Source organism: Actinosynnema sp. NPDC023794 (assembly GCF_040639675.1).
GTDB lineage: Bacteria > Actinomycetota > Actinomycetes > Mycobacteriales > Pseudonocardiaceae > Actinosynnema > Actinosynnema luteola.
In genome coordinates this window covers 171,140-273,414 of sequence record NZ_JBFAFR010000009.1, presented here as the reverse complement: position 1 = coordinate 273,414, position 102,275 = coordinate 171,140, and the positions used below count along the sequence as shown (strand labels likewise).

Genomic DNA, 102,275 nt, shown 5'->3' with positions numbered 1-102,275 from the left:
CCCGCCCGCGCCCCGCCCCCCGCGCGCGGGCGCGGGGGCCCCCCCCACGACGGGCTCGGGCGGCTCGCCCGCACCGCGGAGCGGAGGATGGCGCGGCGAGCACGGGAAGCGGGAACGCGATCCGCCGGTCCGGTCCGGTCCCTTCGGGTGCGGTTCGGCCGGCACTGGTCCGGTCGGCACCGGTCGGGTTCGGTCCGCGGCGGAATTCGGAAGGCCGAATAGCCATTCATCGCGTTCACCGGCTTCGCGACATGGCGCGACCCGAGGCGCGCGGTGGCCTGTTGTAGCAGGTCCGGCTGCCGATCGGCCCGATTGGAGCACTCGACGGCGGCCGACTGCGCGCGCCCGGTTCACACCATGACGGCGAAACGCTAGTGGCTCGCGGCCCGTTCTCGGAAATCGCTTGAGGAAGACTTGATGTAATCCTCTTCACAATGCCCGGAGAGGGCGCGGTCGTACCCGGAGAGAGCGCGGTCGAGGTCGTCCCAGATGTCCTCGACGTCCTCCAGTCCGACGCTCAGGCGCAGGAGGTTGGCCGGCACGCCGGACGCCTCGCGCGCGGTGTCGGGCACCAGTCGGTGGGTCAGCGCGGCGGGGTGCTCGATGAGCGTGTCGACCGAGCCGAGGCTCACGGCCGGTGTGATCAGCTCCAGCCTGCGCACGACCGCGGTCGGGTCTTCACGGGTGGTGAACGCCAGCACCGCGCCCGGACCGCGCAGCTGCGTGCCGATCAGGCCGGCCGGGTCGGCGCCGGGCAGGCTCGGGTGCCGGACCAGGCCCGTGCCGGGGTGTGCGTCGAGCCGTGCGGCCAGGTCGACCGCGCTGCGCTGGGCCGCCTCGACGCGGAGCGGCAGCGTGGCCAGGCCGCGGTGCATGAGGTAGCCGCCCAGCGGGTGCAGCACCGCGCCGGTGATGATCCGGATCTGGCGCAACGGCCCGGCGTGCTCCTCGGCGCACGCCACCACGCCGCCGAGCACGTCGCCGTGCCCGCCGAGGTACTTGGTGCCGGAGTGCAGCACGTAGGTCGCGCCGAGCGCGGCAGGGTTCTGGAGCACGGGCGTGGCGAACGTGTTGTCCACCATCACCGGGACGCCGCCCGCCCCTGCGACGATCGCGGCGATGTCGAGCAGGTCCAGGTTCGGGTTGGCCGGTGTCTCGATGACCACCAGGCCGGTGTCGGGGGTGACCGCGTCGGCGACGCGGTCGGCCGTCGCGTAGGTGGTGCGCACGCCGAGCAGGCCGGACGACAGCAGGTGGTCGGTGCCGCCGTAGATCGGGCGCACGGCGACCACGTGCGGCTTGCCGGTCAGCACGCACGCGGCCTGCACCACGGCGGTCACCGCGGCCATGCCGCTGCCGAACGCCACGGCGGCCGACGTGCCCTCCAGCGCCGCGAGCGCCTGCTCGAACCGGGCCACGGTCGGGTTGTGCAGCCGGGAGTAGACCGGCGAGGCGGCGTGCGCCGCGCCCTCGGCGAGGTGTTGCAGCGCGTGGCCGCCCTCGGCTTGGTCCGGGATCGGGTAGGTGGTGGACAGGTCGATCGGCAGGGCGTGCACGCCCAGGTCGGCGAGATCGTCGCGCCCACCGTGCACCGCCGTCGTTCGCAACCGGGTCATGCGCGAATCTTGGACATATCGTCGGCTGGTGCGGGAGAGTTCCGCAGGTTGTTCGGGCACGGGAGGGTTTTGCTGTGCTGGATTCGGTGGACGCGGCGATCGTGCAGGAGCTCCAGAAGGACGCTCGGCTGCCCAACAAGGACTTGGCGGACCGGGTCAACGTGGCGGCGTCCACGTGCGTGGTCCGGCACCGGTCGCTGCGCGAGCGCGGCGTGATCACCGGCTACCACGCGGAGGTCGACCTGGCCGCCATCGGACGGCCGGTCCAGGCGATCATCGCGGTGCGGGTCCGGCCGCACACGAGGGCGATCGTGGAGCCGTTCATGGATTACGTGCTGACGTTGCCGGAGGTGCTGGCGATGTCGCACGTGGCGGGGCCGGAGGACTTCCTGGTGCACGTCGCGGTGTCGGACACGGCGCACCTGCAGCGCCTCGTGCTGGACCGCTTCACCACCCGCCGGGAGGTCAGCGAGGTGCAGACGAACCTGCTGTTCCAGCACGTCCGGAAGCACACCGTGCCGCCGGCGGGTGGTGATAGGTGATGGGCGGGTTGGTCAGGAGGTGATGCGCACTGAGTGGGATTCGCCCAGGGTGCGCACGTGGTTCACGGTCGAGGTGTCGAAGGCGAAGGTGATGACCGCCGTGGCGATGGCGTCGGAGTTGACGTCGAGGGCCACCGCGTTGACGTTGCCGCGCAGGTCGTAGGCGGCGTCCAGTTGCGCGTACAGCGCGGGGTCGGCGCCGTCGTCGACCGGGGTGAGGCTGTCGCACGGCTGGTGGTAGCACGGGTCGAACGCGGCGTCCGCGACGCCACCGTAGCGGGCCGCCTGAGCTGCGGTCTTGATGCCTTCGGCACCGGTGAACAGGCCGCCGGCCGGGATGCCGACCTGGATGAACGGGCCGTAGTCGGACCGGCCGGAGAACTCCGTGTCCTCCGACGGCACGCCGCGGTCGGCGTAGAACTTCTCGAACACGTCCTCGATCTCCGCCGAGCCGGGCGGGATGAAGCCGGGCGGGGCGGTGCCGCTGGAGTTGTCACCGTCGTAGACGCCGTTGAAGTAGTTCGGCGAGCCGACCATGTCGAAGTTCAGGTACAGCGCGATCCGGTCCAGCTCGGCTCGCGGCAGGGTGGCGACGTAGTGCTCGGAGCCGAGCAGACCTTCCTCCTCGGCGCCCCACCACGCGAACCGGACCAGGTTGTCGGTCTTGACCTTGGCCATCTGGACGGCGGTCTCCAGCAGCGCGGCGGAACCGGTGCCGTTGTCGTTGATCCCGGCGCCGTCCTGCACGCTGTCGAGGTGCGCGCCGGCCATCACCGTGTTGTCGGCCAGACCCTCGCGCGACTCGGCGAACACGTTCCACGCGGCGCGTGGTTCGGAGAAGAAGTCGACCTTCACCCGGACGATCCGGGGACCGTTGGCGGCGAGCGCCTCGCCGACCGCGTAGGTGGCGAAGACGACCGGGATCGCGAGGCCCGGGGTGTCGCCGATCGGCGTGGACAGACCCGTGCGGCCCGGCTGCCCCTCGTTGAACAGGACGACGCCGGACGCCCCCGCGGCCTGGGCGTTCAGCGTCTTCTGGGCGAAGCCGCACGTGCCGCGTTGCAGCAGCGCGATGCCGCCGATCGGGAAGCCGAAGAAGTCGGCGGCCTCGCAGCCGCTGCTGTTGGAGTTCGGCGTCGGGCCGGGCGGGATGACGACGTCCACCGGGAAGGCCGGTGCGGTGGCTTCGCCGACGAAGGTCGGGGTGAAGTTGTTGCGGGTGAAGTCGCGGTCGACGACGTAGGTGGTGGGGGTGGGTGCGAGTTGTTCGAGTTCGGACTTCTCCTCCGTGTAGGGGAAGTCGAACTGCTGCACGGTGGGGGTGTAGCCGGCGGTGGTCAGGGTGTCGACGACGTAGTCGACCGAGGCCCGGTAGCCGGGCCGGCCGGCGGCTCGGTCGCCGTGGGTGTCGGCGATGGCCTGGAACGCGTCGAGGTGGCGCAGCACGCCGTCGAGGGTGACGGCTTTGGTGAGCTTGGCCGGTGAGTTGTTGTTGGGGTCGGCGACCGCGGGGCTGGTCACGAGCAGTGGTGCGGTCAGTGCGAGCGCGGCGATGACCGTGGTCGGCCTGCGGCGGTTACGGAACGTCATGGGTTGCCTCCGGAGTGACAGGTTCCACTGATGGGGTCGCCCGGAGGTGGTGGTGTGTTACTCCGATCAGAGTAAGAGCTCAGGACGAAAGCGCCCTCGCCGGACGCGCGGTTCAGCAGGATGACAGCCGGGTGGGGACGCGCCCGGTCCGTTGTCGGTCCGGGTTTCGGGAAGGGCGTGCCAGTGGACGGGGAGGAGTGGGAGGGGATGGGTGGGTGTTGTCGGCGGGCCGGTGGGGTGGACCTGTGTTAGCAAAGGGGTATGGGGATCACTGCGGGTGGGGTCGGGGCGTTGCGGGAACTGCTCGACGGGCGGTGGGGGGTGTTGCGGCGTGGGTCGTTGGAGTTGCTCGGCGGGGTGAAGCCGGCTGGTGACCTGGGGCGCGAGGACTACCGGGCCTGGGTGTGGGAGCAGATGCAGGTGTTGGCGGCCGGTGGGCACCCGTTGATCGGGTTCCCGGCCGAGTACGGCGGGCAGGGCGATGTCGGCGGGTCGGTGGTGGCGTTCGAGGTCCTCGGGTTCGGCGATCTGTCGTTGATGGTGAAGGCGGGGGTGCAGTGGGGGCTGTTCGGTGGTGCCGTGCAGGCGTTGGGGACGGTGGAGCACCACGATCGGCACCTGCGGGCGATCATGGGGTTGGAGTTGCCCGGTTGCTTCGCGATGACCGAGACCGGGCACGGGTCGGATGTGCAGCACTTGCGCACCACGGCTACGTACGACCCGGACACCGAGGAGTTCGTCGTCGACACGCCGGACCCGTCGGCGCGCAAGGACTACATCGGCAACGCGGCGCGAGACGGGCGGATGGCGGTGGTGTTCGCGCAGTTGGTGACGGGTGGCGTGACGCACGGCGTGCACGCGGTGCTCGTGCCGGTTCGCGATGAGAACGGTGCGCCGATGCCGGGTGTGCGCATCGAGGACTGCGGGCCGAAGGCCGGGCTGAACGGCGTGGACAACGGGCGGTTGTGGTTCGAGCGGGTGCGGGTGCCCCGGGCGAACCTGCTCAACAGGTACGGGGACGTCGCGCCGGACGGCACGTACTCCAGCCCGATCGAGGGTGAGGGCAGGCGGTTCTTCACCATGCTCGGCACGTTGGTCCGCGGGCGGATCAGTGTGGCCGGTGGTGCGGGCAGTGCGACGAAGAAGGCGCTGGCGTTGGCCATCCGGTACGGCGAGGCGCGGCGGCAGTTCACGCGGCCCGACACGGGCGAGGAAGTCGTGGTGCTCGACTACCTCGCGCACCAGCGGCGGTTGTTGCCGGCGTTGGCGACGTCGTACGCGCTGCACTTCGCGCAGGAGGAGCTGGTGTCGGCGCTGCACGACGTGGCCGAGGACCGGCAGCAGCGGGAGTTGGAGTCGCGGGCGGCGGGGTTGAAGGCGGTGGCCACCTGGCACGCCACGGCGACGATCCAGACGTGCCGGGAGGCGTGTGGCGGGGCCGGTTACCTGTCGGAGAACCTGATCGCCGGGTTGAAGGCGGACACCGACGTGTTCACGACGTTCGAGGGCGACAACACGGTGCTGCTGCAGTTGGTCGCGAAGGGGTTGCTGACCAGCTATCGCGATCACGTCGGCGACCTGGACCCGTGGGGCATGGCGCGGTTCGTGGCGGACCAGGCGGTGGGTGTGGTGATCGAGCGGACGGCGGCGCGGGCGATCATCGACCGGTTGGTGTCGGGCAGTTCGGACGCGTTGCTGGACCGGGGGTGGCAGGTGCGGCAGTTCGAGGACCGCGAGAAGCACGTGCTGGAGGGGTTGGCGCGGAGGTTGCGGCGCGCGTCGCGGGACGACGCGTTCGACGTGTTCAACGCCGCGCAGGACCACGTGCTGCACGCCGCGCGCGCCCACGTGGACCGGGTGGTGCTGGAGGCGTTCGTGGCGGCGGTGGACCGGTGCGGGGATGCGGAGGCCACGGCACTGCTGGACCAGGTGTGCGACCTGTACGCGTTGAGCACGATCGAGGCGGACCGGGCGTGGTTCCTGGAGCACGGCCGGCTCACGCCGCAGCGGGCGAAGGCGGTGTCCCAGGCGGTGAACGAGTTGTGCGGCCGGTTGCGGCCCCACGCGCGGATCTTGGTGGACGCGTTCGGCATTCCGGAGACGTGGCTCACGGCCCCGATCGCCGGATGATCGGTCGGGAGCGCGCGGAGAGGTCCAGAATGAGAGGTATGGACGAGAGTGCGCTGATCAGCCTCGGATTGGCCCGGTACGTACGAGCGGTGGCCGAGGAGATCGGCGTGCCACCCGAGGGCACCGAGTTCGAGGTCAGTGACACCGCCACCGCGTACCTCGGCCTGGAAGGGCCGGGGCGCGACCTGATGCTGCTGTGGAACGAGCGGCGTGGCTGGTCGATCGCGGTGGAGACCGATCCGACCGAGAAGCCGGTCGTCGTGGCGCACCTCGGCCTACCGCTCGTGCCGCCGCCGGACGAGGTGGCGCAGTTCGTCGACGACGTGCTGGCCGGCCGGACGAGCGGCGCCGAGCCGGACTTCGGCGCGACCCAGGACCGCCACCGGCTCGCCGGCCGGTTGCGCGAGTACCTCTAGGACACGCCGGCGAACCGCAGGCCCGCGGTCGTCACGGCGGCCAGCACGACCACGACGACGAACGGCGCTTTGCGCCAGGCCGCGACACCGGCGACCAGGACGCCGATCGGCAGGGCGAGGCCAGCGAAGCCCTGGCCCTTGGTCAACGTGGCCGTCGCGACCAGGGCGAACAGCAAGACGGTCGCCGAGGTGGACATCAGCAGCTTGACCCGGTCGGACAGCGTGAGGCGGTCGCGCAGCAGCGGCCCGGCCAGGCGGAACGCGTAGGTGCCGACGGCAAGCACCAGGACCGCGGTCAGCGTCACGGCTTGATCTCCTGTCGTGCGGTGATCAGCAGGCCGCCCAGCGCGAACAGCACCGGGACGCCGGCGGGCAGGAACGGCGTGGCGGCCAGGGCGAGGGCCGCGCCGAGCAGGGCGGCGTGCCGGGTGGCCTTGTCCTTGAGCGCGGGCAGCAGGAGCGCGAGCAGGGCCGCGGGGAACGCCGCGTCCAGCCCGAACGCGGCCGGGTCGCCGATGTTCTGGCCGACCAGCGCGCCCGCGACCACGGCGACGTTCCAGGCGATGAACAGCGCGACGCCGCACGACCAGTAGGCGGCCTTGGCCCTGCGCGGGTCGCTCTGGGCCAGCGCGAACGCGGTCGTCTCGTCGATCAGCAGGTGACTGCCGACGAGCCGGTGCAGCAGGCCCTTGCCCAGCACGTCGCCGACCGCCAAGCCGAACGGCAGGTGGCGGACGTTGAGCAGGAGCCCGGCCAGCACCGCGGCGGCCGGGCTGCCGCCCGCGGCGACCACACCGACCGCCATGAACTGCGAGCCGCCCGCGAAGACCAGCAGCGACATCACCACGGGCAGCCACCACGGCAGGCCCGCGCCGGTGGAGATCGCGCCGAACGAGGCGCCGCTGACCGCGGCGCCGGCGGCTACCGCGGCGACGTCACGCAGCAGCTCGGCATCAAGAGTTCGCCATGTCGAACGCATCGTCTTTTACGATGAACAGTGACAAGGCGTTCGTCAAGCCGAACGATTGGACTGTCATGTCGAACACAGGGGCGCCGCTCGACGTCATCGCCGCCTCGCTGCGCCGTGAGCGCGAGCGCGTCGGGCTGTCGTTGAGCGAGCTGGCCAAGCGGGCGGGTATCGCGAAGTCCACGTTGTCCCAGCTGGAGTCGGCGAGCGGGAACCCCAGCGTGGAGACCCTCTGGGCGCTCGGCGTCGCGCTCGGCGTGCCGTTCTCGCGCCTGGTCGACCCGCCGACGCCGCGCATCCGGGTGATCCGCGCGGGCGAGGGTCCGGCGATCTACTCGGAACGCGCCCACTACACCGCGACCTTGCTCGCGTCGTGCCCACCGGGCGCCCGGCGTGACATCTACATGCTCCAACTGGAGCCGGGTCCGGCCCGCGAGTCCGAGCCGCACATGCCGGGTACCGTGGAGCACGTGATCGTCAGCACGGGCCGCATGCTCGCCGGCCCGCAGACCGAGCCGGTCGAACTGGGTCCGGGCGACTACGTGCTCTACCCGGGCGACGTCCCGCACACGGCCCAGGCACTCGAACAGGGGACCACCGCCCTGCTGGTCTCGGAGCACGTCTAGAACGCACGTTCGAGCGATCCAGGCGGGCGGCCGCTCGGCCGATCGATCTTGCATGCGGACTGCCTCGGCGCGGAGGCGCTGAGGGTGCTGCGCGGCATGGCCCGACGAGGGGAGGTCCCCGAGGTCGAGGCGAGCCGCCACCTCGAGCACATCGCCACGGCCCCGGTGACCCGCGTCAGCGTTCGGGTGTCGACGAGGCGGGCTTGGACGGTGCGGAATGCCGTGTCGGCCTACGACGCCCTCTACGTCGCACTCGCCGAGGAACTCGACATACCGCTCATCACCTGCGACAAGAAGCTGGCCGGCGCCAGCGGTCACCAGGCGCGGATCGAGGTCTACCCGGTCTCCTGGCACGACGAACGGCCCGCCGGGAGTCCGGCGGGCCGTCGGGTCACGTCAGGCTCACCAGCCGCGCTCGGCCAGGCGGTGGGGCTCCGGGATCTCGTCCACGTTGATGCCGACCATGGCCTCACCGAGGCCGCGCGACACCTTCGCGATCACGTCCGGGTCGTCGTAGAACGTCGTCGCCTTGACGATCGCCTCCGCGCGCTGCGCCGGGTTGCCGGACTTGAAGATGCCCGAACCGACGAACACGCCCTCCGCACCGAGCTGCATCATCATCGCCGCGTCGGCCGGGGTGGCGATGCCACCCGCGGTGAACAGGACGACCGGCAGCTTGCCCGCCTCGGCGACCTCGCGGACCAGCTCGTACGGCGCCTGGAGCTCCTTCGCCGCGACGTACAGCTCGTCGGCGGGCAGGTTCTGCAGCCGCAGGAGCTCCGCGCGGATCTTGCGCATGTGCGTGGTGGCGTTGGAGACGTCACCGGTGCCGGCCTCGCCCTTGGAGCGGATCATCGCCGCGCCCTCGGTGATGCGGCGCAGCGCCTCGCCCAGGTTCGTCGCACCGCACACGAACGGCACGGTGAACTGCCACTTGTCGATGTGGTTGGCGTAGTCGGCCGGGGTCAGCACCTCGGACTCGTCGATGTAGTCCACGCCGAGGGCCTGGAGCACCTGCGCCTCGACGAAGTGGCCGATGCGGGCCTTGGCCATGACCGGGATCGACACCGCGGAGATGATGCCGTCGATCATGTCCGGGTCGCTCATCCGGGACACGCCGCCCTGCGCGCGGATGTCGGCGGGCACCCGCTCCAGCGCCATGACGGCGACGGCGCCGGCGTCCTCGGCGATCTTGGCCTGCTCGGCGTTGACCACGTCCATGATCACGCCGCCCTTGAGCATCTCCGCCATGCCCCGCTTGACGCGGGAAGTGCCGGTGACCTGGGTGCCGGCGTCGGGTGAAGTGGTCACGACCAGCCTTTCTCGAAGTAGGGGGCGAACACCACCCATGGTACGGCCGACGTGGACCGCCGAGGCATGCCAATCAGGCACGTTCTCGGCAGGCCACTTCCACTTCCTTCGCAGGTAGTGGCGTACGCCACCCGCCGACTGGACGGCGGACCCACCGGCGATGCGGCGACGTGCGGCGGAGGTGGACGCGGCCTCCGTCCGGATTCCTCCTGCCGGGTTGGGTGTGACCGCTTGGGGTTGTCCCCCGCGCCCAGCGGGTGTGAGATCGAACACTAAATACTTGTGGAGGGTGGTCCCAATGGGCAGCAAACACTCCGACAACGGCCACTCGGCAGGCGCGGTCGCTGTGGACGACCCGGCCAAGGTCCGCAACGTCGTGCTGGTCGGCCCGTCCGGCTCCGGCAAGACGACGCTCGCCGAGGCCCTGCTCGCCAGCACCGGCGTGCTGACCCGACCAGGATCGGTCACCGAGGGCAACACGGTGTGCGACCACGACCCCGCCGCGGTGCGCCAGCAGCGGTCGGTCGGTCTCGCGGTCGCCCCGATCCAGCACGGCGACATCAAGATCAACCTCATCGACACGCCCGGTTACGCGGACTTCGTCGGCGAGTTGCGCGCCGGCCTGCGGGCGGCCGACGCGGCGCTGTTCGTGGTCAGCGCGGCGGAAGGCGTCGACCCGGCCACGGTCGCGCTCTGGGAGGAGTGCGCGATGGTCGGCATGCCGCGGGCGGTCGTGGTCGCCCGCACCGATCACCAGCGCGCCGACATACCGGGAGAGATCGCCGCGTGCCAGGCGGCGTTCGGCGCGGGCGTCGTGCCGCTGTACCTGCCCGACGGCGACGGGCTGGTCAACCTGCTCACCACCGACGACCCCCGCTTCGAGGAGGAGCGCAACGCGCTCATCGAGGGGATCATCGCGGAGAGCGAGGACGAGACCCTGATGGACCGCTACCTCGGCGGCGAGGAGATCGACCAGGCGACGCTCGTCGCGGACCTGGAGACGGCGGTCGCGCGCGGCTCGTTCCACCCCGTGATGCCGGTGTGCGCGGTGACCGGCCTCGGCCTGCCGGAGGTGCTCGACGGCATCGCCCGCGCGTTCCCCTCTCCCCTGGAGCACCCGCTGCCCGAGGTGACCGGCGTGGACGGCATCCCGCAGCCGCGCCTGGCGGCCGACCCCAACGGCCCGCTGGTGGCCGAGGTCGTGCGCACGGCGGTCGACTCGTACGTGGGCCGGGTGTCGCTGGTGCGCGTGTTCTCCGGGACGCTGCGCCCCGAACGCCCGGTGCACGTGTCGGGCCACGGCATGGCCGACCGCGGTCACGAGGACCACGACGTGGACGAACGGGTGGCGCACGTCTACTCGCCGTTGGGCGCGAACCTGCGCGAGGTGCCGTACTGCGTGGCGGGCGACCTGTGCGCGTTGACCAAGCTCGGCTCCGCCGAGACCGGCGACACGGTGTCCGCGCCGGAGAAGCCGCTGCTCGTGGCCCCGTGGGAGATGCCGGAACCGCTGCTGCCGGTGGCCGTCGTCCCGCGCAGCCGCAGCGACGAGGACAACCTGGCGCGCAACCTGGGCAAGCTGGTCGCGGGCGACCCGACGCTGCGGCTGGAGCGCAACGCCGAGACCCACCAACTGGTGCTGTGGTGCATGGGCGAGGCGCACGCGGACGTCGTGCTGGCGCGGTTGCGCGCGGGTGGCGCCGAGGTCGACACCGAGCCGGTGCGGGTGGCGTTGCGGGAGACGTTCGCGAGCCAGGCCAAGGGCCACGGACGGCACGTGAAGCAGTCCGGCGGGCACGGCCAGTACGCGGTGTGCGACATCGTGGTCGACCCCCTGCCGCGCGGGTCCGGCTTCGAGTTCGTGGACCGGATCGTCGGCGGCGCGGTGCCCAACCAGTTCATCCCGAGCGTGGAGAAGGGCGTGCGGGCCCAGCTCGAACGCGGTCTGTCCGGCGGCCACCCCGTGGTGGACGTCCGCGTCACGCTGGTGGACGGCAAGGCGCACTCGGTCGACTCGTCGGACGCCGCCTTCCAGACCGCCGGCGCGCTGGCGTTGAAGGAGGCCGCCGCCAACGGCAGGACGTGCCTGCTGGAACCCGTCGACGAGGTGACCGTGCGACTGCCCGACGACCACCTCGGCACCGTCCTGGGAGACCTGTCGAGCCGACGCGGCCGAGTGCTCGGGACGGAGGCGGAGAGCCCGGGCTACACGGTGATCCGCGCCGAGGTGCCCGCCACCGAACTACTCCGGTACGCGGTCGAACTCCGCTCCCTCACCTCGGGCACCGGCACCTACACACGCCGATTCAGCCGCTACGACCCCCTCCCCCAGGCCCTGGCAGCACAAGCGAAGTAGCACGAACACCCAATGCCCTCGCACCCCCTGCCAAGCCACTCACCCAGGCCTCAACCCAACAACCCCGCAGCGGACCCGAATCCGACCACCGAGGCCCGATTTGACAGGGGTTCGGGTGCTGTGGGCTGGTCGAAGCCGGCAGGCCCGGCGGGACGCTCTTCCCCGCCGGGCCTGCCGGGTTTGGGCTGCCTGGAGTGCCCGTAAGGGCCCCGTGTCACATCGAGCCGGACCTGAGCGTTGAACTCACGCGTCCTGAACGTAGGACTCTCGCACCGTGAACGTAGGACACGCGCGGTGGTCAGGTGTTCTGCGGGAAGCCGAGGTTCACCCCGCCGTGCGACGGGTCGAGCCAACGGCCGGTGACCACCTTGGTGCGGGTGAAGAAGTGCACGCCCTCGGGCCCGTACGCGTGCGAGTCGCCGAACAGCGAGTCCTTCCACCCGCCGAACGAGTAGTACGCGACCGGCACCGGGATGGGCACGTTCACGCCGACCATGCCGACCTCGACCTCGTTCTGGAAACGCCGCGCCGCGCCGCCGTCGTTGGTGAAGATCGCCGTGCCGTTGCCGTACGGGTTGGCGTTGACCACGTCCAGCGCGTCGTCGTACGTCGCCACCCTCAACACCGACAACACCGGCCCGAAGATCTCGTCCCTGTAGATCGCCATCTCCGTGCCGACGTGGTCGAACAACGTCGGCCCGAGCCAGAACCCCTCCGCGGCCCCGTCGATCGCGTGCGACCGCCCATCCACCACCAACGACGCGCCCTCGGCCTGCCCACCGTCCACGTAGGACAGCACGCGATCGCGGTGCGCACCCGTGACCAACGGCCCCATCTCGCAGCCGGGCCGGCGGCCGTCGCCGACGTGCAGCTTCCCGATCCGGTCCACGACCTTCGACACCAGCTCGTCGCCGACCGGGTCCACCGCGACCACGACCGAGATCGCCATGCACCGCTCGCCCGCCGAGCCGAAGCCCGCCGACACCGCCGCGTCCGCAGCCAGGTCCAGGTCCGCGTCCGGCAGCACGACCATGTGGTTCTTCGCGCCGCCCAGCGCCTGCACCCGCTTGCCGTGCCGGGTGCCGGTCTCGTAGACGTACCGCGCGATCGGCGTCGACCCCACGAACGACACCGCCTTCACGTCCGGGTGCTCCAGGAGCCGGTCCACCGCGACCTTGTCGCCGTGCACGACGTTCAGCACGCCGTCGGGCAACCCGGCCTCGGCGAACAGCTCCGCGATGAAGTTCGCCGCCGAGGGGTCCTTCTCCGACGGCTTGAGCACCACCGCGTTGCCGCACGCGATGGCGTTCGGCACGAACCACAGCGGCACCATGGCCGGGAAGTTGAACGGCGAGATCACGCCGACCACGCCCAGCGGCTGCTGGATCGAGTACACGTCGACCCGGGTGGAGGCGTTCTCGCTGAACCCGCCCTTGAGCAGGTGCGGGATGCCGCACGCGAACTCCACGGCCTCCAGCGCGCGCTGCACCTCCCCCGCCGCGTCGGACAGCACCTTGCCGTGCTCGGCGGTGACGATCGCGGCCAGCTCGCCCTTGCGGGCGTTCAGCAGCTCGCGGAACGCGAACATCACGGTCGACCGCTGCGCCAGCGACGCGTTCCGCCACGACCCGAACGCCTCGCGCGCCGCCGCCACCGCCGCGTCCACAGTGGACTCGTCGGCGAAGTCGACCCGGCTCGCCACCTGTCCGGTCGCGGGGTCGTACACGTCGCCGGAGCGCGCGCTCTCGGCGGTCCGATCGTCGACTCCGCCGACGGTGTCCCACGGCTTGCCGCCGATCCAGTGCGTGATCCTGCCGATGGTGGTGCTCACAGCACGCCCTCCAGGATGCCGAGCGCTTCCTCGACCTCGTCCTCGGTCAAGCTCATCGGCGGCGCGAGGCGGATGACGTTGCCGTACAGCCCGCCCTTGCCCACCAGCAGCCCGCGTTCCCGCGTGCCCTCCAGCACGGCGACCGCCCGCGCCGCGTCCGGCGCGCCATCCGGGCCCACCATCTCGATGCCGATCATCAAGCCCTTGCCGCGCACGTCGCCGACCGCGGGCCGGTCCGCCGCGATGTCGCGCAACCCGTCGATGAGCCGTTCGCCGAGCTTGGCGGCGTTGGCCTGCAGGTCGTGGTCCAGCAGGTAGTTCAGCGTGGCCAGGGCTCCGGTCGTGGCGATCGGGTTGCCGCCGAACGTGGACAGCGAGTTGGCCGTGAGGCAGTCCATCAGGTCGCCGCGCGCGACCACGCCACCGATCGCGAGACCGTTGCCGAGGCCCTTGGCGAACGTCATCGCGTCGGGCGTCACGCCGTGCGACTGGATGCCCCAGAAGTGATCCCCGGTGCGGCCCCAGCCGGTCTGCACCTCGTCGGAGACGAACAGGATGCCGTACTCGTCCAGCACCTCTTTGAACGCGCCGAACAACCCGTCGGGCGGCGAGGAGAACCCGCCGACGCCCTGGATCGGCTCGGCGATCATGCACGCCACGTCGCCCGCGGTGGTCGTCTCGATCACCTCGCGCAGGTCCGCGACGCACGCCTTGACGTAGTCGGCGTCGGAGAGGTCCTTGAACGGGCTGCGGAACCGGTAGCCGCCGTGCACCCAGCTGACCTTCACCGGGCTGAGCGAGGACGCCGACCAGCCGCGGTTGCCGGTGATCGCGACCGTGGCGAACGCCCGGCCGTGGTAGGAGTTGCGCAGCGCGAGGACCTGGTCGCTGCGGCGGAACTGGGTGGCCAGCATGAGCGCCGTCTCGTTGGCCTCGGTGCCGGAGTTGGTGAAGAACACCTTGGCGTCCGGGATGCCGGACAGCTCGGCGATCTTCTCGGCCAGCTCGACCTGCGAGCGGATCAGGTAGAGCGTGGAGCTGTGCAGCACGCCGGTCGCGAGCTGGGACCGGATCGCGTCGGAGATCTCGGCGACGTCGTAGCCGACCGCGTTGGTCAGGATGCCGGCGAAGAAGTCCAGGTAGGTGCGGCCTTCACGGTCGGTGACGCGGCGTCCGCTCGCGCTCGCCAGCTCGATCGGCCGCTCGTAGTAGAGGGCCATCCAGTCGGGCATCACCGCGCGGTGCCGGGCGAGCAACTCCTCGTGTCCCATCGCGTCCTCCGGTCGTAGGTCCCTCCAGTGCAGTGTGGTCGGCGGCGCGGAGGGCCGCCATGGACAACCTGTACCCCTTTCCGGCCCGGCGGATTACGTTGTGTCCATGTACCCCACGGTCGCCGAAGCGCTGGCCCTGCCCGTGGTCCGGCGCGGCGAGCCCGCCGTGGTCGCGGGCGCGGCCGGGATGGGCCGCCGGGTGCGGTGGGTGCACGTCGCCGAGGTGGCCGACATCGCGCACCTGCTGCGCGGCGGCGAGCTGGTGCTCACCACCGGCATCGCGTTGCCCGACGACCCGGACGGGCTGCGCCGCTACGTCGCCGACCTCGCGTCGGTCGGCGCGTCCGGGCTGGTCGTCGAGCTGGTGCGGCGGTGGAGCGACGAGGTGCCGGGCGCGTTGGTCGCCGCCGCCGAGCAGCACGAGCTGCCGCTGGTCACGTTGGCGCGGGAGACCCGGTTCGTGTCGGTGACCGAGGCCGTGGTGTCGCTGATCGTGGACGCGCAGCTGACCGAGCTGCGGGCGGCCGAGCAGGTGCACGAGGCGTTCACCGCGCTGACCGTGGCCGGCGCCGAGCCCGCCGAGGTGCTGCGGGAGGTGGCCCGGACGGCCGGGCTGCCGGTGGTGCTGGAGACGTTGGGGCACGAGGTGCTGGCCTACGACGCGGCCGGTCAGGACCCGACCGCGCTGCTGGCCGACTGGGGCCAGCGGTCACGTGCGGTGGCCGTGTCCGAGCGGACCGCGTACCACGAGCAGGCCGGGTGGCTGGTGACCGTGGTCGGCGCGCGTGGCGCGGACTGGGGCCGACTGGTGCTGCTGACGCCCGAGCAGCCGCCGCACCGGCACGTCGTGGTGGCCGAACGCGCCGCGTCGGCGTTGGCCGTGCACCGGCTGGTGGCGCGGGACCGGGAGTCGTTGGAGCGGCAGACGCACCGGACGCTGCTCACCCAGCTCCTCGGGCAGCCGCCGGCCGACCTGCCGGCGCGGGCGGCGGCGCTCGGCGTGCCGCTGGAGCGGCGGCAGCTCGTCGGGGTCGCGATCCGGCCGGGCACGGCGAGCGTGCCCGCGCAGGCGTTGGCGTCGCAGGAGGTGCTGCGGGACCTGGCCGAGGCGACGGCGTTGGCGGCTCGGCGGGTGACCGTGCCCGCGCTGGTCGGCGTCGTGGACGACACGAGCGTGCGGGCGTTGCTGTCGTTGCCGCCGCAGGCGGGGTTGGACGGGGTGCTGCGGCGGTTGGCCCGGGAGGTGCACCGGCGGGCGGCGGCGACGCAGCACGCGTTGCCCGTGGTGGTGGCCGTCGGCACGACCGTGACCGCGGTGCCGGACGTGCGGCGGTCGTTGGGCGAGGCGGCGCACGTGGCGGGTGCGGCGCTGCGGTCGCCGGGGACCAGGCTCTACCACCGGCTGGACGACGTGCGGCTGCGCGGGTTGCTGCACCTGCTGCGCGAGGACGAGCGGGTGGTCGCGTTCGCGGACCGTGAGCTGGGGACGCTGCTGTCGCGCGACGCCAACCAGGGCACCCGGCTGGTGGAGCTGCTGCGGTGCTTCTGCGAGCACGGCGGCAACAAGTCCGCCGCAGCAGCCGCCGCGCACCTCTCGCGCACTGCGTACTACCAGCAGTTGAGCCGGATCGAGCAGGTGCTCGGGGTGTCCCTGGAGGACCCGGAGTCCGTGCTCTCGCTGTACGTGGCGCTGTTGGTGCAGGAGGTGGGCGAGCGGGATCCTCAGCTACCCCGCCCGCCCACCTCCGCGGCCTAGCCCAGCGGCACCGGCAGCTTGGCGAGCTCGCCGGCCAGGTCGGGCGTTTGGGCCGGGCCCGAGATCGGCGGCTTCACCGGCAGCTCAGGCAGTTCGGGCAGGGCGCGGTCCTGCGGCGTGAGGACGTCGCCCACGAACGGCAGCTCGGGCGCGACGGGCGCCTTCAACGCGGCCGGTGCGGCCACTTTGGGCGCCGTGACGTCCGACGTGCCGCCGGGCAGCGGCGCGGGCAGCTTCACGGCCTGGCCGCTGAGCAGGTCGGTGACGGGCCTGGTCGCGTCGAGACCGACCTCGGGGGCGTTGCCGATCTTGCCGATCGTGCCGTCGACGATCTCGGTGGGTCCCTCCGCCGCGGAGGCGGCGGACGCGAGGAGCGGGGAGGCACCAACGGCGAGCAGGGCGGCGGCACGCAGGAGTCCGCGCGTGCGGTATCCGGACACGATTTTCCTAACCTGGTTGGGGACCTGCAAGTTGACCCCTTCCGCATCGACCGGAAGCACCCCCGCCCTTGACTCCTCGATCAGGTGACTGACGCTCCGTGTCCACACTCACCCGATCGAGGCGCACTGGCTGCGTGGACGAGTTACTCAACGGGGTGGTCGGACCGGTGCACGGTCCGGTCGTGCAACGCGGCGGCGTGCACGTCCACCCCGCACCACCCGCCTGGTTCACCGCCGAGCACGGCAACCTGCCGGCGGCGGTGGACCTCGCCGTCCGCGAGGCTTCACCGGTCACCCGTGGCGGCTGCCGCGGGCCTCGTCGTCGTACTTCGGGCGCAGCGGCAGGTGGCGCGACTGGGAAGCCACCCAGCTCGACGCGTTGGCGGCGGCCCGCGCGTCGGGCGACCGTGGGATCGAGGCGCTGACGCTGTGCGTGCTCGGCCGGGTGTACACGCTCAGCGGGCGGTACCAGGAGGCGGTCGAGGTCCTGGACCGGGCGTTGACGATTCCTGCCGGGGACACCAGGCGGGCGCACGCGCACGAGGCGATCAGCCTGGCGCACGAGCGCCGCGGCGCGATCGAGGACGCGCACGCCCGCGTCCAGCTCGGTCGCGCTCGTTCGGCGTGGGCGAGCTCGACGAAGCGCGCGACCGCTCCCACCAGGTGATCGACATGATGGCCGGCTCCGGCGACCGGATCAGCCACTCGGACGCCACCGAGGGGTTGGGCGCGTCCACCACCGCCTCGGCGACTCGCTCATGGCGCTCGGACGGCACGGCGGCGCCCGTCGCGCCTGGTTCGAGTCGTGGGAGCTGTTCACCCGGATCGGCCGCCCGGAGGCGGGTTCGGTGCGCGGGCGTTGGTGAGCCCCGCGGGTCCGGGGTCGGGGTACCGGAACCGCGGGGCCGCCCGCCCCCGATGGCGGATCGTGGGCCGCGCGGGACCGTGTCGGGGAGACGTTGACGGCGACACGGTCCCGCGGCGGCTTCTCCCCCCGGGCTAGGGGTTCGTGACCCCGAGCGTGTAGCTGCCCGAGCCGCTGTACGCGTGCACGCGGTAGCGGTAGTAGCCGGGTGTGCCGTGGTAGTCGACCGTCTCGCCGGCGGCGGGGCTGTCGCCCTTGGCGACCACCGCCCACGAGCTGCCGTTCCACTTCTGCAGGTAGAGGTCGAAGTCGGCGCCGCTCGGGCCGGCCAGGCAGCCGACGTGCGCGCCCGACGCCGTGGACTGGTAGTAGCTGTTGTTCGGCTGGTAGGCCTGACCGCCCGCGGCCAGGGAGCCGTTGTAGGTGGTCTCCGAGTTCTGGCAGCCCGTCGGCGGGTCGGGGTCGCCGCCGCCGTTGGTGACCAGCGTCAGGCCGTAGACCTGGAGGATCTCGTTGACCGGCTGGAAGTAGGTGGTGCCGCCGGTGCGGCAGTTGCCCGAACCGCCGGACGTGACGCCCTGCGCCTGCGTGCCGGCCAGCAGCGAGCCGCCCGAGTCGCCCGGCTCCGCGCACACGGTGGTCTGGATCAGGCCGGTCACCGTGCCCTGCGGGTAGGTCACCGAGGAGTTGCGGGCCTGGATGGTGCCGCAGTGCCAGCCCGTGGTCGACCCGGAACGGCACACGGTCGAGCCGACCGGCGCGTCCTGCGAGCCCGCCACCGGCACCGTGCCGCCGGAGTAGTTGTTGACCAGGCCGCGCGGGGTGTTGCCCGCCGCGACCTGCACCCACGCGTAGTCGTTGCCGGGGAAGCTCGACCCGCGGAACGTGCCGCTCGGGTTGGACGTCGACGCGCCGGTGGAGCCGCAGTGCCCGGCGGTGACGAACCCGCCGTTGACGGAGAAGCCGACCGAGCAGCGGGTGCCGCTGCCGATGGTGTAGGCGTTGCCGCCGATCACGTCGATCAGCGGGCGCGGGGCTTCGGTGGTGGCGGCGTACCGGACGGCCGACGCGCTGACGCCGGACGACGCGACGAACGCGCGTGCGGCGGCGAGGCCGCCGGGGTGCGACTTGACCACGACGGTGTTGGTGGGCAGGTCGACGTACCAGCCGGGCACGGACTTCGGCACACGCGCCGCGTTCGCGTCCAGCGCGGACTTCACCGCGTCCAGGTCGGCCTCGCTGCGCTGGACGAGCTTCGTCCGCACGCCGCCCTGGTCCGCGTCGGACGCGCGGGTCACGCCGACGGTGAGCGTGCCGGACGAATCGATCCACGCCCCGCCGAACCGGCCGTCCAACCGCTTGCGCAGGCCGCGCGCGGTGTCGGCGGAGCGCTCGTCGGCGGCCAGCCGGGCACGCGCCTGGTCGGCGTCCAGGCCGAGGTCTCGCTGGATGGCGGACAGGACCTCGGCGTCCTGGCCGGCCGGCGCGGCCTGCGCGGCGGCGGGGGTCAGGATCCCCGCCGCGACGAGCGCCGCGGCGAGCGCGATCGGTCTCAACAGTGCTGACATGGGGAATTCTCCTCGAAGGAGGGCAGGGATTCCCCGTGAAAGTAGGTCCGCCGGTCCGCTCGCGGTAATACCACTTAGGTCATAAGACGCAGTGATGGCCGAACGGGGCGAAAACCGCCGGCGCCCGTCGGGACACTTGGAGCATGGGGGCGTTGGACGCGATGGCGGCAAGGGTCGCCGAGGGTGCGACGGTGCGGTTCCGGCCGACCGGGTCGTCCATGGCGCCGCTGGTGCGCAGCCGCGACCTGGTGGTGGTCGCGCCGGTCGACCCGGCGAAGCTGGAGGTCGGCGACATCGTGCTGGTCCGGGTCTCGGGCACGACCTACCTGCACCTGGTCACCGCGCTGCAGGGCGACCGGGTGCAGATCGGCAACAACCGCGGCCGGGTCAACGGCTGGACCGGCCGGCACCGGGTGTTCGGGCTGTGCGTCGAGGTCGAGGGCGTGCGGCGGCCGAACACCGAGGGCAAGCTGCGAGGTCAGACCAACGCCCGGGGCGGCACCGCGCCGTAGTCCGGGTGCCCCGGCAACCAACCCGCGTAGCGCGGGTTGCGCTCGGCGGTCTCCCGGTAGGCCTCGGCGGCGTAGCGGAGCACCTGCGGGCCGAACGCGGCGGCCGGTCCTTCCGGGTCCCAGCCGATCAGGTGCCGCCAGCGCAGCGGCGCGCCCGCCAACGGCATCGCGACCAGGCCGGGCGTGCGGCGGAACGTGGGCTGGCACAGCGCGACGGCGTCGCCGGACGAGGCCAGGTCGATGCAGCTGTTGATGTCGACCTCGTACATGGTGCGCGGGGTGAAGCCGGCCCGGCTGCACGCGGCCACGAAGCAGTCGCCGAAGCACCCGTCGCCCGGCGTCACGGCCCACTGCACGTCCTTCAGCGCGCCCAGCTCCACCTCCTCCACCACGGTGAACGGGTGGTCCTCGGGCATCAGCACGAACACCGGGTCGACCGCGATCACGTGCCAGGTCAGCCCGTGCTCCGACGGCGGCGGCGCGTCGCCGCACACGCCGACCAGCACGTAGTCCAGCCTGCCCGCGGCGACCATGGCGGACAGCTCCCGTCCGGACCACGACACCTGCGTGGAGACGTGGGCGCCGGGGTGCGCCTCGGTGAGCCGGGGCACCAGCCCGCCGAGCATCGGGCCGTTCACCGCGCCGACCCGGTACCGGTCGCCGGGCGTGGTGTCGTCCAGCAGGCGCGTCGCGTCCTCCTGCAACCGGGAGAACGCGGGCAGCAGCACGCGCGCCCGTTCCAGCACGAGTTCGCCGAGCACGGTCGGCCGGGCGCCCTTGTGGTCGCGCTCGAACAGCTTGCCGCCGAGCAGACCTTCGATCCGGTGCAGTTGGGCCGTGAGGGCGGGTTGCGCCAGGCCTAAGAGGGAGGACGCCTTCGACAGGCTGCCCGCGTCCGCGATCGCGCAGACGACCCGCAGGTGCCGCAGTTCGAGCTTCATCCGACGGACGTTAGGACACCGCTCACCCGCCAGTCGAGGGCCGGCCGGGACCACGCGCACCGGCCCGGACCAGCGGCTTGAGTGGCAATGGACAGAGTGTGCCCTGATCATGGGAAGCGTGGACACTTTGCCACTGCCCACGCGCGCGGGCCGACCGGAGGATGCCGGGATGGAAATCGCGCCGAACCGCCCGCACGAAGGGTGTTTCACGAGCGTAACAGGGAAGTGACCGATGGCCCTTGACTCCGCAACCCAGGTCACAGCCGATCCCGACGGCCGCGTCGAGCTGCGTGATCATTCCGCGATCGCGGACAGCCCGCACTACAACTCCGACCTGGCGCCGGTGCCGCTGGAGCGGCGCACCTGGTCCACGTACAACTTCTTCGCGCTGTGGATGGGCATGGCGCACAACATCCCCAGCTACACGCTGGCCGCGTCCCTGGTGGCGTTGGGGATGGACTGGGTGCAGGCGTTCCTGACCATCACCCTGGGCAACCTGATCGTGCTGGTCCCGATGCTGCTCAACAGCCACGCGGGCACGAAGTACGGCATCCCGTTCCCGGTGTTCGCCCGCGCGTTCTACGGCATCCGCGGCGCGAACCTGGTGGCGTTGCTGCGCGCGTTCATCGCGTGCGCGTGGTTCGGCATCCAGACGTGGGTCGGCGGCAAGGCGCTGCACGTGATCGTGGGCCGGTTGGCGGGCGACGGGTGGGTGCACGCGCCGGTCGTGCTGGGCCAGGTGTGGACGCTGTGGCTGTGCTTCCTGGCGTTCTGGGTGCTGCAGATGCTGATCATCTGGCGCGGCATGGAGGCGATCCGCCGGTTCGAGAACTGGACCGCGCCGCTGGTCAGCGTGGGTTTCCTGGTCCTGCTCGGCTACGTGGCGGTGAAGGCGGGCGGGTTCGGCCCGATCCTGTCGGAGCCGTCCAAGCTGGGCTGGGGCGTCGACTTCTGGAAGGTGTTCTTCCCGTCGCTGATGGGCATGATCGCGTTCTGGTCGACGCTGTCGCTGAACATGCCGGACTTCACCCGGTTCGGCGGCAGCCAGCGCAAGCAGGTGCTCGGCCAGGTCCTGGGCCTGCCGACCACGATGTCGTTCATCGCGATCGTGGCCATCCTGACCACGTCGGGCGCGATGGCCCTGTACGGCGAGGCGATCTGGGACCCGGCGGAGCTGGCGAGCCGGCTCGACAGCACGGCGGTGGTGCTGGTGGCCTTGGTGGCGCTGGTGCTGGCGACGGTCTCGGCGAACCTCGCGGCGAACGTGGTGAGCCCGTCCTACGACTTCTCCAACGCGTTCCCGAAGAAGATCACGTTCGCGGTGGGCGGCCTGATCACCGGCGTGATCGGCATCGTGATCCAGCCGTGGCGGCTGATCTCCGACCCGAACATCTACATCTTCACCTGGCTCGGCTTCTACGGCGGCCTGCTCGCGTCGGTGGCGGGCGTGTTCGTGGCCGGCTACTGGGTGCTGGCGAAGACGCGGCTGGAGCTGCCGGACCTGTACCTGGCCGGTCGGGGCGCGTACTGGTTCACGGCGGGCTGGAACTGGCGGGCGGTGGCGGCCACGGTGATCGGCTCGGTGCTGGCGGTCGGCGGCGCGCACGGCGGGCCGTTCCCGGTCGACGGCCTGATCCCGTTCCTCAAACCGCTCTACGACTACAACTGGGTCGTCGGCCTGGTCGGCGGCATGCTCGCCTACCTGGCGCTGGCGCCACGGAGGGAGAACGCGTGAGCAACGTCATCCGAGCAGGTCTGGTGCAGCAGAAGTGGACCGGCGACAAGGAGTCGATGATCGCGAACGCGGTCGAGGCGGTCCGCTCCGCCGCGTCGCAGGGCGCGCAGGTGGTGTGCCTGCAGGAGTTGTTCTACGGGCCGTACTTCTGCCAGGTGCAGGACGCGGACTACTACTCCTACACCGAGGGCATCCCCGACGGCCCGACCACCGACCTGATGTGCGAGCTGGCGGGGCAGCTGGGCGTGGTGCTCGTCGTGCCGATGTACGAGGAGGAGCAGCCGGGGATCTACTACAACACCGCCGCGGTGATCGACGCGGACGGCACGTACCTCGGCAAGCACCGCAAGAACCACATCCCGCAGGTCAAGGGGTTCTGGGAGAAGTTCTACTTCAAGCCGGGCAACCTCGGCTACCCGGTGTTCGACACCGCGGTGGGCAAGGTCGGCGTCTACATCTGCTACGAGCGGCACTTCCCCGAAGGCTGGCGGGCGCTCGGGCTGAACGGCGCGCAGATCGTGTTCAACCCCTCGGCGACCAGCCGCGGCCTGTCCGAGTACCTGTGGCGGCTGGAGCAGACCGCGGCGGCCGTGGCCAACGAGTACTACGTGGGCACGATCAACCGGGTGGGCGTGGAGCCGTTGGGCGACAACGAGTTCTACGGCCAGTCGTACTTCGCCGACCCGCGCGGGCAGCTCGTGGGCGAGGCGGCCTCCGACACCGACGAGGAGGTCGTGGTCCGCGACCTGGACATGGACCTGCTGGCCGAGGTCCGCAACCTGTGGGCGTTCTACCGCGACCGGCGTCCCGACACCTACGAAGGGCTGGTGCGGCCGTGAGCATCCTCATCAAGGGCGGCACGGTGGTGAACGCCACCGGCGCGTTCGAGGCCGACGTGCTGGTGGACGGCGAGAAGATCGCCGCGCTGCTCGCGCCCGGCTTCCCCGCGCAGGCGGACGAGACGATCGACGCCGCGGGCAAGTACGTGATCCCCGGCGGCATCGACGGGCACACCCACATGGAGATGCCGTTCGGCGGCACGTTCTCCGCCGACACGTTCGAGACCGGCACGATCGCGGCGGCGTGGGGCGGCACCACCACGATCATCGACTTCGCCGTGCAGCCCAAGGGCTCCTCGCTGCTGTCCACGCTGGACAAGTGGCACGGCAAGGCGGACGGCCGGTGCGCGGTCGACTACGGGTTCCACATGATCGTCTCCGATGTCACCGACACGTCGTTGAAGGAGATGGAGTCCTGCATCGACGCGGGCGTGAACACGTTCAAGATGTTCATGGCCTACCCCGGCGTCTTCTACGCCACCGACGGCGAGATCCTGCGCGCCATGCAGAAGGCCCGCGAGACCGGCGCGACGATCATGATGCACGCGGAGAACGGCATCGCGATCGACCAGCTGGTCGCGCAAGCGCTCGCGCAGGGCCGCACGGACCCCGTCGAGCACGGTCTGACCCGGCCAGCCGAGCTGGAGGGCGAGGCCACCTCGCGCGCCATCACGCTCGCCAAGGTCACCGGCTCGCCGCTCTACATCGTGCACCTGTCCGCCGCGCAGGCGCTGGACGCGGTGACGAAGGCGCGCGACACCGGGCAGAACGTGTTCGCCGAGACGTGCCCGCAGTACCTGTACCTGTCGCTGGAGGACCTGGCCAAGCCGGACTTCGAGGGCTCGAAGTACGTCGCCTCTCCCCCGCTGCGACCCAAGGAGCACCAGTCGGAGCTGTGGCGCGGCCTGCGCACCAACGACCTGTCGGTGGTGTCGACCGACCACTGCCCGTTCTGCTTCAAGGACCAGAAGGAGCTCGGGCGCGGCGACTTCTCGAAGATCCCCAACGGGATGCCGGGTGTCGAGCACCGGATGGACCTGCTGCACCAGGGCGTGGTGGCGGGCGAGATCAGCCTGGCGCGGTGGGTGGAGATCTGCTCCACCACGCCGGCCCGGATGTTCGGCCTGCACCCGCGCAAGGGTGTCATCGCGCCCGGCGCGGACGCCGACGTCGTGGTGTACGACCCGTCGGCGCGGCAGGTCATCTCGGCGGCCACGCACCACATGAACGTGGACTACTCGGCGTACGAGGGCATGGAGATCACCGGCAAGGTCGACACGGTGCTCTCCCGCGGCCGGGTGGTCGTGGACGCAGGCGGTTTCCACGGCGCGGCCGGGCACGGGAAGTTCCTGTCCCGCGAGCTGAACCAGTACCTGGTGTAGGGGGGCACGTGGACTTCGGGGTAGTGCTCCAGACCGACCCGCCCGCGCGGGACGTGGTGGCCGGCCTGAAGGCCGCCGAGGACAACGGCTTCCAGTACGGCTGGACGTTCGACTCGGTCGTGCTATGGCAGGAGCCGTTCGTCATCTACTCGCAGGTGCTGGCGGCGACGAAGGAGCTGGTCGTCGGCCCGATGGTGACCAACCCGAGCACGCGGGACTGGTCGGTGACGGCGTCGCTGTTCGCGACGTTGAACGACATGTTCGGCAACCGCACGGTGTGCGGCATCGGGCGCGGCGACTCGGCGCGCCGGGTGATCGGGCAGCAGCCCGCGTCGCTGGCCACGCTGGGCCGGGCCATGACCGTGATCAAGGACCTGGCCGAGGGCCGGGAGACCGAGTACCACGGCACGCCGGTGCGCATCCCGTGGGTGCGCGACGGCAAGCTGGAGATGTGGATGGCCGCGTACGGACCCCGCGCGTTGAGGATGGTCGGCGAGCAGGCCGACGGGTTCATCCTGCAGACCGCGGACGTGGACATCGCGCGGTGGACGATCGGGACGGTGCGTGAAGCGGCCGTGGCCGCGGGCCGCGACCCGTCGGCGATCACGATGTGCGTGGCCGCGCCCGCGTACGTCGGCACGGACCTGCCGCACCAGCGCGACCAGCTGCGCTGGTTCGGCGGGATGGTCGGCAACCACGTGGCCGACCTGGTCGCGCGGTACGGCGATTCGGGCGCGGTGCCCACCGCGTTGACCGACTACATCAAGGACCGCGAGGGTTACGACTACGCCCACCACGGCAAGGCGGGCAACCGGTCGACCGACTTCGTGCCGGACTCGATCGTGGACCGGTTCTGCCTGCTCGGTCCGGTGTCGGCGCACGTGGACCGGTTGCAGGAGCTGAGGGAGATCGGCGTGGACAACTTCGCGCTGTACCTGATGCACGACGACAAGGACAAGACGCTCGCGTCCTACGGCGACGGGGTGATCGGCCGGGTGTGACGTGCGGGTGGCGCGGCCGGACCGGGGACGGTGCGGCCCGCCACCCCGATCAGGTGTCGCAGAGCCGGGAACTGTCGGACCGCGTTGCTAGCGTCGCCGCATGATCCTTCCGACCGCTGCCGAAGAGGCCCGTTTCTGGGCGATGCTGGAGAACGCGTGGGCCGCGCTGGGGCCCGGGCCGAACGAGGTGCGGCGCGCGTTGGCCAAGCGCGACGTGTCCGTCGACGCCTTCGAGGAAGCCGCCGAGCTGGAGGAGCACCTCGACCAGGTGCTGGAGGCGTTGACCGGCGCGTGCGCCGGGCTGTCCGCCGAGGAGTTGATCGCGCTGGACCGGGTGGCCGAGCGCAAGCTGCACGACATCGACCGGGCCGACGTGCACGAGGTCACCGATGGCTCGGACGACGGCTTCCTGTACGCGCGCGGCTTCATCGTCGCCATGGGGCAGGAGTTCTACGAGGCCGTGGCCCGCGACCCCCGGGTGGCGATCGGCGACGCCGAGGGTGAGGCGTTCTGCTACTTCTTCGCGCACGCGCACGCGGACCGGTTCGGGGACTACCCCGGGACGGGGTCGGGGATCACCCGGGAATCGTGCTCGAACCCGGCGGGGTGGCCCCGGTAACCGGTACCGTGGAAGCCGTGATCGACTTCGAGAAGCAGTCCGTCTTCAAGCTGGCGCCGTGCCGGCCGGAGGACATCGCGTCGCAGGTGTCGCCGATCCTGATCCAGGGCGAGCAGATCGTGTCGAGCTTCAAGACGGTGCGGGACTTCGTGGTGTTCACCAACAAGCGCGTGATCGCGGTGAACGTCCAGGGCATGACCGGCCGCAAGAAGGACTTCACGTCGCTGCCCTACAGCCGGGTGCAGGCGTTCTCCATCGAGACGGCGGGCACGTTCGACATGGACGCCGAGCTCGACCTGTGGTTCAGCGGCCTGGGTCAGGTGCGGCTGGAGTTCAAGGGCCACGCCGACGTGCGGTTGCTCGGGCAGATGATCGCGACGTTCATCCTCTAGGCGCGCCGGGCCGGGGCCGTCGGCCGCAGGCCGCCGGGCAAGCACAGCCGTCGGCCTGCCGGGCGAACGCCGCGAACCGGTCGTGCTCACAGCCGGCGACGGCGGGCGCCCCGGTGGCCGGGGTCGGCACCGACACGGTCGACCGGTGGGCGTCCGTCAGCGGGATGGAGGCGGGTTCCCACCCGGCAGCCCTGTCCGGCGGTCGGTCCTGGCCCGGCACGCTCTGCCGGCAGGAGCCCTCCGGGTGCGTGGACGCGGTCGACCCGGTGCTGCACCGTGCCGCCGACGGGACGAACGCGACCCCTCGTCCACGGCTTGCGCGGTCACCGCCTCGGCGAGCGGATCAGCCTGTGCGGCAACGGGTTGAGCCCGAGCGGGGCCAGCGCGCACACCAGAACCACGACCGGCCAACGCCTGTGTCCCCCATCCCTCGGCCGGATCACCTCTGCCGACGGGCACGGGGAAGCGATCCGCGTGACGGCCGATCACACCTCGTACATCAACGAGTTCCACCGCTCGACGAAGACCTCGCGGGGTATCGGCTTGACCGGGTCGTCGTGCGGATCGATCGGCTCGTCCGTGAGGCCGCCGTACGCGTCCTCCATCCGCCGCCACGAGTAGCGGTGCATCCCCCCCGCCGACGGTAACTCGATCTGCCGGATCGCGATCAGCTCGCCCTCGTGCTCCACGGTCTCGTAGAGCGCACGCGCGCCTTCGTCCACCCAGCCCTCGACGTCCACGAACTCGAAGTACGCGCGGGGCCGGTCCGACTCCTCCAGGGCGCGGTAGAAGGCGACGACGTCGTCCATCCGGCTCGAGATCCCGATCATCGGACCGAACGGGTCGTGCCGTCCCACCCGACCAGCGCGTCGGGCAGCACCTCGGCCAGCTGCGCCGGGTACACCGTGGCGTCGGTGGACGCCAGTTCCTCCACCGACCACCACCGGTGCCGGCGAATGGTCCGCTGTTCGATCTCGTTGAACCGCGAGGTGTCCACGTCGACCGCCTCCACCTTTCCGACGAAGAACCACTCGACCGCCGCGTAGTTCAAGCCGTCGAAGGCGAACACGGCGTGCCGCTTCCACACCGGACCGACCAGCTCGTCACCGGAGACCTCGATGCCGGTCTCCTCGAACAGCTCCCGCACCGCTGCGGTCCGGACGTCCTCCCCCGGCTCGACCCCACCGCCCACGGTGAACCAGAACAGCTCGTCCGGCCGGTTCGGGTCGAAGCCCTCGAACAACAACACCCGGTCCTCGGCGTCCAGCAGCACGACCCGCGCCGACACGCGCTGGGTCAACGTGGACGCCTCGGCGTCGCCGCCGGGTTCGGCGATCTCGAAGTACGACGGCGTCGGCGCGGTGCCCGCGAGCCGCAACCACCGCACGGACCGACGCCGGCGCAACGCCAACGTGTCGCGCACGGCGTCATTGTGCACCCGCCGGGCCAGCACCACCCGCTGTTCCGCATCGGACAGCTCGGCCGCCAACGCGGGCTCCAGGACCGACCGGTCGAGCGCGTCCAGCAACGCCGAGAGCCGGTTCTCCGCCGCCTCCCGGTCCGGCCGCGCCGACTGCTCGGCCCGGTCCGCCGCCGCGCGCAGCCCGGGCGTGCCGCACACCGCCGCCACCGCTCGCGTCACCACCGCGCGCCGCGCCAGGGCCGCGTCCAGCGCCGCCCAGGCCGCGTCCGTGCGCACGTGCAGCCGGTCGAGCCGGTTGGCCGTGCCGAGGGTCCACGGCCCGACCAGCACGGCCAACGCCAGCAACACCAGGAACGTCGTCGCGACGCCGGAACTGGTCACGCCTCACCCACCCGACGCGGGTCCGCCGCCATGGCGCTCTCGTACACCCGCACCACCTGGTTCGCGACCACCGACCAGTCGAACATCATCACCCGCTGCCGCGCGGCGTCCACGTAGTCCGCCCGCCGTCCGGGGTCGGTCAGCAGCTCCCGCAACGCCCGGGCCAGCGCGGACGGGTCGCCGACCGGGGTCAGCACGCCCGCCTTGCCGTCGTCGAGCACGCGCCGGAACGCGTCGAGGTCGCTGGCCAGCACGGCCGCGCCCGCCGACATCGCCTCGGTGAGGATGACCCCGAAGCTCTCGCCGCCGGTGTTGGGCGCGCAGTAGACGTCCACGCTGCGCAGCGCGCGCGCTTTCGTCTCGTCGTCCACCATGCCGAGGAACACCATCCGCGACGCCAGCTCCGGCCCCGCCTGCTTGCGCAGCTCGTCGGCGTCGCCGCGACCCACCACCAGCAGCCGCACGTCCGGCGCGTCGAGCTCGCGGAACGCCTCCAGCAGCACCGGCATGCCCTTGCGCGGTTCGGTGAACCGGCCGACGAACCCGACCGTGCCTCCGGGCCGCGGGTAGCCGTCCAGGGGCGACGCGTCGGCGAAGAACCCGACGTCGACCCCGTTGGGGATCTCCACCGCGTCACCGCCGAGGTGCTCCACCTGCACGCGGCGGGCCAGCGCGGACACCGCGATCCGGGCGGTGATCTTCTCCAGGAACGGCTGCAGCACCGCCTGGAACGCCGACAGCATCTTCGAGCGGGGCGTCGAGGTGTGGAAGGTGGCCACGATCGGGCCGTCGGCCACCATCAGGGCCAGCATCGACAGCGACGGCGCGGTCGGCTCGTGCAGGTGCAGCACGTCGAAGTCGTGCTCGGCGATCCACCGGCGCACGCGCGTGAACGACACCGGTCCGAACGACAGTCGCGCCACTGAACCGTTGTACGGGATCGCGACCGCCCGACCGGCCGAGGTGACGAATTCCGGCACCGGCGTGTCGTCGTCGGCGGGGGCCAGCACCTCCACCTCGTGCCCGAGGCCGCGCAGCGCGCGCGCCAGGTCGACCACGTGCGCCTGCACTCCTCCTGGCACCTCGAAGGAGTACGGGCAGACTATGCCGACCTTCACGCGGATTCCCCCCGGCGGGCCAGGACCCGGCGCAGCGCCTTCTGCCGGCTCTCCGGCAGGTCGGCCAGCCACAGCTGCTGCATCATGTGCCAGTCGGTGGGGTGCGCGGCGATGTCGGCGGCGAACACGTCGGCCATCTGCTGGGTCGCCGCGGGCACGCCCGCCGTGCCGGAGACCCGGATCGGCGGGTGCAGCCGGATGACCCAACCGTCCTCGGTGAACCAGAGGCCGGCCGGGATCAGCGCCGCGCCGGTGGTCGCGGCCAGGTGCGCGGGACCGGCGGGCATCATGGTGCGCTCGCCGAAGAACGTCACGGGCACGCCGCCCGCGGTGAGGTCGCGGTCGGCGAGCAGGCAGACGACCTGGTTCGCGCGCAGCCGTTCGGCGAGCACGAGCGCCGGGTTGCGGTCGCCGCCGGTCAGCGGCACGACCTCGAAGCCCAGGCTCTCCCGGAACGCGATGAACCGCCGGTACAGCGACTCGGGCTTGAGCCGCTCGGCGACGGTGGTGAACGTGCCGCAGTGCCCGACCAGCCAGACGCCCGCCATGTCCCAGTTGCCGCAGTGCGGCAGCGCGATGACCGCGCCCCGGCCCTCGGCCAGCGCCGCGTCCAGGTTCTCGACGCCGCTCATCGTCCGGTCCAGCTCGGCGTAGAGCTCCTGCTGGTCCAGCGACGGCATCCGGAACGCCTCGCGCCAGTACCGCGCGTAGGAGCGCACCGCGAGCCGCACCAGCTCGTCCAGCTCGGCCTCGCCCGCCCGCGGCACGACCCGGCGCAGGTTGGACCGCAGCTGCCGCACGCCACCGCCGCCGCGCTTGGCGGCCCGGTCGGCGACCGCGTCGGACAGTGCCCGCGCCGCCTTCTCCGGCAGCAGCCGCACCAGGCGCCACCCGGCCGCGTAGCCCAGGTCGACCAGGGCGCCCTTGATGTCGCGAGCGGTCACGTCCCGAGCTCCTTCGCGGCGCGGCTCACGGCCAGGATGCGCTGCACCACGGTGATCGACACCAGCGCGGCCAGCAGGTACAGGGCCACCGGCAGGACGTAGGGCACGCCGAGCCCGTGCAGGCCGACGCCGACCAGCGCCACGATGAACCGCTCGGCGCGTTCGGCCAGCCCGCCGTCCGCGGAGAGCCCGGACGCCTCGGCGCGCGCCTTCACGTACGACGTGACCTGCGCGCCGACCAGCGAGACCAGGGTCGCCGCGGCCAGGCCGTGCTCGCCCGCGCCGAACGCCCACCAGGCGATGGCGGCGAACAGCGCGCCGTCGGCGATCCGGTCGCAGCTCGCGTCCAGCACGGCGCCGAACTTCGTGCCGCCGCCCTGCGCGCGCGCCATCGCGCCGTCGATCAGGTCGAACAGCACGAACACGGTGACCAGCGCCGCGCCCGTGAACAGCTGCCCGCGCGGGATGAACCACAGCGAGACGGCGACGGAGCCGACGGTGCCCAGCACCGTGACGGCGTTCGGGGTGAGGCCGCGACGCAGCAGCCACGCACCGATCGGATCGGTGACGCGCGAAACGGACGCGCGGGCGAAGATGTTCAGCATGGGGTGGCGGGGCACCTACCGACGGGGACGAAGTGGTCAGCGCAGCCTAACCACCCAGCTCAGCCGAGCTTGCGGTGGTCCCTGGAGATCTGCTCCAACAGGTCCTCGAGCGCGTCGCCGCGCACCGCCAGCCGTTCGAGCCTGCCGAACAGGGCCAGGTACTCGCGCACGTCGTGCGGGTCGGTGATGGTCGCGTTGCCGGTCAGCACGCTCAACGTCACCACCCGCTCGTCGTACACCTGGAACCCGTGCAGGGCCACCATGTTCGCGTCCGCCGTCCACGGCACCACGCCGAGCTGCACATTGGGTCTTCGGACGATCTGCACGAGGTGGTCGATCTGATCGCACATCAGGTCCGCCGACCCCATCCGCCAGCGCAGCGCGCTCTCCGCGAGCAGGAACACGAACCGCTTGCCCAGGTCGTCCATCCGGGCACGACGGCTGCGCAGCGTGGCGATCGCGGTGTCCTGCTCGTGCGCCGGTGTCGAGTTCAACACGACCCGGAGGTAGTTCTCGCTCTGCAGCAGCGCGGGCACACCCGCGTTCTGGAAGAAGCGGCTGGTGGTGGCACGGGCCTCGATCCGGGCCACGGTCTGCTGGTGGCGGTGCGCGCCCCGGTGCAGCACCACGCGGCGGGTCTCCGCCTCGGCGTGCAACTGACGGGCCAACTCCACCAGCTCGACCCTGGTCTCCCTGGTCGCGGACAGCTCGGCGACCAGGCGCTCCACGTCGGTCACGGACGGGAGGAGCATGCCGTTCTCGATCTTCGACAGCTTGGACTGGCTCATCCCGGTAGCGCGCGCCGTGGCCGTTCCGGTCATCTTGGCCTCGGTGCGCAGCCTTCGTAACTCGCGCGAGAGCCGTTCTCGGGCCAGCCGCGAACGCTCAGGTGCGGTCATGCAACGCACCGTATCGACGCTCACCCCTCTTGACGATCGGCCAGGAAGGTGTCTGAGGTTGCGCCGGCCGTCGCCCGGGGTGATCTGGGACACGTCGACGGCCGTTTCGACGAGCGCACGTGCATCCAGCCGTGCAGGTGCGCTTGCAGCAGGTCGGGCCCGCGGGTGGTGGTCGGGGCGGCCGGCGGGCCGCCGCGACGAGGGGTCAGAACGAGACGCGGAGCAGGACCAGGTCGTTCTGCACCAATCTGATCTCGACGCCGGTGATGTCGGACCGGGCCAACCGGGTCGTCGCGGTCGGCCGGGTGGTCGAGCCGGGACCGGCCGTCCAGGTCGCGACCAGCACCGGGGTGCCGTCGGCCGCGACCACGTGCAGGGAGTAGGCGAACTCGGGCGTCGGCGGCCCGTCCGGCACGGCGTAGGAGCACAGCACGTCGATCCGGGTGCCCCACGGCTCGTCCACCAGCCGCACGCTGGCCGTCACGGGGCTCGGCACGGTCTGGTGCAGCACGACGCCGGACGTGGGCGTCGGCGCGGTGGTCGAGGTGGCCGGGACGGTGGTCGCGGCCACGGGAGCGGCCGGTCGCAGGGCCGTCGCGACCGCCGCCCCCGTCAACGCCGCCACGACCAGCGCGGCGGCCACCAGGACCCGGGCACGCCAGCGTCGCGACCGCTCCGCCGCCAGCAGGCCGGTGAGCACCGCGGGCGGCGGCTCGTCGGTGGCCGCGTCGGGCTCCAGCAGGTCGAGCGCCCGGTCACGGGGCACCACCGAGAGGATGCCGGGCACGCCCGCGAAGGACGCGACGTCGCCCGAGCACTCCGGGCACCCGGGCAGGTGCCCCTCGAACTCCCGCCGTTCGCCGGGCGACAGCGAACCGAGGACGTACGCGGCACCCCAGTCCCGGTACGGATCGACTGGCGAGCTCAACGTCCGGTGACCCCCTTCTCCTCCAGCGCCACCCTCAGCGCCCGCAGACCGTAGTGCAGCCGGGACTTCACGGTGCCCTCCGGCAGGTCCAGCGCGACGGCCAGCTCGGCGACCGACTGGCCCATGTAGTACGCACGCACGATCACCGCGCGGTGCTCCGGCGTCAACTGGGTGAGCACGTCGGCCACCAACCAGGCGTCCAGCGCGGAGTCGCTGTGGTCGTCGCGCGCCCGTTCGGGCAGCCGCTCCGACCCGATCTCCCAGCGCGCGCGGGCGCTGCGGCGCTCGTCGATCACCACGTTGCGCGCCACCGTGTAGAGCCACGCCCGAGCCGCCGTCGCGCCCTGTTCGAGCACCTTGGGGTTGCGCCACGCCCGCAGCAGCGCTTCCTGCACCACGTCGCGGGACAGCTCGTCGTCCCCGGTCAGCCGGCGCACGTACCGCCACAGGGCGGGCGCGTGCTCGTCGTGGAGGGAGCGCAGCAGGGCGATGTGACTGTCGTTGATCGCGCACCTCCTCGGCTAGTCGTGGAGCAGCGGTTCCCGGGTCGCGCCCACCGGGGTCGGACCCGGGAAGGAGGGCCGGCGCTTGGCGAGGAAGGCCGCCGTGCCCTCGCGCATGTCGTCGGTGGTGAACGCCTCCCGGAACGCCTCGAGTTCGAGCGCCAGCCCGGCGGCGACGGTCGTGCCGTTGGCGGCGTTCACCGCGCCCTTGGCCAGCGACACCGCCGTGGCCGAGTTGCCCGCCACCCGTCCGAGCACCGCGCGTGCGGCGGCCAGCATCTCATGGCGGTCGTCGAACACCGCGTTGACGAGCCCGAGCCGCACCGCCTCCGACGCGTCGACGTGCCTGCCGGTGTAGATCAGCTCGCGGGCGACCGCGGGCCCGACCAGGCGTTGGAGCCGGACGCAGCCGCCGAAGCCCGGGATGAGGCCGAGCACGACCTCCGGCTGGCCGAAGACGGCGCGACGGGTCGCGTAGGCGAAGTCGCACGCCAGCACCATCTCGCACCCGCCGCCGAGCGCGTAGCCGTCCACGCACGCGACGACCGGGCACGGAGCCTCCTCCAGCAGCCGGGTGACGCGTTGGCCGAGCATCCCGAACCGCGCGCCCTCGTCCGGCGTCATCGCGGCCATCTCGCGGATGTCCGCGCCCGCGATGAACGCCGGACCGGGCGCTCCGCTGAGGATGATCCCCCGCGGCGCGGGTCCGGTGAGGACGCCGGACAGGAAGTGGTCGAGTTCGGCCAGGACCTGGCCGGACAGCGCGTTGCGCGCCCGCGGCCGGGACACGGTGACCGTCGTGACGCCGTCCTGTTCTTCGACGATCAAGGTCGAGTAGTCCACGAAGTCTCCTCACGAGTCCCAGATGGCGCCGAACGCGGGCACGCCCCGCGCTTCGAGCTCCTCGACGACGTGCCAGGTGGTCTTCTTGTTCGAGATGCAGATGACGGCCTCGGCGTCGAACTCCCGGTGCGCGCGCAGCGCCAGCTCGACCAGGTCGGGCTTGCCGTCGCGGACGGTGTCCCAGACGAGCGCGTCGGGCTGCACGGCCTCGATCTCGTCGACCAGCTCGTCGCCGTAGGTGTCACGGGGCGTGCGGGTGGACCACACCAGGCGCGACGGCGTCTCCCGCGACAGCAGGTGGGGCAGGCACGGCCCGATGCCGCTGCCGGTGGCCACCCACACCACCCTGGTGAACAGCTTGTCGATGTTGCCGACGCCCGCGGTGGGCACGCCCTTGACCCACAGGTGGGTCGGCAGGTCGTCGATGAGCGAGCCGGTCCAGTCGCCCGCGCGCGAGATGGTGAGCCGGAAACCCGCGCGGCCGGGCGTCGGCACGTTGGCGAACGAGTGCCACTCGAGCAGCGGGTTGCGGCTCACCGCGGTCGAGGAGCCCGCGAACGGCGTCACGCCGTAGTCGAACGACACCAGCGCGACGTGCCGCGACGGGCTGACGATCCGCACCGGCACGCGACGCAGCCGCGTCCACGGCAGCGCGACGCTCGCGACGACCAGCAGGAGCAGCCAGAACTGGGTCGAGCCGACGAATCCGGGCTGCCGGGACGAGTCCACGGCGAACAGGGCGAGCACGGTCCAGCCGGCGAAGCGGTGCACGCGCTCGAACACGTCGTGCCGGCGTGCGCGCAGGGCGGGCAGCGCGAAGACCACCATCGCGACCATCAGGCCGAGGATCGTCCACGTGAGCGGGTCGCGTCGGACCACGGCGAGCGCGGTGAACCACGCGGTGGCGCTGAGGGCGGCGCCGACGTGCAGGCCGCCGAAGTGGTAGACCTTGCCCAACGTCCAGCGGACCCGCAGCGGCCACGTCGTCGGCGCGCTCGTGGCGAGCCGGAACAGCAGGTTGATCACGTGCTGCTGGCGGATCACGACGGCCAGGGCGACGTTGGCGACGACCAGGTCCGCGAGCGCCCGCGCGTCGTCCACGCCGAACGCCGCGATCACGTTGACCAGGACGACGGCGGCGGCGAGCCGGTTGTGGTGGGTGAACGGGCGCCGGCGGAGCCTCAGGGCCAGCGCGGACGGCGTGTCGGTGCGCGTGGTGGTCATGCGACCGTCACCAGCGACGACAGCGCGGCCCGGTCCACTTTGCCGCGTGCGGTCAGCGGCAGGTCGTCCACCGCGACGACCAGGGACGGCACGCAGTAGTAGGGCAGTGAGCCCGCCACCGCGTCGGTGGCCGCTTGAGGATCGACGGAGGCAGGGCTGACGAACCCGACGAGCCTGCCGTCGTGCAGGACCGTGGTCGCGCGGGCGCAGCCGGGCGTCGTCTCCAGGGCGGAGGTGACCGCGTCCAGCTCGACCCGGAAGCCCCGGACCTTGACCTGGTCGTCGGTGCGGCCGTGGTGCTCCAGCTCGCCGTCCGGCGTCCACCGGCCCAGGTCGCGGGTGCGGAACATCAGGTGGTCGCCGCCGAGGAACGGGTCGGGGCGGTAGCGCTGGGCGGTCAGCACGTCGTTGCCGAGGTAGCCCGCCGTGACGCAGGCGCCGCCCGCCCACATCTCGCCGACCTCGCCGATCCGGCACGGCCGCAGGTCCTGGTCGAGCACGTAGACCGTGCTGTTGGGGACGGGGCGGCCGATGGTCAGGCGGCCCTTCGCCGGGTCGTAGCGCTGCACGGTGTTGACGATCGTGACTTCCGTGGGGCCGCAGGCGTTGTGGAACGCGGCGCGGGCGCTCCAGGCGTCGGCGAGGGGCTTGGGGCAGCGTTCGCCGGCCACGGCGACCGTTCGCACGTCGGGGCACGCCTCTGGGTCCACTGTGGACAGCACGCCGGGTGTCGCGATGAGGACGGTGGCGGTTTTCGCCGTCTCACCGATGTCCCGGCCGCGGATGACGGACGTGGCGCCGTGGGCGAGTGCGCCGAACAGCTCCCACACCGCCATGTCGAACGCGATGTTGAGCAGTTGCGCGACCCGGTCGCCCGGTCGGATGCCGAGGTCTCCCGGTGCGGTGAGCAGGACGTTGCACAGGTTCGCGTGGGTGACGCGGACGCCGTTGGGCACGCCGGTCGTGCCGGAGGTGAAGATGACGACGGCCGTGTCGCCGGGCTCCGCGCGCGGTGGGCCGACGCGGCGGTCCGGGACGGTGTCGAGGGCGAGGACCTTCGGCGCGGCGAGGTAGCGGACGTGCGGGGCGTGCTCGCCGGTGGTCAGGACGACGTCGATCTCGGCGGTGCGGATGACGTGGTCGAGGTGGGCCTTCGGCGTGATCCGGACGTCCTGCGGCACGTACGCCGCGCCGACCTTCAGCACGGCCAGGATGCCGATGACGAGGTGGACCGAACGCGTTAAGAAGACGCCGACGTGATCACCGGGACGCACGCCCGCGTCGAGCAGTTCGGCCGCGACGACGTTCGCGCGGTGGTCGAGCTCGCCGTAGGTCAGGCAGACGCCCTCGTGCTCGACCGCCCGCGCGTGCGGCGATCGTGCCGCGTGCGACTCGAACGCGTGGTGGATCCGGTGGAACGGCGGTGTCGCGCTCGGGCCGCGGCCGAATCGGCGGAACAGGGGGCGGTCGTCCGGGGGCAGCGCCAGCACAGCGTCGGGCTCGGTCATGGCCGTCACGGGGTGTGCACCTCTCGTCAGCCGGGCGTGGACACCCGGTCTGAACGAGACAGCCCCACGGTCCGTTCAAGCCGAACCCAAAAAAGGTTGAACTTTCTCCCATCCGCGTGTCGAACACCCGGTGCCCGCGTGTCGAACGCTCAGGACCGGCATGTCGAACACTCAGGACCTCCGAGTCGAACACCGGGGGTACGGCAGTCGAACGAACCGGTCGTCGACCTCACCCAGTCGAGACGGGCGAGTGGACCCGGTCCAGGAAGGCCCGCGCCAGGGCGACGACCTCGTCGAGGTTGGTCTCCAACGCCCAGTGACCGCCGTCGAGCAGGTGCAACTCGGCGTCCGGCAGGTCGCGGAGGTAGGCCCGTGCCGCCCCCTCCGGCATGTAGCCGTCGTGCGGGCCCCACACGATGAGCGTCGGCGGCCGGTGCTCGCGCAGGTACGCCTGCTGCCGGTCGAACCAGCCGAGCGTGCTCACCTGGTCGGCCAGCAGGTGGACCAGGTTCCGCCGTCGCTCGGGCGTGCCCAGCAGCGCCCAGGACGACGTCCACAGGTCCGGGCAGACCCGCTCGACCAGCCGCTCGGGGATCTCGCCGACGAACTCGTCGCGGAAGCCGTCCGCGCTGACCGCGGCGTACAGCCTGGACGTCCCCTCCTCGGTCGGGTCGGCCCAGTACTCCTTGAGCGGGCGGTACTTCGGGCCGTGCTGGTCCTCGTAGATGTCGCCGTTCTGGATGATCAGGGCGGCGACCCGGTCAGGCGCGTGCATGGCCAGCCGCAGCCCGAACTGGGACCCGTAGTCGTGCAGGTAGATGGCGTACCGGGTGAGGCCGGCCGCTTCGGTGAACCGCTGGAGGAACTCGGCGTAGCCGTCGAAGGTGTAGGAGAAGCGCGTGCGGTCCGGCGTGCCGCTGTACCCGAAGCCGGGGTAGTCCGGCGCGATCAGGCGCCACCGGTCGCCGAGCGCGGCCATGAAGCCGCGGTACTGGAACGACGAGCTCGGGTAACCGTGGGGCAGCAGCACCACCGGGGCGTCCGGTGGCCCCGCCTCGCGGTAGAAGATGTCGGTCCCGTCGACCTCCATCGTCCGATGGGCCACCGGGGCGGGCGTGTTCGGTGAAGTCACCCTTGTCCCGTTGCACCGGACGGTCCCGGGTAAACCTCCTCCCGCCCTGGTCAGTCCGCGGTGGACCAGGCGTCGGCCAGGAGTTGCCTGGTCTCGCCGAGCAGCTGCGGCAGGACCTTGGTGTGCCCGATCACCGGCATGAAGTTCGCGTCGCCGCCCCAGCGCGGCACCACGTGCTGGTGCAGGTGGGCCGCGATGCCCGCGCCCGCCACCACGCCCTGGTTCATGCCGACGTTGAACCCGTGCGGCGAGGCGGCGGACCGGATCACCCGCATCGCCTTCTGGGTGAACGCGGCGAACTCCGCCGTCTCCGCCGGGGTCAGGTCGGTGTAGTCGGGCACGTGCCGGTACGGCAGCACCATCAGGTGGCCGGGGTTGTACGGGTACAGGTTGAGCACCGCGAACACCAGCTCGCCGCGCGCCAGGATCAGCCCCTCGGCGTCGTCCAGCCCGATCACCCGGCAGAACGGGCACCCCTCCGGCTCGTCGCCGACGGCCTTGCCCTCGCCGCGCACGTACGAGAGGCGGTGCGGGGTCCACAACCGCTGCAACGCGTCGTCGACCCCGACCCCGTCCTGCTCCTCGTACCGGCTCGTCACTGGACGAGGTCCGCCGTGGGCGAGGCGTTCTCCCGCCGCGACACCCAGTCCACGACCGTCTCGACGGCGCGCTCGACCGGCACGCCGTTGATCTGCGTGCCGTCGCGGAACCGGAACGACACCGCGCCCTGCTCCACGTCCTTGCCGCCCGCGAGCAGCATGAACGGCACCTTCTGCGTGGTGTGGTTGCGGATCTTCTTCTGCATCCGGTCGTCGGAGGCGTCCACCTCGACCCGGATGCCCTTCGCCTTGAGCTGCGCGGCCACCGCGAGCAGGTGGTCGACGTGCTCGTCCGCGATCGGGATGCCCACCACCTGCACCGGCGCCAACCACGCCGGGAACGCGCCCGCGTAGTGCTCGGTCAGCACGCCGAAGAACCGCTCGACCGAGCCGAACAACGCCCGGTGGATCATGACCGGGCGCTGCCTGGCGCCGTCCGAGCCGGTGTACTCCAGCTCGAACCGCTCGGGCAGGTTGAAGTCGACCTGGATGGTGGACATCTGCCAGGTGCGACCCAGCGCGTCCTTGGCCTGCACGGAGATCTTCGGCCCGTAGAACGCCGCGCCGCCCGGGTCCGGCACCAGGTCGAGGCCGGAGTCCTCGGCCGCGACGCGCAGCGCCTCGGTCGCCTTCTCCCACACCTCGTCGGAGCCGACGTACTTCTCCTCGTTGCGGGTGGACAGCTCCAGGTAGAAGTCGTCGAGGCCGTAGTCGCGCAGCAGCCCGAGCACGAAGCCGAGCAGCGACTTCAGCTCGTCCTGCACCTGGTCGGGGGTGCAGAAGATGTGCGCGTCGTCCTGCGTCATGCCGCGCACGCGGGTCAGGCCGTGGATCACGCCGGACTTCTCGTAGCGGTACACCCCGCCGAACTCGAACATGCGCAACGGCAGCTCGCGGTAGGACCGGCCGCGCGACTTGAAGATCAGGTCGTGGAACGGGCAGTTCATCGGCTTGAGGTAGTAGTCCTGGCCGGGCTTGCGGACCGTGCCGTCCTCGTTGAGCTCGGCGTCGAGGTGCATCGCCGGGTACATGCCGTCGCGGTACCAGTCGAGGTGACCGGAGGTCTCGAACAGGTTGCCCTTGGTGATGTGCGGCGAGTAGACGAACTCGTAGCCCTCTTCGGTGTGCCGGGCGCGCGAGTAGTCCTCCATGGCCTTGCGGATGACGCCGCCCTTGGGGTGGAACACCGCCAGGCCCGAGCCGATCTCGTCGGGGAAGCTGAACAGGTCCAGCTCGACGCCCAGCTTGCGGTGGTCGCGCCGCTCGGCCTCGGCCAGCAGCTCCAGGTGCGCGTCCAGCGCCTCCTGGGACTCCCACGCCGTGCCGTAGATGCGCTGCAGCTGCGGGTTCTTCTCGTTGCCGCGCCAGTACGCGGCGGCGACGCGGGTCAGCTTGAACGCCGGGATGTGCTTGGTCGTCGGCACGTGCGGGCCGCGGCACAGGTCGCCCCACACGCGGTCGCCGGAACGCGGGTCGAGGTTGTCGTAGATCGTCAGCTCGCCGCCGCCGACCTCCATCACCTCGGCGGTGTCGACATCGCTCTTGATGTCCACCAGTTCGAGCTTGAACGGCTCGGCGGCCAGCTCGGACTTGGCGGCGTCGACCGACTCGACCACGCGGCGGTTGAACCGCTGCGCGCCCTTGATGATCGACTTCATGCGCTTCTCCAGCGCCTGGAGGTCTTCGGGCGTGAACGGCTTGTCGACCTGGAAGTCGTAGTAGAAGCCGTCCTTGACCGGCGGGCCGATGCCCAGCTTGGCCTCGGGGAACTGCTGCTGCACGGCCTGCGCCAGCACGTGCGCGGCGGAGTGCCGGATCACGCTGCGGCCGTCGGCGGTGTCGGCGGCGACCGCTTCGACCTCGACGTCGACCTGCGGGACCCACGACAGGTCGCGCAGGTGGCCCTCGGGGTCGCGCACGACCACGACGGCGTCCGGCCCCTTGCCCGGGAGTCCCGCTTCACGCACCGCCGTCCCCGCGGTGGTCCCCGCCGTCACCACCACGCGAGGTGGGATCGGGGCGGCTGCGGGGCGCGGTTCGGACACGGTGACTCCTCGGTGTGCGTCGGTCCTTTGCCCGAGATGTTATCGGTGCTCACCGAGTCGTTTTCCGGCGCACCGGGTCGGCCGGTCCGGTGTTCCGCGGATCACCCGGTCGAGCGGGATGCTCAGCCGCGGATCAGGGCGGGCAGCGCGTCGGCCGAGGTCACGGCACGTCCGGTGGTGCGCTGGTAGCGGCGGACGAGGTCGCGGTGGCGCACGCGGTGGCCGAGCCTGCGTTCGACGACCAGCAGCGGGTTGCGGCGCGGCGGCGGGAAGGTCGCGGCGAGGTCGGCGAGCAGGGCCTCGCGGTCGACGCCGGCGGTCTTGAGCACCCACGCGACGCCGGGGTCCAGGGCGGTGAGGGCGAGGGCCAGGTGTTCGGGGCGGTGCTCGCGTTCGCGGCGGGCCAGGGCGAGGCGCAGCGAGGCCGAGTACGCCGCCTGGGCGTCCAGGCCGAGCGGCGGGGTGAGGCGGGCGCAGCGCCGGCGTGACTTCGCCGCGCCGAGCGGGAGCAGCGGCTCACGGCCCGGCGGCCGGTCCAGGGCGGGTGTGCCGCCCAGCAGCCGGTCGAGGTCGACGCCCAGCGGCGCCAGGACGGCCCGGTCCGCCGCACCGCCCGCGCCGAGCGGGGCCGCGAGGTGGGCGGCGTGCCGGATGGCGGAGGGGGTCGCGCCGTGGCGGAGCAGGACGGCGGTGACGGCTCCGCCGACCGGAGAGCCGCCTGGGGAGGGTCCCCCTGCGGCAGCGCGGTCGACGAGCGGGCCGTCGGCGACGGGTTCCGCGGAGCGCGAGCCTGCGGCCAGCGCTGCCAGGAGGTGCTCGCTGCCGGTGCGCGGGTGGCCGAGTTCCAGTGCCAGCCGCGGCGCGCGGCCGATGGTGCGGTTCAGGTCGGGGTGGTCGCCTCGGAACACCGGTCAGTCCTCTCGGCCGTACTTGCGGTGGACGGTCTGCTTGGTCACGCCGAGGCGGGTGGCTATGTCCCGCCACGACCAGCCGGCCCGGCGGGCGGCGGCGACGTGCTCGGCCTCCAGTTGGTCGACCAGGCGGCGCAGGCGGGCCACGGCGCGCAGCCCGGCGTCCGGGTCGGAGCCGTGCGCGGCCTGGTCGAGATCGGCGATCGCAGCCATGTCGTCAACATATGCTGACGCTCGGCCGGCGTCAACACATGCTGACGATCCCGGTTCTCACAGCCGGCGGACAGCCGGCCATCAGGATCTCCTCAGGTCGATCGCGCACCATGGCGGACAACAGCACGGGAGAGCAGGGAGTTCCGCCATGTCAGACCCGAACCAGCCACCACGCGCCAACCCCGACCCGGCGGACCGGACTCCCACCACACCGCCCGCCGCGGACCAGCCCGCCGACGCCACCACGCCCATGGCCACCCCGACGCCCGACCCCGCCCACCAGAGCCCGACCAGCGCCCCCGACCCGGGTGGCCAACCGGCCGCGCAGCCCGCCGCAGCCTCCGGCGAGCGAGCCTCCGCGCAGCCCACCGCCGGCGGCGGGCAAGCCTCGGCCCAGCCCACCTTCGTCGACCAACCGGCCGCCGCCCACCAGGCACCTGGCTCGCCCCACCCCGGCCACTACCCGCCACCACCCGGCAAGGGCGCGGCGGTCGGCCGCGTGGTCAAGCACCGGGCCACCCAGCTCGTCGCCGTCGGCCTGCTCGGGCTCGTCCTGGGCGGCGGGATCGTGGCGTTGGCCGACCGCGACCACCACCCGCGCTACGGCGTCGGCTCCGACCGGCCCGGGCACTCGCGGTTCGACGAGCGCGGCGACCGCGGCGACCGACCGGACCGCGGCGAACGGGGCGAACGCGGTCCGGACCGGGTGCCGCAACGCGACTTCGAGCGCTGAGGTCAGGAGCTGAGGTCAGGACAGGAAGCCGCGCAGCAGCAGGGCCGTGCCGTCCAGGTGCTCGGCCATCGCCCGCCGCGCGGCCTCCGGGTCGCCCGCCACGATGCCGTTCACGATCACCTCGTGCTGGTCGTTCGAGTGCGCCAGGTTCGGCGGCAGCAGCGGAATCCGGTCCAGCAGCGCGTTCACCCTGGTCCGGGCGTCGGCGACGGCCGCCGTGAGCGACGGCGACCCGGTCGCCTCGGCGATCGCCAGGTGCAGCCGGGAGTCCTTGCGCCGGTACTCGTCCAACGACGCGTCACGGCACTCGGCCAGCCGCGCCAGCAGGTTGCGCCGCTCCACCGGGCCCAGCGCACGGCCCGCCGCGCACTCCGCCGCGCCCGTCTCCACCGCCGCGCGCAGCGTCAACGCGTCCGCGAGCTCACCGGGGTCGACGCGACGGTCCGGCGCGGCCACCGGCAGCGGCGAGTTCACGAACGTCCCGCCGTACCGGCCGCGCCGCGACTCGACGTACCCGGCGTCCTGGAGTGACCGGATCGCCTCACGTAACGTCACCCGACTCACACCCAACCGGGCCGCCAGGTCACGCTCCGCAGGCAGCTTCTCCCCCGGACCCACCACGCCGAGCCGGATCGCCTGCACGAGACGCTCCACCGTCTCCTCGAACGCGTTGCCCGCCCGCACGGGGCGGAACAACGCGTCCCGCAACGGCATCACAGCGGTGTCACGTAGGCACCGGCGATACCGCCGTCCACCAGGAAGTTCGACGCGGTGATGAACGACGAGTCGTCACTGGCCAGGAACGCCACCGCCGCGGCGATCTCCGCCGGCTCGGCGAACCGCCCCAGCGGCACGTGCACCAACCGCCGCGCGGCCCGCTCCGGGTCCTTCGCGAACAGCTCCCGCAGCAACGGCGTGTTCACCGGGCCGGGTGACAGGGCGTTCACCCGCACCCCCTGCCGGGCGAACTGCACGCCCAGTTCGCGGCTCATCGCCAGCACACCGCCCTTGGACGCCGTGTACGAGATCTGGGACGTCGCCGCGCCCATCGTCGCCACGAACGACGCCGTGTTGATCACCGAACCGCGACCGCGTTCGAGCATGTGCGGGATCGCGTGCTTGCAGCACAGGTACACTGACGTCAGGTTGACCTTCTGCACCCGGTCCCACGCCTCGATGCCCGTGGTCAGGATCGAGTCGTCGTCCGGCGGCGAGATGCCCGCGTTGTTGAACGCGACGTCCACCGAGCCGTAAGTGTCCACAGTGGTCTGGTACAGCGCCGACACCTGCTCCTCGTCGGTCACGTCGACCTCGACGAACAGCCCGTCGACCTCGTCGGCCGCCGCCTTGCCGGACTCCGCGTCGACGTCCGCGACGACCACCCGCGCGCCTTCGGACGCGAGCCGCCGCACCGAGGCCAGACCGATGCCGCTGCCACCGCCGGTGACCACGGCAACCCGGCCCTCAAGTCGCTGAACCATGTCTCTCCCAATCAGTGAGCGATGAAGACGTTCTTGGTCTCGGTGAACGAGTCGAGGGCGTCCGGCCCCAGCTCGCGTCCCAACCCGGACTGCTTGAACCCGCCGAACGGGGTCCAGTACCGCACCGACGAGTGCGAGTTGACCGACAGGTTCCCCGCGTCGACCGCACGCGACACGCGCAACGCCCGCCCCACGTCCCGCGTCCAGATCGACCCGGACAGGCCGTAGGCGCTGTCGTTGGCCAACCGCACCGCGTCCTCCTCGTCGGTGAACGGCAGCACCGCCACCACCGGGCCGAAGATCTCCTCGACGGCGGCGCGGTCACCAGGCGCAACAGGGGCCAGAACCGTTGGCGGGAACCAGAAACCCGCACCCGACGGAGCCGATCCGCGGAACGCCACCGGCGCGTCGGAGGGCACGTAGGACGCGACCTTCTCCCGGTGCGCGGCCGAGATCAACGGCCCCATCTCGGTGGCCTCGTCGCCCGGCGCGCCGACCACCACGCCCTTGACCGCGGGCTCCAGCAGCTCCATGAACCGGTCGTAGACCGACGCCTGCACCAGGATCCGGGACCGCGCGCAGCAGTCCTGGCCCGCGTTGTCGAACACCCCGTACGGCGCGGTGGCCGCCGCGCGCTCCAGGTCCGCGTCGGCGAAGACGATGTTGGCCGACTTGCCGCCCAGCTCCAGCGTCACCCGCTTCACCTGCTCCGCGCAGCCGGCCATGACCTGCTTGCCGACCCGCGTGGAACCGGTGAACACGACCTTGCGCACGTCGGGGTGCGTGACGAACCGCTGCCCCACCACCGGCCCCGCGCCCGGCAACACCTGGAACACGTCCGGCGGCAGGCCCGCCTCCAACGCCAGCGAGGCCAACCGCAGGGCGGTCAGCGGCGTCAGCTCGGCGGGCTTGAGCACCACCGTGTTCCCGGCGGCCAACGCGGGCGCGAAGCCCCACACGGCGATCGGCATCGGGAAGTTCCACGGCACGATCACGCCGACCACACCGATCGGCTCGTGGAAGGTCACGTCCAGGCCGCCGGGCACCGGGATCTGCTTGCCGAACAACCGCTCCGGCGCGGCCGAGTAGTAGTGCAGCACGTCACGGACGTTCCCGGCCTCCCACCGCGCGTTGCCGACGGTGTGCCCGGCGTTGAGCACCTCCAGCGCCGCCAGCTCCTCCACCGCGCCGTCGACCGCCTCGGCGAACCGCCGCAGCAGCCGGGCCCGGTCGCCCGGCGCGACCGCGCGCCACGCGGGCAGCGCCGCCGACGCGCGGGCGATCGCCGCGTCGGTCTCCTCCAGCGTCGCCAGCGGCACCGAGCGGACCACCTCCTCGGTGGCCGGGTTGATGACGTCGAACGTGGTCACTTCGCTCCCCTGTCCCGTGCTGCCCGGTCCCGACCCGCGCCCACGAGCGCGGCGAACAAGCGGTCGTCCTCGGTGTCGGCCTCCGGGTGCGACTGCACGCCGAGCACGAACCGCGCGCCCGGCAGCTCCACCGCCTCCACCGTGCCGTCCGGCGCGCTCGCGACCACCCGCAGTCCGTCGCCGAGGACGTCCAACGCCTGGTGGTGGTGGCAGAACACGGTGGTGGCGAGGCCGACGATCCCGGCGAGCGCCGATCCGGGCGCGACCGCGATCCCGGTGTGCTCGAACACGGCGGGCGTCGGGTTGTGCCCGTCGACGTGCTGGACCAGCGTGCCGCCCAGCGCCACGTTGAGCACCTGCATGCCGCGGCACACCGCGAGCAGCGGCAGGTCGAGCTTCAACGCCGCGCGGGCCAGGCTCAGCTCGACCTCGTCGCGCTCGGGCCGCGCCGGTCCGGTGCGCGGGTCGCGTGGCCGCCCGTACCGCGACGGGTCGACGTCCGCGCCGCCCGCCAGCACCAGGCCGTCGAGGAAGGTGGCGCTGTCGGCGTCCCACGTGCCGACCGGCGGCAGCAGCACCGGGTTGCCGCCCGCGCGCACCACGGAGTCGAGGTAGTCGCGGTGCAGCACCGCCGCCTCCACGTCCCAGACGCCGAACTTCGCCCGTTCCAGGTACGTCGTGACGCCGATCAACGGCCGTGCCCTAGAGCCGTTCGAAACCACGGATCCGCTCCCAGTCCGTCACCGACGAGTCGAACGCGGCCAGCTCCACCCGGGCCGCGTTGAGGTAGTGCTCGACGACCTCAGCCCCGAACGCCTCGCGCGCGAGCTCGCTCTTGGCCAGCAGCGAGGCGGCGTCGCGCAGCGTGGCGGGCACGGTCGGCTTGTCGGAGGTGTAGGCGTTGCCGGTGAACTCCTCCTCCAGCGGCAGCTCGTTCTCCACGCCGTGCAGACCGGCCGCGATCAGCGCGGCGACGGCCAGGTACGGGTTCACGTCCGCGCCCGGCACCCGGTTCTCGAACCGCAGCGACTGGCCGTGCCCGACCACGCGCAGCGCGCACGTCCGGTTGTCCCTGCCCCACGCCACCGCGGTCGGCGCGAAGCTGCCTTGCGCGTACCGCTTGTAGGAGTTGATGTTCGGCGCCAGGAAGTACGTCAGCTCGCGCAGCGCGGCCAGCTGGCCGGCCATGAAGTGCTCCATGAGCTCGGACATGCCGTGGTCCTCGGCGAACACCGGCTCGCCGTCGGCCGAGCGCAGGCTGAGGTGGATGTGGCAGGAGCTGCCCTCGCGCTCGTTGTACTTCGCCATGAACGTCAGCGCCTTGCCCTGCTGCGCCGCGATCTCCTTGGCGCCGGTCTTGTAGACGCTGTGGTTGTCGCAGGTCGCCAGCGCCTCGGTGTAGCGGAACGCGATCTCGTGCTGGCCGGGGTTGCACTCGCCCTTGGCCGACTCGACCACCATGCCCGCGCCCGCCATGTGGTTGCGGATGGCGCGCAGCAGCGGCTCGACGCGGGAGGTGCCCAGCAGCGAGTAGTCCACGTTGTACTGGTTCGCCGGGGTGAGGCCGCGGTAACCGCGGTCCCAGGCGTCCTCGTAGGTGTTGTCGAAGACGATGAACTCCAGCTCCGTGCCGACGAACGCGCGCAGCCCCCGTTCGGCGAGCCGGTCGAGCTGTCGCTTGAGGATCTGGCGCGGCGAGGCGACCACCGGCGCGCCGTCCTCCCAGACGAGGTCGCACATGACCAGCGCGGTGCCCTCCTGCCACGGCACGCGGCGCAGCGTGGACAGGTCGGGCTTCATCACGAAGTCGCCGTAGCCGCTGTCCCACGACGACATGGCGTAACCGCCGACGGTGTTCATCTCCACGTCGACGGCCAGCAGGTAGTTGCAGCCCTCGGCGGAGTTCGGCAGGACCTCGTCCACGAAGTAGCGGGCGGCGCAGCGCTTGCCCTGGAGGCGGCCCTGCATGTCGACCACGGCGACCAGCACCGTGTCGATCTCCCCGGCGTCCACGAGCACGCGCAACTCCTCCACGGCGAGCATCCGCAGTACCTCCAAAGGTATGTCAGCGAGCCATTGGACGCCTCATCTTGACACCTTCGAGTGAAGGCCGCCACACCCTCCTCGGGCAGCACTGCCGGCGGAACGGCTGTTGACACGATCCGGTGACGCGCGCCACTCTCCCTGCAAAGGAGCGCGACTGACCCATTAGGGAGCGCAGATGGCCAAACACGTCGAGTACGAGAAGGTGGGCAGCGACTACCTGGAGCACCGGCAGCTCAAGCGGGGCGCCGCGGGCTGGGTGCTGTTGGCGGGTCTGGGGGTCTCGTACGTCATCTCCGGCGACTTCGCCGGGTGGAACTTCGGGCTGGCCCAAGGCGGTTGGGGCGGCCTGCTGGTCGCGACGATCCTGATGGGCGCCATGTACACGTGCATGGTGTTCGGCCTGGCCGAGCTGGCCGCCGCGCTGCCCGTGGCCGGCGCCGGGTACGGCTTCGCGCGACGCGCGCTCGGACCGCTCGGCGGTTTCGCGACGGGCATCGCGATCCTGGTCGAGTACGCCATCGCGCCCGCCGCGATCGTCGTGTTCATCGGCGACTACGTGCAGGCGCTCGGGCTGTTCGGGCTCACCAGCTCGTGGCCGGTGTACCTGGTCTGCTACGCGATCTTCGTCGGCGTGCACCTGTACGGCGTCGGCGAGGCGTTGCGGCTGATGTTCGTGATCACCGGTGTCGCGGTGGTCGCGCTGATCGCGTTCGTGGCCGGGATGATCCCGGAGTTCGACTCGGCCAAGCTGTTCGACATCGGCGACGGGAGCTTCCTGCCGTTCGGCGTCACGGGTGCGCTGGGCGCGTTGGTGTACGCCATCTGGTTCTTCCTCGCGGTCGAGGGCGTGCCGTTGGCGGCCGAGGAGGCGCGCGACCCGAAGAAGGACATGCCGCGCGGGATCATCGGCGCGTTGGTGGCGCTGCTGGTGTTCGCGGCGGCGATCCTCGTGTTCGCGCCGGGCGGTGCGGGTTCGGCGGCGTTGATGTCGTCCGGCAACCCGCTGCCCGAGGCGGTGCGCGCGGCCTACGGCGGCGACAACGTGCTGGCGCAGATCGTGAACTACGTGGGTCTGGCCGGGCTCGTGGCGTCGTTCTTCTCGATCATCTTCGCGTACTCGCGGCAGCTGTTCGCGCTGTCCCGGGCCGGCTACCTGCCGCGCTGGCTGTCGAAGACCGGCAAGCGCAAGACGCCGTACCTGGCCCTGATCGTGCCCGGCACCATCGGGTTCGCGCTCGCGGCGATCATGAAGAGCGGCGCGACGCTGATCAACATCGCGGTGTTCGGGGCGGCGCTGTCGTACGTGCTGATGATGGTGTCGCACATCGTGCTGCGGGTGCGCGAGCCGGGGTTGGCGCGGCCGTACCGGACGCCGGGCGGCGTCGTGACCACCGGGGCGGCGCTGGTGCTCGCGGTGGCGGCGGTCGTGGCGACGTTCTTCGTGGACGAGCTGGCCGCCGGGATCACCGCGGGCATCGTCGTGGTGGCGTTGGCGTACTTCTGGTTCTACAGCCGCCACCACCTGGTGGCCGCCGCGCCGGAGGAGGAGTTCGCGGCCATCGCGCAGGCCGAGGAGGAGCTGAAGGACTGACCGTAAGCACGTTCAACCGATCGTGTACGGCAAGTCCTTTCGGTCGTGGGAACCCCTTGACAGCAAGGGTTTACCTACGACGGAAGGACGATCATGAAATACCGCACGGTGACGGTCGGCTCGGCGGTCGCGGCACTGCTCTTCGCCACCACGCCCGCGATCGCCGCGCCGACCTTCGAAGAGCAGGTTTTGGCCCTGACCAACGGGGAACGCTCCGCCGTGGGCTGCCCCGCCCTCGCCTCGAACGCCCAGCTCGCCGCCGCGGCGCGCCGGCACTCCGACGACATGGCGCGCACCGGCAACTTCAGCCACACCGGCTCGGACGGCAGCACAGCGGGGCAACGCGTCACCGATGCGGGTTACCACTTCCGACTGATGGCGGAGAACATCGCCGCTGGTCAGGGCACGGCCGAGGAGGCCGTGCGGTCCTGGATGAACAGCGAGGGCCACCGGGCCAACATCGTGAACTGCGAACTGCGCGACCTGGGCGTCGCCCACGCCGTGGACGGCAACAACAAGGTCTACTGGACGCAGGACTTCGGCGTCACGGGCTGACCGGGCACGGGTCGGCGGGTCACAGGGCCGGTGCGTCACGGGTCGGCACGTCACGGGTCGGCACGTCACGGGCTGGCCTTCTGGGACACCGCCGAGACGACCTCGACGGCACTGCCCTCGCCCAGCAGCTCGGCGCCGACCACCTTCGTCAGCAGGCCCTGGACCTTCACCACCAGCCCGCGCCGCCCGGCGAACGCCGCCAGGTTCACCGGACTGCCCTCGGTGAAGGAGATCTCCTTCAGGTTGGGCAACCCGGCGATCGGCGCCAAGGCCCGCGCGTCCCGAGCGGAGCCGACCACCAGCCGTTCCAACCTCGACAGCCCAGCCAACGGCCGCAGGTCGAACACCGTCGTGTGCGCCAGGTCGAGCTTCACCAGGTTCCGCAACGCCGCGATCGGTCCGATGTCGAGGGTGCCGCACTTGCGCAGCACCAGGTGCAGGAGCGTCCCGGCCCACCGCTCGACCGCGTCGACGTCCACCAGGGGCGCGTCCTCGATCCGCAGCTCACCCGGCCCCGCCAAGAACGCCAGCGGGTGCAGGTCGCGGAGACCGCGGACGCTCGCCAGCTTCAGCACCCGCAACCCCCAACCGCGCTCGAGGGCCGCCAACTCGGTGGCGTCGCAGCCACCGATGAGGTTCAGGCGGGACAGGTCCGCCTTGCGGCGAAGACCGTCGAGGCCGGTGGTCTCCGCGGCCGTCGCGCGGACCGAGCGCAGCGCGGGCAACAGCCCGAGCGGCCCGAGGTCCAGCCTGCCCGGGCGCACGATCCTCAGGTGCGTCAACGACGGCGTGGCCAACGTGCCCAGGTCCACCTCGGCCGGTGCGAGCAGCTCGAGCACCCGGACCTGGGGCGGCACGAAGTCCAGCGCACCCCGCGGCGCGGCGCACGACACCCGGCGCACGTGCTTGAGGTGGCGCAACCCGCGCGTCATGTCGGGGTCGGTGAGGCTGACGGACTGGACCGGCACGTCGGCGAGCACGGTCGACGCGTAGGTCTCCGGGTCGAAGCTGCTCCACGCCAGCACCAGTTCCTGCCGCACCCGCGCCCTGGTGTCCGACCGGTACGAGGCGAGCAACGGCAGCGCGTCATCCAGGCCGATCGCCGCCGCCGCGCGGATGGTCGCCGCCACCTCGACCTCCGTGCGGGGTCGGGAGGCGGCGAGCAGGTCCAGCACGAACGCGCCCGCCGAGGCGAACGACTTGGCCGCCGTGACCGAGCGCGGCGGCAGCAGGCGCGCGACCCGGTCCTCGATGCGGTCGCGGATGCCCGGTGTCAGCTCCGGCGCGGTCTCCAGGCACGCCACCGCGAGCAGGTGCAGGGTGGCGCGGTGCGCCTTGACCTCGTCACCGCGGGTCAGGACCTGGTCGAGCAGTTCGTCGCGCCGCCCGCGCGAGGCGTGGCCCGCGGCCATCACGACGACCTCGTGCCACTGGTCCAGGTGCGCGTGGGAGACGAGCGTGCCGATGTCGTCCACGTCCACCGCCGCGCCCGCCGCCAGGTACTCCTGGAACGTGCGGTGCACGAAGTCGACCCGGCCCTCGACCGGCTCGCGCAGCAGGCCGCTGCGTTCCAGCAGGTGCCGGTACACGTCCTCGGCGGACGCCCCGACCTCCGGCATCGACGTCAACCGGCGCTCGATCTGGCCGATCGCGCGGTCGACCGGCGCGTCGGTGAGGTCGTTGCGGATGAACCAGTAGGCGAGGTCGCCCAGGAGGATGATCTTCCGCGTCCGGGACAGCCCCGGCAGCGGCTCGATGCGCCGCTCGGCGTCACGGCGTTCCAGCAGCATCTGCAGCGCGGTGTCGTACAGCTCCATGCGGCTGTCGGGCAGGTGGCCGCGCCGGTCGCGGTGCAGCGCGCACAGCAACGCGCACAGCAGCGGGTACCCGGCGAGCTTGCGCAGGTGGTGCCGCGCGCCGAACTGCTCCAGCAGCCGCTCCTGGTAGCCGGCCAGTTCGGCGCGGGCCAGGTCGTCGGACAGGTGCGAGCGCATGGCGTCGTGCCAACGCTCCACGAACACCCGCACGTCCGTCGACGTCATGGGTTGGAGGGACGCGACCGCGAACTCGTCGGCCGCCAGCCAGTCCGGGTCGACGGCGCTCGGGCGTGACGTCACCACGAACCGCGCGGCGGGGAACGCGAGGATCAGCGACCGCAGCCACTCGCGGGCCTCCTGGCGGCGGTGCGGCGCGAGCTCGTCCACGCCGTCGACCAGGATCAGGCCGTGGCCGGAGCGCAGTTGCCGCTGGACCCAGCCCGGTGGCATCTCGTCGGCGATGTGGCGCCCGACCTCGTCCAGGAAGCGTTCCGCCGGCGGCAGCTCGCGGTCGGCGTAGCGGCGCAGCGGGACGAAGAACGGGGCGGTGTCGTTCCACCTGGTCAACGGCTCGGTGAAGTCCCGCTGCGCGCTGCGCACCGCGATCCACTGCAACAGGGTCGTCTTGCCCAGCCCGGCCTCGCCGCGGATGAAGATCCGGTCACCGGAGGCCAGCAGGTCCTCCACGCGGCGGCCGGGCGTGAAGTGGTCGGTGGCGGCGCCGTCGGCGGTGAGGCTGATGTAGGCCACCGACAGCGGGTAGCGGCGGCTCGCCTCGGACAGCGTCGCGCCGAACATCTCGACGTGGTCGAGCGTGCGGGCGACCAGCTGCCGGTAGTCGTAGGAGAAGTCGGTGGAGCTGCGCCGTTGCGGCAACCGGGCCAGCACGTCGCGGATGCCGGTGATGACCTCGGTCTCCCGGCGCAGGATCTCGGTCAACGCGCTCGGCCCGAACGGCGGCAGCTCGCGGGCGATCTCGATCACGTACCCGGCGCACTCGCGCAGCAGCAGGCCGTAGAGCTGGACGCCGTCCGCCGACAGGCCGTCGACGGCGTCGGCCGCGCGTCCGCGCAGGTGCCGGTCGAGCCGACGGGCGTCGAGGTCGGCGGCGAACAGGTCGTCGTCGTCCAGCGCGGCCCGCTCGAACGTCTCGCGCACGGCCTCGACCGCGGCGAGCCGTTCGTGCTCCGGTAATCGCCGGTACTCGGCGTCGGTGATCGGCTGGACCCGCTCGACCACGGCGTCGGTGAACTGCTCGCCCATCCGCCGCAGCTTGCGCTGGTCCAACGCGCCGGTCAGCCGCTTCTCGAGCAGGTCGACCCCGGTGCCGCCGACGGCGGCCGTGACCGACTTGTCCCCCAGCCACAGCTTCAGCGCGCTGCGGACCACCGACGCACCCAACGGGATCAGCGCGACTTCGATGCCCATGCCGACAAGCCTGGCACCCGTCGTCGCCGACGGGTGCCGGACCCGGCGACGACTAGCAGTAGACCGAGCCGAACAGGCCGATGACGGCCTCGCCGGGCACCTCGGCCGGCAACGGGTTGTAGGACAACGTGGCCCGCGTGCCGTCGTCCGCGCGGGTGGCGTAGGTGAGGTAGCCGATCAGCTCGCCGCCGTGGCCCCACACCGAACGGCCGCACGGCAGGTCGAACCGCTGCAACCCCAGGCCGTAGGCGAAGATCGTGCCGGTGTCGTCCACGGTCCGCCGCATCTCCGCGAGGGACGCCGCGCTGGTCAGCCTGCCGCCCAGGAGCGCGTCGAAGAACCGGTTGAGGTCGTCGGCGGTGGAGATCATCTCGCCCGCCGCCCAGTCCAGGGTCGGGTTCATCAGGGTCGCGTCGACCAGTCGGCCGTCGACCTCGGTGTAGCCGCGGGCGTGCGGGTGCGGCAGGGCCGGCCACCGTCCCGGCACGGTGGTGCGCGACAGGCCGAGCGGGCGCAGGATCCGCGCGCGCACCTCGTCGCCGTACGTGCGACCGGTCACGCGTTCGATCAGCATCCCGGCGACGACGTAGTTGGTGTTCGAGTAGTGCCACCCCTGGCCCGGGTCGAAGTAGGGCGTGCCGGCGAACGCCACGTCCAGCAGCTCCTGCGGCCGGTAGGTCCGGAACCGGTCCGCGCCGCGCCACCGGTTGGTCGAGTAACCCGCCTCGTGCGCGTAGTCGTACAGGCCGCTGGTGTGGTTGAGCACCTGGCGCACCGTGATCAAGTCGCCCTTCGGCACGCCGGCCACGTACCGGTCCACCGGGTCGTCCAGCCCGACCCGGCCCTCGTCCACGAGCTGCAGGACGACGGTGGCGACGAAGGTCTTGGTCACGCTGCCGATCCGGAAGTGCCCGCCGACCACGGCCTCACCCGCCGCGTCCGCGCGGACGCCGGTCGAGTCCTCGACGGTCAGCAGCGCACCGGACGCCCGGTCGTGCTCCACCCACCCGTCCAGTGCGGGGAACGTGCCGGTCAGGGCCAGGACGACGCCCGCGATCGCAGTGTTGATCATCACCTGGTCGACGCTAGGCGTCACGGCTGCGACCGACCATGAGGAGCACCACCCGGTCGGCTGTGGAAAACCCCAGTGGTGATGTGCCCCCGACCGTCGCCCCTGGCAGGATCGGGGCGTGAGTGACATTCAACGAGTTGGAGTGGTGGGATCGGGCCTGATGGGCTCCGGCATCGCCGAGGTCTGCGCGCGGGCCGGGCTGGACGTGCTGGTGGCCGAGGTCAGCCCGGACGCCACGGAGGCCGCGCGGGGGCGGATCGCCTCTTCGCTCGGCCGGGGTGTGCGCAGCGGCAAGCTGTCCGCTGAGGACCGGGACGCCGCACTGGAGCGCCTGCGGTTCACCACCGACCTCGCCGACTTCGCCGACCGGAACCTGGTCGTGGAAGCCGTCGCGGAGAACGAGCAGGTCAAGACCGAGGTGTTCGCGGCGGTGGACAAGATCGTCGTGGACCCGGACGCGATCTTCGCGTCCAACACCTCCTCGATCCCGATCATGAAGCTGGGCATGGCCACCGGCCGTCCCGAGCAGGTCATCGGCGTGCACTTCTTCAACCCGGTGCCGGTGTTGAAGCTGGTGGAGCTGGTGCCGTCGCTGCTGACCGGCGACAAGACCAGGGCCAGGGCCGAGGCGTTCGTGACCGGGGTGCTGCACAAGGAGGTCATCCGCTCGCAGGACCGGGCCGGGTTCGTCGTCAACGCCCTGCTCATCCCCTACCTGCTGTCGTCCATCCGGATGCTGGAGTCCGGGTTCGCCAGCGCCGAGGACATCGACAACGGCATGGTGCTCGGCTGCGCGCACCCGATGGGTCCGCTGCGCCTGACCGACCTGATCGGCCTGGACACCACCAAGGCGATCGCCGAGTCGATGTACGAGGAGTTCAAGGAGCCGCTGTACTCGCCGCCGCCGTTGCTGCTGCGCATGGTGGACGCGGGGCTGCTGGGCAAGAAGAGCGGGCGCGGGTTCCACAACTACGCGTCCTGAGCCGACCCACCGCCCGGGACCGGGCGTCCGCGGGGCCGTCGATCCGGTGATCGGCGGCCCCGTCCGCGTGTCCGGGTCGCATTACCACAACGCGGTCGCCGCCGTCACGCCGAACGCGCCACGAACAATTAACAGCAGTGTCTTGAATGGCGGAAAAGTATTAGCCGGCAAACGATCCAACACGCTTCGGGTCACGGCCGGCACAAAATAACACGATCCGTCATCGGGTCGTGCGGGGTGATTAGTGCGAAAGACTGACGCCCACCTCGTCAATAGGCCGTTCGGCGTATCCTTGATTACCGTCCTCTTCCTCGGGGTTACTGATCGACAGGACCTGTGACGTGCCTTTAGAGTGCCCTACGTCACGCTACGGCCGCCTGGTGGACAAGATTGCTTCGCCTAGCGTAACTTTCGACTCGCCCCCCACGAGGAGAACCCCGCCTTGGACCCTCAAAAAGTATCCATACGCGATTTCACGGGCCGACAGCTCAGCGCCCTGCTGCATTCGCTGGATATCACCGAAAATAGCGTCAGCCCCGTCGGACTGCTCGCGGACGCACTCGGACCCGGTGGCCTCCGGCCGGTTTCCACCAGCCCGGCCTGGCCTTCCGACGTCGCCGACGACCACACCCCGGTCGAGTTCTCGACGGCGTTCGCCGCAGGTGAGCCCCCGACGCTGCGCACCATCGTCGAACCCACCGCGACCAGGCCTTCCCGTGCGGCCAACACGACGGCGGCGCTCGCCGCGCTCGACCGGATGAAGCGCCGCGGCGGCCTGGACACCCGTCGTTTCGACGCAGTCAGGAACCTGTTCCTGCCGGAGCACCCGGAAAGTGATTTCACCTTCTGGTACTCACTGGTTTTCCGGCGCGACGAAGCACCCGCGGTGAAGGTGTACTTCAACCCTGAAGTGCGCGGCGAAGCCGCTTCCGAAGAGCTGGTGCGAGCAGGGCTGGACCGAACCGGTTTCGCCGCCGGTTTCCCGACCCTGCGCAGCCACGCGGTCACCAGGCCCGGACTTGACAAGTATTCCTTCTTCGCACTCGACCTGGTCGAACAACGGCGGGCGCGGGTGAAGGTCTACATCTCCCACCACGCCGCCGATGTAACGGACGTCACGCGTGCCGCGAGCGCCGCCCGGGGTGTCGATGTGGACAGGGTGCCCGATTTCTGCATGCTCACCGGCGGCAGCACCGGAACGTTCGACAAGCGTCCGCTCATTTCCAGCTACACGTTCCTGGACGGCGACGCGGACGCGCCGAGCGGCTATTCCCTGTACGTGCCGATCCGGGACTACGTGGCCGACGACGAAGAGGCCCGGCGCCGGGTGCTCGCGGTGATGGCCAAGTACGACCTGGACCCCACGGAGTTCGACAGCGCGCTGCGCACCATCGCCCGACGTCCGCTGGACGAAGGCGTCGGCCTGATCGCGCACGTGTCGCTGCGCATGGGCAGGCCGCGTCCCGGGATCACCGTCTACCTCTCGTCCGAGGCCTACGACGTGGCCTCGCCCCGTTCGATCAGCCTGGCAGGCTAGGAGTCACCCATGCCCACGATGGAGCCGTACCGCATCAAGGTCGTGGAGCCCATCCCGATCACCACGCGCGCGCACCGCGAGCGGGCGCTGGCCGCCGCCGGGTACAACCCGTTCAACCTCGCCGCCACCGATGTGACGATCGACCTGCTCAGCGACTCGGGCACCGGCGCCCTGTCGGCCGAGCAGCAGGCGGCGGGACTGCGTGGTGACGAGACCTACGCCGGTGCGCGCTCCTACTACCGCTTCCACGACGTGGTGCACGACCTGACCGGCTACCCGCACGCCTTCCCCGTCCACCAGGGGCGCGCGGCCGAGCGGATCCTGTTCACCGCCCTGCTCAAGCCGGGCCAGGTCAGCGTCAGCAACACGCACTTCGACACCACGCGGGCGAACGTCGAGATCCTCGGTGGCCACGCCGTCGACCTGCCGTGCCAGGCGGCGAAGGACCTCGACGACGACGCGCCGTTCAAGGGCGACATCGACCTCGACGCGCTGGAAGCCATCCTGTCCGGACCGCGGGACGTCGCCATCGTGCTGCTCACCATCACCAACAACGGTGGTGGTGGGCAGCCGGTGTCGATGGCCAACATCAAGGCGGCGGCCGGGATCGCCCGCCGCCACGGCGTGCCGTTCTTCCTCGACGCGGCGCGCTTCGCGGAGAACGCGTGGCTGGTCACCCAGCGGGAGCCCGGCTACGAGCACCACACGCCGCGGCAGGTCGCGGAGGAGGCGTTCCGGCTGGCCGACGGGTGCGTGGCGAGCCTGAAGAAGGACGGCATCGTCCACATGGGAGGGTTGCTCGCCGTCCGGGACCCCGAACTGGCCGCCAAGTGCGAGCTGCTGCTGATCGCGACCGAGGGTTTCCGCACCTACGGCGGTCTTTCCGGTCGTGACCTGGAGATGCTGGCGCAAGGCCTGCTCGAGGTGACCGACCCGGAGTACCTGCGGGCCCGGGCGGACGCCACGGCGTACGTGGCGGAGTTGGCCCGAGCGGCGGGGGTGGACAGCGTGCGGCCGACCGGCGTGCACGCGGTGTACCTCAACGCCGGTCGCCTGCTGCGGCACCTGCCGGCGAGCCGGTTCCCGGGGTTCGCCCTGGCCACCGAGCTGTACCTGGCGGGCGGGATCCGGTGCGCGGAGCTCGGCTCGCTGTACCTCGGCGAGCTGGACGACGCGGGTGAGCTGGTCAAACCCGCGCCGTACGAGCTGGTCCGCCTGGCCATCCCGCGCCGGGTCTACACGCAGAGCCACCTGGAGTACGTCGGCGAGACGCTGGCGGAGATCGCGAAGGACCCCGAGAGGGTGCCCGGCTACCGGTTGACGCACGTGCCGAAGCTGTTGCGGCACTTCAACTGCAGGCTCGAACCGGTGGTGTAGGCGGACGGGTGACCGGTGTCCCGGTCACCCGCCTCCGGCCGGTCAGGCCATGGCGTCGAGCCGGTCCATGGTGTGCTGGATCAGGCTCACCAGCACGGTCTTGGCCGACTCGCGGTCCCGCGCGTCGCACAGCACGAGCGGGATGGCGGCGTCCACGTCCAGGGCCCTGCGCACCTCGTCGACCTCGTAGTTGTGCGCGCCCTCGAAGCAGTTCACCGCGATGATGAACGGGATGCCGCGCCGCTCGAAGAAGTCGATCGACGGGAAGCTGCTGTCCAGCCGCCGCGTGTCGACCAGGATCACCGCGCCGATCGCGCCGTAGGCCAGCTCGTCCCACATGAACCAGAACCGGTTCTGCCCCGGGGTGCCGAACAGGTACAGCACCACCTCCGGGTTGATGGTGATGCGGCCGAAGTCGAGGGCGACCGTGGTGGTCTCCTTGGACTCCAGGCCCAGCACGTCGTCGACGCCGACACCGGCCTCGGTGAGCAGCTCCTCGGTGTGCAGCGGGGGTATCTCGCTGACCGAGTTGACCATCGTCGTCTTCCCCGTGCCGAAGCCACCGGCGATGACGATCTTCACTGGGGTGGGTACGAGCAGTTCCCCACCCGGCCGCTCAGATTCCACGGACACCATCCAACACCGCCTGGAGCAGGTTCCGGTCCGGCACTTGCGGGACTCGGGAGGGGTCTCGGATCACGACGTCACCGCGCTGGATGAGATCGCTCAGCAACACCTTGACGACGACGAGCGGCACATCGAGGTACGCGGCCACCTCCGCCACGGACAACGGGCGCCGGCACAGCTCCATGATCTCCATGTGCTCGACCGACAACGCGTCCGGGTCCGACGCCGACGGCATCGCGCGCACCTGCGTCACCAGGTGCAGCTCCGGCCGCAGCGGGCGGGTCCGACCGCGCACCATCGCGTACGGGCGGACGAGCGGGCCCGCGGCCTCGTCGTACCACCAGTCCTCGCGGCCCGCCATCAGGAGGACCTTCGAGCGGCCGGCAGGCTCGCCGCGGCGGTGCCGCGCGGCGCCGACGACAGGTACGTGCCGACGCGCTTGACGAGCATGTTCATCTCGTAGGCGATCATGCCCATGTCGGAGTCCTCTTCGCCAAGGACGGCCAGGCAGGCGCCGTGGCCGGCCGCGGTGACGAAGAGGTAGGCGTGCTCCATCTCGACGATGGTCTGCCGCACCGCACCGCCGCCGAAGTGCCGTCCCGTGCCGCGGGCCAGGCTCTGGAACGCCGACGCCATCGCGGACAGGTGGTCCGAGTCGTCCTTCGACAGCCCGGGCGAGCGGCCCAGCAGGAGGCCGTCGGCCGAGAGGACCACCGCGTGCCGAGCTCCGACCACCCGGTTGACCAAGTCCTCCAACAACCAGTTCAGTTCGTTGTGCTGGCTGGTCATGTCGTTCATCGGGTTGCCTTTCCGGTTTCCAGTCGTCCGGCCACTGCTGGTCAGGGTTCGAGGTCGTCGGCGGGTGTCCGACGGGCGTCGCGTGTGCCCCGTTGGAACGCCGACAGGCCCTTGCGGACCCTCTCGGCGGACTTCTCGGGGTCGACCTCGGGGAGCGGTTCGGGCGAAGGGTGGAAATCGTTGCGCACCAGCTGCGGCGCCAGGTTCTGCTGACGGCGCCTGCGTGGCAGTTCGGGTCGGTCGGCGACGGCGGCGGCCGACTCCGGCTCGTCGGCGGGCCACTCGGACGTGGCCCGCTTCCGCTGCGGCAGGTCGAGCTCGCCGCTGCGCTGCGACAGGTCCAGCCCGCCGCTCAGTCGTTCGACCTCTGGAACGGAATCCTGGTTGGCTGCGGCCTCGGCCTGGGCCCAGAACCCCTCGAGGTCTCGGGAACTGTCGGGAAACCTGGCGTCTCGCACTGAGTCGTCGCCCTGCTCCGGGATGTCGTGGAAGGAGCGGCGGGGCAACTGCCGGGTCTCGGCGGGCTCCGTCGCCGTGGTGGGGCCCGCGACGATCGCGGACGGGATCAGCACCAGCGCCAGCGTGCCGCCGTAGGGCGAGTCGCGCAGTTCGACGTGGATGCCGCGGCGGGCGGCGAGCCGGGCGACCACGAACAGGCCGAGCCGGGACTCGCCGCGCAGGCGCATCGCGTCGAACTCCGGCGGGTCGGCCAGCATCGCGTTGTGCTGCTCGCGGTCCTCCGGGTTGATGCCGAGGCCGTGGTCCTCGATCTCGACCACGATGCCCTGGGGCACTTCGCTGGCGTGCACCTGCACCTGCGACCGCGGCGAGGAGAACGCGGTGGCGTTGTCGACCAGCTCGGCGATCAGGTGGATGGTGTCGGCGACGGCCGCGCCGACCAGCGCGGTGTCCGGCACGGGGTTCACCTTGACCCGCACGTACTGCTCGGTCTCGGCGACCGCGGCGCGCAGCACGTCGAGCAGGCGCACGGGCTTGCGCCACTGCCTGCCGGGCTGCTCGCCCGCGAGGATGATCAGGTTCTCCGCGTTGCGGCGGGCGCGGGTGGCGAGGTGGTCGAGCTGGAACAGCGCGTCGAGCTGCTCGGGGTTCTCCTCCTCGCGCTCCAGCTTGTCCAGGATCTTCAGCTGGCGGTGCACCAGGCCCTGGTTGCGGTGCGCGATGTCGAGGAAGACCCGGTTCACGCCTTCGCGGGCCTGGCTCTCCTTGACGGCCGCGGCGACGGCGGTGTACTGGGCCGCGTTGAACGCGTCCGCCACCTGGCCGATCTCGTCGCTGCCGTAGTCGAGCGGCGGCACCTCGACCTCGACGTCCACGTGCTTGCCCTCGCGGAGCCGGTCGACGATGTCGGGCAGCCGTTCGTGCGCCAGGGTCAGCGAGTCCTTCTTCAACGCCGTGAGGCGCGTGATCAGGGCCCGGTTGACCAGGCGGTTCGACGTGCGGATCGCGATCAGGATGCCGATGATCACGGCGAGCAGCGCGACCAGGCTGCCGATGAGCACGGTGCGGAACTTGCTCTCGCCGCGGCCCATGGTCACGTTCACCGCGCTCGACGCCTGCTCGCTGACCAGCGCGACCAGCTCGTCGGAGATGGGGCCGCTGACGCTCTGCCACTCCTGCAGCGACCCCGCGTTGCCCGGCTTCGGGCCGTTCTGGATCAGCCTGCCCTCGAACTCGACCAGCCGCTTCCACTGGTCGCCCTCGATCATGAACTGGTAGTGCTCGCGCACCTCGGGCTGGGCGTAGGGCGCGATCGAGTCGTAAGAAGAGTGGTAGGCGCCGACGAGGTTGGCGAACTCGATGTGCTCCTCGGGCGTGAACTGCCCGGCGGCCAGGGCGCTCGACGCGAGCGACGTGGCGCGGGACATCCAGTCGGCCGCCTTGAAGTACTCCTCGGCGGTGATGGCGCCCTTCACGGACTCGTGGTCGGGCACCACGCGCGCCTGCACGCTGAACAGCGCGTCACCGGCGTCGAGGAGGCTGTTGTAGTACGTGTAGATCTCGGTCTTCGAGGCGCGTCCGACGTCGAGGGCGGACCGGCGCTGCGGCAGCTGGTCCAGCAGCACGTTGAGCGCGTTGATCTTGTCGACGATCTCCTGCGGCGCCTGGGACGCCAGCTCGTCGAACGCCTTGCGCATCCCCTCGACCGCGCGGTCGGTCTCGGCCTGCTGCACCTCGAGGTTGCTGGTGCCGAGGGAGGGCTGGCTCAGCGCGGTCATGCTGAGCTCGCGCTCCTTCTGCAGCGCGGCGAACGTCTGGACCGCCGGGATCGACGCGTCCTTCACGCCGGAGGCGACCGCGCGGAGGTAGAAGCCGTCGAACAGGGTGTACGACGAGAACAGCGCCCACATGATGAGCAGGACGATGCTGGGGACGACTACGACGCCGGTGAGTCGTGATCGGATCGTCTTGTAGTTCGTCTCCGTGGTGCTCTTCTGCTTCACAGCGCTCCGCAGCCTCGTCCGTTGCCAGGTCAGGCGCAGCACTAGGAACGCTGACTCTTCTTCACCTGATCGGCGACGGAACGGTAACACTCGAAGATCATTATTACGAAGAGGCAGCGATCACTTGCGCGACGCGACGATGAGGTTACCCAGTCGAGTGATGCCCCGAACAGGGGGCCGATGTGAACTTCTCGACACCGACCCCCCGTGTTTCACGGCTTCGGCACCGAAACGGCGTCGTACGTCGTCGTGGGCGTGGGCGGTGTGGTGAAGCGGGCGTTGGGCAGGTAGAGCCGGCCGGCGAACGACGCGACGGTGGTCGGCACGTCGAACCGCGCGTCGGTGATCTTGGTCACGAGCGCACCGCTCGATCCGTCCCTGGCCAGGGAAAACACCGCGACCGCGTTCAGCCGGTTCTGCACGACGTACAGCGTGCGGCCCTCGACGAGCAGCCCGTCGCCGTTGGTCAGCACCTCGCCGCCCAGGTCGACGGCGGTCGTCACGCCCGTGCGCGGGTCGACCCGGTGCAGTTGACCGGTGTTGCTCTGGACGATCAACAGCGCTTTGCCGTCGGGCGTCTCCGCGATCCCGTTGGCGTTGTTCACGCCGGGGGTCAGGACGAAGTCGCCGGTCAGCGGAATCGCGGTGTGCGACTCCGGCAACGAGCCGCGCCGGCCGAACGGGACGCGATAGAGCACCGCGTTGCGCGAGTCGGTGAAGTAGGCGGCGGCGTCGGTGATCACGACGTCGTTGACGAAAGTATTCGCGTCGGACGTGAACCGGTAAGACTTGAGGATCGCTCCCGTTCGAGCGTCGACGACCCGCCCGTCACCACCCGCGCCACCGGCCACGAACAGCCGCTTGCGCCAATCGACCTTCACCCCGACCGAAGCCGTGCCGGGTCCTTGGCTGAACACCTCGCCGCGCCCGGTGCGGAGGTCGACGCGGAACAGGTCCCCGTCGGCCCGCGACCCGAAGTAGGCGGTCGGCACGTCCCCGATCGCGATGCCTTCCGGCAGGAACCCGTCGGGCAAGGGGAATTCGGCGGGGAACGGGTGTGCTTGCGCTGCGGTGGCGGGCGCGGCGGTGACGAGGGAGACCCCCAGCACCACGGCGGCCAGCGCACCGAGTGTGCGAGACATGACCACTCCTTCTTCGCTCTTGAGGCGTCCCGGGAGTGTTCCGCAGCCCTCGCCACCCGGTGAAGCCCATCGCGCGCGTGGTGCGGGCATCTACAGCAAACCGACAGGAGCAGGATCGACGGGCACCCGGACAGGAAGGCGCCGGGTTCCAACGGGAACGCGTGCTCCGATACGCCGCCACGCGACGCCAGGCCCAGTGATGGGACAGGGGCAACGCCCCGGCCGGCGGGGCGAAAGGTTAGGGGTCGGTTCAGATAACGAACGGGTAACGGTCAGGTCGCGGACTGGGTTCGGCACGTATGCCACTGTGTCCACCGCCCACCGGCGGTCGGGGTTCAACGCACACATGCGCGTACCTACGACGAGGTGACACATCCATGACGCGAAACCAGGGGCGGCACCGCTTCTCCCGGCGCACGAAGCTGACTGCCGGCGTGACCGGGTTGGCGCTCACGATCGGCCTGGCCGTCGCGATCAGCACCACCGGCGATCAAGGCACCGCCCAGGCGGACGGGGCCGACATCTCCCTGTTCGTCGACATCACGAAGCAGCAGCGCAACGTGAGGACGCCCCAGCCGCGACGGGGCGCGAGCACCGGCACGTTCACCGTGGACTGCGGCCGCAACGAGAACGGCCACTTCAACCCGGACAACTTCATCGCGCAGCCGGGTGTCCGCAACGGCGCCGAGCACCTGCACGACTACGTGGGCAACGTGTCGACCGACGCCGACTCCACCGACGAAAGCCTGCTGGAAGCCGACACCACCTGCAAGAACGGCGACAAGTCGGCCTACTTCTGGCCGGTGGTCCGGATCGACCGCGAGAACGAGGACGAGGAACCGGGCGAGCCGGCCGGCGCCGAGGTCGAGTGCCCCGACGTGCAGCGCAAGCTGCGCAACGTGCCGCGCCAGGCCAAGGCCGAGGTGGACCGCAACCTCCAGGGCTTGAAGGACCAGATCGCGGAGGCCAACACCAAGCTGAAGGCCGCGGCGAACGTCGACGACCCGAACTTCGTCAACAACACCGTCCTGGGACCGCTGCGGGACAAGCGGACCGCGACGATCGACCGCATCGTGCAGGCCGTCGACCGGGTCGCCGAACGACCACGAGGGCTCAAGAGGCTCGCGCCGTGCACGGTGAAGGACGGCGACGCCAACGACGCGAAGGTGGCCGAGGCGGCGCAGGAAGCCGAGGCCGACGCGCCGGAGAAGGGTGACGGCAAGAGCGCCAGCGACGAGAACGAGCTGCCCGGCAACGAGGGCGAGATCCAGCGCCCCGAGGTCGTGGACATCACCTTCCGCGGCAGCCCCGTCGGCAAGGTCGAGCCGATGCCGCAGTTCCTCCGGATCCTCTACGGCGACGCGAAGGTCTCCACGAACGGCCCCAAGAACGCGCGCAACTCGTGGACCTGCACCGGCTTCGAGGACAAGGTGCTGATCAACAAGTACCCGATCTGCCCGGAGGGCAGCAAGGTCAAGCGCATCCACGACTTCAACAGCTGCTGGGACGGCAAGAACACCGACAGCGCCAACCACCGCGACCACATCGTCGCGCCGAACCAGGACGGCAAGTGCCCCAAGGGGTTCAAGGCCGTGCCGCAGCTGCGGATCAGCCTGACCTACAACATCCCCCGTGACGTCCAGGTCGCCGGGCAGTACGCGGTCGACGCCTTCCCGCAGGAGGAGCACAACCCGTTCTCCGACCACGACGACTTCGCGAACGTGATGTCCGAGGAGATCATGAACCGACTGGTGCAGTGCGTGAACTCCGGTCGCCGGTGCAAGGAGTGACGATGATCCAGGCCAACTTCGCGTCCGGTGTGGACGAACTGCGCGCCACGGACGACGTGCGCCGCCTGCTCGACCGCCTCGCGGTGGCCCGGGAAGCCACCCTCGTGCACGGCGACTGCCCGGACCACCGCGTGTGGGTCGGCGTGCGCGGCGACCGCGGCGCGATGCTGTTCACCGACGTGATCACCGGCTCGTGGGCCAGCCTCGGCGAGGGTCCCCGACAACGCCCCCGGTACGCCGGGGTCGACTTCCCCACCCACTGCGAGATCCCGGTCGCCGACCTCGCCGTCGCGATCGAGGAGTTCCTCGCCACCGGACAGCGCCCGACGCTCGTCCCGTGGCAGCAGGTGAGGTGAGGAGGACGTCATCCCCGACCCGCGCGGCGGCGGGTCGGGGATGACGCTCGTCCGCAGACCGGGTTCAGCCGGCTTGCAGCGCCAGGTACAGGTCCACCCGTTCGGTGAAGTTCGACAGGTCGACGCCCAGCAGGTCCTCCACCCGGCCCACCCGGTACCGCAGGGTGTTCACGTGGACGTGCAGGCGTGCGGCGGCGGTGGTCCACGAGCCGGAGCAGTCCAGGAACACCCGGAGCGTGCCGACGAGGTCGGAGCCGTGCTCGGCGTCGTAGTCCAGCACCGGGCCCAGGAGCCGGCGGCGCAGCGAGCGGCGCAGTTCCTCCGGCACTCCGGCCAGCAGGAGTTGGTGCAGGGCGATCTCCTCCCCCGCCACCACGCACGTCCGCCCGGTCCGCCGTTCGCCCAGCCGCCGGGCGTGCGACGCCTCTTCCGCCGCGCCGCGCAGCCCCGGGTGCCCGACCGGTGACGAGATCCCGACCAGCACCCTGGTCGAGCGCAGGCCCGGTTCCACCGTCCGCAACGCCGACCGCACACCTTCCGTCCACGAGCCGGACGGCGCGAGCGCGTACACCTCCGCGCCGACGGCGGACACCAGGAACGCCGACGTGATCGACGCCAGCACCTCCTCCACCAGCGCGACGACCTGCTCCACCTGCCCGTCCGAGGCCGACGCCGCCAGCACCCGCAGCGGCGCGTCCGGATCCCACCCGACCGCCGCGATCCGCGCCGCGAGGTCCCCGCCGGCGAGCACCTGCCGCAGCAGCGGCCCGGCCGCGCGGTTCTCGATCTCCCGCCCCTGCACGACCCGCGCCCGCTCCACGCCGACCAGGCTGGCCAGCTCGGCGGCCACCTCGTCCTGCGTGTGGTCGCCGGCGACCACGAGGATCCACGACGTCAGCCGCGAACCCCCGCGCGCGGACACCGGCAGCAACGTCGTGCCGCGCGCGACGCGGGGCAGCCGGTCGGCCAGCAGGAACTCCCGCACGAGCGCCGCCGCCTCCGGCAGCTCGGGCCCGGCGACGACGTGACCGGTGCACGACAGCACCCAGCACGGCGCGTCCAGTTCCGCCGCGCCGGCCGCCACCAGTTCCGACAGCCCGCCGCCGTCGGCGACCACGGTCAGCAGCCGCCGGTGCCTGCCGAGCAACGCGCCCGCGTCGCCGACCCGTTCGGCCGCCAGCTCCGCCACCACTCGTTCGGTGATGGCCGCGAACGACAGGTCGACCGGCACCTCCAGCAGCGGCACTCCGTATCGTTCGCACGCCCGCACGAGCGCTTCGGGCAAGTCGGCCGCGTCGGGCGAGCTGGCCGCCAACGCGGCGACTCCCGCCGCCGCCAAGGAAGCGACAAACTTTTCACAATCGGCGGCCGTGCGGTGCCACAACAGTCCGGAGAGCACCAGCTCGCCGCCGGACAGGTAGCGGGCCGGATCGGGCAATTCGGTGCCATAGAGCCTGGTCACGGGCCTGTCCAACGACTCGGTGCCGCTGACGAGGCGAAGGCGGAGTTCCGGCATCGCGAGCAGGCTCCGAACCAGCAACACGGGCGCCTCCTCCACGTCATCCCACCGGATTACCGTCGTCCGATCGTGTTTGTAGGAAAGCACAAATCCACTCGTCGTAGGAGTCTGGGATTCATCCACACCGCCCTAGCCGATCACCGCCCTGGGTCTGTGTACTGGCTCACACACCGCGCACTCCACCCCACCGAGGTAGCTGATGGATTTCCTCCGCCCCGACACCCTGGCCGAGGCGCTGGCCCTCAAGGCGCAGCGCCCGGACGCCGTGCCCATCGCCGGTGGCACGGACGTGATGGTGGAGCTGAACTTCGACCACCGCCGTCCGACCGCCCTGCTCGACCTGACCCGGATCGTCGAACTCCGCTCCTGGGACTCCGACGGCGGCGCGGTGCGCATCGGCTCCGGCGTCCCGTACACGCGGATCATCGACGAGCTGGGCGACCGCCTGCCCGGGCTGGCGATGGCGTCCCGCACGGTCGGCTCGCCGCAGATCCGCAACCGGGGCACGGTCGGCGGCAACCTCGGCGCGGCCTCGCCCGCCGGTGACACGCACCCCGTGCTGCTCGCCGGGGACGCCACCGTGGAGGCCGCCTCGACCAGGGGCACCCGGCTGATCCCGGCCACCGCGTTCTACCTGGGCGTGAAGCGCAACGCCTTAGAGCCGGACGAGCTGATCACGGCGGTCCACGTGCCGGTCACGCGGGCGCCGCAGCAGTTCGCCAAGGTCGGCACGCGCAACGCCATGGTGATCGCCGTGTGCTCGTTCGCCGTCGCCCTGCACCCGGCGGGGCAGCGGGTCGGCGCCGCGGTCGGCAGCGCCGCGCCCACGCCGCGCCGCGCGTCGGCGGCCGAGGAGTTCCTGTCCGCCGAGCTCACCGCCACCAACCAGTGGGACTCGCCGAAACCACTGTTGGACTCGGTGAAACGGCGGTTCGGCGAACTCGTGGCGGAGGCCGCGAGCCCCATCGACGACGTGCGCGGCTCGGCCGCGTACCGCAAGCACGCCCTCTCCGTGCTGGCCCGCCGCACGCTCGACTGGGCTTGGCGCGACTACTCCGAGAAGGTGGCCTGACCATGCGCGTGAACGTGACGGTGAACGGCGAGCCGAGGCAGGCCGACGACGTGTGGGAGGGCGAGAGCCTGCTGTTCCTGCTGCGCGAGCGGCTGGGTCTGCCCGGTTCGAAGAACGCGTGCGAGCAGGGCGAGTGCGGCTCGTGCACGGTGTACCTGGACAACACGCCGGTGTGCTCCTGTCTGGTGGCCGCGGGCCAGGTGCAGGACCGCGAGGTTCGGACGGTGGAAGGCCTGGCCGACGGCGATCGGCTCGACCCGGTCCAGGAGGCGTTCGTGGAGGCGGGCGCGGTGCAGTGCGGGTTCTGCACGCCCGGTCTCGTGGTCACCGCGCACGACCTGCTCGACCGCGTGCCGAAGCCGAGCGACCCGGAGATCCGCGAGGCCCTCGCCGGGAACCTGTGCCGCTGCACCGGGTACGAGAAGATCCTGGACGCCGTGCGCCTGGCCGCGACCCGCAGGGCGGACCCGGAGGCCGCGACCCGATGACGCCGACCATCCTCGACGGTGTCGCGGTGGCCACGGTGGACGCCGCGGGCACCGAGCACGCGTTCGGCCACGTCGTCATCGAGAACGGCCGGATCACCGCGGTGGGCGCGGGCCAGGCGCCCAAGCCGACCGGCCCGCACACGTGGGTCGACGGCAGCGGCTGCCTGGTGACGCCGGGTCTGGTCAACACCCACCACCACCTCTACCAATGGGCCACCCGGGGCCTCGCCCAGGACGCCACGCTGTTCGAGTGGCTGACCACGCTGTACCCGGTGTGGCGCGGTCTGGACGCCGAGATCACGCACTCGGCGGCCTCCGCCGGGCTGGCGAAGCTCGCGACCACCGGGTGCACGACCGCCGCCGACCACCACTACGTCTACCCGCGCGACGGCGGCGACCAGTTCGCCGCCCTGGTCGAGGCGGGCAAGCGCGTCGGCCTCCGCCTGCACGCCATCCGCGGCTCGATGGACCGCGGCCGGTCGCACGGCGGCCTGCCGCCGGACAACCTGGTCGAGGACACCGAGGCCGCGCTCGTCGCCACCGAACAGGCCGTGAACGACCACCACGACACGAGCCCGGACGCGCTGATCCGGGTGGCCGTCGGGCCGTGCTCGCCGTTCTCGGTCAGCGCCGAGCTGATGACCGGCGCGGCGGAGCTGGCCCGCGCCAAGGGCGTCCGGCTGCACACCCACCTCGCCGAGACGGTCGACGAGGAGGACCAGTGCCAGGCCGAGTACGGCTGCACGCCCACCGAGTACGCCGAACGCCTCGGCTGGCTCGGTGACGACGTGTGGCTCGCGCACACCGTGCACCTGTCACCCGACGCGGTGAAGCGGCTGGGCTCCACCGGCACCGGCAGCGCCCACTGCCCCACCTCCAACGGCCGGCTCGGTACCGGCATCGCCCCCGTCCGCGAGCTGCTCGACGCCGGCGCCCCGGTCGGCCTCGGCGTGGACGGCGCGGCGTCCAACGAGTCCGGCGGGATGGTCGAGGAGCTGCACCAGGCCCTGTTGCAGGCCAGGCAGCGCGGCGGCCCCAAGGCGTTGGACGTCCGCCGGGCGCTGTGGCTGGGCACCATGGGCGGCGCGCGCTGCCTCGGGCGCGACCGGGAGATCGGCTCGATCGAACCGGGCAAGCTCGCCGACCTGGCCGTGTGGCGCCTCGACGGTCTCGACCACGCGGGCATCGACGACCCGGTGGCCGCTCTGGTGCTCGGACCGCTGCCGAAGCTGAAGCTCCTGCTGGTGGGCGGCCGGACCGTGGTGGACGACGGCGAGCTGCGCACCACCTCCGAAACCGATCTCGCGCGCGACCTGCGCGCCGCCGCCGAGCGACTGAAGGGGACGCGATGAGCCTCACCCCCGCCGAACTGACCTCCGCCGTGTCCGGTGGCATCGGCTCCAGCCCGCAGCGGCCCGACGGGAACCTCAAGGTGCGGGGCGAGTTCGCCTACGCCTCGGACCTGTGGCACGAGGACATGATCTGGGGCGCGACCCTGCGCAGCCCGCACCCGTACGCGCGGATCCTCTCGATCGACCTGACCGAGGCGCTCCAGGTGCCCGGCGTGCACGCCGTGCTCACGCACGAGGACGTGCCGGGCCGGAACCGGTACGGGCTGGAGCACAAGGACCAACCGGTGCTCGCCGAGGGCATCGTCCGCTACCAGGGTGAACCAGTCGCCCTCGTCGGCGCGGACCACCCGGAGACCGCGCAGCGCGCCATGAAGCGCATCAAGGTGGAGTACGAGGTGCTCACGCCTGTCGTGGACATGGAGACGGCGGTCGACGACACGCCGCTGCACCCCGGCGGCAACCTCGTGCGCCACGTGCCCGTGCGGCGGGGCGACCAGCACGCGCGGGCCGAGGTCGTGGTCACCGGCCGGTACGAGGTCGGCATGCAGGACCAGGCGTTCCTGGGACCCGAGTCCGGCCTCGCCGTGCCCGACGAGGACGGCGGCGTCGACCTCTACATCGCCACCCAGTGGCTGCACGTCGACCAGGGCCAGGTCGCGGCGGCCCTCGGCCTGCCGCTGGAGCAGGTGCGCCTGACGCTGTCCGGCGTCGGCGGCGCGTTCGGCGGACGCGAGGACCTGTCCATGCAGGTCCACGCGTGCCTGCTGGCGCTGCGCACCGGCAAGCCGACCAAGATGGTCTACAACCGCGAGGAGTCGTTCTACGGTCACGTGCACCGACACCCGGCGGTGCTGCACTACGAGCACGGCGCCGACCGCACCGGCAAGCTCGTGTACGTCAAGGCCCGGATCCACCTCGACGGCGGTGCGTACGCCTCCAGCACCTCCGCCGTGGTGGCGAACGCGGCCACGCTCGGCGTCGGCCCGTACGACGTGGACAACGTGACGGTCGACTGCTGGGGCGTCTACACGAACAACCCGCCGTGCGGCGCGATGCGCGGGTTCGGCGCGGTGCAGTCCGCTTTCGCCTACGAGTCCCAGATGGACAAGCTCGCCGAGGCGCTCGGCATGGATCCGGTCGACGTGCGGATCGTCAACGCGATGAGCGAGGGCTCGGTCATGCCGACCGGGCAGGTGGTCGACTCGGCCGCGCCCGTCGCGCAGCTGCTGAAGCTGGTGAAGGACAAGCCCATGCCGCCGCAGGCGACCGCGATCGATTTGCGTGACATGCCCGGAGGCGTCTCCAACACCACCCACGGCGAAGGCGTGGTGCGCGGTGTGGGGTACGCCGTGGGCATCAAGAACATCTGCTTCTCCGAGGGCTACGACGACTACTCCACCGCCCGGGTGCGCCTCCAGGTCATCAACGGCGAACCGGCCGCGCTGGCGCACACGGCGGCGGCCGAGGTCGGCCAGGGCCTGGTGACGATCATGCAGCAGATCGTGCGCACCGAGCTGGGCGTGGAGCGGGTGACGATCCTGCCGATGGACACCAGCATCGGCAACGGCGGCTCCACCTCCGCGTCCCGCCAGACCTACGTGACCGGCGGCGCGGTGAAGGCCGCGTGCGCGGCCGTGCGGGAGAAGCTGACCAAGCTCGCCGGTGGCCGCGACCTGTCCACCGTGGACCTGGCCGGCCTGCTGGGCGACGACGTGATCGACGAGACGGTGGAGTGGCGGCACCGCGCCACCGAGCCCATCGACCCCGAGACCGGGCAGGGCAACGCCCACGTGCAGTACGGGTTCGCCGCGCACCGCGCCGTGGTGGACGTGGACGTGGAGCTCGGCCTGGTGAAGGTGGTCGAGCTCGACTGCGCGCAGGACGTCGGCAAGGCGCTCAACCCGCAGGCCGTGCTCGGCCAGATCCAGGGCGGGTCGGCGCAGGGCCTCGGCCTCGCGGTGATGGAGGAGATCCAGACCCAGGGCGGCAAGCTGCGCAACCCGTCGTTCACCGACTACCTCATCCCGACCGTGCTCGACATGCCGCCGATGAGCATCGACGTGCTGGAACTCGCCGACCCGAACGCGCCGTACGGCGTGCGGGGCGTCGGTGAGCCGCCCACCATCTCGTCCACCCCGGCCATCGTCGCGGCCATCCGCGCCGCCACCGGCCTCGCCCTGAACCGCGTGCCCGTGCGACCGGAGCACATCACCGGCACCTGACCCCCGCGCGGGCCCCCACACCGAACGAAGCAGTCGCCACGGCCGCCGTGGCGCGCTGGCGCACGCCCCGAGGAGCACCCCATGACCACGTCCGTGTCCCCCGACCACGCCTGGCTGCGCGAGTCGATCGACCTCGCCACCCGCAACGTCGCCGCCGGCGGCGGCCCGTTCGGCGCGGTGATCATCCGAGCCGGCGAGGTGATCGCGACCGGCACCAACCAGGTCACCACGACGCTCGACCCGACCGCGCACGCCGAGGTGGTCGCCATCCGGGCGGCGTGCCGGGTCGTCGGCGACTTCCGGCTCACCGGCTGCGTGCTCGTGTCCTCCTGCGAGCCGTGCCCGCTGTGCCTGTCCGCGGCGCTGTGGGCGCGGGTGGACCGGGTCGTCTACGCCGCGGACCGGCACGACGCCGCCGCGGCCGGGTTCGACGACCGCGAGTTCTACGAGCTGTTCGGCCGGCCGCGCGAGACGTGGAGCCTGCCGGTCCACCAGACCACCACGGGCGAGGACACCGCTCCGTTCACCGCGTGGCTGTCCAGGACCGACCGCGTCGACTACTAGCCGGAGCAAACCCCGAAGGCGGAACCGGAGCAGGCGACGGACCTCGGCGCGGCCACGAGCCGCTGGTGCTGACCGGAGCACCGAGAACACCGACTCGAACGCGTTCGGCTGCGCCCCGCCGAACGCGCCCACCGGCATGGGAAGGGCGTCATGACCCGGCTCAGCGATGACATCCCCACGCGGACCACACGACTCGACCGGTTCTTCCGCGTCAGCGCACGCGGCAGCACCCTCGGCCGGGAAGTGCGCGGCGGTGTCACCACCTTCGTGGCGATGTCGTACATCGTGCTGCTCAACCCGCTGATCCTGGGCGCCTCGGCCGACATCACCGGCGCCCGCCTCACCGTCGAACAGGTCACCACGGCGACCGCGCTGGCCGCGGGCGTGATGACGATCCTCATGGGTGTCGTCGGCAACGCGCCGCTGGCGCTGGCCGCGGGGCTCGGGGTGAACGGCGTGGTGGCCTTCCAGCTCGCGCCGACCATGACCTGGGCGCAGGCGTTCGGGCTCGTGGTGCTGGAGGGCCTGTGCATCGTCGTGCTGGCCGCCTCCGGGGTGCGGGAACGGATCATCAACGCCATCCCCGCGCCGCTGAAGACCGCCATCACCATCGGCATCGGTCTCTACATCGCGTTGGTCGGCCTGGTCAGCGCCGGGTTCGTGACCAGGACGCCGGACGCGGCCGGCTCCACCGTGCCGGTCCGAATGGGACTGGACGGCCACCTGGTCGGCTGGCCGATCGCGGTGTTCTGCCTCGGCCTGCTGCTGATGATCGTGCTGATGGCACGCGGCGTGCCCGGCGCGGTGCTGATCAGCATCGCGGCGGCCACCGTGCTGGCCGTGGTCGTGAACGCGGTGTTCGACGTGCCCGGGTGGGGTCTGGTGACGCCCGACGTCCCGGACTCGGTGGTGGCCGCGCCGGACTTCGGGCTGTTCGGCGAGGTGGACCTGTTCGGCGGGTTCGCCTCGGCGGGCGCGATCACCGCGACGGTGTTCCTGTTCACGCTGGTGCTGTCCGGGTTCTTCGACGCCATGGGCACCATCACGTCCGTCTCCGACGAGGCCGGGCTCACCCGGGACGGCAAGGTGCCTGGCATGGGCCGGATCCTGCTGGTCGACGGGTTCGGCGCGGTCGCGGGCGGTGTCACCGGGTCGTCGCCCAACACGGTGTTCCTCGAATCGGCCGCGGGCGTCGGCGAAGGCGCCCGGACCGGTCTGGCGAGCGTGGTGACCGGTGCGATGCTCGCCGCCACCCTGCTCTTCACCCCGCTCGCGGCGGTGGTCCCCGCGCAGGCCGCCGCACCGGCACTCGTGGTGATCGGCGGTCTGATGATGGCGCAGTGCCGGCGGATCCCCTGGGACGACGCGGATTACACGATCCCGGTGTTCCTCACGGCAGCCGTGATCCCGTTCACCTACTCGATCACCAACGGCATCGGCGCGGGTCTCGTGTCCTACGTGGTGATCAAGACCTGCAAGGGCCAGTGGCGGTCGGTCGGCCGGCTGATGACCGTGATCGCGCTGCTGTTCGTCCTGTACTTCGGGGTCGAGGGGTTCACCGCCGTCCTGCGTTAGGGAGTGTGTCGTGCGCGTGTCGGCCATTTCGGTGCTGGAGTGGACCGGGCCGTTCCCGGCCGGTCTCACGGTCGAAGGGCGTCCGGTGGTGTTGACGAGGTCGTCGGCCATGGGCACAGGTTCGGCGGAATTCCCGACGTTCGCAGCAACTCCTTCCTCGGTTGTGGACAACTGCTTTGTGGCGTCCTGGGGAACGGCTCCGCGATGGCCGGTTCGGTGCCGTCGACTTCGCCTCGGCCGTGGCTCTACTAGGAAGTCTCTGGAGTATCACGCCACGGTGCGCGATGCCCGAGCTGTCTTCGCGACTGTGGACAAGTTCCCGGCGGCCGGACCTACATCCCGATCCACAAGGAGGCCCACGATGGCGTTGATCTTCCTCAACGGCGGCGGCATGCGCGGCGGCCCGCTGCACCACCAGTTGCAGGGGACGCCGCTGCTGTGCGTGGCGCGCAGTGCGCCCCGCTACCGCTACTTCTCCGTGGGCGACCGGTTCCCCGCGATGCACGCCTCCGGTTCGGGCCACGTGGTGGGCGAGGTGTACGACGTGCCGCTGGCCGTGCTGCGCGACCACCTGCTGCCCGCCGAGCCGTCGGAGTTGGAGATCGGCGTGATCGAGCTGGCCGACGGCGGCGCCGCGTTGGCCACCGTGCTGCGGGACGCCTGCCTCGACAGCCCGGAGCTGACGGACATCACCCGGATCGGTGATTGGCGTGCGTACCTGGCGACGGTTCAGGCCCCCAGCAGGCCCCGCTCGTAGGCCACCGCGACGGCGGCGGCGCGGTCCTTCACGCCCAACTTGGTGTAGACGTGCACCAGGTGCGTCTTCACGGTCGCCTCGCTGATGAAGAGCTTCGCCGCCGCCTCGCGGTTCGTGCACCCTTGGGCGATCAGCCCGAGCACCTCCACCTCGCGGTCGCTCAACGGCTCCGCCATCGGCTGCCGCACCTGACCCACGAGCCGGGTGGCCACGGACGGTGACAGCACCGCCTCTCCCCTGGCCGCCGAGCGCACCGCCCGGAACAGCTCGTCACGTGGCGTGTCCTTCAAGAGGTACCCCGTGGCACCGGCCTTGATCGCGGGCAGCACGTCGCTGTCCGTGTCGTACGTCGTCAGCACCAGCACCCTGGTCGGGCAGCCGCGCAGCCGCTCTATGGCCGTGACGCCGTCCACGCCGGGCATCCGCAGGTCCATCAGCACGACGTCCGGCCGCAGGGCGCGCACCACGGTGACCGCCTCCGCGCCGTCCGCCGCCTCACCCACCACGTCCACGTCACCGGCGCTCGCGAGCATCCCGCGCAGCCCGTCGCGCACGACGGGGTGGTCGTCCACGATCACCACGCGGATCACGGCGCCACCTCGGCGGGGATCGCGGGCACCGACGCGGACACCGCCGTGCCGCCGCCCGGCTCGGACTCCACGACCAGCGCGCCGGCCAGGCGTGACACCCGCTGGCGCATGCCGACCAGCCCGAACCCGTCGGTCTTCACCTCCGGGTCGAACCCCGCGCCGTCGTCCCGCACGTCCAACGTCACCACGTCCTCCATGTACGACAACGTCAACCCGACCCGCGACGCGCGCGCGTGCTTGGCGACGTTCGACAACGCCTCCTGCGCGGCACGCAGCAACGTCACCTCCACCTCGGGGTGCAGCGGCCGTGCCGCGCCCGTCGTGCTGATCGACGCCGTCACACCGGTCTGGTCCGTCCACCCCGCCGCGACCTCGGCCAACGCGTCCGGCAGGTTCGCGTCCACCAGCGCGGGCGGGCGCAGGGCGTGCACCGAGCGACGGGCCTCGGCCAGGTTCTCCCGCGCCAGCCGCAACGCCGTCTCGACGTGCCGCGGCGGGTCCTCGTCCGCCTGGAGCTGCGTGATGATGCCGGCGAAGCCCTGGGCGAGGGTGTCGTGGATCTCCCGCGCGAGCCGCTGCCGCTCGTCCAGCACGCCCGCCTCGTGCGCCTGGATCAGCAACTGGGCGTGCAGGCCGGCGTTCTCCTGCATCATCGCCGCCATCTCGGCGACCATCTCCTTGCGGCGCCGGGACTGCTCGGAGGTGATGTGGCCGAACGTGGTGAACGTGCAGGCGATGATCACGATGAACACGACGATGATCAGGTACACCACGATCGGGCCGAGCTCCGCCGGCGGGAAGCCGCCGTAGAGCGACGTCGCCGCGAGGACACCGGTGGCCGACACCCCGACGAGCTTCCACCGGCCGGGCAGCACCTCGACGGCGTAGATGTACCCGGCGAAGGAGAAGAACCCGAACATCGGGTCGCGCAGCCCCAGCAACGCGTACGAGACCAGGATCCCGACGAAGAACAGCGCCATCAGACCGGTCCGGGAGCGCCAGCCCGGGTGCAGGGTGTGCCACCACAGCATCCACAGGCCGGTCGCCGCCGCGATGCCCACGTTGACCGCCGTGGTCGGCCCGCTGTCCGTCCCGACCACCAGGTACATGACGGTCGTCAGCACCAGCACGAAGTACGGGATGGCGTGCCCGGCGACGTTCAGCCGCCGTTCCCACGTGTCCAGCACGTCCATCGCGCGCACCCCTACTCCCAGCGGAACGACCTCGCCGCGACGGTACCCGCCACCAGCGTGACCAGCGCCAGCACGCCGAGGTGGACCGGGTCCGGGGCGACGCCCAGCCACGACTGCTGCAACGCCTCGACGCCCGGCGGCAGGTACGCGCCGATGGTGTTGAGGAAGTCCGGCAGCAGGAACCGGGGCAGGTACACGCCGCCGAAGAACATGACCAGCATGAACACCACGGTCGCCCACCCGCCGGCGGACCGCGCGTTCGGCGCCCAGGCCGCGACCAGCAGACCGATGGCCGACAGCGACAGCATGCCCAGCAGGAACGTCACCAGGAACCAGAGCGGGTGGTGCGGCAGGTCGATGTCGAACACCGCCCGGGACACGACCACGAGCAGCACGATCGAGATCACGCCCGCGATCAGGTTGACGAGCACCTGCGCCACCAGCAGGCGCGCCGGGTGGACCGGGGTGGTGGAGAAGCGGCGCAGCACGCCCTTCTCGCGGTAGGTGGCGACCGTGGCGGGCAGCTTGTTCAGGCCGAGGAACGCCAGCGTGGTCACGACCAGCGACGACATGAAGGCGTCGATGAACCGCTGGTTGCCGAAGTTCGGGTCGGGGGTGCGCAACGCGGGGATCGCGCCGAGCACCAGCAGCAGGATGGTCGGGAAGAGGACCGCGAACACGACCATGCTCGGCTCGCGCAGGAACAGCTTCCACTCGGTGTTGACGATCTTCAGCATTGTGCTACTCCGTGAGCGCGCGGCCGGTGAGGCGGATGAAGGCGTCGTCCAGGCCGGCCTGCTCGATGCGCAGGTCGGCGGCGACGATCTGGTTGCGGGCGAGGACGGACGTGACGGCGTGCAGCAGGTTGCCCGTGCCGGTCACGACGAGCTGCGGACCGCGCTGCTCGACATTCGAGACCTCGGGCAGCTCTTCGAGCAGCGCCACGTCCAGCGGCGCGGTCGGCCGGAACCGGACCCGCTGTTCACCGTCCACGCGGGACACGAGGCCGGCGGGGCTGTCGACCGCGACCAGCTTGCCCGCGTCGATCACGGCGATCCGGTCGCACAGCCGCTCGGCCTCTTCCATGAAGTGGGTGACCAGGACGACCGTGACGCCGGCGTCGCGGACCTGCTCGACCAGGCTCCACGTGTCGCGGCGCGCCTGCGGGTCGAGGCCCGTGGTGAGCTCGTCCAGCACGGCGACCTTGGGCTTGCCGATCAGCGCCAACGCGATGGAGACGCGCTGCTTCTGGCCGCCGGAGAGCTTGCGGTACTCGGTCTTGGCGCGATCGGCCAGGCCCAGGCGTGCCAGCAGCTCGCGCCAGTCGGCCGGGTCGCGGTAGAACGACGCGTACAGGTCCAGGGCCTCGCCGACCCGGATGCGGTCGGGCAGCTCGCTCTGCTGGAGCTGGACGCCGAGCCGGGTGCGCAGCTCCGCCCGGTCACGTCGCGGGTCCAGCCCGTCCACCCGGATCGTGCCGCCGTCCGGCGAGCGCAGGCCCTCCACGCACTCGACGGTCGTGGTCTTCCCGGCCCCGTTCGGGCCGAGGATCCCGAAGATCTCCCCCTCGTCGACGGAGAACGAGACACCGTCCACCGCGACCTTCCGGTCGTAGGTCTTGACGAGGTCGACCACCTCGATGATTGCCATGCCATGAGCGTCGTCGGCCGGGCGTTCGACCGGATCACACGGCGGGCCACACCTGGCATCAACCGATCGGTTGATCTTCCCGTAGACCACCCTGATCCGCCCTCGGGGTGCGCCTGAGCGTTGAACTCAGGGGTCCTGAACGTAGGACTCTCGCGTGCGGAACGTAGGACTCTCGCGGTCTGGGGGTTCGACGCGCGCGAGGTCAGGGGTGGAGGCCGTGGAGGATCTGGGTGACGAGGGCGGTGACGACGGTGGTGTTGTGGGGGGTGTCGCCCGGGCGGAGGGTGCGGGCGGCGGCCTCGACGGCGCCGTGGACCAGGACGGCGCGCAGCGCCGGTGAGGGGACGCCGGCTTCGGTGAGGACGTCCACCAAGGGGGCGAGGAGCTTGTCGTGCTCGGCGCGGATCGCGGTGCGGGCGGCGTCGGGCAGCGCGTGCGCGGAGAGGGCGACGACGGCGCTGTGGCTGCCGTCGGCGATGATCTCCAGCTCGGTGCGGAGGTAGGCCTCGACCTTGGCCTCGACGCCCTCGGCCGAGCGCACCGCCTCGGCCAGCCTGCGCCCCCACTCGGGCAGCTCGTCGGACACGATCGCGGCGACCAGCTCCTCGCGGGAGCGGAAGTACTCGTACAGGCTCGGCCGCGACAGACCGACGCGACGGGCCAGCGACGCGAGGGTCAGCGCGTCCGCGCCCTCCGAGGCCACGATGTCGCGCCCCGCGTCCAGCAGGTCCCGCAGCCGGTTCGCGCGGTGCTCCGCGAGCGTGTCGGCGCTGATCCTGGGCACTCGCCAGATCCTAGCCCTTGCCTTACCTACGCGCCGTTGGAATAGTTCCCTACACAGCGTCGGGAACCACGGAGGTGTCGGGTGTTCATCGCGACCAACCGCTTGTTCGTCCCCGCCGAACGCGCCGAGGAGTTCGAGGCGCGCTTCCGGAGCAACATGCGCGAGCACCTGCCCGGCGTGCCCGGCCTGCGTCGCAGCACGCTGCTGCGCCCCACCCGCCCTGACCAGCCATACGTGTCGGTCAACGAGTTCGACACCGAGGACGACTTCCACGCCTGGGTCGCGTCGGACTCCTTCAAGGCAGCCCACCGGCGCAACGCCGGCATCGCCCGCCACGTGACGGGCAACGCGGTGGAGACCTTCCAACCGTCGGAAGACCTGCTGCTCAGCCCCTGATCGCGGTCACGGGATCGTGATCGTTTTCATCCGCTCGATCTCGTCGGTCTGGGAGACCGAGACGTCATTGGCCATCTCCTCGACCCGCACGTCGCTGCCCGAGGACAGCACCTCGACCGCCATCCGCACGGCGCCCTCGTGGTGGGCGATCATCAGCTGGAGGAAGAGCCGGTCGAAGTCCGCGCCGCGGGCGGCCTTCAGGGCGGCCATCTGCTCGTCGGTGGCCATGCCGGGCATCGAGCCGTGGTCGACCTCCGGCAGCTCGGCGCGGTGGCCGTGCGCGGGCGCGTTCTCCGCGTACTGCCGCTGCCACTGCTCCATCGCCGCGATCTCCGGGCCCTGCGTGTCGTGGATCCGCGACGCCAGGCCGCGCACCGTCTCGTGCTGCGCGCGTTCCGGCGCCAGCGCGGTCATCTCCAGCGCCTGCTTGTGGTGGACGATCATGCCGGCGACGTACTTCAGGTCCGCCTCGCTCGGCGCGACCCACCGATCCGTGCCGAAATCCTCCGGCGCCAGGGTTTTCGCTTGCTCGCCCGGCCCCTGCGGCGCAATGATCGGAGGCTGGTCGTCCGCCTGGGACGTACAGCCCGCGAGGACGGCCACCAACACCGCGACGAACACCATCCGCATCCCGCTACCCCCTAGAACCTCCGGTCGGCCGTCAACGTACCCGGCCGTTCCACCGGTCGGAAGCGGAGAAACTTTCCGACGATCGGGTCTGGTCCTTAGCCATGCGAAGGGGTGATACTGCGGGCCCTGCAGTGGGTTGGAAGGGGAACCTGAAGTGGAAGTACGCGATTTGGCCCGCCGACGCAGAACGCCGGCCGCGGTCTTGGGGGCGTTCGCGCTGAGCCTGTCGGTCGTGGCCTGGGCGCCTCAGGCGACCGCCGCGCCGGACGACGCCGACCTGGCCGGACTGTCCGAGACCCAGCTGTCGAGCCAGGAGCAGCCGGCCGCCGGCATCCCCGGCGTCGACGAGATCCGCAACAGCCGCAACTTCAAGCACCTGGCGAACCTGCCGAAGCCGGCGCCGTTCACCGCCTCGTCCACGTGGTCCGACCTGGCGTTCCAGAACGGCTACGCGTTCAGCGGCAACTACGACGGCTTCGTGATCTACGACGTGCGCAACCCGCGCAAGCCGTCCATCACGAGCACGGTGTGGTGCCCGGGCTCGCAGAACGACATCTCGGTCAAGGACAACCTGCTCTTCCTGTCCACCGACTCGTCGCGCAGCGACAACTCCTGCGCCAGCACGCCGCTCTCCGCGACCAACAAGGACGCGTGGGAGGGCATCAAGATCTTCGACATCAGCGACAAGAAGAACCCGAAGTACGTCGCCGCGGTCGAGACCAAGTGCGGTTCGCACACGCACACGCTGGTGCCGGACAAGAAGGGCAAGAACGCCTACCTGTACGTCTCGTCGTACGGCCCCAACGACACCTTCCCCGACTGCAAGACGCCGCACGACCTGATCAGCATCGTCAAGGTGCCGCTGAAGGACCCCGCGTCGGCCTCCGTGCTGTCGGAGACCGTGCTGTTCCCGGACGGCGGCAACCCCGGCCGTGACGGCACGATCGAGGAGGGCTACGTCCGCGCCACCTCGGGCTGCCACGACATCACCGTGTACCCGTCGAAGGACCTCGCGGCCGGCGCCTGCATGGGTGACGGCGTGCTGTGGGACATCTCCGACCGGGAGAAGCCCCGCGAGATCAGCCGCGTCCAGGACAACGTGAACTTCGCGTTCTGGCACTCGGCCACCTTCAACAACGAGGGCACCAAGGTCGTCTTCACCGACGAGCTCGGTGGCGGCGGCGCGCCGACCTGCAACGAGAAGATCGGCCCGACCCGCGGCGCGGACGGCATCTACGACATCACCGGTCGTGGTGACGACCGCGAGCTGGAGTTCCGCTCGTACTACAAGATCTCCCGGACCCAGGGCGACACGGAGAACTGCGTGGCGCACAACGGCTCGCTGATCCCCGTCCAGGGCCGCGACATCATGGTGCAGGCGTGGTACCAGGGCGGCATCTCGGTCTGGGACTTCACCGACTCCCGCAACCCCAAGGAGATCGGCTGGTTCGAGCGCGGTCCGCTGCCCAACGGCGCGGGCGGCGGCTCGTGGTCGGCGTACTACTACAACGGCTACATCTTCTCGAACGACATGGCCAAGGGCCTCGACGTGCTCGACATCCGCGACCCGCGGACGGCGACGGCGAAGCTCGTCCGGGTCGGCGAGTTGAACGTGCAGACGCAGGGCTCGTACCGGGACCTGTTCCCGCGCTAGCCCGGACGGTCCGACCGTCGTGACACCAGGAGGGCCCGCCGCGCACCAGCGGCGGGCCCTTCGCTCGCCCAGCGGCACGCACTCTGCATATACGCCTTTTAACACCGCTTAACACACCGCATTCCCACGGCCCGATACTCCTTGCCGGTGAATTCGTCCGCGTTCGCCCCTACGCCGCGTAGGATCGAAACCGATTCCTCTTCACGAATTCCTCGCGAGGAGTATTCCCATGCCGGACATGACCCTCTACCGGGGTGAGCGCGACAATGTCTGGCCGGCCCCTGCCGTGCGCCTCATCTGGGGCGGCATGACCATTCGCGACCCGTGGCCGGGCGCTCGCCTGCCGAACCAGACGGCCACCGGCGCGTGGTCGGCGCTGTCGCGGGCGATCAGCACCGGCGGCGGCGACCTGGCGGCGTTCTCCCGCACCGTGCGCGCGACCGGCGTGTCCTACGGCCTGAACTTCACGCGGACACCCGTGCCCGTCGACCCGGACCGCGAGCACCACTACGTGGTCACCATCGACCACGCCCGCACGTTCCTGCTGCGCTACGGCGGCGTCGGCGGCTGGACGCTCGGCGACGAGGTGCCGTGGGCCGCCGACCCGACCCTGGCCGACCAGGATTACGTGGTGCTCAACGGTCCGAGCGTGAGCCGGTCGACGGTGTTGGGTTACGGCCATTTCACCGACACGCCGGAGGTCACCTTGTTCACCGATGTGCCGACCAATTGGGTGACTTCCGTGAACGGTCAGCCGATCGGCGCCCACGGGGTGCGCGTTCTGACCGATTCGGCCTTGTCCGACGACGAACGGCTCAGGTTGACGAAATTGCGGCGACCGTAGCGCCGCGCCGGCCGGGATCACCGACGCGACCGCGTCGTCAGGCCGCGACCACCATGAGCCTGCCTGCCCCGAGGTCGAGCGCGACGGTCGTGCCGGGCGGGAAGTCGGTCGCACGGCTGGACGGCTGGTCGACCCGCACGACCTGGTCGCCGCCGTCGAGCCGCACGGACAGCCTCGTCACCGGTCCGAGGAAGCTCTGCGTGAGCACGCTGCCGGTCAACGCGCCGTCGGCCTGGCCACCGTGCGGCGCGATGCCGATGTCCTCCGGCCGCACGATCACCTCCACCTCGCCGGTCAGCCCGCCGACCGCCTCGGTGGCCAGCCGGAACGCGCCCAGCCGCACGCCACCGGCCTCGGCGACGCCGTGCACCGCGTTGGTCACGCCGACGAACCGCGCCACGAACGCCGACGCGGGCTCCCGGTACACGACCGCCGGCGTGTCGAGCTGCTCCAGCCTGCCCTCCGACATGACGCCAACCCGGTCGGAGACGGCCAACGCCTCTTCCTGGTCGTGCGTGACGAACAAGGTGGTCATGCCCAGCTCGGTCTGGATCCGCCGGATCTCGTCACGCAGGTTCACCCGCACCTTGGCGTCCAGCGCGGACAGCGGCTCGTCCAGCAGCAGCACCCGCGGCCGGATCGCCAGCGCACGGGCCAGCGCCACGCGTTGCTGCTGGCCGCCGGACAGCTGGTGCGGGTACCGCCCGCCCAGGTGGGCGAGCCCGACCAGCTCCAGCAGCTCGGCGACCCGTCCGGCCCGGTCCGGCGCCTTGCGCAGCCGCGGCCCGAACGCCACGTTCTGCGTCACGGTCATGTTCGGGAACAGGCTGTAGGACTGGAACACCATGCCCATGTCCCGCTTGTTCGCGGGCACGTGGGTGATGTCGCGGCCGTCCACCAGGACCGTGCCCGAGTCGGCCGTCTCGAACCCGGCGACGATGCGCAACGCGGTCGTCTTGCCGCAGCCGCTCGGCCCGAGCAGGCTGACCAGCTCGCCCTCGGCGAGTTCCAGGTCGAGCCCGTCGAGCGCGCTCTGGCCGCCGAACGACTTGCGCAGCCCGTCCAGTCGCAGGTACCCCATGATCAGCCTTCCTCGACGGCGGCGCCCCGCCGTCGCCTGCCGACGAACGAGAGCAGCAACAGCAGCGCGAACGCGAACAGCAGGCTCAGCAGCGAGACGGCGATCGACACGCCCGCGTCGCGCTTGCCGAGCAGGTTGACCCGCACCTGCAAGGTGTCGAAGTTCAGCAGCGACGCGATGGTGAACTCGCCGAGCACCAACGCCACCGACAGCAGCGACGCGCCGAGCAGCGCGGTGCGGATGTTGGGCACCACGACCCGCAGCAGCACCGTGCCCCAGGACGCGCCGAGGCCGCGTGCCGCTTCCGCCAGCGTCTTCAGGTCGATGGCGGACAGGCCCGCGTCGATCGCCCGGTAGGCGAACGGCAGCACCAGCACCGCGTAGGCGAACGTCAGCGTCAACGGCGAGTCGCCGAGGAAGTAGTTCACCCACGCGTACAGCGGCGCCATGCCCACCACCAGCACGATCGCCGGGATCGCCACCGGCAGCAGGCACAGGAACTCCACCAGCCGGCGCAGCGCGGGCAGCCGCAGCCTGATCCACGTCATCGTCGGCACCAGCAGCGCCAGCATGACCAGCGAACTGGTCACCGCGAGCTGCACCGACACCAGGATCGCCTCGACCAGGTCCGGGTCGTCCACGATCGCCGCCCACGACGCGAGGCTGCGCGTGCCGCCCGCGCCGCGCGTGGAGAACTCCGCCATCGCGACCAGCGGCAGCAGGAAGAAGGCCCCGAGCACCAGCAGGATCACGAACCGGGCCACCGCGCTCCCGGTCGACCTGGACGGCTTGGTCACCGCTGCCATCGGGCGAACCTCCGTTGCAGCAGCGCGTACAGGCCCATCGCCACGCCGACCACCACGACCATGCCCAGGCCGAGCGCCTTGCCCAGGTTCTCCTGGCCCAGCAGCACCTCGCCGGTCAGGAAGCCCCGGATCTGCAGCGGCACGATCGGGCTGCCCTGCGACACCAGCGCCGCCGCCGTGGCGTAGGCGGAGAACGCGTTGGCGAACAGCAACAACAGCGCGCCGAGGAACGCGGGCAGCAGGATCGGGCCGCCGACGTGCCGCCAGTAGGTCCACGACGAGCCGCCGAGGCCGGCCACCGCCTCACGCCACTGCGGGCGCAGGCCGTCCAGCGCGGGCAGGAACACGATGACCATCAACGGGATCTGGAAGACCGTGTAGACCAGGGTCAGGCCGGGCAGCTCGAACAGCCACGCTCCGCCGGCGAACAGGTCGACGTCGAACGAGTCGCGCAGGAACTGCGTGACGAAGCCCTGGAAGCCGATCGTGGCCAGGAAAGCGAACGCCAGCGGCACGCCGCCGAACTGGGCGAGCACACCCGCGCCGGCCACCACCACGCGGCGCAGCGGGCCTTCCGGCTCGCCGACCGCCACGGCCCACGACAGCAGCCCGCCGAGCACCGCGCCGAGCAGAGCGGTGATGGCGGACAGCTCCACGCTGCGCAGGAACGCCTGCAGGTACACGCCGCGGGTCAGGTCGGCCAGGTTGTCGAGCGTGAACGAGCCGTCCGAGTCCTGGAACGCCCCGGCCAGCACCAGCGCGGTCGGGTACACCAGGAACGTGCCGACGTAGGCCAGGAACGGCACCACGACGAGCCACGCCGGCAGGCTCCGACCGGGCCCGCGGCCGGGAGAGGCCCGATCGGCTCCCCCGACCCCGGTCGTGACGGGTGCGACCACCGGTCAGCCCACCGCCTGCGCCCACGTCGAGGCCAGCACCTGCTTGGCCTTGTCCGACTGCTCCTGGGTGGGGAACACCCGCGCGCCGGACGTCTCCGGCAGCTTCGCCGCCGCGTCCGCGTCGACCGTGCCGGACTTGGCCATCGCGTCCATCCGCACGGGCCGCGACAGGCCCTTGAGGAAGATGTTCTGGCCCTTGTCGGAGTACAGGAACTCCTGCCACAGGCGTGCGGCGGCCGGGTGCGGCGCGTCCTTGTTGATCGCCTGGTTGTAGTAGCCACCGACCTGCGCGTCCGCCGGGACGACGACCTTCCAGTCGACCTTGCCCGCGAGCTTCGCGGTCTGCGCGGCGTTGGTGTAGTCCCAGTCGATCACGACGGGCGTCTGGCCGGACTCGATGGTCGCGGGCGACGGGTCGACCGGCAGGAAGTTGCCCGCGGCCTTGAGCTGCTTGAAGAACTCCACGCCGGGCGCGATGTCGTCGGCCGAGCCGCCGTTGCCCAGCGCGGCCATCACCACGCCGGAGAACGCGGCGCCCGCCTGCGTCGGGTCGCCGTTGAGCGCGACCTTGCCCTGGTACTCGGGCTTGAGCAGGTCCTTGACCGAGGTCGGCGCGGGCACCTTCGCGGCGTCGTAGCCGATGGACATGAAGCCGCCGTAGTCGCCGTAGTAGAGCCCGGACGGCTCCTTCAGCTCGTCGGCGATGTCGGCCCACGTCCGCACCTGGTAGGGCGCGAACAGGTCCTTGTTGGCGAGCGCCACGGTCAGGCCGAGGTCGAACACGTCCGGCGCGCGGTCGCCGCCCTTGAGCTGCTTGGCGGCGTTGATCTCGTCCTGGCTGGACGCGTCGGGCTGCGCGGAGTCGACCTCGATGCCGTACTCGGCCTCGAACGCCTTGATCATCTCGCCGTAGTTGGCCCAGTCCGGCGGCAGCGCGATGACGTTGAGCCTGCCCTCCTCCTTGGCGGCCTCGACGAGCTTGTCGAACCCGCCGAACTCGGCGGCGGACTTCGCGGTCGCCGCGGGGGTGTCGCTCGCGGCGCCGTCCTTGGGCGGCGGCGTGCCGCAGGCCGCGACCAACGCCAGCGCGGCGACGCCGACGCCTACCGACCGCAGGACTCGGGTGTGGTTCACGGGCGAACCTTCCTCGGGTGACAAGGGTTTTTTCGCGGACGACCAAAACGTGTGGCCCAGCGGAGGATTCGGGAACTCGCGCGCACTTGTCAAGGGACTGAGACCCGGTCGACCGGGTGAGCGAATTCCGGGTGGTCCGGGGGTGTCCGAACGGTTAACGCCGACACCGGTCCGATCGGCCCGGATCAGCCGAAAGGTTCGACCGTACGGCGTAGCGGACAACGTCAACAGTCACCGTGCGAATCGTCTCTTTGGGCCATTCGAACGTTCTGCGCTCGGAAGAGTGTGAATGTCCACCCCTATTTTTGCCCAATTGTCTACTCACATTTCCGGGTCCGGTAACGCGCTCCGATCGACCCTCGACACCCGGTTGTCACGTGACGGAAATGCCCGAACAACTGCCGAACCCCGAAGAAGGGCAGATCCATGCTTCCCCCGCGAAGATCCCTGGTGCTGGCCGCCGTCGGCGCGCTGCTCCTCCCCCTCGTCGGCACGCCGTCGGCGTCCGCCGCCCCCGTCCCCGGCGAAGACGTGCTCTACACGTTGGACGCGGACTTCGACCAGGGCGTGCTCCAGGACGTCAACCACGACGCCCCGAACAACAACCAGCTCCAGCTCAACCGCCAGAGCGTGTTCTTCCCCTACGTCAACGTCGCCGCCTCGGCGCGCGGCACGATGGTCCGCATCGACGTCAACACCGGCGAGATCGTCGGCGAGTGGCTGTCCGCGCCGGACGGCCAGGGGCGCAACCCCTCCCGCACGACCGTGGACAAGCTCGGCAACACCTGGCTCTCCAACCGCAACGAGCAGAGCGGGGGCCGCGGGTCGGTCACCCGCGTCGGCGTCATCCGGGGCGGCACCCGGACGAACGCCGACGGCACGCCCAACCCCGCCGGCGACTATCTGAAGGGGCCGTTCGGCTACAACACCTGCGTCGACCGCGACCTCGACGGCCTGTACGCCACGTCGCGCGGTCTCGGCGACATCCGGCCGTGGACCAACGCCGGTGGCGCGGACGCCAACGGCGGCGTCACCACGGCGGCCGACGAGTGCCTGATCACCTACAGCCGGGTCGCGGGCACGAACACCCGCACGGTGGCCGTCGACGCCGACAACAACCTGTGGACCGGCGGCTCCAACATGCAGCACCAGAAGATCTCCGGGCTGGACGGCTCGCCGCTGACCGCGCCCGTCAGCTTCGGCTGCGGCGGTTACGGCGGTCTGGTCGACCAGGCGGGCACGCTGTGGTCGGCGCGGTACGGCGCCAACCTGCTGCGCTACGAGCCGGGCAGCGGCTCGGGCGCCTGCCTGGACACCTCGCACGGCGACTACGGCCTCGGCATGGACCCGCAGACCGGCGAGATCTGGCACACCGGGGTCAACTCCGGCCAGACGGTCAAGATGGACGCGGCGGGCAACGTCCTCGGCTCCTTCCCGCACGGCCACAACCGCGCGCAGGGCGTCGCGGTCGACATGGACGGCAACGTCTGGGTCGCCCACGCGCTCGACAACGGCACGAACACGGTCGGCCACCTGCGCACCGACGGCACGTTCGTCGGCAACGTGGTCCTGCCCGGCGGCAACGGCCCCACCGGCGTCGCGGTCGACACCAACGGCAAGGTGTGGGTCACCAACATCAACTCCAACAACGCCCAGCGCATCGACCCGGACGCCGGTCCGGTCGGTGGCGGCGGGTTCACCGTCGGCGCGGTCGACCTGACCGTCGACCTCGGCGCGGGCGCCGGGCCGTACAACTACAGCGACATGACCGGGTCGGTGCTCGGCGAGATCACCGCGCCGGTGGGCACGTGGTCGGTGGTGCAGGACGGCGGCGTCGCGGGGCAGACCTGGGGCACGGTCACCTGGAACACCGAGGCCCAGGGCAGCGTGCCGGCCGGCACCTCGATCACGGTCGAGGCGCGCACGTCCGACACCGAGGCCGGGCTGGCCGGCGAGACGTTCACGCCGGTGGCCAACGGGGTGGAGTTCGCCCGCGTGGGCCGCTACATCGAGGTGCGGGCGACGTTGACCGCGAGCCCGTCCGGCGACACCCCGGTGCTGTCGGACCTGCGGATCAAGACCTCCGAGCGGACCGGCGTGTTCTCCTGCCAGGCGACCGCGCTGAACCTGGCCGGGATCGTGGTGGCGCGGGCCAACCCGCCGGACGTGCCGTGCGTGGACGACTACGAGAACGTGGCCAACGTCAACCTGTCCGCGGGCATCCTCACCGTGCGGGCGAACGCGTTGACCGCGAGCACCGAGCAGACACCGGACGACCTGCTCGCCCTGCCACCGGCTCCCGGTGACGGCGCGGTGTCCAACGCCCGGGTCGAGTACACGCGGATCAGCAGCCTGCTGGTGAACATCGAGGTGGGCGTGATCCAGGCGACCGCGTCGGTGACGTGCGACGCGAACCTCGACCCGCAGTTCGCCGGCTCGTCGCAGATCGCGAGCCTGCGGATCAACGGGGTCCAGATCGCCGTGGGCAGCGCGCCGCTGACGATCCCGCTGGTCATCGGCTCGTTGCAGCTCAACAGCACCACGACCACGCCGACCAGCGTGGTGCAGCGGGCGTTCGCACTGGACACCGTGCTGACCGACGTGGTGCTCGGTGAGGCGAAGGCCAACGTGGAGGCGTTGCCGGGCGAGCCCGGCGGCAGCCCCTGCCGGGTCTGAGCCACCACCCTACTAGTAGCCGTACTATATGTAGTGCGGCTACTAGTAGGGGTGGGTCATGGGTCGGAAGTTGCTGGTCTGGGCGCACGTCGTGTCGTCCACGGGCTGGATGATGATGGCGCTGGCGTTGTTCGTGGTGGTGAATCACGCGTTGGCCGTGCCCGACCGGCGGACGGCGTTCGAGGTGGCGCTGCTGCTCGACGTGCAGGTGCTCCAGTTCATGGCCACCACGTCGGCGTTCAGCGGGTTGATGCTGTCGGGCCTCACGGCGTGGGGCTACTTGCGGCACTGGTGGGTGCTCATCAAGTTCGCGATCACGCTCAGCCAGCTGTACGCGGGGATCTTCGTGCTCAGCCCGAACCTGCACCCGGGCGGTTCGGAAACGCTCCTCCGCGTCGGCTCGCTGCTGATGGCGTCGGCCCTCGCGGTGCAGGTGTGGCTGTCGGTGGCCAAGCCGTTCAAGCGGACGCCGTGGGCGGCGCCGACGAAGCCGAAGACCGCGCCGCCGTGGGGTTTCGCGCTGTGCCTCGCCGTGCCCGCGGCCGACTACGCCCTCGGTCAGAGCCTGCTCGGCGTGCCCCTTCCGGCGCTGTCTCTGCTGGTCGCGGCCGGCTACCCGATCGTTCGCGCCGTCAGGCTGAGAAGCCGCCCGCGGGAGGCCGTGCATTCCTCATGATGGGGAAATGCGCACGGTCCGACCTGCCTTGTCGTCGGGCATGGTTGATGTCCACCGGCGTACGCCCGGGCGGTGCTGTTCCTCGGCTACGCCGCGGGCAATGCCGTGTTCGCCGCACAGGCCGGCTCGGCTTCCCGGGTGGCCCTCCCGTGTCGGACGCCGAAGCCGAGGGCTGCTTCTTCCTGCTCCGGGGCTGGTGCTGGGCAACCGCCGCCCGGCGGCTCGGCCGGCTGCCCAGCACCCCGTGACGCTCAGAGCCGCGGGTCGACCGGCTCCGACTCCAGCGCGAGCACGGCGAACACGCACTCGTGCACCCGCCAGAGCGGCTCGTCGCGGGCGACGCGCTCCAACGCCTCCAGGCCGAGCGCGTACTCACGGATCGCCAGCGACCGCTTCGCGCCGAGGCCGCGCTTGCGCAGGCGCTCCAGGTTCTCCGGCTCGGTGTAGTCCGGGCCGTAGATGATCCGCAGGTACTCGCGCCCGCGCACCTTCACGCCCGGCTGCACCAGGCCGCGGTCACCGCGCACGAGGTTCGCCAGCGGCTTGACGACCATGCCCTCGCCACCGGCCGCGGTCAGGTCCTCCCACCAGCGGATGCCGGCGGCGACCTGCTCGTCGTCCGCGGTGTCGACCACCAGGTGCCGGGTGCGGGTGAACACCTCGCCCGCCAACCGGCCGAGCACGTCCAGGTGCCACCGGTGGTCGCGGTCGTGGAACGTCCGGCCGCGCGCGGCGAGCAGCTGGAACGGCGCGATCGTGACGCCCGACAGGCCGTCGGTCGGCCGCACGTACCGCAGGTAGGCGTCACGGTAGCCGGTCGCGTTCGCCAGCCTGCTCTCCGTGCGCGCCAGCAGTTCGCCGACGTCGACGCCCCGTGCGGCGGTCCGCGCGAGCACGTCCACCGCCACGCCGAGAGCACCCGTGGCCGCCGCGCCGACCGAGGCGTACTGCTCCTTGATCAGCCCGGCCGCCTTGGCGTTCCACGGCAGCAGCTCGGCGTCGAGCAGCAGCCAATCGGTGTCGAACTCGTCCCAGAGCCCGGCCCTCGCCACCTCCTCGCGCACCCGTGCCAGCAGTTCGTCGCCCAACGGCGGGTCGAAGAACGCGCGGCCGGCCCGCGTGTGGATCACGCCGCCGCCGTCCCTGCGCACCAGGACCACCGCACGCGACCCCATGTGCTTCTCCTCGCAGATCACCTCGCGCACGCCCGCGCTCCGGTACTCCGCGAAGGCGTCCTCCGGGTGCTCCAGCACGTCCGGCCGCCGCGAGGTGGCCGTCGGCGCCATCGTCGGCGGCAGGTACAGCAGCGAGTGCGGGTCGATCGCGAAGCGGCTCATCACCTCCAACGCCGACGCGGCCTGCTCCGGGCGCACCCCGATCCGGCCCCGGTGGGCCGTCTCGACGAACCGGCGGCCGGTGACGTCGGACAGCGCGAGCACGTCCGGCTCCCGTTCCTCCTCCGGCACGACGAGCGGTCGCACCGGCTCGTACCAGACCTCGTGCGCGTCGACCGCCACGACTTCGCGCTCCGGGTAGCGCAACGCGGTCAGCCTGCCGCCGAACACCACACCCGTGTCCAGGCACATGGTGTTGTTGACCCACTCGACCTCCGGCATCGGCGTGTGCCCGTAGAGCACGGTCGCCTTGCCCCGGTACTCCGTCGCCCACGGGTAGCGCACCGGCAGGCCGTAGTCGTCGGTCTCACCGGTCGTGTCGCCGTAGAGCGCGAAGCTGCGCACCCGGGCCGACGCGCGGCCGTGGAACTTCTCCGGCAGGCCCGCGTGCGCGATCACCAGGTCGCCGCCGTCGAGCACGTAGTGCGCGATCAGGCCGTCGCAGAACCGCACGGCACGCTCGCGGAACTCCTCCGGCTCCGCCGCGAGCTGCGCCAGCGATTCCGCGAGACCGTGCTTGACCTGCACGTTGCGCCCGCGCAGGGCACGCACCAGCTTCTGCTCGTGGTTGCCGCACACGGCGAACGCGTGCCCCGCCTCGACCATGCCCATCACCAGGCGCAGCACACCGGGCGTATCAGGCCCCCGGTCGACCAGGTCACCGACGAACGCCGCACGCCGTCCCGCCGGTGGGACGGCGTCCACCGGACGGCCCTCGTCGTCGCGAACCAGCGCGTAGCCGAGCTTGACCAGCAGGTCCTCCAGCTCCGCGCGGCAGCCGTGCACGTCGCCGATCACGTCGAACGGCCCGGTCTCGTGCCGCAGGTCGTTGAGCAGCCGCTCCGGCACGATGACCGCTTCGTCCACTTCGGACTGTGCGCGCAGCACGTGCACCCGCTTGAAGCCCTCCTTGCCGAGGTGCTTCAACGACTTGCGCAACGCGGCGCGGTGCCGGCGCACCACGTGCGCGCCGAAGTCGCGGTCCGGGCGGGAGGCGTTGCGGGCGAGGCAGACCTCCTCCGGGGTGTCGAGCACGATCGCGACCGGCAGCACGTTGTGCTCACGGGCCAGCTCGATCAGCCGCGCCCGGTCGGACCGCTGCACGTTCGTCGCGTCGACGACGGTGGTGCGGCCGGCGTCCAGGCGCTTGCCCGCCACGAAGTGCAGCGTCTCGAACGCGGCGGCGGACGCCGACTGGTCGTTCTCGTCGTCCGCGACCAGGCCGCGGAAGTAGTCGCTGGACAGCACCTGCGTCGGCCGGAAGTGCCGGCGCGCGAACGTGGACTTGCCCGAGCCGGAAGCGCCGATCAGCACCACGAGGCAGAGGTCCGGGATCTTGAGCTCCATCAGTCCTCCACGCTGAAAACGGCGAGCTGGGTCGGCGCGCCGCGCTCGTCGTCCACCGGTCCGATCGGCAGGTGGGCGACGGTGTAGCCGCGGCGGTGCGCGACGCCGTCCGCCCAGTCCTCGAACTCGGCCCTGGTCCACTCGAAGCGGTGGTCGGAGTGCCGGTGCCTGCCTTCCGGCAGGGTCTCGAACAACGCGTTGTACTCGACGTTCGGCGTGGTGACGAGGACCGTGCGCGGCCGTGCGACGACGAACACCGAGTGCTCCAACGCGGGCAGGCGGTCCGGGTCGAGGTGTTCGACCACCTCCATCAGCACGGCGGCGTCGTAGCCCTCCAGCTCCGGGTCGGCGTAGGTCAGCGACGACTGGCGCAACGTGAGCCGGGCGCGCCGGCGGTCCGACATCCGGTCCAGGTTCAGCTTGCGCGCGGCCGTGGCGAGGGCGTTCGCGGACACGTCCACGCCCTGGATGCGGGTGAAGTCGGGCACTTCGAGCAGGGCGCGCAGCAACGCGCCGCCGCCGCAGCCGAGGTCGAGGACGGACCGCGCGCCGACCTGCTTGAGCTGGTCGAGGACCGCCTCACGGCGCTGCACCGCCAACGACACCTTCGGCTCGACGAGCGCGTTGTCCAGCTCCTCCGGCTCGACCTCCTCCACCTCGGCCAGGCGCGACAGCGCGGACCGCACCAGCGGACGTCGGCGCATCAGGTACCGGGTGGTGATCAGCTCGCGGTCCGGGTGCGCGCCGAGCCACCCCTCCCCCGCGCGCAGCAGCTTGTCCACCTCGTCCTCGGCGACCCAGTAGTGCTTGTCGCCGTCGAGGACGGGCAGCAGGACGTAGAGGTGCTTCAGGGCTTCCGACAGCGTGAGCGTGCCGGTGAGGGTGACGTCGGCGTACCGCGAGTCGTCGCCGTCGCCGAGCGGGAGGGGCGTGATGTGCGTGGTCCAGCCCAACGGCGTGAAGAGCCGTTCGACCAGGCGGTGCGGCAGGACGGGCACGCGCACGGTGAGCGGGATCGGGGTGGCGGCCACGTCCGCGCGGCTCTTGCTGCGGCCGTTCATCGCGGTGCGGAACACCGAACCGAGCGCGACGGTCAACAGCGAGCCGGCCGCGTACGGCCGGTCGTTGACGTACTGGGTGAGCGTGCTGCCGGGACCGCGGACCAGCGCGACCGGGTCGACCTCCAGCAGGAGCGCGACCGTGCACTCCTCCTCGTCCGCGCGCGGGTAGAAGACGTGCGCGGCGCCCGAGGACGTGGTGAACGACTGCGCCCGTTCGGGATGTTTGTGCAGCAGGTGGCTGAGGTCGGTGGCCGGGCGGTGGGTCGTGGTCAAGGTGAGCAGCACGTCGTCCAGTGTGGACGAGGCGAACCGCTCACCGCCCCCGAATTACGAGGGTCTTACGGTGAAAGCAGCCCATGACGATCGGTGCTAACTTCGGGTGTGCCGCCGCCTTTTCCTACGGAAGGCAGAAGTGTGAAACGTCTGATCCCCCTGGTCATCGGCGGATTGCTCGCGACGGCGGTGACGCCGAGCGCGTCCGCGGACAGTCCCCGAGGCTCCGGAGTCGCCGTGACGGTGGCCCGCTTCGCCACCCCGGCCACCGCGACCAAGGCCTACACCTACGACCCGGCGCTGATCGCGCCCGGCGCGGCCGTGATGGTCGTGGCCACCCCGCTGCGACGCTCCACGAAAGCCCTGCTCAGCGTCTACGGCCTGGTCCCGAACCGAACCTACGGCGCGCACGCGCACCAGCTGCCGTGCGGCGCGGCGCCCACCGACGCCGGCGCGCACCACCAGCACGTGGTGGACCCGAACCAGCCGTCGGTGGACCCGGCGTACGCCAACCCGGAGAACGAGATCTGGCTCGACTTCACCACCGACGACCGCGGCCGCGCGGTGGTCGGCGCGGTCGTGCCGTGGCAGTTCGCCGACCGGCGGGCGGGCTCGGTCGTGATCCACGCCCAGCGCACCGCCACCGAACCGGGCAAGGCGGGCACCGCCGGTCCCCGGGTCGGCTGCGCCACGGTGAAGTTCTGAGCTGACAAGGGGCCGGCCCGGTGGGAGCCGGGGGCCGGCCCTTGTTGCCGGATCGGCAACAAGGTTTGCCGATCCGCTCACCTCGCACGCATGGTGGTCGTGGAGGTGGTCGCGATGACCTTTCAGCTGAGTGACAGCTATGACGTGGCGGTGGTGGGTGGTGGGGCCGCCGGGTTGAACGGCGCCCTGATGCTGGCGCGGTCGCGGCGGTCGGTGGTCGTGATCGACGCCGGGTCGCCGCGCAACGCGCCAGCCGACGGCGTGCACGGGCTGCTGGCCAGGGACGGGATGCCGCCGGCCGAGCTGGTCGAACGCGGTCGGGCGGAAGTCCGGGCCTACAGCGGTCAGGTGGTGACCGGCGAGGTCGACGCCGTCAACCGCGAGGGCGACCGGTTCGTGGTGGCGCTGGCCGACGACCGCGCGGTCCGGGCCCGCCGGCTGCTGGTGACCACGGGCCTGGTGGACGAGCTGCCGGACGTGGCGGGGCTGCGCGAGCGCTGGGGCCGCGACGTGGTGCACTGCGCGTACTGCCACGGCTGGGAGGTCCGCGACCAGGCGATCGGCGTGCTGGCGACCGGGCCGATGGCGGTGCACCAGGCGTTGATGTTCCGGCAGCTGAGCGCCGACGTCACGCTCTTCTCCCACACGCAGCCGCCGACCGCCGAGCAGGCCGAGCAGTTGGCCGCACGCGGTGTCGACGTCGTGGCGGGCGAGGTGGCGGCGCTGGAGATCGCGGGCGACCGCATCGTCGGCGTGCGGCTCGCCGACGGGCGCGCGGTCGGCCGTGAGGTGATCGTCGTGGCGTCGCGGATGGTGGCACGAGCCGGTTTCCTGGCGACGCTGGGGCTCCGGCCCGTCGAGCACCCGTCCGGGATGGGCGAGCACATCCCCGCCGACGCGCTGGGCCGCACCGACGTGCCCGGGGTGTGGGTCGCGGGCAACGTCACGGACCTGACCGCGCAGGTCGGCGCGTCCGCCGCGGCGGGCGCCACCGCCGGCGCCCAGATCAACGCCGACCTGATCGCGGAGGAGACCCGCCTGGCCGTCGACGCCTACCGGAACCCGTTCTCCGGCGAGGCCGAGGCCAGGGTCGCCGAACTCGTCACGGGCGACCGTCGCCACGGCGTGTGAGGCCCGGGAACGCCGATGCCCGCACCGGCCACGACACGCGTGGACCGGCGCGGGCACGGCCTCGGCCGACCGACGGCGCGGCCGGCCAGGAGCGGGTCAGTCGTTGCCCGCCTCCAGGGCGGCGTGGTCGAGCAGCTCGTCGTCGGCCACCTTGCCCCGCGAGGCGATGGCCTCGGCGCCGCCCTCGGGCATCGCGCCGATCAGCTCGGTCTGCGCCACCTGCGCCGCGCTGATCAGCGTCGACTGGCTGCCGACCATGCCGAGCCCGGCGTACTGCTCCAGCTTGGCGCGCGAGTCGGCGATGTCGAGGTTGCGCATGGTCAGCTGGCCGATGCGGTCGACCGGCCCGAACGCCGAGTCCTCGGTCCGCTCCATGGACAGCTTGTCCGGGTGGTAGCTGAACGCGGGCCCGGACGTGTCCAGGATCGAGTAGTCGTCACCGCGGCGCAGGCGCAGCGTCACCTCGCCGGTGACCGCCGTGCCGACCCACCGCTGCAACGCCTCGCGCACCATCAGCGCCTGCGGGTCGAGCCAGCGACCCTCGTAGAGCAGCCGGCCCAGCTTGCGGCCCTCGTTGTGGTAGGAGGCGAGGGTGTCCTCGTTGTGGATCGCGTTGACCAGCCGCTCGTAGGCCGCGTGCAGCAGCGCCATGCCCGGCGCCTCGTAGATGCCGCGGCTCTTGGCCTCGATGACCCGGTTCTCGATCTGGTCGGACATGCCCATGCCGTGCCGGCCGCCGATGGCGTTGGCCTCCAGCACCAGGTCGACGGCGGAGGAGAACTCCTTGCCGTTGATCGTCACCGGCCTGCCCTGGTCGAACCCGACCGTGACGTCCTCGGTGGCGATCTCGACCTCGGGGTCCCAGAACCGCACGCCCATGATCGGGTCGACGATCTCGATGCCGGCGTCGAGGTGTTCGAGCGCCTTGGCCTCGTGCGTCGCGCCCCAGATGTTCGCGTCGGTCGAGTACGCCTTCTCCGTGCTCGACCGGTACGGCAGGCCGCGCGCCTGCAGCCACTCGGACATCTCCGTTCGGCCGCCGAGCTCGCTGACGAACGCGGCGTCCAGCCACGGCTTGTAGATCCGCAGGGACGGGTTGGCGAGCAGGCCGTAGCGGTAGAACCGCTCGATGTCGTTGCCCTTGTAGGTGGAGCCGTCGCCCCAGATCTGGACGTCGTCGTCGAGCATGGCGCGCACCAGCATGGTGCCCGTCACGGCCCGCCCGAGCGGCGTGGTGTTGAAGTAGGCACGGCCGCCGGACCTGATGTGGAACGCGCCGCAGGCCAGCGCCGCGAGCCCTTCCTCGACCAGGGCGGCCCGGCAGTCGACCAGTCGGGCGATCTCGGCGCCGTACACGGCGGCGCGGCTCGGCACCGATGCGATGTCGGGCTCGTCGTACTGACCGATGTCCGCGGTGTACGTGCACGGCACCGCGCCCTTCTCCCGCATCCAGGCGACCGCCACGGACGTATCGAGACCACCGGAGAACGCGATGCCGACGTGTTCGCCGGCGGGGAGGTAAGTGAGCACCTTGGACACGACTAGAAGTATGCACGACGCTGCATGACCATGCATAGCCGGGGGCTAGAATAGCGCTGACCTGCGGTGATGCGGGGTCGACGGCAGGAACCGCCGCCGACCCCGTGAGACGACCTACCGCACGATGCCGTACCGGACGGTGCCCTGTCCGGCGGCGCCGTCCAACGGCCGGAAACCGGCCTTCTCGAGGACGCGGACCGAGGCGGGGTTCGACAGCTCCACCTCGGCGCGGACCACCCGGACGCCGGGCGCGGTGAACGCGAAGCCGGTCAACGCGCGCGCGGCCTCGGTGGCGTACCCGCGCCCCCGCCGGGACACCACGACGCCGTACCCGATCTCCACGACACCGTCGCTCGGCGGCCAGAACAGCCCGATCGACCCGACCACCAGACCGCTGTCACGCTCGACCACCAACCGGTGGCCGTGACGGCTCAGCCACTCGGGGTGCTCGCGGAGCAGCCCGGCGATGACCTGATCGCCGTCCGCGGGGAAGTCTTCGGCCCAGTGCGGCAGCCGGACACCACCCACGACGGCGTCGACCTCGGCCGCGGTCCAGGACCGCAGCACCAGCCGTTCGGTGGTCGGATCGGGCACGGGAAGGGAAGGAGAAGACACTCGGAACTCCTGGTCATCGGGATGACCCGGCCCGCGCGTCAGCCGCGTGCGGACCGGATGAGGACGTGCTGAAGACGGCCGCGGACAGCCATATTCATCGACCTCCCCGTTCCCGGTGACCCAGCGATCTCCATCGCCGCCGTGACGCTAGCAACGGCCCTGTCCGCCGGACAACCCGATTCGCGGCGGCCGTGCACATCTCCTTGCAGTTTCCTTGCAGTTGCCTGGCAGTTCACTCGCGCCGCCGATCGCCGGCCGGCCGTTCGGCACAACGGAGCAACAACTCGACATTGCCCTGCACAATCCGGTCCGACTCCAGCACACTGGCAATACCGGACCGTCGTGCCAGCGAAAGGTGAACGCTGGTGGAATTCAAGATCCTGGGCAAGACCCGATTACGCGTGGCGGACGAGAACGTGGACCTCGGGTCCGCGAAGCAACGCGCGGTCCTGGCGCTGCTGCTCTACCACGTCGGCCAGCCCGTCGGCATCGGCACGATCGCGCAGGCGGTGTGGCCCGACGAGGATCCGTCCGGCATGCGAGGAAGGCTCCAGCCACTGATCAGCCGCTTGCGCAGGGTGCTGGGCCAGGTCGGCCTCGACCGGTCGATCGAGCGCGAGGGCGACGCCTACCTGCTCGACGTCGACCGCGAAATCGTCGACTACCACCGGTTCCGCACAATGGCGGAAATGGGTCGGGCGGCAGCCGCCGCCGGCGAGCACGCGCGCGCGAGAGCGGTGCTGCGGGAAGCGTTGTCGCGATGGCAGGGACGCCCGTTGCAGGACGTCGAAAGCATGTGGGCGGACCACCTGCGTTACCAGATGGACACGTTCGACCGGCTCACCGCCCACTACGCCCTCGTGGAAAGCCTGAACGCGCTCGGCGAGCACGTCGAGGCGATGGGCGAAGCGGGCAGGCTCGCGCAGGAGCACGAACTCGACGAAGTGCTCGCGAGGCTGTACATGCGTTCGCTGGAAGGGCAGGGCAAGTACGCCGCGGCGCTGGAGTACCACGAGCGGTTCTGCGAACGCCTCTTCGAGGCCACGGGCGCCGAACAGGGTCCGGAACTGCGCGCGGTGTACCAGAGCATCGTCGCCAAGCAGGTGGGCACCGCGACCACGTCCACCAAGCCGCAGCACGCCCCACCCCGCCAGCTGCCCAGGAGGGCCAGGACGTTCGTGGGCCGGGAGGACCTGCTCGCCGCGTTGGACGCGTTGCTCGACGGGCCCGACGGCGGGCGCGGGCAAGTCGTCGCGCTGCACGGGATGCCGGGCGTCGGCAAGACCGGACTGGCCATCCACTGGGGACGGACGAGGGCCGACCGGTTCCCGGACGGCCAGCTCTTCCTCGACCTCCGCGGCTTCGGCCGCGGCACCGCGATGACCGCCGAGGACGCGTCCGGCGTGCTGCTGACCTCGCTCGGCGTGGCGCACATCCCGACGACGGGCGCCGAACGCGCCGCCGCCCTGCACCGCGCGCTCGGTGACCGCAAAGTGCTGCTGGTGCTCGACGACGCCCGGCACAGCCCGCAGGTCCGACCGCTGCTGGGCGCCGCGACGAACTGCTTCACCATCGTGACCAGCAGGATCCGCCCCTGGGGACTGGACCTCCACGACGACGTCCACCTCTTCGCCGTGCCGCCGCTCTCGTTCGACGAGTCGATCGACCTGCTGCGCCGCGAGATCGGCGCGGGGCGGGCCGAAGCGGAACCCACCGCGCTGCGGGCGTTGGCCTCGCGGCTCGACGGCCACCCGATGGCCGTCAAGATCATCGCGCAGCACGTGGCGAACCGGCCGCAGGTGCCGATCGGCGTCCTCGTCGAGGAGTACGCGACGCAGGAAGGGCTGGGAATACTGGGTTCCCTGGACGACAGCGACGACGACAGCGCGAGCCTGTCGTTCGCCTTCGGGGTGTCCTACCGGGACCTGCCGACCGAGACCGCGCGGGTCTTCCGGCTGCTGGGCCTGCACCCGACGGCCGAGTTCTCCTCGGCGGCGGCGAGCGCCCTGACCGAGCGCCCGGAGCACGACGTCCTCGTCCACCTGCGGACGCTCACCAAGGCCAACCTCCTCCAGTACACGACCCACGGGCACTTCCGCCTGCACGACCTGCTGCACGACTACGCCCTGGACCGGGTCCGCACCGAGGAGTCGTCCCACCAGCGGCAAGCCGCGCTCAGCGGGCTGCTGACCTGGCAGCTCGCCGGCGCGATCGGCCTGGAGCGAGCCCTGAACGCGCACGACGACCCCGTGCCGCTGCTGCCGGGCATGACCCTCGACGCCGTGCCCCGGTTCGCCGACGAGAACGACGCCCTGGCCTGGTTCGCGACCGAGCGGGCCACCCTCGTCGCCGCCGTGCCGCACGCGTTCCGCCACGGCTTCGCCGGTCACGCCTGGCGGATCGCGGCGAACATCGACCGCGCCCTGGACCGCACCGGCGCGTACCGCGACCTGGTCGCGGTCGAGCGGGTGGCGGCCGACGCGGCGCGCTCGACCGGGGACGTGGAGGGCCGGTGCGGCAGCCTGCTGAACCTGGGCACCGCCTACTACCGGCTCGGTGAGTACGACGAGGCGGTCGAGCACATGCAGGAGGCGCTCTCCATCGCACAGCGCATGGAGGACGTGGAGTTCACCGAGATCGCCGTGCACAACCTGGCCAGCGCGCACCGCGAGCGCGGTGACGTCCGGACCGCGCTGTCGCTGTACGAGTCGGCCCTGGAACTGCACCGCGCGACCGGCCACCGGAGCCTGGAAGCCTCCACACTGGACCAGATGGCCGCGGCCTACCAGCGGCTGGACCGGGTCGACGAGGCCGTGGAGCTGTACCGCGAGGCGTTGGACCTGCGCCGGACCATCAAGCACCGCCACGGCGAGGGCACGACCCTGACCGCGCTGGGCAAGCTCCACCACCAGCGCCGCGAGCTGGACGACGCCCTCCGGTGCCTGGAAGCCGCGCTCGAGATCAACCTGTCCACCGGTGAACGGGCGCGCACGGTCGAGGCGCTGGTGGCGCTCGCCCGCGTCCACTACGACCGCAAGTCCCACGAGAAGACCATCGAGTTCTGCCACCGCGCGTTGGAGCTGTCGGCCGACCTGGACATCACCCGGGAAAAGGCGCAGGCGCTCTTCCTCCTCGGGCACGCGCACGCCGTGGTCGGCGATCAGGTGGAGGCGGAACGACGGTGGCGGGAGGCCGAACCCTTGCTCGTCGAATCCGGCCTCGCGGAGAAAATGCACACCGCGCTCGGCGAACCGGAATTCATGCGCGGCCGACCGGGCGCCATCCCCGACCCTCGCGACCACCTTTCGCCACGCAGCCCAAAAAGCCCTGCCCGAAACGACGGGCAGAGCGAAACACAACCTACTCCATTCGACCAAGGAACCGAAAGTCACCCGATCGAGTGAAGACGAAATAAACTCGCGTTGACTGGAGTATCACCCTGACGTGCCGCCACGCGGAGCTTCCTTGACCCCTGGTCCAATGCTAGGGAACCGTTGTGGTTGAATCCCGCCATGATCTTCGGCACGATCCGACGCACGTCCTTCTACCTGGCACGACACCTCAAGTCCCGCCCATTGCAGTTGGCCGTCGCGGTGACCTTCGTGATCCTCGGGTGGCCCAACGTCATCTACGAGTTCCCGTTCTTCGGCGCGACCGACTCGCCTGCCGCATAGCACGCGACGCCACCGTTCCGGCATCACTCATCTGGGGAAGGTTCGAGCCATGTCGAGGTTATCCATCGATTCCGAGAGACCCACGACGACCGGGGTGCGCCCGAGTACCGGCAGCCCGAAAACCGGTCAGGCCCCGTGACGGACGCGGGGCAGGCGGATGAGCCCGCCTGCCCCGCCGGTCAATCGCCCTTCACGTTGACGATCTGGCGCAACGTGTGGCGCACTTCGACCAAATCCCGCGCGTCGCGCATGACGACGTCGATGTCCTTGTACGCCGCCGGGATCTCGTCGATGAACGCGTCGGTGTCGCGGTACTCGATGCCGACCATCGCCTTGCGCAGGTCGTCCCGGCCGAACGCCCGGCGCGCGGCCGAGCGGGAGTACTCACGGCCGGCGCCGTGCGGCGAGGAGTTCAGCGCGACGGGGTTGCCCTTGCCGACCACGACGTACGACGCGGTGCCCATAGAGCCCGGGATGAGGCCCGCCCGGCCCTTCTCGGCGTTGATGGCGCCCTTGCGGGACAGCCACACCTCCTTGCCGAAGTGGGTCTCCTGCTCCGTGTAATTGTGATGGCAGTTCACGACTTCCCGGCGCTCCACGTCACGGCCGGTCCAGTCGGCCACGCAGGCGACCACCCGGTCCATCATCTCCTCGCGGTTGGACCACGCGAAGTCCTGGGCCCAGCGCATCTCCCGGATGTAGTGCCAGAACTCGTCCTCGCCCTGGACCAGGTACGCCAGGTCCGGGTCGGGCAGGTCGATCCACCGGCGCTCGCACTGCTGGTGCGCGACCCGGATGTGCTTCTGGGCGATCTTGTTGCCCACGCCG

General features: G+C 71.3%; 92 protein-coding genes and 1 pseudogene (1 of these 93 cut by a window edge). 39 read left to right on the top strand and 54 right to left on the bottom strand.

The window, feature by feature from the left end:
• Positions 1 to 371: 371 nt before the first annotated feature.
• Positions 372 to 1,616, bottom strand: a complete 1,245-nt coding sequence (locus AB0H12_RS21555) for a trans-sulfuration enzyme family protein (protein WP_499624639.1) — start codon at positions 1,614 to 1,616, stop codon at positions 372 to 374.
• Positions 1,617 to 1,690: 74 nt separating this feature from the next.
• Between AB0H12_RS21555 and AB0H12_RS21550 the strand changes: the two genes are divergently transcribed.
• Positions 1,691 to 2,158, top strand: coding sequence for an Lrp/AsnC family transcriptional regulator (locus tag AB0H12_RS21550; protein ID WP_499624638.1), 468 nt, complete (start codon positions 1,691 to 1,693; stop codon positions 2,156 to 2,158).
• A gap of 12 nt (positions 2,159 to 2,170) precedes the next feature.
• Here the strand turns inward: AB0H12_RS21550 and AB0H12_RS21545 are convergent, their stop codons facing one another.
• The gene (locus AB0H12_RS21545) at positions 2,171 to 3,748 is read right to left on the bottom strand and encodes a M28 family metallopeptidase (protein ID WP_499624637.1); all 1,578 of its coding nucleotides are present in this window, start codon (positions 3,746 to 3,748) and stop codon (positions 2,171 to 2,173) included.
• A 261-nt stretch (positions 3,749 to 4,009) separates the two neighbouring features.
• Here AB0H12_RS21545 and AB0H12_RS21540 point away from each other — a divergent pair, with 261 nt between their 5' ends.
• Positions 4,010 to 5,878, top strand: a complete 1,869-nt coding sequence (locus tag AB0H12_RS21540) for an acyl-CoA dehydrogenase family protein (protein ID WP_499624636.1) — start codon at positions 4,010 to 4,012, stop codon at positions 5,876 to 5,878.
• A 38-nt stretch (positions 5,879 to 5,916) separates the two neighbouring features.
• On the top strand, positions 5,917 to 6,294 hold the full coding sequence (locus AB0H12_RS21535; protein WP_499624635.1) for a DUF6292 family protein: 378 nt from the start codon (positions 5,917 to 5,919) through the stop codon (positions 6,292 to 6,294).
• On the opposite strand, the gene AB0H12_RS21530 is transcribed toward AB0H12_RS21535, so the two are convergent.
• The gene (locus AB0H12_RS21530) at positions 6,291 to 6,599 is read right to left on the bottom strand and encodes an AzlD domain-containing protein (protein WP_499624634.1); all 309 of its coding nucleotides are present in this window, start codon (positions 6,597 to 6,599) and stop codon (positions 6,291 to 6,293) included. The genes AB0H12_RS21535 and AB0H12_RS21530 overlap by 4 nt on opposite strands.
• Positions 6,596 to 7,273 (bottom strand): AzlC family ABC transporter permease, encoded by a 678-nt coding sequence (locus AB0H12_RS21525; protein ID WP_499624633.1) that lies wholly within the window; start codon positions 7,271 to 7,273, stop codon positions 6,596 to 6,598. Before AB0H12_RS21525 ends, AB0H12_RS21530 begins: the two co-directional genes overlap by 4 nt.
• Before the next feature lie 56 nt (positions 7,274 to 7,329).
• On the opposite strand from AB0H12_RS21525, the gene AB0H12_RS21520 reads away from it, so the two are divergent.
• Positions 7,330 to 7,887, top strand: a complete 558-nt coding sequence (locus tag AB0H12_RS21520; protein ID WP_499624632.1) for a helix-turn-helix domain-containing protein — start codon at positions 7,330 to 7,332, stop codon at positions 7,885 to 7,887.
• 84 nt (positions 7,888 to 7,971) lie between these two features.
• Positions 7,972 to 8,178, top strand: a pseudogene (locus AB0H12_RS21515) (type II toxin-antitoxin system VapC family toxin); the annotation flags it as partial.
• A gap of 111 nt (positions 8,179 to 8,289) precedes the next feature.
• On the opposite strand, the gene pdxS reads toward AB0H12_RS21515, so the two are convergent.
• Entirely contained in the window at positions 8,290 to 9,237 is a 948-nt protein-coding gene (gene pdxS, locus AB0H12_RS21510; RefSeq protein WP_372470398.1) for a pyridoxal 5'-phosphate synthase lyase subunit PdxS, read from the bottom strand.
• 259 nt (positions 9,238 to 9,496) lie between these two features.
• Between pdxS and AB0H12_RS21505 the strand changes: the two genes are divergently transcribed.
• Entirely contained in the window at positions 9,497 to 11,554 is a 2,058-nt protein-coding gene (locus tag AB0H12_RS21505; protein ID WP_499624631.1) for an elongation factor G-like protein EF-G2, read from the top strand.
• A 298-nt stretch (positions 11,555 to 11,852) separates the two neighbouring features.
• On the opposite strand, the gene AB0H12_RS21500 is transcribed toward AB0H12_RS21505, so the two are convergent.
• Together AB0H12_RS21500 and AB0H12_RS21495 are read right to left on the bottom strand one after the other, a co-directional pair.
• Positions 11,853 to 13,385: a CoA-acylating methylmalonate-semialdehyde dehydrogenase gene (locus AB0H12_RS21500; RefSeq protein ID WP_499624630.1), complete on the bottom strand. Its 1,533-nt coding sequence runs from the start codon at positions 13,383 to 13,385 to the stop codon at positions 11,853 to 11,855.
• A complete protein-coding gene (locus AB0H12_RS21495) occupies positions 13,382 to 14,656 on the bottom strand; it encodes an aspartate aminotransferase family protein (protein ID WP_499624629.1) in 1,275 nt (424 codons plus the stop codon). The genes AB0H12_RS21500 and AB0H12_RS21495 overlap by 4 nt, the downstream gene beginning before the upstream one ends.
• A gap of 106 nt (positions 14,657 to 14,762) precedes the next feature.
• Between AB0H12_RS21495 and AB0H12_RS21490 the strand changes: the two genes are divergently transcribed.
• Positions 14,763 to 16,412: a PucR family transcriptional regulator gene (locus AB0H12_RS21490; protein WP_499624628.1), complete on the top strand. Its 1,650-nt coding sequence runs from the start codon at positions 14,763 to 14,765 to the stop codon at positions 16,410 to 16,412.
• Here the strand turns inward: AB0H12_RS21490 and AB0H12_RS21485 are convergent.
• Entirely contained in the window at positions 16,409 to 16,852 is a 444-nt protein-coding gene (locus AB0H12_RS21485; protein ID WP_499624627.1) for a hypothetical protein, read from the bottom strand. The two genes, AB0H12_RS21490 and AB0H12_RS21485, sit on opposite strands and share 4 nt — an antisense overlap.
• An 88-nt stretch (positions 16,853 to 16,940) precedes the next feature.
• Between AB0H12_RS21485 and AB0H12_RS21480 the strand changes: the two genes are divergently transcribed.
• Positions 16,941 to 17,519, top strand: coding sequence for a tetratricopeptide repeat protein (locus tag AB0H12_RS21480; protein ID WP_499624649.1), 579 nt, complete (start codon positions 16,941 to 16,943; stop codon positions 17,517 to 17,519).
• 332 nt (positions 17,520 to 17,851) lie between these two features.
• On the opposite strand, the gene AB0H12_RS21475 is transcribed toward AB0H12_RS21480, so the two are convergent.
• Entirely contained in the window at positions 17,852 to 19,285 is a 1,434-nt protein-coding gene (locus AB0H12_RS21475; RefSeq protein WP_499624626.1) for a S1 family peptidase, read from the bottom strand.
• A 143-nt stretch (positions 19,286 to 19,428) separates the two neighbouring features.
• Between AB0H12_RS21475 and AB0H12_RS21470 the strand changes: the two genes are divergently transcribed.
• On the top strand, positions 19,429 to 19,797 hold the full coding sequence (locus AB0H12_RS21470; RefSeq protein ID WP_499624625.1) for a S26 family signal peptidase: 369 nt from the start codon (positions 19,429 to 19,431) through the stop codon (positions 19,795 to 19,797).
• Here AB0H12_RS21470 and AB0H12_RS21465 read toward each other — a convergent pair.
• Entirely contained in the window at positions 19,764 to 20,738 is a 975-nt protein-coding gene (locus AB0H12_RS21465; RefSeq protein WP_499624624.1) for a LysR family transcriptional regulator, read from the bottom strand. The genes AB0H12_RS21470 and AB0H12_RS21465 overlap by 34 nt on opposite strands.
• A gap of 232 nt (positions 20,739 to 20,970) precedes the next feature.
• On the opposite strand from AB0H12_RS21465, the gene AB0H12_RS21460 reads away from it, so the two are divergent.
• The 6 genes from AB0H12_RS21460 (at position 20,971) to AB0H12_RS21435 (ending at position 26,706) form a co-directional block, all read left to right on the top strand.
• Positions 20,971 to 22,473, top strand: coding sequence for an NCS1 family nucleobase:cation symporter-1 (locus tag AB0H12_RS21460; RefSeq protein WP_499624623.1), 1,503 nt, complete (start codon positions 20,971 to 20,973; stop codon positions 22,471 to 22,473).
• Complete coding sequence (locus AB0H12_RS21455; RefSeq protein WP_499624622.1) at positions 22,470 to 23,312, top strand: nitrilase-related carbon-nitrogen hydrolase; 843 nt, start codon at positions 22,470 to 22,472, stop codon at positions 23,310 to 23,312. The genes AB0H12_RS21460 and AB0H12_RS21455 overlap by 4 nt, the downstream gene beginning before the upstream one ends.
• Positions 23,309 to 24,694, top strand: a complete 1,386-nt coding sequence (gene hydA / locus AB0H12_RS21450) for a dihydropyrimidinase (RefSeq protein WP_499624621.1) — start codon at positions 23,309 to 23,311, stop codon at positions 24,692 to 24,694. The genes AB0H12_RS21455 and hydA overlap by 4 nt, the downstream gene beginning before the upstream one ends.
• 8 nt (positions 24,695 to 24,702) lie before the next feature.
• The gene (locus AB0H12_RS21445; RefSeq protein ID WP_499624620.1) at positions 24,703 to 25,695 is read left to right on the top strand and encodes a TIGR03842 family LLM class F420-dependent oxidoreductase; all 993 of its coding nucleotides are present in this window, start codon (positions 24,703 to 24,705) and stop codon (positions 25,693 to 25,695) included.
• A gap of 100 nt (positions 25,696 to 25,795) precedes the next feature.
• Positions 25,796 to 26,314: a DUF4240 domain-containing protein gene (locus AB0H12_RS21440; RefSeq protein WP_499624619.1), complete on the top strand. Its 519-nt coding sequence runs from the start codon at positions 25,796 to 25,798 to the stop codon at positions 26,312 to 26,314.
• A 17-nt stretch (positions 26,315 to 26,331) separates the two neighbouring features.
• Complete coding sequence (locus AB0H12_RS21435) at positions 26,332 to 26,706, top strand: PH domain-containing protein (RefSeq protein ID WP_053714859.1); 375 nt, start codon at positions 26,332 to 26,334, stop codon at positions 26,704 to 26,706.
• Between the two features lie 485 nt (positions 26,707 to 27,191).
• Here AB0H12_RS21435 and AB0H12_RS21430 read toward each other — a convergent pair whose 3' ends face one another.
• The 16 genes from AB0H12_RS21430 to AB0H12_RS21355 all read right to left on the bottom strand — a co-directional run bounded on the left by AB0H12_RS21430 (position 27,192) and on the right by AB0H12_RS21355 (position 41,982).
• Positions 27,192 to 27,536, bottom strand: a complete 345-nt coding sequence (locus tag AB0H12_RS21430; RefSeq protein ID WP_498778795.1) for a hypothetical protein — start codon at positions 27,534 to 27,536, stop codon at positions 27,192 to 27,194.
• Positions 27,533 to 28,510: an NUDIX hydrolase gene (locus AB0H12_RS21425; protein ID WP_499624618.1), complete on the bottom strand. Its 978-nt coding sequence runs from the start codon at positions 28,508 to 28,510 to the stop codon at positions 27,533 to 27,535. Before AB0H12_RS21425 ends, AB0H12_RS21430 begins: the two co-directional genes overlap by 4 nt.
• The gene (locus AB0H12_RS21420) at positions 28,507 to 29,628 is read right to left on the bottom strand and encodes a glycosyltransferase family 4 protein (RefSeq protein ID WP_499624617.1); all 1,122 of its coding nucleotides are present in this window, start codon (positions 29,626 to 29,628) and stop codon (positions 28,507 to 28,509) included. Before AB0H12_RS21420 ends, AB0H12_RS21425 begins: the two co-directional genes overlap by 4 nt.
• Complete coding sequence (locus tag AB0H12_RS21415; RefSeq protein WP_499624648.1) at positions 29,625 to 30,557, bottom strand: phosphatidylinositol mannoside acyltransferase; 933 nt, start codon at positions 30,555 to 30,557, stop codon at positions 29,625 to 29,627. The genes AB0H12_RS21420 and AB0H12_RS21415 overlap by 4 nt, the downstream gene beginning before the upstream one ends.
• A gap of 11 nt (positions 30,558 to 30,568) precedes the next feature.
• Complete coding sequence (pgsA, locus tag AB0H12_RS21410) at positions 30,569 to 31,177, bottom strand: phosphatidylinositol phosphate synthase (RefSeq protein ID WP_230565608.1); 609 nt, start codon at positions 31,175 to 31,177, stop codon at positions 30,569 to 30,571.
• A 59-nt stretch (positions 31,178 to 31,236) separates the two neighbouring features.
• Positions 31,237 to 32,076, bottom strand: a complete 840-nt coding sequence (locus tag AB0H12_RS21405) for a helix-turn-helix domain-containing protein (protein WP_499624616.1) — start codon at positions 32,074 to 32,076, stop codon at positions 31,237 to 31,239.
• Between the two features lie 205 nt (positions 32,077 to 32,281).
• Complete coding sequence (locus AB0H12_RS21400; RefSeq protein ID WP_499624615.1) at positions 32,282 to 33,004, bottom strand: anti-sigma factor family protein; 723 nt, start codon at positions 33,002 to 33,004, stop codon at positions 32,282 to 32,284.
• On the bottom strand, positions 33,001 to 33,510 hold the full coding sequence (locus AB0H12_RS21395; protein ID WP_499624647.1) for a sigma-70 family RNA polymerase sigma factor: 510 nt from the start codon (positions 33,508 to 33,510) through the stop codon (positions 33,001 to 33,003). Before AB0H12_RS21395 ends, AB0H12_RS21400 begins: the two co-directional genes overlap by 4 nt.
• 15 nt (positions 33,511 to 33,525) lie before the next feature.
• Complete coding sequence (locus AB0H12_RS21390) at positions 33,526 to 34,350, bottom strand: enoyl-CoA hydratase-related protein (protein WP_499624614.1); 825 nt, start codon at positions 34,348 to 34,350, stop codon at positions 33,526 to 33,528.
• A 9-nt stretch (positions 34,351 to 34,359) separates the two neighbouring features.
• On the bottom strand, positions 34,360 to 35,574 hold the full coding sequence (locus tag AB0H12_RS21385) for an FNR domain-containing protein (RefSeq protein WP_499624613.1): 1,215 nt from the start codon (positions 35,572 to 35,574) through the stop codon (positions 34,360 to 34,362).
• Positions 35,571 to 37,082 (bottom strand): amino acid adenylation domain-containing protein, encoded by a 1,512-nt coding sequence (locus AB0H12_RS21380; RefSeq protein WP_499624646.1) that lies wholly within the window; start codon positions 37,080 to 37,082, stop codon positions 35,571 to 35,573. Before AB0H12_RS21380 ends, AB0H12_RS21385 begins: the two co-directional genes overlap by 4 nt.
• A 229-nt stretch (positions 37,083 to 37,311) precedes the next feature.
• A complete protein-coding gene (locus tag AB0H12_RS21375) occupies positions 37,312 to 38,172 on the bottom strand; it encodes an alpha/beta fold hydrolase (protein ID WP_499624612.1) in 861 nt (286 codons plus the stop codon).
• Positions 38,173 to 38,264: 92 nt separating this feature from the next.
• Complete coding sequence (locus AB0H12_RS21370) at positions 38,265 to 38,813, bottom strand: HIT family protein (RefSeq protein ID WP_499624611.1); 549 nt, start codon at positions 38,811 to 38,813, stop codon at positions 38,265 to 38,267.
• On the bottom strand, positions 38,810 to 40,858 hold the full coding sequence (gene thrS, locus AB0H12_RS21365) for a threonine--tRNA ligase (RefSeq protein ID WP_499624610.1): 2,049 nt from the start codon (positions 40,856 to 40,858) through the stop codon (positions 38,810 to 38,812). Before thrS ends, AB0H12_RS21370 begins: the two co-directional genes overlap by 4 nt.
• Before the next feature lie 122 nt (positions 40,859 to 40,980).
• Positions 40,981 to 41,766 (bottom strand): Clp protease N-terminal domain-containing protein, encoded by a 786-nt coding sequence (locus AB0H12_RS21360; protein ID WP_499624609.1) that lies wholly within the window; start codon positions 41,764 to 41,766, stop codon positions 40,981 to 40,983.
• Between the two features lie 3 nt (positions 41,767 to 41,769).
• Positions 41,770 to 41,982 (bottom strand): helix-turn-helix domain-containing protein, encoded by a 213-nt coding sequence (locus AB0H12_RS21355; RefSeq protein WP_230565599.1) that lies wholly within the window; start codon positions 41,980 to 41,982, stop codon positions 41,770 to 41,772.
• 148 nt (positions 41,983 to 42,130) lie between these two features.
• Here AB0H12_RS21355 and AB0H12_RS21350 point away from each other — a divergent pair, with 148 nt between their 5' ends.
• A complete protein-coding gene (locus AB0H12_RS21350; RefSeq protein WP_499624608.1) occupies positions 42,131 to 42,715 on the top strand; it encodes a hypothetical protein in 585 nt (194 codons plus the stop codon).
• 15 nt (positions 42,716 to 42,730) lie between these two features.
• Here AB0H12_RS21350 and AB0H12_RS21345 read toward each other — a convergent pair whose 3' ends face one another.
• From AB0H12_RS21345 to AB0H12_RS21325, 5 genes are read right to left on the bottom strand one after another with little or no spacing between them, the layout of a single operon-like run.
• Positions 42,731 to 43,429 (bottom strand): FadR/GntR family transcriptional regulator, encoded by a 699-nt coding sequence (locus AB0H12_RS21345; protein ID WP_499624607.1) that lies wholly within the window; start codon positions 43,427 to 43,429, stop codon positions 42,731 to 42,733.
• Positions 43,429 to 44,196 (bottom strand): 3-oxoacyl-ACP reductase, encoded by a 768-nt coding sequence (locus tag AB0H12_RS21340; protein ID WP_499624606.1) that lies wholly within the window; start codon positions 44,194 to 44,196, stop codon positions 43,429 to 43,431. Before AB0H12_RS21340 ends, AB0H12_RS21345 begins: the two co-directional genes overlap by 1 nt.
• Positions 44,197 to 44,207: 11 nt before the next feature.
• Positions 44,208 to 45,566, bottom strand: a complete 1,359-nt coding sequence (locus AB0H12_RS21335) for an aldehyde dehydrogenase family protein (protein WP_499624605.1) — start codon at positions 45,564 to 45,566, stop codon at positions 44,208 to 44,210.
• Entirely contained in the window at positions 45,563 to 46,288 is a 726-nt protein-coding gene (locus AB0H12_RS21330; protein ID WP_499624604.1) for a gamma-glutamyl-gamma-aminobutyrate hydrolase family protein, read from the bottom strand. Before AB0H12_RS21330 ends, AB0H12_RS21335 begins: the two co-directional genes overlap by 4 nt.
• Positions 46,269 to 47,609 carry a glutamine synthetase family protein gene (locus AB0H12_RS21325; protein WP_499624603.1) on the bottom strand — a complete coding sequence of 447 codons (1,341 nt, stop codon included), beginning with the start codon at positions 47,607 to 47,609 and terminating at the stop codon, positions 46,269 to 46,271. Before AB0H12_RS21325 ends, AB0H12_RS21330 begins: the two co-directional genes overlap by 20 nt.
• 178 nt (positions 47,610 to 47,787) lie before the next feature.
• Here AB0H12_RS21325 and eat point away from each other — a divergent pair, with 178 nt between their 5' ends.
• Together eat and AB0H12_RS21315 are read left to right on the top strand one after the other, a co-directional pair.
• A complete protein-coding gene (gene eat / locus AB0H12_RS21320) occupies positions 47,788 to 49,203 on the top strand; it encodes an ethanolamine permease (RefSeq protein ID WP_499624602.1) in 1,416 nt (471 codons plus the stop codon).
• 93 nt (positions 49,204 to 49,296) lie between these two features.
• Positions 49,297 to 49,758 (top strand): CAP domain-containing protein, encoded by a 462-nt coding sequence (locus AB0H12_RS21315; RefSeq protein ID WP_499624601.1) that lies wholly within the window; start codon positions 49,297 to 49,299, stop codon positions 49,756 to 49,758.
• Between the two features lie 65 nt (positions 49,759 to 49,823).
• Here AB0H12_RS21315 and AB0H12_RS21310 read toward each other — a convergent pair whose 3' ends face one another.
• Positions 49,824 to 53,003, bottom strand: coding sequence for an NACHT domain-containing protein (locus tag AB0H12_RS21310; RefSeq protein WP_499624600.1), 3,180 nt, complete (start codon positions 53,001 to 53,003; stop codon positions 49,824 to 49,826).
• Between the two features lie 52 nt (positions 53,004 to 53,055).
• Positions 53,056 to 54,075, bottom strand: coding sequence for a serine hydrolase domain-containing protein (locus AB0H12_RS21305; protein WP_499624645.1), 1,020 nt, complete (start codon positions 54,073 to 54,075; stop codon positions 53,056 to 53,058).
• Between the two features lie 118 nt (positions 54,076 to 54,193).
• Between AB0H12_RS21305 and AB0H12_RS21300 the strand changes: the two genes are divergently transcribed.
• From AB0H12_RS21300 to AB0H12_RS21290, 3 genes are all read left to right on the top strand, one after another.
• On the top strand, positions 54,194 to 55,057 hold the full coding sequence (locus AB0H12_RS21300) for a 3-hydroxybutyryl-CoA dehydrogenase (protein WP_230565589.1): 864 nt from the start codon (positions 54,194 to 54,196) through the stop codon (positions 55,055 to 55,057).
• A gap of 442 nt (positions 55,058 to 55,499) precedes the next feature.
• Entirely contained in the window at positions 55,500 to 56,594 is a 1,095-nt protein-coding gene (locus AB0H12_RS21295; protein WP_499624599.1) for a tryptophan dimethylallyltransferase family protein, read from the top strand.
• A gap of 9 nt (positions 56,595 to 56,603) precedes the next feature.
• Positions 56,604 to 57,971, top strand: a complete 1,368-nt coding sequence (locus tag AB0H12_RS21290) for a tryptophanase (RefSeq protein WP_499624598.1) — start codon at positions 56,604 to 56,606, stop codon at positions 57,969 to 57,971.
• Positions 57,972 to 58,013: 42 nt separating this feature from the next.
• Here AB0H12_RS21290 and AB0H12_RS21285 read toward each other — a convergent pair whose 3' ends face one another.
• From AB0H12_RS21285 to AB0H12_RS21265, 5 genes are all read right to left on the bottom strand, one after another.
• Positions 58,014 to 58,607: a GTP-binding protein gene (locus tag AB0H12_RS21285; RefSeq protein WP_123747241.1), complete on the bottom strand. Its 594-nt coding sequence runs from the start codon at positions 58,605 to 58,607 to the stop codon at positions 58,014 to 58,016.
• Complete coding sequence (locus AB0H12_RS21280) at positions 58,588 to 58,959, bottom strand: DUF742 domain-containing protein (protein ID WP_230565586.1); 372 nt, start codon at positions 58,957 to 58,959, stop codon at positions 58,588 to 58,590. The genes AB0H12_RS21285 and AB0H12_RS21280 overlap by 20 nt, the downstream gene beginning before the upstream one ends.
• Positions 58,959 to 59,396, bottom strand: coding sequence for a roadblock/LC7 domain-containing protein (locus AB0H12_RS21275; RefSeq protein ID WP_230565585.1), 438 nt, complete (start codon positions 59,394 to 59,396; stop codon positions 58,959 to 58,961). The genes AB0H12_RS21280 and AB0H12_RS21275 overlap by 1 nt, the downstream gene beginning before the upstream one ends.
• A gap of 41 nt (positions 59,397 to 59,437) precedes the next feature.
• Positions 59,438 to 61,858, bottom strand: a complete 2,421-nt coding sequence (locus AB0H12_RS21270; protein ID WP_499624597.1) for a sensor histidine kinase — start codon at positions 61,856 to 61,858, stop codon at positions 59,438 to 59,440.
• A gap of 212 nt (positions 61,859 to 62,070) precedes the next feature.
• Positions 62,071 to 63,000 carry an SMP-30/gluconolactonase/LRE family protein gene (locus AB0H12_RS21265; protein WP_499624596.1) on the bottom strand — a complete coding sequence of 310 codons (930 nt, stop codon included), beginning with the start codon at positions 62,998 to 63,000 and terminating at the stop codon, positions 62,071 to 62,073.
• 377 nt (positions 63,001 to 63,377) lie between these two features.
• Here AB0H12_RS21265 and AB0H12_RS21260 point away from each other — a divergent pair, with 377 nt between their 5' ends.
• Positions 63,378 to 64,790, top strand: a complete 1,413-nt coding sequence (locus tag AB0H12_RS21260; RefSeq protein ID WP_499624595.1) for a DUF1996 domain-containing protein — start codon at positions 63,378 to 63,380, stop codon at positions 64,788 to 64,790.
• Positions 64,791 to 64,792: 2 nt separating this feature from the next.
• Positions 64,793 to 65,146 carry an Imm1 family immunity protein gene (locus AB0H12_RS21255; RefSeq protein WP_499624594.1) on the top strand — a complete coding sequence of 118 codons (354 nt, stop codon included), beginning with the start codon at positions 64,793 to 64,795 and terminating at the stop codon, positions 65,144 to 65,146.
• A gap of 64 nt (positions 65,147 to 65,210) precedes the next feature.
• On the opposite strand, the gene AB0H12_RS21250 is transcribed toward AB0H12_RS21255, so the two are convergent.
• A complete protein-coding gene (locus AB0H12_RS21250) occupies positions 65,211 to 66,689 on the bottom strand; it encodes a PucR family transcriptional regulator (protein WP_499624593.1) in 1,479 nt (492 codons plus the stop codon).
• A gap of 175 nt (positions 66,690 to 66,864) precedes the next feature.
• On the opposite strand from AB0H12_RS21250, the gene AB0H12_RS21245 reads away from it, so the two are divergent.
• From AB0H12_RS21245 to AB0H12_RS21215, 7 genes are all read left to right on the top strand, one after another.
• Positions 66,865 to 67,737, top strand: a complete 873-nt coding sequence (locus AB0H12_RS21245; protein ID WP_499624592.1) for an FAD binding domain-containing protein — start codon at positions 66,865 to 66,867, stop codon at positions 67,735 to 67,737.
• Positions 67,738 to 67,739: 2 nt separating this feature from the next.
• Complete coding sequence (locus AB0H12_RS21240; protein ID WP_499624591.1) at positions 67,740 to 68,225, top strand: (2Fe-2S)-binding protein; 486 nt, start codon at positions 67,740 to 67,742, stop codon at positions 68,223 to 68,225.
• Positions 68,222 to 69,577: an 8-oxoguanine deaminase gene (locus AB0H12_RS21235; protein WP_499624590.1), complete on the top strand. Its 1,356-nt coding sequence runs from the start codon at positions 68,222 to 68,224 to the stop codon at positions 69,575 to 69,577. Before AB0H12_RS21240 ends, AB0H12_RS21235 begins: the two co-directional genes overlap by 4 nt.
• The gene (locus tag AB0H12_RS21230) at positions 69,574 to 71,799 is read left to right on the top strand and encodes a xanthine dehydrogenase family protein molybdopterin-binding subunit (protein ID WP_499624589.1); all 2,226 of its coding nucleotides are present in this window, start codon (positions 69,574 to 69,576) and stop codon (positions 71,797 to 71,799) included. The genes AB0H12_RS21235 and AB0H12_RS21230 overlap by 4 nt, the downstream gene beginning before the upstream one ends.
• An 81-nt stretch (positions 71,800 to 71,880) precedes the next feature.
• Positions 71,881 to 72,363 (top strand): nucleoside deaminase, encoded by a 483-nt coding sequence (locus AB0H12_RS21225; protein WP_499624588.1) that lies wholly within the window; start codon positions 71,881 to 71,883, stop codon positions 72,361 to 72,363.
• 150 nt (positions 72,364 to 72,513) lie between these two features.
• Positions 72,514 to 73,938 (top strand): NCS2 family permease, encoded by a 1,425-nt coding sequence (locus AB0H12_RS21220; RefSeq protein WP_499624587.1) that lies wholly within the window; start codon positions 72,514 to 72,516, stop codon positions 73,936 to 73,938.
• 361 nt (positions 73,939 to 74,299) lie between these two features.
• A complete protein-coding gene (locus AB0H12_RS21215) occupies positions 74,300 to 74,695 on the top strand; it encodes an allophanate hydrolase-related protein (RefSeq protein ID WP_499624586.1) in 396 nt (131 codons plus the stop codon).
• Here the strand turns inward: AB0H12_RS21215 and AB0H12_RS21210 are convergent.
• The 5 genes from AB0H12_RS21210 to AB0H12_RS21190 all read right to left on the bottom strand — a co-directional run bounded on the left by AB0H12_RS21210 (position 74,668) and on the right by AB0H12_RS21190 (position 78,912).
• A complete protein-coding gene (locus AB0H12_RS21210) occupies positions 74,668 to 75,285 on the bottom strand; it encodes a response regulator (RefSeq protein ID WP_499624585.1) in 618 nt (205 codons plus the stop codon). The two genes, AB0H12_RS21215 and AB0H12_RS21210, sit on opposite strands and share 28 nt — an antisense overlap.
• The gene (locus AB0H12_RS21205; RefSeq protein ID WP_499624584.1) at positions 75,282 to 76,478 is read right to left on the bottom strand and encodes a sensor histidine kinase; all 1,197 of its coding nucleotides are present in this window, start codon (positions 76,476 to 76,478) and stop codon (positions 75,282 to 75,284) included. The genes AB0H12_RS21210 and AB0H12_RS21205 overlap by 4 nt, the downstream gene beginning before the upstream one ends.
• Before the next feature lie 11 nt (positions 76,479 to 76,489).
• Positions 76,490 to 77,215: an ABC transporter permease gene (locus tag AB0H12_RS21200; RefSeq protein ID WP_499624583.1), complete on the bottom strand. Its 726-nt coding sequence runs from the start codon at positions 77,213 to 77,215 to the stop codon at positions 76,490 to 76,492.
• 4 nt (positions 77,216 to 77,219) lie between these two features.
• The gene (locus AB0H12_RS21195) at positions 77,220 to 78,128 is read right to left on the bottom strand and encodes an ABC transporter ATP-binding protein (protein ID WP_499624582.1); all 909 of its coding nucleotides are present in this window, start codon (positions 78,126 to 78,128) and stop codon (positions 77,220 to 77,222) included.
• Between the two features lie 202 nt (positions 78,129 to 78,330).
• Positions 78,331 to 78,912: a TetR/AcrR family transcriptional regulator gene (locus tag AB0H12_RS21190; RefSeq protein ID WP_499624581.1), complete on the bottom strand. Its 582-nt coding sequence runs from the start codon at positions 78,910 to 78,912 to the stop codon at positions 78,331 to 78,333.
• A gap of 81 nt (positions 78,913 to 78,993) precedes the next feature.
• Between AB0H12_RS21190 and AB0H12_RS21185 the strand changes: the two genes are divergently transcribed.
• Entirely contained in the window at positions 78,994 to 79,308 is a 315-nt protein-coding gene (locus AB0H12_RS21185; RefSeq protein ID WP_499624580.1) for an antibiotic biosynthesis monooxygenase family protein, read from the top strand.
• Between the two features lie 6 nt (positions 79,309 to 79,314).
• Here AB0H12_RS21185 and AB0H12_RS21180 read toward each other — a convergent pair whose 3' ends face one another.
• Positions 79,315 to 79,938, bottom strand: a complete 624-nt coding sequence (locus AB0H12_RS21180; protein WP_499624579.1) for a DUF305 domain-containing protein — start codon at positions 79,936 to 79,938, stop codon at positions 79,315 to 79,317.
• Between the two features lie 223 nt (positions 79,939 to 80,161).
• Here AB0H12_RS21180 and AB0H12_RS21175 point away from each other — a divergent pair, with 223 nt between their 5' ends.
• Both AB0H12_RS21175 and AB0H12_RS21170 read left to right on the top strand, forming a co-directional pair.
• Positions 80,162 to 81,592 carry an LVIVD repeat-containing protein gene (locus AB0H12_RS21175; protein ID WP_499624644.1) on the top strand — a complete coding sequence of 477 codons (1,431 nt, stop codon included), beginning with the start codon at positions 80,162 to 80,164 and terminating at the stop codon, positions 81,590 to 81,592.
• Between the two features lie 229 nt (positions 81,593 to 81,821).
• Complete coding sequence (locus AB0H12_RS21170) at positions 81,822 to 82,436, top strand: hypothetical protein (RefSeq protein WP_499624578.1); 615 nt, start codon at positions 81,822 to 81,824, stop codon at positions 82,434 to 82,436.
• A gap of 37 nt (positions 82,437 to 82,473) precedes the next feature.
• Here AB0H12_RS21170 and AB0H12_RS21165 read toward each other — a convergent pair whose 3' ends face one another.
• The 4 genes from AB0H12_RS21165 to AB0H12_RS21150 are packed head-to-tail and all read right to left on the bottom strand — an operon-like array spanning position 82,474 to position 86,356.
• Positions 82,474 to 83,517, bottom strand: coding sequence for an ABC transporter ATP-binding protein (locus AB0H12_RS21165; protein WP_499624577.1), 1,044 nt, complete (start codon positions 83,515 to 83,517; stop codon positions 82,474 to 82,476).
• Positions 83,518 to 83,519: 2 nt separating this feature from the next.
• On the bottom strand, positions 83,520 to 84,323 hold the full coding sequence (locus tag AB0H12_RS21160) for an ABC transporter permease (RefSeq protein WP_499624576.1): 804 nt from the start codon (positions 84,321 to 84,323) through the stop codon (positions 83,520 to 83,522).
• A complete protein-coding gene (locus AB0H12_RS21155) occupies positions 84,311 to 85,222 on the bottom strand; it encodes an ABC transporter permease (protein ID WP_499624575.1) in 912 nt (303 codons plus the stop codon). The genes AB0H12_RS21160 and AB0H12_RS21155 overlap by 13 nt, the downstream gene beginning before the upstream one ends.
• 3 nt (positions 85,223 to 85,225) lie before the next feature.
• The gene (locus AB0H12_RS21150) at positions 85,226 to 86,356 is read right to left on the bottom strand and encodes an ABC transporter substrate-binding protein (protein ID WP_499624574.1); all 1,131 of its coding nucleotides are present in this window, start codon (positions 86,354 to 86,356) and stop codon (positions 85,226 to 85,228) included.
• Between the two features lie 426 nt (positions 86,357 to 86,782).
• On the opposite strand from AB0H12_RS21150, the gene AB0H12_RS21145 reads away from it, so the two are divergent.
• Complete coding sequence (locus tag AB0H12_RS21145; protein WP_499624573.1) at positions 86,783 to 89,032, top strand: hypothetical protein; 2,250 nt, start codon at positions 86,783 to 86,785, stop codon at positions 89,030 to 89,032.
• Between the two features lie 58 nt (positions 89,033 to 89,090).
• Entirely contained in the window at positions 89,091 to 89,708 is a 618-nt protein-coding gene (locus AB0H12_RS21140) for a hypothetical protein (RefSeq protein WP_499624572.1), read from the top strand.
• Positions 89,709 to 89,959: 251 nt separating this feature from the next.
• Here the strand turns inward: AB0H12_RS21140 and AB0H12_RS21135 are convergent, their stop codons facing one another.
• The gene (locus AB0H12_RS21135; RefSeq protein WP_499624571.1) at positions 89,960 to 92,449 is read right to left on the bottom strand and encodes a polynucleotide kinase-phosphatase; all 2,490 of its coding nucleotides are present in this window, start codon (positions 92,447 to 92,449) and stop codon (positions 89,960 to 89,962) included.
• Positions 92,449 to 93,795 (bottom strand): 3' terminal RNA ribose 2'-O-methyltransferase Hen1, encoded by a 1,347-nt coding sequence (locus tag AB0H12_RS21130; RefSeq protein WP_499624570.1) that lies wholly within the window; start codon positions 93,793 to 93,795, stop codon positions 92,449 to 92,451. The genes AB0H12_RS21135 and AB0H12_RS21130 overlap by 1 nt, the downstream gene beginning before the upstream one ends.
• A gap of 225 nt (positions 93,796 to 94,020) precedes the next feature.
• Here AB0H12_RS21130 and AB0H12_RS21125 point away from each other — a divergent pair, with 225 nt between their 5' ends.
• Together AB0H12_RS21125 and AB0H12_RS21120 are read left to right on the top strand one after the other, a co-directional pair.
• Positions 94,021 to 94,488: a superoxide dismutase gene (locus tag AB0H12_RS21125; RefSeq protein WP_499624569.1), complete on the top strand. Its 468-nt coding sequence runs from the start codon at positions 94,021 to 94,023 to the stop codon at positions 94,486 to 94,488.
• A gap of 114 nt (positions 94,489 to 94,602) precedes the next feature.
• Positions 94,603 to 95,619 carry an NAD(P)/FAD-dependent oxidoreductase gene (locus tag AB0H12_RS21120; RefSeq protein ID WP_499624568.1) on the top strand — a complete coding sequence of 339 codons (1,017 nt, stop codon included), beginning with the start codon at positions 94,603 to 94,605 and terminating at the stop codon, positions 95,617 to 95,619.
• 96 nt (positions 95,620 to 95,715) lie between these two features.
• Here AB0H12_RS21120 and argG read toward each other — a convergent pair whose 3' ends face one another.
• Together argG and AB0H12_RS21110 are read right to left on the bottom strand one after the other, a co-directional pair.
• Positions 95,716 to 97,158, bottom strand: a complete 1,443-nt coding sequence (gene argG / locus AB0H12_RS21115; protein ID WP_499624567.1) for an argininosuccinate synthase — start codon at positions 97,156 to 97,158, stop codon at positions 95,716 to 95,718.
• A 114-nt stretch (positions 97,159 to 97,272) separates the two neighbouring features.
• A complete protein-coding gene (locus tag AB0H12_RS21110) occupies positions 97,273 to 97,773 on the bottom strand; it encodes a GNAT family N-acetyltransferase (protein WP_499624566.1) in 501 nt (166 codons plus the stop codon).
• A gap of 365 nt (positions 97,774 to 98,138) precedes the next feature.
• Between AB0H12_RS21110 and AB0H12_RS21105 the strand changes: the two genes are divergently transcribed.
• Entirely contained in the window at positions 98,139 to 101,177 is a 3,039-nt protein-coding gene (locus tag AB0H12_RS21105; RefSeq protein WP_499624565.1) for an AfsR/SARP family transcriptional regulator, read from the top strand.
• Between the two features lie 108 nt (positions 101,178 to 101,285).
• Complete coding sequence (locus tag AB0H12_RS21100) at positions 101,286 to 101,447, top strand: hypothetical protein (protein WP_499624564.1); 162 nt, start codon at positions 101,286 to 101,288, stop codon at positions 101,445 to 101,447.
• 179 nt (positions 101,448 to 101,626) lie between these two features.
• Here the strand turns inward: AB0H12_RS21100 and AB0H12_RS21095 are convergent, their stop codons facing one another.
• Positions 101,627 to 102,275 carry the 3' portion of an RtcB family protein gene (locus AB0H12_RS21095; protein WP_499624563.1) on the bottom strand. The gene runs 521 nt beyond the window's last position, so 649 of the gene's 1,170 nt are visible here — the last part of the coding sequence; the start codon falls outside the window, past its right edge; the stop codon is at positions 101,627 to 101,629.

Bases quoted from the DNA above. Each gene is read 5' to 3' on its own strand.
- AB0H12_RS21555 (WP_499624639.1), bottom strand. From the start codon at position 1,616: ATGACCCGGTTGCGAACGACGGCGGTGCACGGTGGGCGCGACGATCTC.
- AB0H12_RS21545 (WP_499624637.1), bottom strand. From the start codon at position 3,748: ATGACGTTCCGTAACCGCCGCAGGCCGACCACGGTCATCGCCGCGCTC.
- AB0H12_RS21540 (WP_499624636.1), top strand. From the start codon at position 4,010: ATGGGGATCACTGCGGGTGGGGTCGGGGCGTTGCGGGAACTGCTCGAC.
- AB0H12_RS21535 (WP_499624635.1), top strand. From the start codon at position 5,917: ATGGACGAGAGTGCGCTGATCAGCCTCGGATTGGCCCGGTACGTACGA.
- AB0H12_RS21525 (WP_499624633.1), bottom strand. From the start codon at position 7,273: ATGCGTTCGACATGGCGAACTCTTGATGCCGAGCTGCTGCGTGACGTC.
- AB0H12_RS21520 (WP_499624632.1), top strand. From the start codon at position 7,330: ATGTCGAACACAGGGGCGCCGCTCGACGTCATCGCCGCCTCGCTGCGC.
- pdxS (WP_372470398.1), bottom strand. From the start codon at position 9,237: ATGGGTGGTGTTCGCCCCCTACTTCGAGAAAGGCTGGTCGTGACCACT.
- AB0H12_RS21505 (WP_499624631.1), top strand. From the start codon at position 9,497: ATGGGCAGCAAACACTCCGACAACGGCCACTCGGCAGGCGCGGTCGCT.
- AB0H12_RS21495 (WP_499624629.1), bottom strand. From the start codon at position 14,656: ATGGGACACGAGGAGTTGCTCGCCCGGCACCGCGCGGTGATGCCCGAC.
- AB0H12_RS21490 (WP_499624628.1), top strand. From the start codon at position 14,763: ATGTACCCCACGGTCGCCGAAGCGCTGGCCCTGCCCGTGGTCCGGCGC.
- AB0H12_RS21475 (WP_499624626.1), bottom strand. From the start codon at position 19,285: ATGTCAGCACTGTTGAGACCGATCGCGCTCGCCGCGGCGCTCGTCGCG.
- AB0H12_RS21470 (WP_499624625.1), top strand. From the start codon at position 19,429: ATGGGGGCGTTGGACGCGATGGCGGCAAGGGTCGCCGAGGGTGCGACG.
- AB0H12_RS21465 (WP_499624624.1), bottom strand. From the start codon at position 20,738: ATGAAGCTCGAACTGCGGCACCTGCGGGTCGTCTGCGCGATCGCGGAC.
- AB0H12_RS21460 (WP_499624623.1), top strand. From the start codon at position 20,971: ATGGCCCTTGACTCCGCAACCCAGGTCACAGCCGATCCCGACGGCCGC.
- AB0H12_RS21440 (WP_499624619.1), top strand. From the start codon at position 25,796: ATGATCCTTCCGACCGCTGCCGAAGAGGCCCGTTTCTGGGCGATGCTG.
- AB0H12_RS21430 (WP_498778795.1), bottom strand. From the start codon at position 27,536: ATGATCGGGATCTCGAGCCGGATGGACGACGTCGTCGCCTTCTACCGC.
- pgsA (WP_230565608.1), bottom strand. From the start codon at position 31,177: ATGCTGAACATCTTCGCCCGCGCGTCCGTTTCGCGCGTCACCGATCCG.
- AB0H12_RS21405 (WP_499624616.1), bottom strand. From the start codon at position 32,076: ATGACCGCACCTGAGCGTTCGCGGCTGGCCCGAGAACGGCTCTCGCGC.
- AB0H12_RS21385 (WP_499624613.1), bottom strand. From the start codon at position 35,574: ATGACCACCACGCGCACCGACACGCCGTCCGCGCTGGCCCTGAGGCTC.
- AB0H12_RS21380 (WP_499624646.1), bottom strand. From the start codon at position 37,082: ATGACCGAGCCCGACGCTGTGCTGGCGCTGCCCCCGGACGACCGCCCC.
- AB0H12_RS21375 (WP_499624612.1), bottom strand. From the start codon at position 38,172: ATGGAGGTCGACGGGACCGACATCTTCTACCGCGAGGCGGGGCCACCG.
- AB0H12_RS21355 (WP_230565599.1), bottom strand. From the start codon at position 41,982: ATGGCTGCGATCGCCGATCTCGACCAGGCCGCGCACGGCTCCGACCCG.
- AB0H12_RS21350 (WP_499624608.1), top strand. From the start codon at position 42,131: ATGTCAGACCCGAACCAGCCACCACGCGCCAACCCCGACCCGGCGGAC.
- AB0H12_RS21345 (WP_499624607.1), bottom strand. From the start codon at position 43,429: ATGCCGTTGCGGGACGCGTTGTTCCGCCCCGTGCGGGCGGGCAACGCG.
- AB0H12_RS21340 (WP_499624606.1), bottom strand. From the start codon at position 44,196: ATGGTTCAGCGACTTGAGGGCCGGGTTGCCGTGGTCACCGGCGGTGGC.
- AB0H12_RS21325 (WP_499624603.1), bottom strand. From the start codon at position 47,609: ATGCTCGCCGTGGAGGAGTTGCGCGTGCTCGTGGACGCCGGGGAGATC.
- eat (WP_499624602.1), top strand. From the start codon at position 47,788: ATGGCCAAACACGTCGAGTACGAGAAGGTGGGCAGCGACTACCTGGAG.
- AB0H12_RS21315 (WP_499624601.1), top strand. From the start codon at position 49,297: ATGAAATACCGCACGGTGACGGTCGGCTCGGCGGTCGCGGCACTGCTC.
- AB0H12_RS21310 (WP_499624600.1), bottom strand. From the start codon at position 53,003: ATGGGCATCGAAGTCGCGCTGATCCCGTTGGGTGCGTCGGTGGTCCGC.
- AB0H12_RS21305 (WP_499624645.1), bottom strand. From the start codon at position 54,075: ATGATCAACACTGCGATCGCGGGCGTCGTCCTGGCCCTGACCGGCACG.
- AB0H12_RS21290 (WP_499624598.1), top strand. From the start codon at position 56,604: ATGCCCACGATGGAGCCGTACCGCATCAAGGTCGTGGAGCCCATCCCG.
- AB0H12_RS21285 (WP_123747241.1), bottom strand. From the start codon at position 58,607: ATGGTGTCCGTGGAATCTGAGCGGCCGGGTGGGGAACTGCTCGTACCC.
- AB0H12_RS21280 (WP_230565586.1), bottom strand. From the start codon at position 58,959: ATGGCGGGCCGCGAGGACTGGTGGTACGACGAGGCCGCGGGCCCGCTC.
- AB0H12_RS21275 (WP_230565585.1), bottom strand. From the start codon at position 59,396: ATGAACGACATGACCAGCCAGCACAACGAACTGAACTGGTTGTTGGAG.
- AB0H12_RS21265 (WP_499624596.1), bottom strand. From the start codon at position 63,000: ATGTCTCGCACACTCGGTGCGCTGGCCGCCGTGGTGCTGGGGGTCTCC.
- AB0H12_RS21260 (WP_499624595.1), top strand. From the start codon at position 63,378: ATGACGCGAAACCAGGGGCGGCACCGCTTCTCCCGGCGCACGAAGCTG.
- AB0H12_RS21255 (WP_499624594.1), top strand. From the start codon at position 64,793: ATGATCCAGGCCAACTTCGCGTCCGGTGTGGACGAACTGCGCGCCACG.
- AB0H12_RS21245 (WP_499624592.1), top strand. From the start codon at position 66,865: ATGGATTTCCTCCGCCCCGACACCCTGGCCGAGGCGCTGGCCCTCAAG.
- AB0H12_RS21240 (WP_499624591.1), top strand. From the start codon at position 67,740: ATGCGCGTGAACGTGACGGTGAACGGCGAGCCGAGGCAGGCCGACGAC.
- AB0H12_RS21235 (WP_499624590.1), top strand. From the start codon at position 68,222: ATGACGCCGACCATCCTCGACGGTGTCGCGGTGGCCACGGTGGACGCC.
- AB0H12_RS21230 (WP_499624589.1), top strand. From the start codon at position 69,574: ATGAGCCTCACCCCCGCCGAACTGACCTCCGCCGTGTCCGGTGGCATC.
- AB0H12_RS21225 (WP_499624588.1), top strand. From the start codon at position 71,881: ATGACCACGTCCGTGTCCCCCGACCACGCCTGGCTGCGCGAGTCGATC.
- AB0H12_RS21220 (WP_499624587.1), top strand. From the start codon at position 72,514: ATGACCCGGCTCAGCGATGACATCCCCACGCGGACCACACGACTCGAC.
- AB0H12_RS21215 (WP_499624586.1), top strand. From the start codon at position 74,300: ATGGCGTTGATCTTCCTCAACGGCGGCGGCATGCGCGGCGGCCCGCTG.
- AB0H12_RS21205 (WP_499624584.1), bottom strand. From the start codon at position 76,478: ATGGACGTGCTGGACACGTGGGAACGGCGGCTGAACGTCGCCGGGCAC.
- AB0H12_RS21200 (WP_499624583.1), bottom strand. From the start codon at position 77,215: ATGCTGAAGATCGTCAACACCGAGTGGAAGCTGTTCCTGCGCGAGCCG.
- AB0H12_RS21195 (WP_499624582.1), bottom strand. From the start codon at position 78,128: ATGGCAATCATCGAGGTGGTCGACCTCGTCAAGACCTACGACCGGAAG.
- AB0H12_RS21180 (WP_499624579.1), bottom strand. From the start codon at position 79,938: ATGCGGATGGTGTTCGTCGCGGTGTTGGTGGCCGTCCTCGCGGGCTGT.
- AB0H12_RS21170 (WP_499624578.1), top strand. From the start codon at position 81,822: ATGCCGGACATGACCCTCTACCGGGGTGAGCGCGACAATGTCTGGCCG.
- AB0H12_RS21165 (WP_499624577.1), bottom strand. From the start codon at position 83,517: ATGGGGTACCTGCGACTGGACGGGCTGCGCAAGTCGTTCGGCGGCCAG.
- AB0H12_RS21160 (WP_499624576.1), bottom strand. From the start codon at position 84,323: ATGGCAGCGGTGACCAAGCCGTCCAGGTCGACCGGGAGCGCGGTGGCC.
- AB0H12_RS21145 (WP_499624573.1), top strand. From the start codon at position 86,783: ATGCTTCCCCCGCGAAGATCCCTGGTGCTGGCCGCCGTCGGCGCGCTG.
- AB0H12_RS21140 (WP_499624572.1), top strand. From the start codon at position 89,091: ATGGGTCGGAAGTTGCTGGTCTGGGCGCACGTCGTGTCGTCCACGGGC.
- AB0H12_RS21135 (WP_499624571.1), bottom strand. From the start codon at position 92,449: ATGGAGCTCAAGATCCCGGACCTCTGCCTCGTGGTGCTGATCGGCGCT.
- AB0H12_RS21120 (WP_499624568.1), top strand. From the start codon at position 94,603: ATGACCTTTCAGCTGAGTGACAGCTATGACGTGGCGGTGGTGGGTGGT.
- AB0H12_RS21100 (WP_499624564.1), top strand. From the start codon at position 101,286: ATGATCTTCGGCACGATCCGACGCACGTCCTTCTACCTGGCACGACAC.